The following is a 115,343-nucleotide window of genomic DNA, read 5'->3' on the forward strand; positions in this document are numbered from 1 at the left end:
TTATTTTCCACGAACTGGGCGACACCTTTGTTGCTAATGCCCTGAACATCGTAGTGCTGACTGCCGCCCTTTCTGTCTATAACAGCTGCGTATACTGCAACAGCCGTATGCTGTTCGGTCTGGCACAGCAGGGCAATGCGCCGAAAGCGCTGATGAACGTAGATAAACGCGGTGTACCGGTGAACACCATTCTGGTTTCCGCACTGGTGACGGCTCTGTGTGTGCTGATCAACTACCTGGCACCGGAATCCGCCTTTGGCCTGCTGATGGCGCTGGTGGTTTCCGCACTGGTGATCAACTGGGCAATGATTAGCCTGGCACACATGAAGTTCCGCAAAGCCAAACAGCAGCAGGGTGTTACCACCCGCTTCCCGGCGCTGCTCTATCCGCTGGGTAACTGGGTGTGCCTGATTTTCATGGCTGCAGTACTGGTGATTATGCTGATGACGCCGGGTATGGCGATCTCGGTGTACTTAATCCCTGTATGGATTGCCATTCTTGGCATCGGCTACCTGTGTAAACAAAAAACGGCCGGCGCGGTTAAAGCGCATTAATCCCCCCCTCCCCCCACCTGCGTCAGGTGGGGGTTGTTACCTGCCTCACACTTTCCCACTCACGACTGTTTAGTCCATATCAGCGGCGTTATCCTGCAACGCAAAAACACCGGTGCCGGACAATAATTCTCTCCATATCTCATTAATGGAGTGCAGTTGATGGAAACCAGTAAGCTCACGGTGAAAGAAAAGATCGGCTATGGAATGGGCGACGCCGGATGCAACATCATCTTTGGCGCCATCATGTTGTTTGTTAACTATTTTTACACAGACATTTTTGGTCTGGCACCTGCACTGGTCGGCGTATTACTGCTCTCAGTACGCGTTATCGACGCCGTTACCGACCCTATAATGGGTGCGATGGCCGACCGCACCCGTAGTAAATATGGTCGATTTCGTCCATGGCTTTTATGGATGGCTTTCCCGTACGCGTTATTCAGCGTACTGATGTTTACCACTCCAGAGTGGACCTATAACAGCAAAGTTATCTATGCGTTCGTTACTTACTTCCTGCTATCTATTACTTATACAGCGATCAACATTCCCTACTGCTCGCTCGGCAGCGTCATCACCAACGATCCGAAGGAACGCGTCGCCTGCCAGTCATATCGCTTTGTGTTGGTAGGCATTGCAACCCTGCTGCTGTCCCTCACCTTGCTGCCAATGGCCGACTGGTTCGGCGGGGAAGACAAAGCCAAAGGGTATCAGATGGCGATGGCGGTTCTGGCTTTCATCGGCATGTGTATGTTCCTGTTTTGCTTCGCTACGGTCCGTGAACGCGTGCGCCCTGCTGTCCAGACCAATGACGATTTAAAAGCCGATCTGAAAGACGTGTGGAAGAACGATCAGTGGGTAAAAATTCTGCTGTTAACACTGTGCAACGTCTGTCCGGGCTTTATTCGCATGGCTGCCACCATGTACTACGTGACATGGGTTATGCAGCAAAGCACGCAGTTCGCAACGCTGTTTATCAGTCTTGGTGTGGTCGGAATGATGATCGGCAGTATGTTGGCGAAGGTATTAACCGATCGCTGGTGCAAACTGAAAGTCTTCTTCTGGACCAATATTATCCTGGCGATTTTCTCTGCCGCGTTTTACTTCTTCGATCCGAAAGCCACCATGATGATTATGGTGCTCTACTTCCTGCTCAACATCCTGCACCAAATCCCTTCTCCGCTGCACTGGTCGCTGATGGCGGATGTCGATGACTATGGCGAGTGGAAAACCGGTAAACGCATAACCGGAATCAGCTTCTCCGGTAACCTGTTCTTCCTGAAACTGGGCCTGGCAATTGCCGGAGCGATGGTCGGCTTCCTGCTCTCCTGGTACGGCTACGACGCTGGGGCGAAAGCGCAAAGCGACTCTGCCATTAACGGTATTATGCTGCTGTTTACCATCATACCGGGCGTAGGCTACCTGATTACAGCAGGCGTGGTTCGTCTGCTGAAAGTTGACCGCGAGTTTATGCAGCAAATCCAGACAGATTTAGAAAAGCGCCGCGCCAACTACCGTGAACTGAATGAATACCACGATATAAAAACGACTGAAACCGTAAGGAAAGCCTAATGAATCAGTGGCCAAATCCCTTTATTGAACAGCGTGCCGATCCGTTTATCTTACGTGACGGTAGCCACTATTATTTCATTGCTTCAGTACCCGAATATGACCGACTGGAGATACGCCGGGCCGACTCGCTGGAGGGGTTGCGCACCGCCGCCCCGGTTGTCGTCTGGCGCAAACCAGAAAGCGGCCCCATGAGCCAACTCATCTGGGCACCCGAAATCCATCATCTGGCAGGCAAGTGGTACATCTATTTTGCTGCCACCCACACACAGTCGCTCGACAAGCTGGGGATGTTCCAGCATCGCATGTTTGCGCTCGAATGTGCCGACGCCGATCCGTTGACCGGGCAGTGGACGGAGAAAGGTCAGATTAAAACGCAGTTTGATACCTTTGCGCTTGATGCCACCACCTTTAACCATCAGGGAAAACAGTGGTACCTCTGGGCGCAGAAGTCGCCCGATATCGCCGGAAACTCCAATATCTATCTCGCTGAGCTGGAAAATCCATGGACGATTAAAGGCGAGCCGGTCATGCTAAGTCATCCTGAGTATGACTGGGAATGCCGGGGTTTTTGGGTCAATGAAGGTCCTGCCGTCATGGTTCATGGCGATAAGCTGTTTATCAGCTATTCCGCCAGCGCCACCGATGAGAACTACTGTATGGGATTATTGTGGATTGACCTCAACGCCGATCCGCTCAAACCGCAGAACTGGCACAAATCACCGCGTCCGGTCTTTACCACCAGTTATGAAAACCGCCAGTTTGGGCCAGGACACAACAGCTTTACACAAACGCCGGAAGGTGAAGATGTACTGGTGTATCACGCGAGAAACTACACCGAAATCGAGGGCGATCCGCTGTACGACCCAAACCGCCACACTCGTCTGAAGCTCGTGCGTTGGGACGAAAACGGCATGCCAGATTTTGGCGTGCCGCCTGCTGATACGAACTAAACCGTTGCACTGCCCGGTGGCGCTAACGCTTACCGGGCCTACACGTTTTTCATTGTAGGCCGGATAAGCATTAGCGCCATCCGGCACAACGCTATACTAATGCCCCATAAATGGTGAGCACCGCAATAACCACCACCACCACAAACGAGGTTTTCTTCGCCAGCGAAACAGCGGCTTTTGGCGTTTCGACTTTATCGGTGTGCGGTTCACGCGCCAGCGAGAACTGCGCCAGACGCGTAAGCACCTGATATTGCGACGTGTGCAGATCCGCAAGCGAGGCAAACCAGGCCGGCAGCGCCTTCTCACCATGTCCCAACAGCGCATAGACCACGCCCGCCAGACGCACCGGGATCCAATCCAGCACATGCAGGATCGCATCAATACCTGATTGCAGACGCTGGTGCGGTGTCTGATAGCGCGCCAGCCAGGACTGCCAGGCGCGTAAAAAGGCATAACCAACCAGCGTCACAGGTCCCCACGGACCACCGACAATCAGCCAAAATAACGGCGCCAGATAAAAACGGAAGTTGTTCCATAACAGCGCGTTCTGCAGTTCGCGCAAGAATTCACGCTCATCGCAGTCCGGCGGAACCCCATGGATAAGCGTCAGCTCGCTGGCCATCGCATCACGGGCGTGAGCATCATCGCGAGCAGCCGCGTTCAGGTAAGCGTGATAGTGAAGGCGCGCCTTGCCAGCACCGATGCACAGCAAGCCAATTAAGATCCACGCCACCAGCAACGGAACATTAAACAACAGCCCATGAAGTGCGCGCAGTAGCAGAAATGTCACTCCCATCGCAATCAGAGTCATGCCTACCGTACGCATCATCGAAAAATGCTTAATCCGGCGGAAAAAAGCTTCAATCCGGTGATCAAGCTGCCAGTGCTCACCCAGCTTAAACAGGCGTTCAACAATCAACACCAATAATGTTGTAAACAGCGTCATGTCATCTCCTTGTGCGACGAGGGGGTGACCAGGGCGCGGAACCTTGCCCAGTCAAAGGACGGCCCGTGATCGGTCTTACGCTCGGGCGCAATATTGCAATGTCCTGTCATGTTGTTAGCAATGGCCGGATAACGCGTAATCAGAGTATTCGTCACGGCAGCCAGTTGCTGATACTGCGCATCGGTATAGGCCAGCGTATCCGTCCCTTCCAACTCAATACCAATTGAAAAATCATTACAGCGTTCTCGCCCTTGATAGCTCGACACACCCGCATGCCAGGCGCGTTTATCAAAAGGCACATATTGCACGATTTCACCGTCACGGCGAATCAAACAATGGGCCGAAACACGCAGATGGGCGATCCCAGCAAAATAAGGATGGGCGTTGGGATCAATCGTGCCCGTAAACAGCGCGTCTATCCACGGGCCGCCAAACTCGCCGGGCGGCAGGCTGATATTATGCACCACCAGCAGAGAAGGGTTTTCGTCATCCGGGCGGCAATCGTAATGCGGAGAGGGAACGCGTCGCGCCTCTGCCAGCCAGCCCTCGTCTAACAACATGCAGAATCTCCTTATTGGTGGTGCTCATATCAGGTTCAGGGTAGCATGTTTCCACCTTATGATTCGTTAGCAATTTGGAGTTTTATCATGCCGCCTCGCCGCTATAACCCTGACTACCGACGTGACGCGCTGTTGGAACGCATAAATCTGGATATCCCTGCCGCTGTAGCTCAGGCGCTGCGTGAAGATTTAGGCGGAGAAGTTGATGCCAATAACGATATCACCGCACAGCTTTTACCCGAAGACATGCGCTCCCATGCCACCGTAATCACCCGCGAAGATGGCGTTTTTTGTGGAAAACGTTGGGTGGAAGAGGTCTTTATTCAGCTGGCTGGCGATGATGTCAACATCACCTGGCATGTCGAAGATGGCGACAGCATAAAGGCCAATCAGCCGCTGTTTGAACTGGACGGCCCTTCCCGCGTTTTACTGACCGGTGAACGTACTGCGCTGAATTTTGTGCAGACGCTTTCAGGTGTAGCGAGTGAAGTGCGTAAATACGTCGACCTGTTAGCGGGAACCAAGACCCAACTGCTGGATACGCGCAAAACCCTGCCGGGACTGCGTACCGCGCTAAAATACGCCGTATTGTGCGGCGGCGGCGCGAATCATCGTTTGGGGCTGTCCGACGCCTTCCTGATTAAAGAAAACCACATTATTGCTTCCGGCTCGGTACGTCAGGCCGTCGAAAAAGCCTTCTGGTTGCACCCGGATGTGCCGGTTGAAGTCGAAGTAGAAAGCCTAGATGAACTGGACGACGCGCTGAAAGCCGGGGCCGATATCATCATGCTCGATAACTTCGAAACTGACCAAATGCGCGAAGCGGTAAAACGCACCAACGGCCAGGCGCGTCTGGAAGTGTCGGGCAACGTCACCCATGAAACGCTGCGCGAATTTGCCGAAACCGGTGTGGACTTTATCTCCGTTGGCGCGCTGACCAAACATGTTCGCGCACTCGATCTCTCCATGCGATTTCGCTAATTGCTGATTGTATTGCCCGATGACGCTTCGCTTATCGGGCCTACTACACAGGTTTATTCCGTAAGCCGAATACGGCATTTACACCACCACCCGGCAGTTTCTTCGAGTCTCTTCGCAAATACATTGTCTGACTCTGTAATTTCGTAAAAATCCTCTGAACCCGCTTTCCCGTTTTGTTTTTTGTCTCTCGCCGTCCTCCCGTCGGTTTGCCAAAGTAGCGCCAGCAAACTCAAGGAGCGAACGATGAACAAGCAACGAGGCTTTACGCTTATCGAACTCATGGTGGTGATTGGCATTATTGCCATCCTTAGCGCCATCGGCATTCCGGCATATCAAAACTATCTGCGCAAAGCCGCGCTGACGGACATGCTGCAAACCTTTGTCCCCTATCGCACGGCGGTTGAGCTCTGTGCACTGGAGCATGGCGGAACAAATACCTGCGATGCCGGAACGAATGGTATTCCCTCTCCAACAACTACCCGTTACGTCTCAGCCATGAGCGTTGAAAAGGGAGTTGTCAGTCTTAGTGGGCAGGAAAGCCTGAACGGGCTAAGCATCACCATGACGCCAGGTTGGGACAATGCCAACGGCATTACCGGCTGGAACCGAAACTGCGTCATCCAGAACGACAGCGCATTGCAGCAGGCCTGTGAAGACGTTTTCCGCTTCGATACCCACTAAGGAACAGAGATGAATACCACCCAACTTACGGCACTATGCCAACGTTATCAGGCAATATTACTGGATGCAGACAATGAAGTGGTGCATATCGCCGTCGTAGACGCCCCATCACACGAGCTGCTGGATGCGCTGCATTTTGCCACCACCCGACGCATCGACATTGTCTGCTGGACACGTCAGCAAATGGAAGGCCACACGCATACACCGCAGAAAATGCTCCCGGCAGTGGTCACGAAAAGCAGCGCCAGCGCAGCAGACTTGCTGAATCAGACGTTTCATTCCGCTCTGACGCAACGGGCTTCTGATATTCATTTTGAACCCGAGGAAAATCACTATCGATTCAGATTGCGCGTAGATGGCGTGCTTCACGCGTTACCGGAAGTCACGACCGAGATGGGCATAGCCATCACCGCAAGGTTAAAAGTATTAGGCAGCCTGGATATCGCCGAGCATCGGCTTCCACAAGACGGACAATTTACCGTTGAGATTTCAGGAGAGCCGGTCTCGTTTCGCATCGCCACCCTGCCCTGTCGCTACGGCGAAAAAGTCGTGTTACGGCTACTTCATCAGGTCGATCAGTCACTGGAGATCGCGGCGCTGGGAATGCAAGACGCGCAGCTGGCCGCATTTTCGCAAGCCTTGCAGCAGCCTCAGGGGCTGATTCTGGTTACCGGGCCTACCGGAAGCGGCAAAACGATCACGCTGTACAGTGCGCTGCAAACCCGAAACACCCCGGATGTGAATCTTTGTAGCGTGGAGGATCCGGTAGAGATCCCGATCGCAGGCCTCAACCAGACGCAAATTCACCCACGCGCCGGTTTGACTTTTCAGGGCGTATTGCGCGCGCTGCTGCGCCAGGACCCCGACATTATCATGGTGGGTGAAATCCGCGATGGCGAAACGGCAGAAATAGCCCTTAAAGCCGCACAAACAGGTCATCTGGTTCTTTCTACGCTGCATACCAATTCCACCAGTGAAACGCTGGTGCGCCTGCAACAAATGGGTGTCGCACGCTGGATGATCGCCTCCGCGCTGACGCTCGTTATTGCACAGCGGTTGGTCAGAAAGTTGTGCCCCCATTGCCGACAACGTCAGAGTACGCCTATCACGCTCCCGAAAACTGTCTGGCCTACACCACTACCGAATTGGCAGGCCCCTGGCTGCAAACATTGTTATCACGGATTTTATGGCCGTACGGCATTGTTTGAAGTGCTCCCTGTTACTCCGGCATTACGTCAGAGTATTGCCAGTGGCACATCCGTAGACGAAGTGGAATCTGATGCTCAGCAATCAGGAATGAGAACGCTTTTCGAGAATGGCTGTCAGGCCGTCGAGCAAGGGTTAACGACATTTGAAGAGCTGATTCGTGTACTGGGCATGCCTCATGTCCACTAAACAGCTTTGGCGCTGGCAAGGCATTAACAACGAAGGTAGATCGCTGGAAGGAACGCTATGGGCCGATACCCGACCGTCATTGATGCTGGCTCTTGAGAAACAACAGATTACGCCGCTGCGCATTAAACGTATGCGTGTCAAAACCTCGCACTGGAGCCGTACAAGAAGTGCCGAAACCATACACCAGTTGGCGACATTGCTAAAAGCAGGGTTAACGCTCTCAACAGGGCTAGCTCTGCTTGCTGAACAGCATCCCAGCACTCAATGGCAGGCGCTACTGCGTACGCTGGCTTACGATATGGAACAGGGCATAACCCTCTCCGCCTCGTTATCACAATGGCAACACGTTTTTCCGCCCCTTTACCAGGCAATGATCCGTACCGGAGAACTTACGGGTAAGCTGGACGACTGCTGTTTTGAACTCGCCTACCAGCAAAAGAAACAACAGCAACTTGCTGATAAAGTTAAAAAATCCCTGCGCTATCCGATCATCATCATAACAATGGCGGTGATGGTCGTATTTGCGATGCTGCAGTTTGTACTCCCTGAGTTTGCCGCTATCTACCAGACGTTCAACACCCCGCTACCGGCGCTCACTCAGTGGATTATTACCATCGCACACTGTAGCAGCCAATGGGGATGGCTGGCGGTAGCGCTTGGCCTGGTAGCAGTTGCCACACATCATTTGATAAAGCAGAAACCGTACTGGCTCATTCTGCGCCAGAAATTGCTGCTCAGCCTCCCGGTCATAGGGCCGATAGTGAGAGGGCAAAAACTCACGCAGATATTCACTGTTCTGGCGTTAACGCAAAATGCGGGCATTCCCTTTTTGCAGGGTCTTGAGAGCGTTACCGAAACGCTGGCTAACCCTTTCTGGTCGCAACGTTTAGCACTGGTTCAGCAGGACATCAGCTCTGGAAAACCGATCTGGTTAGCGCTTAAAAATAGCGGTGAATTCAGCCCATTGTGTATACAGCTGGTCAGAACGGGTGAAGCTTCCGGCTCGCTGGATGCAATGCTGCGCAATCTTGCTCATCACCATGGCGAGAAAACCCAGGCTCAGGCTGAGAATTTGGCTGCATTACTTGAGCCTGCGTTGCTGGTCATTACGGGGCTTATCATCGGTACGCTGGTCGTCGCGATGTATTTACCGATTTTCCATCTGGGAGATGCGATGAGCGGGGTGGGATAGATTCAAATGCCGGATGGCGGCGTAACGCCATCAGGCATTTCACAGAACTAGCTGTTCTTACAGGCTATTGAAAACGCGGTTTTCTTGTTCCTGTACACGAATAAACGTTGTACGTTTGGTCAGCTCTTTCAGACGGGATGCGCCCACATAGGTACAAGCAGAACGCAAACCGCCGAGAATATCGCGAGCGGTATTATCAACCGGGCCGCGCAGTGGCAGCTTGACGGTTTTACCTTCTGCAGCGCGGTACTGTGCAACACCACCTACGTGACGCGTCATGGCAGATTCAGAGCTCATACCGTAGAACAGCATGAATTTCTCACCGTTCTCTTCAACAATTTTGCCGCCACTTTCTTCATGACCAGCCAGCATGCCGCCGAGCATCACGAAGTCTGCGCCGCCACCGAACGCTTTTGCCACGTCACCCGGCATGGTGCAGCCGCCGTCGCTGACAATCATTCCACCCAAACCGTGGGCTGCATCGGCGCATTCAATAACCGCAGAAAGCTGTGGATAGCCAACGCCGGTTTTTACACGCGTGGTACATACAGAACCTGGGCCAATGCCGACTTTGACAATATCAGCACCGGAGAGCACCAGCTCTTCACACATCTCACCGGTGACCACATTGCCCGCACAGATCGTTTTAGTCGGCCATGCTTCACGCGCTTTCGACACGAACTGAACAAAATGCTCTGAGTAGCCATTGGCCACATCAATGCAGATAAAGTTCAACGCGGGGTTGAGCGCCAGAATCTGTTTAGTTTTTTCGAAATCTGCATCAGACGTACCGGTTGAAACCATTACGTGTTTGAGCACATCGGCAGAGCTCTCTGCGATGAAGGCGGCCCAGTCTTCAACAGAATAGTGTTTGTGCACAGCGGTCAGGATGTCGAAGGATGCCAGTGCCGTTGCCATGGCAAACGTCCCGACAGTGTCCATGTTCGCGGCAATAATAGGTACGCCGGACCAGGTCTGACCTGAATGCTTAAAGGTAAATTGACGTTCCAGCTCAACATCGGAACGGCTTTTGAGAGTAGAACGCTTAGGGCGGATAAGAACGTCTTTGAAACCTAACTTCAGATCTTCTTCGATACGCATGTGCGGATTCCTGGGGTTAATGGCGAAAAATCGAAACTCACAACTCCAGTGACGCTATCATACGCACTAATCAATGCCGCGCAAGACTGCGAAATTCTCTTTTTTTACGCTACAATCCCATAAATTTACCTGGCGAATAGTAGGTTAATCCTGCAGCAGCCTCGCCTTCGCACGCATAACTTTTAACTGTTTGATAATCAAACTTAAACTCCAGGATCGGCATCTATGAGGTATACGGTAGCCTTAACCGGCGGCATTGGCAGTGGTAAAAGCACCGTTGCAAATGCGTTCGCTGACCTCGGAATAAACGTCATTGATGCAGATATTATTGCGCGCCAGGTGGTTGAACCCGGCACACCTGCTCTTAAGGCGATCGAAGAACATTTTGGTTCCGACGTTATAGCCGCAGACGGATCGTTGCAGCGACGCATTTTACGCGAACGCATTTTTTCCAATCCTGAGGAGAAAAGCTGGCTGAATGCTCTGCTTCATCCGCTTATTCAGCAGGAAACCCAGCGTCAGTTTCAGCAAGCAACCTCTCCTTATCTGCTATGGGTTGTCCCTTTGCTGGTGGAAAATTCGCTGTATAAAAAAGCCGACCGCGTACTCGTGGTGGATGTCACCCCCGAAACCCAGCTCAGACGCACCATGCAGCGTGATGACGTCACGCGTGAGCATGTTGAACAAATTCTTGCTGCCCAGGCAACGCGTGAAGCGCGGCTGGCCGTGGCAGACGATGTTATTGATAATAATGGCGCACCGGAAGCCATCGCCTCGGATGTCGCCCACCTGCACGCGCTCTATTTGCAATGCGCGTCGCAGTTTGTCTCACAGGAAAAACCGTAATGCACACCCAGGTCCTTTTTGAACACCCTCTCAATGAGAAGATGCGTACATGGCTGCGCATTGAGTTTTTAATCCAACAGCTCTCCGTTAATTTGCCCATTGCTGACCATGCCGGCGCTCTGCATTTTTTCCGCAATATCGGAGATTTACTGGATGTATTTGAACGCGGCGAAGTCCGTACCGAACTCCTCAAAGAACTGGAGCGACAGCAGCGTAAACTCCAGGCCTGGGTCGAAGTTCCCGGCGTCGATCAAAGCAGAATAGACTCTTTGCGTCAGCAGCTAAAAAGTGCAGGCAGCATTCTGATTTCTGCCCCGCGTATTGGACAGACACTGCGCGAAGATCGTCTGATTGGTCTCGTACGTCAGCGTTTAAGTATTCCTGGCGGGTGCTGCAGTTTCGATCTGCCGACCCTGCATATCTGGTTACACCTGGCACAGTCGCATCGTGACGCGCAGGTTGAAACCTGGCTTGCCAGCCTGAATCCGCTCAATCAGGCGCTGTCGCTGGTACTGGATTTAATTCGCAACTCAGCGCCGTTTCGTAAGCAAACCAGCCTGAATGGTTTTTATCAGGACAACGGCGAAGATGCAGATCTGCTACGCTTGCAGTTGCCGCTTGATTCGCTGCTTTATCCGCAAATTTCTGGTCATAAGAGCCGTTTTGCCATCCGCTTTATGCCGCTGGATAGCGAGAATGGTCAGGTGCCTGAGCGCCTCGATTTTGAACTGGCGTGCTGTTAAGGAGTCAACATGTCTGAACAAACCATCGTCAACTGCCCAACCTGCGGCAAGCCTGTAGTATGGGCTGAGGTCAGTCCGTTTCGCCCATTCTGCAGCAAGCGCTGCCAGTTAATCGATCTGGGAGAGTGGGCCGCAGAAGAGAAACGCATCCCAAGCTCTGGTGATCTGTCAGAAAGCGACGACTGGAGTGAAGAGCAGAAGTAATTCTGCTAAAACGGTGGGTCGGATTAGGCAACGCCGCATCCGGCATTTTATGTTGTTTTGCCTGATGGCGCTGCGCTTATCAGGCCTAAGAACTAAAACGTAGGGCGAGCAAGCGTAGCGCCCCCGCCACAATTTGCCGGATGCGGCGTTGCCTTATCCGGCCTACAGCACCATTAGCCAGCAATCAGCTTTTCAATGACCGGTGCATTAGCGGGCGGGAAATCCTGCGCATTCAGAGCATCTTGCGCAATCCACTGCGCCGGTTGCCCCTCTTTTCCCCACGGCTCGCCTTCCCAGCTTTCAACCAGCCAGAACCACAGAGTGATATGCCTGTCCGGAAACTGATACTCCAGCTTTTCGAACAATGAGCTTTGAGTCGGCGTGATCCCCACTTCTTCCTGTAGCTCGCGAATCAGCGCCTGCTCCGGCGTTTCGCCCGCTTCAATTTTCCCGCCGGGGAACTCCAGCTTATTGGCCATGTGGGCATCAGCCGCACGCTGGGTGATAAAAATTTCATGTTGCTGATTACGAATAATCCCGACGGCGATTTGCAGTATTTTCATCTTTATCGTCCATAAAAAAGGCGCAGAATTCTGCGCCTTTTCAGTAAGTTATTTTCTTAGCTCAGACGGCCGTGGCACTGTTTGTATTTTTTGCCTGAGCCGCAAGGACACGGATCGTTACGACCCACTTTACGATCGCCGGTTTGTGCTGCCAGCTCTTCTGCTGCGGCAGAATCGTCGCCTTTATGACTCAACTGCTGCATCTGCGCTAAGCGCTCAGCTTCTTCACGACGCTGCTGCTCCATGGCTTCGACTTCTTCAGGCATACGCACCTGAACTTTGCTCAGGGTGCTGATCACTTCATATTTCAGTGATTCCAGCATTGACGCAAACATAGAGAAGGATTCACGCTTGTATTCCTGCTTCGGATCTTTTTGCGCATAACCACGCAGGTGGATACCCTGGCGCAGATAGTCCATCGCAGCAAGGTGCTCTTTCCACAGAGAGTCGAGAGTTTGCAGCATCACGCCTTTTTCGAAGTGACGCATCATCTCCGCGCCCACTACTTCTTCTTTACGCTGATAAACTTCGATGGCGTTTGCCAGGATACGTTCACGCAGCGTTTCTTCGTGCAGCTCAGGCTCTTTATCCAGCCACTCAGAAATCGGCATCTCAAGATCGAAGTCGTTTTTCAGACGTTCCTGCAGACCCGGGATATCCCACATTTCTTCCAGAGACTGCGGCGGAATATAGGCATCAATAGTTGCTTTGAAGACATCTTCACGGATGCTGTTGATGGTTTCGCTAACGTCAGTTACGTCCAGCAGTTCGTTACGCTGGGTGTAGATAGCACGACGCTGATCGTTGGCAACGTCATCATATTCCAGCAGCTGCTTACGAATATCGAAGTTGCGGCTTTCCACTTTACGCTGCGCGTTAGCAATTGCTTTGGTCACCCATGGGTGTTCAATGGCTTCACCTGGCTTCATACCCAGTTTACGCATCATGCCTGACACGCGGTCAGAGGCAAAAATACGCATCAGCGCATCTTCCATCGACAGATAGAAACGGGAAGAGCCCGCATCACCCTGACGACCTGAACGACCACGCAGCTGGTTATCGATACGGCGAGATTCGTGACGCTCGGTACCGATAATATGCAAGCCACCGGCAGCTAATACCGCGTCATGGCGAACCTGCCACTCGGCTTTAATCTGCGCGATTTGTTCCGGAGTTGGGTTTTCCAGCTCGGCTACTTCCGCCTGCCAGCTACCGCCCAGCACGATATCGGTACCACGACCGGCCATGTTCGTCGCGATAGTCACGGCTGACGGATAACCCGCCTGGGCGACGATTGCAGCTTCGTTGGCGTGGAACTTGGCGTTCAGAACGTTGTGTTTGATACCCGCTTTGCTCAGTTCGTTAGATACCACTTCCGATTTTTCAATGGAGATAGTACCTACCAGCACCGGCTGGCCATTTGCGGTACGCTCTTTAATATCTTCAATGATCGCCTGAATTTTTTCCGCTTCGGTCATGTACACCAGATCCGGTAAATCCTTACGGATCATCGGACGGTTGGTCGGCACAACCACGGTATCCAGTTTGTAGATGGAGCTAAATTCAAACGCTTCAGTGTCGGCTGTACCGGTCATACCGGCCAGTTTTTCGTACAAACGGAAGTAGTTCTGGAAGGTAATAGATGCCAGCGTCTGGTTCTCGTTCTGGATCTCTACGCCTTCTTTAGCTTCAACAGCCTGGTGCAGACCATCGGACCAGCGACGCCCCTGCATGGTACGACCGGTGTGTTCATCGACGATGATAACTTCGCCGTCTTTCACGATGTAGTCTACGTCGCGGGTAAACAGCACGTGCGCACGCAGTGCGGCAGTCACGTGGTGCATCAGCATAATGTTGCCTGGAGAGTACAGTGACTCGCCCTCGTCCATAATGCCTTCGTTAACCAGCAGCTCTTCAATCAGTACCAGACCACGTTCGGTCAGGTTAACCTGGCGCGCTTTCTCATCAACAGAGAAGTGGCCTTCGCCCTGGAACGTGTCGGAATCTTCCTTCTCCTGACGGATCAGGTGCGGGATGATTTTGTTCACTTTTTTGTACATTTCCGAGCTGTCTTCAGCCGGGCCGGAAATGATCAGCGGCGTACGCGCTTCATCGATCAGGATGGAGTCGACTTCATCGACCAGCGCATAGTGCAGTTTACGTTGAACACGCTCTTCCGGACTAAACGCCATGTTGTCACGCAGGTAGTCAAAGCCGTATTCGTTGTTGGTACCGTAAGTAATATCGGCGTTGTAGGCTTCACGCTTGGCTGGCGCAGGCAGGCCAGACATGTTGATACCAACGGTCATGCCGAGGAATTCAAACAGCGGGCGGTTATTTTCGGCATCACGCTGAGCCAGATAGTCGTTCACGGTAACCACGTGTACGCCCTTCCCGCTTAATGCGTTCAGGTAGGCTGGCAGCGTCGCGGTAAGGGTTTTACCTTCACCAGTACGCATTTCCGCGATGCAGCGATCGTTAAGCACCATACCGCCCAGCAGCTGAACGTCGAAGTGACGCATACCGAACACACGCTTACTCGCTTCACGCACTACGGCGAACGCTTCCGGGATCAGGCTCTCAACGCTGGCACCTTTTTCCAGACGGGCGCGGAATTCAGCGGTCTTCGCTTTCAGTTCATCATCGGAGAGTTTTTCCATCTCCGGTTCCATCGCGTTGATGACATTGACCACTTTACGCATACGACGCAGCGTACGCTCGTTACGGCTACCGAATACTTTCGTTAATAATTTGATTAGCATAATAAAATCTCAAACGCCCCGCGGTGCGGAGTCAAAAATTATAAGTTGGAAGGTTCTTTTTTAGCTGAGGCGTTGAGGACCAGCGCGGATACCCTGCAGCTGGCTGATCCAGACCGGAACGCTAAACGCGGCCTGAGAGGTAAAGTGTGCGTATGTCACGCGACTTACTGTCGCGGGCGGAGTGCCTTCCTGCGTCAGCATCGCGCTGAGCGTATTCAGTAACGCAAGATGGTGCGCCTGGATTGGCAATGGCTCTTCGGCAACGGGCAACGCCTGAGGTGCCATGGCAAAAGAAAGATGGCGGATAACCGTACGAATGGCATGTTGATGCCAGTAATCGACGGTAAAATTTGGGCGGCGATTGGTCGCTTCCAGCAAAGCAAGCTGGCTAAAGTTAACTTTAGCGCCTTGATCGTGATTGCTGGCGGTCGCCTTCGCGGGGGTATTAGGTTCAGCAGCATTACCGAGCGCGGGCAGGCCAAAACTAGCCGCGACCATCCCCAACAGGAGATGCGGCCAGAAGTACCGTCTGCCTAACTGTCGCCAGCGCGTCAGTATTCCACTCACGTTATTGCCACCTGATATACCCTGCGTTTGGGGTTACAAATGCAAAACCATTTTTTGCGCACAAATCTTACCATTAATGCGTTCGCACCACAGCAGTAATGACAGCAAGTCGCGGGTAAATATGCTTAAGAAAGCAGCGATCGAACGGTATTTTAATCTACCTGTGGGGAAAAAGTCGCTTCAGATAAGGTGGTTTGCACTCGGAAGATAAAAAAACGACTGGCTCACCTGGCCGGAGAGAGTGCCAGATTGACCAGTCGAATTTATGCGACAGCGTATGTCGTTATGCCAGTACGGTCGATGGTGCTTTGAACGCCAACGGCAGTTCTGCATCGTCCTGGAAGGTCACATATTCCCAGGCTTCCTGTTTTGCCAGGACCGCCTGCAACAGTTTGTTATTCAATGCATGACCGGATTTATACGCGGTAAATGCACCAATAATGTTGTGACCACACATGAACAAGTCACCGATCGCGTCGAGCATTTTGTGACGAACGAATTCATCTTCAAAACGCAGGCCGTCTTCGTTCAATACGCGATAATCGTCAACAACGATGGCACAATCGAAGCTGCCGCCCAGGCACAGGCCGCGGGACTGCAGATATTCGATATCACGCATGAAGCCGAAAGTACGCGCACGGCTGATCTGACGCATGAACGCATCCGCAGAGAAGTTCATCGCGTAGCGCTGCGTGCTGGAGTCGATCGCCGGATGGTTAAAGTCGATGGTGAAATCCAACGTAAAACCATTATACGGCTTAAACTCAGCCCACTTATCGCCATCTTCGACACGAACGGTCTCTTTGATGCGAACAAATTTTTTGGCGCTGCTCAGTTCTTCAATACCTGCATCAAGCAGCAGATAAACGAACGGAGCGGCACTGCCATCCATGATCGGGATTTCCGGTGCGTTAACTTCAATAACGATGTTATCGATACCTAAACCCGCCAGAGCAGCATTAAGGTGCTCTACGGTTGAAATCCGTACATCATGCTCATTGACCAGACACGTACAGAGCATGGTATCACGCACAGATTTGGCATCGGCCGGGAAATCTACCGGAGGATTCAAGTCGGTGCGACGATAGATGACCCCGGTGTTGGCCGGCGCAGGGCGTAATGTCAGGGTGACTTTTTTGCCGGTATGCAAACCGACGCCAGTCGCCTGAACGATACGTTTAAGAGTCCTTTGTTTGATCATCGTATAATCTCGCCAAATTACCTATCCAACCGAAGTGTACTATACATTCGGTGGGCCAGTTTAGCACAAAGAGCCACAATTCCCAAATTCCAGCTAATTCTTAATCAGCTTGCTTACGCAGGAATGCTGGGATATCCAGATAATCCGGCTCTTTGGTGGTTTGCGGCGTATTGTCGTTAACCACTTTCGCTACCGGTTTCTGCTCTTGCGTCAACGGCGCCATGCCGTGCTGCTGGTAACGATCCATTACCGGCTGCTGTACCTGCTTGTTGGTCACCAGAGTGATTTCAGGACGTTTGTCCATACCAATTCCAGTTGCAACAACGGTGACGCGCAGTTCGTCGTTCATATCCGGGTCCAGAGAGGTACCGATAACCACGGTCGCATTATCCGATGCAAAGGCACGAATCGTGTTACCGACGGTTTCGAACTCATCCAGACGCAGGTCGAAGCCCGCAGTAATGTTGACCAGCACGCCGCGCGCACCAGACAGATCGATGTCTTCCAGCAGCGGAGAAGAGATAGCCATTTCAGCCGCTTCTTCTGCACGGTCTTCACCGCTTGCCACGCCTGAACCCATCATCGCGTAGCCCATTTCGGACATCACGGTGCGCACGTCTGCAAAGTCGACGTTCATCAGGCCCGGACGAGTAATCAGTTCAGCGATACCCTGGACTGCGCCTTTCAGCACATCGTTCGCTGCGCCAAACGCATCCAGCAGGGAGATACCGCGACCCAGCACTTTCAGCAGTTTGTCATTCGGAATAGTGATCAGAGAGTCCACATGTTTGGACAGCTCGGTGATACCCTGCTCCGCGAATGCCATACGCTTCTTACCTTCAAAGTTGAAAGGCTTAGTCACGACAGCAACGGTCAGAATACCTAAATCTTTTGCTACTTCAGCAACCACTGGCGCTGCACCGGTACCGGTACCGCCGCCCATGCCAGCTGCGATAAACACCATGTCTGCGCCGTCAAGCGCTGCACGCAGAGCTTCACGATCTTCGTCTGCCGCATTACGGCCTACTTCCGGGTTTGCACCCGCGCCCAGACCTTTGGTGATGCCGCTACCAATCTGAATGGTCTGTCCAACCGCCGTTTTACGCAACGCCTGAGCGTCGGTATTCACCGCGAAGAATTCAACACCTTCGATGCGCTCGCGCACCATGTGTTCAACGGCATTACCGCCGCCGCCGCCGACGCCGATGACTTTAATCACCGCGTCATTGGTAAGTTCCATAGGTTCAAACATAGTTTCTCTCTCCGTTGTGCCTGTCGCCTGAGACCGTTAATGTGCGTTGGTCTCTTTAAAAATTAAAACTCTTTTCGCAGCCAGCTATTGAGTCGTTTGATCCACGAGCCAACTGATGCCGTAACGCGTTTTTCTACTTCAGCCTCACCACTCAAATGGGATTCTTTCCCGTAGTGAAGCAGCCCCACTGCCGTTGAATAATAAGGCTCCTGGGCATAATCCGTCAGACCAGTGATATTCAGCGGTGCGCCAATACGTACTTGCGTATGGAACACGCGCTGTGCGCAGGCCGCAAGACCTTCAATTTGCGCAGCGCCACCGGTTAACACAATCCCCGCCGCCAGATGATGTTTCACACCCTGCTGGCGAAGCTGTTCTTGTAATTGCAAAATTTCTTCGTTGACCAGGTTGAGCAGCTCGGTATAACGCGGCTCAATGACCTCTGCCAGGGTCTGACGTTGCAGGCTACGCGGTGGACGACCACCTACGCTTGGCACTTCAACGCTTTCGTCTTTACCCACGATGGAGCCCAGCGCGCAACCATGACGCACTTTGATGGCTTCAGCATCGCTCGGCGGCGTACCAAAGGCATACGCGATATCGCTGGTCACTACATTCCCTGCATAAGGGATAACTTTAGTGTGGCGCAACGCCCCGCCAGTATAAACGGCGATGTCCATTGTACCACCACCAATATCCACCACGCAGACACCCAGCTCACGTTCATCTTCCGTCAACACGGAATAACTGGCTGCCAACCCGGCAAAAATCAGTTGGTCAACTTTCAGACCACAACGTTCAACGGCTTTGACAATGTTCTTCGCCATGTCGTTGTGGCAGGTAATAAGATGGACTTTTGCCTGCATACGCACGCCGGAAAGACCGACCGGATTTTTAATGCCTTCCTGGTAGTCGATGGCGTATTCCTGCGGAATAACGTGCAGAACACGATGTTCATCGCGAACGCGTACGGATTTTGCCGTATGTACCACGTTTTCCACATCTTCCTGCGTCACTTCCTCTTCGGAAATGGGCACCATACCAATTTCATTTTGACAGCTAATATGTTTACCGGAAAGTGCCAGATACACCGAGGAAATCTGGCAATCTGCCATCAGTTCAGCCTGGTCAATGGCGCGCTGTACGCACTTCACCACTGACTCAAGGTCATTCACCCCGCCTTTATCCATACCTCGCGATGGGCAACTGCCCACGCCAATGATATTGACCATACCGTCGGGCAGAACTTCCCCTACTAAAGCGGCTACCTTCGCGGTGCCAATCTCCAGTCCAACTACCAGTTTTCTGTCCGTCGCCTTGATCATTGTTGTTCTGCCTGTGCCTGATTCTGTTGCTGATTAGATTCCTCAGGAGGCAAGGGAACCCAGCCTACTGCCGCTCCTGAGTCATAACGCAAATCAACGTAGCTAATCCGTTTGCCATCGGTTTGCGCCTGCTGCTGTAAAACCGGGTAGAGTTCCACAAAGCGAGCCAAACGTTTTATCGTATCGCCCCTGCCCAGATTCAGCTTAATATCGTTATTCAGCGTCAACTGCCAGGAACGACGAGCGGTCATCGCCGCTTCCTTCAGGGTGAATCTATCCTTAGCCAGCACCTGCCCCATATCGCGGAACCCTTGCAACACTTCACTTGCGCTGCCTTCCGGTCCATACAACATGGGTAATACCTGCTTATTGGCCCGACCGGTTGGAACACTGAACGTATTTCCTTCAGCATCCACCATATGTTGGTCATTCCAACGCGCAATGGGCACATATTCAACCAGATGAATCTTCAATTCATCGGGCCATTGCTTTCTGACGCTCGCCTGTTTAATCCAGGGGAGGCGTTCAATTTGACTCTGAATGATGTTCACATCCTGAGTCATAAAGGTTCCCGGAGCGCCCAGCGCCAAAATGGACTGACGAATATCGTCATTGCGCGTGTAATGCCGTTCGCCGGTTAACACCAGTTTCGATAAAGGCAAACGTTGCGCATCTTCCATCCATCCCAACACTACCCAGCCGCTGACAAACACGGTGCACAGCACTGTCAGCAGGAACAATATTCCTGCAAGACGCGTTCCATTATTGCGGCGTGAGGAGTTTACTTCTTCTTCATCACCGTTTCGCGTGTTCAGCGCAGCCTGCGACATATCAGTCCGCCAACTCCAGAATTCTTACCACCAACTGCGAGAAGCTCAGGCCCGCCTGACGCGCCGCCATCGGCACCAGACTGTGGCTGGTCATACCCGGAGAGGTATTCGCTTCCAGCAGATAAAACTGGCCATCGCTGTCCAGCATGACGTCAATGCGACCCCAACCTTTACAGCCCAATGTGGTCCACGCTTTCAGGACTAATTCCTGTAAACGGGCCTCTTGTTCGACTTCCAGACCGGCAGGGCAGAAATATTGTGTCTCATCAGAGAGATACTTCGCCTCATAATCATAGAAGGTTCCCGCGGGTTGGATACGTATTGACGGTAAAATTTCTTCACCAAGTATCGCAACTGTAAATTCCGGGCCACTGAGCCATTTTTCGATCAGTACTTCTTCATCATGCTGAAAAGCCAATGCTAATGCACCATGCAAAGCATTTTCTTCTTCAACTTTTGACATCCCTACGCTTGAGCCTTCACGGCTTGGCTTCACAATCAGCGGCAAACCTAGCGCAGAAATCTCCGTAACCACCTCATCACTAAGGCCTTTTTCGAACTCAGCGCGGGTCAATGCGACCCAAGGCGCGACCGGTAAACCAGCCCCCTGCCACAACAGTTTGCTGCGCAGTTTGTCCATCGAAATCGCAGAAGCCATGACGCCACTACCGGTGTACGGCAGACCAATCAGCTCCAGCATGCCCTGCAACGTGCCATCTTCACCACCACGACCGTGCAGCGCAATAAACACCTTTTGAAAACCCATCGATTTCAAAAGCGTGACATCGACCTCTTTTGGGTCAATTGGATGAGCATCCACACCACCTTCGCGTAACCCTGCCAGTACGGCCGCGCCGGAATTCAGCGAAACGTCACGCTCTGCGGAGGTTCCCCCTAACAGGACCGCGATTTTATCAGCCATGTTGTTCTTCCTCCGGGTTTTGCGGCTTCAGTTTGATTTCAGCTAAGGAACGCGCGATTTTGCCGATATTTCCAGCGCCCTGCACCAAAATCAGATCGTTGCCGGTTAATACCGGCGCCAGCATGTCTGCCACCTGAGCCGGATCGGATACCAGAATCGGGTCGATCTTACCGCGACCACGGATCGTACGGCACAGCGAGCGACTGTCGGCTCCTGGAATCGCGGCTTCACCCGCGGCGTACACATCCAGCATCAACAGTGCATCGACCTGAGTCAGCACGTTGGCAAAGTCGTCATACAGATCGCGAGTACGCGTAAAGCGGTGCGGCTGGAACAGCATCACCAAATTTTTGTCCGGCCAGCCCGCGCGTGCAGCTTTAATCGTGGCATCCACTTCCGTAGGGTGATGACCATAATCATCCACCAGCATCGCCGTCCCGGCTTTACCGTTTACCGGCTCAAGCGGGAATTCGCCGAGGAAGTCAAAACGTCGTCCGGTGCCCTGGAAACTTTCCAGCGCGCGCAGAATTGCGTCGTCTTCAATGCCTTCTTCTGTTGCAACTGCTACCGCCGCCGCCGCGTTCAGCGCATTGTGACGGCCCGGTGCGTTCAACGTCACGCGTAAATCGGCCATCCCCTGACGCAGCAGCGTGAAGTGTCCTTGTGGACCAATCTGCTGGTAATCTTCGACGCGCACATCAGCATCATCGCTGAAACCATAGGTTGTGGTTTGACGACCAACTCGCGGCAACAACTCGCGGATCACCGGGTCGTCAACGCACATCACCGCACGACCATAAAACGGCAAGTTATGCAGGAAATTAATAAACGTCTGCTTTAAATTTTCGAAGTCGCCATGGTAGGTATCCATATGATCGGCTTCGATATTGGTAACAATCGCCACCATCGGCTGCAAATGCAGGAACGACGCATCGCTCTCATCCGCCTCAGCAATTAAATAACGGCTATGACCCAGACGCGCATGGACGCCTGCGGCCTTCACCAGACCGCCGTTGACAAACGTCGGATCCAGCCCCGCTTCCGCGTAGATACTGGAGACCATCGCTGTGGTCGTGGTTTTACCGTGCGTCCCGGCAATGGCGATACCGTGACGAAAACGCATTAACTCCGCCAGCATTTCAGCACGACGGATCACCGGAATGCGCGCTTCATGCGCCGCAACAATTTCCGGGTTATCCGCAGAAATGGCGCTGGATACCACCACTACGCTCGCATCGCGCACGTTTTCCGGGCGATGGTTGAAGAAAATCGTGGCGCCCAGATTCGTCAACTGCTGCGTCACCGGGTTCGGCGCTAAGTCAGAACCGCTGATCTGATAACCTTCGTTGGCCAAAACTTCGGCAATACCGCCCATACCAGCACCACCGATGCCGACAAAGTGAATGTGCCGAACGCGACGCATTTCGGGCACGATGGAACGCAGTTTTGCCAGTTGTTGTGTATTCATTCTTTAGCCATTAACTTCTTAGTTCATGCGATGCAAAAGGCATCACCACAATTACGCCCGGGCAGCCCGGCTCACTTCATTAGCAACTCGCTCTGTAGCATCCGGAATGGAAGCGGCGCGCGCACGTTCTGCCATGGTTAATAAGGTTTCTCGCGACCACCCGGAAAGGGTGTTAGCGACGGCATCCACAGTAAACTGCGGCTGCTCAAGAATTTTGGCGGCGCCCGCTTTCTCCAGCGGCAGCGCGTTCCAGTACTGCTGTCGGTCTTTATGCTGAAAAGGCACAAACAGCGCAGGTAAACCCGCAGCGGCAATTTCGCTTACCGTCAGCGCGCCGGAGCGACAAACTACAACATCCGCCCACGCGTAGGCAGCTGCCATATCATCAATAAACTCAGTGACCTTGTGCTGCGGTTGTCCCGCGTCGGCATACGCCTGTTCAACGGTTTGCTGCGCGCCTTTGCCACTCTGGTGCCAGATAGTCACCGCGTCACCAAGCTTTGCGGCAACCTGCGGCATCGTCTGGTTCAATACGCGTGCGCCCTGAGACCCCCCGACGACCAGCACACGAACCGGGCCTTCACGCCCCGCCAGACGCGCTGCGGGTAACGGCAGCGCCAGCACGTCCGTGCGTACCGGGTTCCCGACCACTTCCGCATTCGGGAAAGCGCCTGGGAAAGCCTGCATCACCTTCGTTGCAATCTTCGCAAGCCACTTGTTAGTTAATCCCGCAATGCCGTTCTGCTCATGCAGTACAACCGGAATGCCTAATGACCAGGCAGCCAGACCGCCAGGGCCGGACACGTAGCCGCCCATCCCCAGCACCACATCAGGCTTAAACTGCTTCATGATGGCGCGCGCCTGACGCCAGGCATTAAAAATACGCACGGGGGCGGCAAGCAGCGCGTTGACACCTTTGCCACGCAAACCGGAGATGCGAATAAAGTCAATTTCAATGCCATGCTTCGGCACTAAGTCCGCTTCCATACGATCGGCGGTGCCCAGCCAACGAACCTGCCAGCCCTGGGCCATTAAATGGTGTGCGACCGCCAGCCCCGGGAACACATGCCCGCCGGTACCGCCTGCCATCACCATTAACCGCTTCGGTTGACCACTCATCGTGCACCTCGTGTAAACGCCTGGGCTTTTTCCAGACGCGTTTCATAATCAATACGTAACAAAAACATGATGGCCGTCGACATAATCAACAAACTGGAACCACCATAACTGATCAGCGGTAACGTCAGACCTTTTGTTGGCAGCATGCCTGCTGCCGCGCCGACGTTTACCAGGGCCTGGAAGCTAAACCAAATCCCGATGGAGCAGGCTAAAAAGCCTGAAAAACGGTGGTCAATTTCCAGCGCTTTGCGGCCAATCGACATCGCGCGAAAAGCGACGAAGAATACCATTAAAAGTGCCAATACCACACCGATATAACCCAGCTCTTCCCCAATGATGGCGAAGATGAAGTCGGTGTGCGCTTCCGGTAAATACTCCAGTTTTTGCACTGAATTACCTAACCCCTGACCCCAAACCTCACCGCGACCAAAAGCCATCAGCGATTGCGTTAACTGATAGCCGCTGCCAAACGGATCTTCCCATGGGTTCCAGAAGGAGGTTACGCGGCGAATACGATACGGTTCGGCAAGGATCAGCAGCACCACCGCCGAAATCCCCATGCCGATAATGGCAATGAACTGCCACAGTTTCGCGCCAGCGAGAAACAGCATCGCCAGCGTCGTGACAAACAGCACCACCACCGTACCAAGGTCAGGCTGCGCCAGCAGTAAGACTGCCAGCACCAGAATCACACCCATCGGTTTTAAGAAGCCGCGCAGGTTATTACGCACTTCATCGACTTTACGTACCAGGTAGTTGGCGAGATAACAGAACAGCGACAGCTTGGTAAATTCCGCAGGCTGAATACGCAATGGCCCCAGCGCGATCCAGCGCGATGCCCCGTTAACTGAGCTCCCCACCACCAGCACGATCAACAACATGATGATCGAGGCGATCAGCATCGTCGTACTGTACTTTTGCCAGAACTCCATCGGCAGACGCAGCGTCACCATCGCCAGACAGAACGCGAGGAAGATATACAGCGCGTCACGCTTAGCAAACAGGAAAGGATCGCCTGCCAGGCGTTGCCCTACGGGCATCGATGCCGATGTCACCATCACAAAACCGATCGCTGCCAGACCAAAAGTCAGCCACAGCAGCATGCGGTCATACATGATCAGGCTGTCCGCGTCTTTATCACGCGAAGCCATCACCCAGCCTTTAAGTGCCGCGAAGATCCACGCCAGGACACCCAGTCCCGGTACGCGCGGCATTTTCAGACGAGGGAGAGAGAATCGCATCAACCCAACTCCTTCGCTAAACGGGTAAAGACGTCACCGCGTTGCTCAAAGTTCTTGAACTGGTCAAGGCTGGCGCAGGCTGGCGACAGCAGCACCATATCGCCCGACTTCACACGCGGTGCGAGCAGACGCATTGCCTGCTCCATGGTTTCAGTGTGTTCCGCAACCTCAGGACGCAGAGCAGCAAGCTGCGCGCCATCGCGACCAAAGCAGTACAGACGAATGTTGTCGCCAGTCAGGTAGCGTTGCAGCGGCATAAAGTCGGCGGATTTCCCATCGCCGCCCAGCAGCAGGTGCAGCGTACCGTCAACGTGCAGACCATTCAGCGCCGCTTCGGTGCTGCCGACGTTGGTAGCTTTTGAATCGTTGATCCAACGCACACCGTTATGATTCAGTACCAACTGGAAACGATGCGCCAGACCGGTAAAGGTAGTCAGCGCTTTCAGGCTGGATGCCCGCGGCAGACCCGCAGCATCCGCCAGCGCCAGCGCCGCCAGGGCGTTGGTATAGTTATGCTGGCCGGTAAGCGTCATCTCTTTCACGTTCAGGACTTTTTCACCCTTCACCCGCAGCCAGGTTTCACCCTGCTGACGATTGAGATGATAGTCACCCATGTTGATGCCAAAGCTCACGCAGCGCTCATCCGCCCCGCGAATCGGCATGGTCAGCGCATCATCGGCATTAACCACGCACACTTTCGCATTCTCATAGACGCGCAGTTTGGCCGCACGGTACTGCTGCAAGCCAAACGGATACCTGTCCATATGATCTTCGGTGACGTTCAAAATGGTGGCGGCTACGGCCTGTAAGCTGGAGGTTGTCTCCAGCTGGAAGCTCGACAGCTCCAGTACATACAGCTCACGTTCGTCATCCAGCAGCATCAGCGCGGGCAGGCCGATATTTCCGCCAACACCCACGTTCACACCAGCCGCTTTCGCCATTTCTCCCACCAACGTGGTGACGGTGCTTTTCCCGTTGGAACCGGTGATCGCGACGATCGGCGACTGCGCTTCACGACAGAACAGCTCGATGTCACCGACAATTTCGATCCCTGCATCAGCAGCGGCGCTCAGAGAAGGATGCGCCAGGGCAATACCAGGGCTGGCGACGATGAGATCGGCGGCCAGCAGCCAATCATCATTCAAGCTGCCAACATGACGCTCAACCGCTTCCGGCAATTTATCCAGGCCAGGTGGCGTTGCGCGGGTATCCATCACACGCGGCGTCACGCCACGCGCCAGAAAGAAATCCACGCAGGACAGCCCGGTCAATCCCAGACCGATAATGACGACTTTTTTACCCTGGTAATCAGCCATGATTAACGTACCTTCAGCGTTGCCAGGCCAATCAGGACCAGCATCAGCGAAATAATCCAGAAGCGCACAATTACGCGCGGTTCCGGCCAGCCTTTCAGTTCATAGTGATGGTGAATCGGCGCCATACGGAAGATGCGCTGTCCGCGCAGCTTAAAGGAGCCAACCTGCAGAATGACCGACAGCGTTTCCACAACAAATACGCCGCCCATAATTACCAGCAGGAATTCCTGACGCAGCAGCACGGCAATAATGCCCAGCGCGCCGCCCAGCGCCAGAGAACCGACGTCGCCCATAAAGACCTGCGCCGGATAGGTGTTAAACCACAGGAAGCCTAACCCCGCACCGACAATCGCCGTACAGACGATCACCAGTTCGCCGGCATGGCGTAAATAGGGAATGTGCAGGTAGTTGGCAAAGTTCATGTTACCTGTAGCCCATGCCACCAGCGCAAAACCTGCGGCCACGAACACGGTCGGCATAATCGCCAGACCATCCAGGCCATCGGTGAGGTTTACCGCGTTGCCAGTGCCCACAATCACGAAGTACGCCAGCAGCACGTAGAACAGCCCCAATTGCGGCATGACATCTTTAAAGAACGGCACCACCAGCTCGGTAGCCGGGGTATCTTTACCGGCGAGGTACAGCGCAAAGGCTACACCCAGCGCAATCACCGACATCCAGAAGTACTTCCAGCGGGCAATCAGCCCCTTGGTATCTTTGCGCACCACTTTGCGGTAGTCATCGACAAAACCGATAATGCCGTAGCCAATCAATACCACCAGCACGCACCATACGTACGGGTTCGACGGATATGCCCACAACAGAACGGAGATAACAATCGCGGTGAGGATCATGATCCCGCCCATGGTTGGCGTACCGCGTTTACTGAAGTGCGATTCCGGGCCGTCGTTACGTACGACCTGTCCAAAGGACATTTTTTGCAAGCGGGCAATCATGCGCGGGCCCATCCACAAAGAGATGAACAGCGCGGTCAGCAGGCTGACGATGGCGCGAAACGTCAGATAGGAAAAGACGTTAAAGCCGGAATAATATTTGACCAAATGTTCGGCCAGCCAAACTAACATGTCCCATTCTCCTGTAATGCGCGTACTACCTCTTCCATGGCGGCACTACGTGAACCCTTCACTAAAATCGTCATGACCTGATGTTCTGCAATCAATGCTTTAAGATGCGCGGCCAGCGCGCTTTTATCCGCAAAATGTTCGCCAACGCCGCTGGCGTCGCTAATTGCCTGACTCAATTTTCCTGTACTCAGTACGCGGTCGATACCTGCTGCTTTCGCAGCAACACCAACCTGTACATGGCATGCTTCACTTTCTGCGCCAAGCTCTGCCATATCGCCAACGACCAGTACGCGATAGCCCGGCATTTCAGACAGCACCTGCACCGCTGCGGTCATCGAACCGACGTTCGCGTTATAGGAGTCGTCCAGCAGCAGCTGATTTTCTGCGAGTTGAATCGGGAACAGACGTCCCGGTACCGCTTGCAGATCCTTCAAACCCGCTTTGATCGCCTCGTGCGTCGCGCCTACCGCCATAGAAAGCGCCGCCGCCGCAAGGGCGTTAGCGATATTGTGGCGACCCGGCAACGGCAGCAGGACATCAATGCTTCCGGTCGGCGTTTGCAGAGAAAATTCTGTGCCATGCGAGGTCACATGAACGTTGGTAGCAGAAAAGTCGCTGTTGGCCGCATTCGGGGAGAAGCGCCAGACTTTGCGTTCGCCGATGATGCTTTGCCAGTTCAACCAGTCGTTGTTGTCGGCATTCATAATGGCGATACCATTCTCAGACAGGCCGGTAAAAATCTCACCTTTTGCCTTCGCAACGCCCGCCAGAGATCCGAAACCTTCCAGGTGCGCGGCGGCCAGATTGTTCACCAGCGCCGCTTCCGGACGCGTCAGGCCGACGGTCCAGGCGATTTCGCCCTGATGGTTGGCGCCGAGCTCAATCACGGCATAGTCGTAATCGTTATTTAAGCGCAGCAGCGTCATCGGTACGCCGATGTCGTTATTCAGATTGCCCGCTGTATATAGGGTGTTACCACACTGGCTCAGAATGGCAGCCGTCATCTCTTTGACGGACGTTTTACCGGATGAGCCGGTCAGCGCGACAACGCGCGCCGGAACCTGAGCGCGAACCCACGCCGCCAGTTCACCAAACGCCAAACGCGTATCTTTAACAATCAGCTGCGGCAGGTTGGTGTCCAACGGGCGGCTGACCAGCAGCGCACCCGCCCCGCTCTCTTGCGCTTTGTCTGCAAAATCATGGGCATCAAAGCGTTCGCCTTTCAGCGCCACAAACAGGCAGCCCGGCGTCACTTTACGCGTATCGGTTGTTACGGCATCAAGGGTCAGATCGGCCCCTTTCAGTTCGCCACGGAGGATCTCCGCCAGTTGGCTGAGCGTTACGCTAATCATGCGATAACCCCCAGCAGACGCGCTGCGGTCACGCGGTCAGAATAGTCGAGACGCTGCGAGCCGACGATCTGGTAATCTTCGTGACCTTTCCCGGCCACCAGCACCACGTCGTTTTCTTTCGCCTGCATAATGGCGTTTGTCACGGCTTCTGCGCGCCCTTCCATCACCTTCGCCTGTCCGGCATCCAGCATACCCGCCAGAATGTCGTTAATAATGGCGCGCGGCTCTTCGGTACGCGGGTTGTCATCAGTCACCACGACAACATCTGCAAACTGCTCAGCGATTGCGCCCATCAACGGACGTTTGCCTTTATCGCGATCGCCGCCGCAGCCAAAGACGCACCACAGTTTGCCAGTACAGTGCAGACGTGCCGCCTGCAGTGCTTTTTCCAGCGCATCTGGCGTATGGGCGTAATCAACCACCACGGTGGTTTTACCCGGCGCGCTGAACACTTCCATACGCCCGCAAACCGGCTGCAATTGTGTCGCCGTTTTCAGTAAATCAGCTAACGGATAGCCCAGTGCCAACAGCGTTGCCAGCGCCAGCAAAAGATTGCTGACGTTAAACGCCCCCATCAGGCGGCTTTCAATTTCGCCGTCGCCCCATGAGGAGGTAAAACGAATCGTTGCCCCGCTGTCGTGATACTTCACGTCAACCGCTTTTAACCAACGACCATGACAGTTCGGGTTGATGTGGTCTTCCATCGAAACGGCAACCGCATCCGGGAGTTTCGCCAGCCAGCGACGGCCGACCTCATCATCCGCATTGACGATGGCCTGGCCGCAATGGTGCGTGGAATACAGCAGCCATTTCGCGGCTTCGTAATGTTCCATGTCGCCGTGGTAGTCGAGATGGTCACGGCTTAAGTTAGTAAATACTGATGCGGCAAACTTCAGCGCCGCCACGCGATGCTGAACCAGGCCGTGTGAAGAGACTTCCATCGCGCCAACCGTTGCGCCCTGCGCAGCCAGCCCCGCCAGCACATGCTGGACATCAACGGCTGAACCGGTGGTATTTTCCGTCGGGATCACTTTGCCCAGCAGGCCATTACCTACTGTTCCCATTACCGCGCTGGTTTCGCCAAGCAGTTGGCTCCACTGGGCCAGCAATTGGGTGGTGGTGGTTTTACCGTTAGTCCCGGTTACGCCGACCAGACGCATTTTCTCAGAAGGCTCGTGGTAAAAACGGCCCGCCAGTGCAGATAAACGTTCGTTAAGCTGACTGAGATAGATGACCGGAACGCCATGCATTTCACGGATTTCACCATCAGTAGCTTCATCTTTTGCTTCTGCAATAATGGCAGCCACACCTTGCGCTATCGCCTGCGGGATATACCGACGCCCGTCCGCCTGATGACCCAATACTGCGACAAAGAGATCGCCTGATGCAGCCACACGGCTGTCAAGCGTCATCTCCCGCAGTGCTCGCTCCGGTGCACCCGGCACCCATGGAGCAAGAAGGTCGCGCAAATTACGATCTGCCACCTGTTGCCTCGCCTTGATTATTCACAAATTCATTTTTATCGCCCGTTGTCAGCGCATCCGGCTCGATGTTCATGGTGCGCAGTACGCCGCCCATGATGGCACCAAAGACCGGCGCGGAAACGGCGCCACCGTAGTATTTACCCGCCTGCGGATCGTTGATAACAACAACCAGCGCGAAGCGCGGCTGACTCGCAGGCGCAACGCCTGCGGTATAAGCAATGTATTTGTTGATGTAGCGGCCATCCGGCCCTACTTTTTTCGCTGTACCGGTTTTAATAGCGATGCGATAGCCTTTAATCGCCGCCTTCACGCCGCCGCCGCCCGGCAGCGCCACGCTTTCCATCATATGCACGACGGTACGCACGGTATCTTCCGGGAAGATACGCTCACCCGGAACAGGAGGGTCTACTTTGGTAATCGACAGTGGACGATAAACGCCGTAGCTGCCGATCGTTGCATAGACTCGCGCTAACTGTAACGGCGTTACCATTAGCCCGTAGCCGAAAGAGAAGGTGGCCCTCTCTATGTCAGACCACCGTTGTTTTTGAGGATATAAGCCACTGCGTTCTCCGACCAACCCCAAATTGGTCGCTTTTCCCAGCCCAAAACGTGAGTAAGTATCTACTAACGCTGAGGACGGCATCGCTAACGCCAGCTTGGAAACACCGACGTTACTCGACTTCTGCAAAACCCCGGTGAGGGTTAATTCGCTATAACGCGCCACGTCTTTGATTTCGTGACCATTAATTCGGTAAGGGATAGTGTTAAGGACGGTATTTTCGCGTACCACGCCACGCTGCAGCGCGGTCATCACCACCATCGGTTTAACGGTAGAACCCGGTTCAAACACGTCGGTGATGGTACGGTTACGCATCGCGTCTTTTGGCGTACCGGTGAGATTGTTCGGGTTGTAGGACGGACTGTTGGCCATGGCCAGCACTTCACCGGTGTTTACATCCACCAGTACCGCACTGCCTGACTCCGCCTTGTTGAACGCCACGGCGTTATTCAGTTCACGGTAGACCAGTGCCTGTAAACGCTCATCAATGCTCAACGCGAGGTTATGCGCCGCCTGGCTGTCGGTAGAGGAGATATCTTCAATGACGCGGCCATAACGGTCTTTACGTACAATACGTTCGCCCGGTTGTCCGGTGAGCCACTTGTCGAAGCTCTTCTCTACGCCTTCAATCCCCTGGCTGTCGACGTTAGTAAAGCCGATGAGGTGAGCAGTCACTTCTCCGGAAGGATAGTAACGGCGGGATTCTTCGCGTAGGTGGATACCTGGCAGCTTCAGTTTCTTGATGTAGTCGGCCATGTCAGGGTTTACCTGACGCGCCAGATAGATGAAGCGCCCTTTCGGGTTGGCGTTAATGCGGGAAGCCAGTTGATCGAGCGGGAGATTCAGCGCGGTTGACAGCGCTCTCCAGCGTTCGCCAACGCTCACGCCGCCTGCATCATGTACTTCTTTCGGGTCGGCCCATATCGCTTTAACCGGAACGCTCACCGCCAGCGGGCGACCAGAGCGGTCGGTAATCATTCCGCGTGATGTAGACACTTCCTGGACGCGTAGAGAGCGCATATCACCCTGACGCACCAGCATGTCCGGCGCGATGATTTGCAGCCAGGCAACGCGCCCCAGCAGAAAACCCAGTGCCAGCAAAATACAGCCGCACAGTAACGCAAAACGCCAACTGATAAAGTTGGCTTGTTCTTCCTGGCGTTTTGGTTTGTGCGTTTTTGCCGCTGCTTTCATGCGTCGCGTTTATCCTTATTTTTGTACTACGATATTTTCTTGTGAGGGATCGACATGCTGCATTTGCAGCTTTTCCGTTGCGATCCGTTCAACACGGCTATGGTCGCCGAGCGCGTTCTCCTCAAGGATCAAGTTGCGCCATTCGATATCCAGCGCATCTCGCTCCAGAACCAGCTGCTCACGCTGCGCAGTCAGTAACCGCGTATGGTGTGCTGTTGTCACGACGGTAACCGCCGTCAAAATAATGCAAATGAACAGGCAGAGTGGCAGCTTCCCAAACCGCAAAAGATCGTCACCGATCACGCCAGGCAAGGCATGGCGCTCGTTGCTTCCTATCGATCCTTTAACTTTGCTGAGGGCTTCTGTCACTCTGCTGATCATGCGTTCGTCCTCTCTGCAATACGCAGAACTGAACTACGGGCACGAGGATTCTCAGCTACCTCTTCTTCACCCGGCATCATCTTGCCTAGTGCTCTTAACTCACGGCCGCCCAGCTTTTTGATCTGCGCTTCGGTCATCGGTATTCCAGCCGGTACCTGAGGACCACGGCTTTGTTCACGCATAAAGCGTTTCACAATGCGGTCTTCAAGCGAATGGAAACTGATGATCGAAAGGCGACCACCTGGAGCCAGCACGCTGAGCGAGCTTTTTAGCGCCTGCTCTATCTCCTCCAGTTCACTGTTCACCCAAATGCGCACCGCCTGGAAGGTACGGGTCGCGGGATGTTTGAATTTGTCCTTCACCGGCATTGCCGCTGCAATAACTTCCGCCAGCTCTTTGGTGCGGGTCATCGGTTCGATGCGGTTGCGCTCCACGATGGCGCGCGCAATGCGTTTGCCGAAGCGCTCTTCGCCAAAGGTTTTAATCACCCAGGCAATGTCTGCTTCATCGGCGGTTTGCAGCCATTCGGCCGCTGACTGACCGCGTGTTGGGTCCATACGCATATCTAACGGACCGTCACGCATAAACGAGAAACCGCGCTCTGCATCATCGAGCTGCGGTGAAGAAACGCCGAGATCGAGAAGAATCCCGTCGATCTTACCGGTCAGTCCACGCTCGGCGACATAGTCAGCCAGCGCAGAGAAAGGTCCATGTACGATGGAGAAACGGGGATCGGTAATCGTTTTTGCAACAGCAATAGCCTGCGGATCGCGATCGATTGCCAGTAAACGTCCCTCTTCGCCAAGCTGGGAGAGGATCAGACGTGAGTGACCACCGCGACCAAATGTCCCGTCAATGTAGATGCCGTCTGGACGAATATTCAGGCCGTTTACGGCTTCATCCAGCAACACCGTTGTATGTTTATAATTTTCCGTCATTTTATAGAGACAAATCCTGCAATCGTTCCGACAACGCGCCAGTAACAGACTGCTCAGCGTCGATATCTTCCTTGACCTGTTGATACCAGGTCGTTTCATCCCACAGCTCAAACTTATTGAACTGCCCAACCAGCATCACTTCTTTCGTTAGCCCTGCGTGTTGCCGCAGAATGGGTGCTATCAGTAATCGACCAGCGTTATCCATCTGACATTCGCTGGCATGACCCAACAATAAGCGCTGTACGCGGCGCTCAACTGGATTCATGCTCGACAGACGCGATAGCTTCTGCTCGATTATTTCCCATTCAGGCAGGGGGTACAGCAGCAGGCACGGGTGATGGATGTCAATGGTGCAAACCATTTGACCGGTAGCGCTCTCAAGCAGTTGATCCCGATAACGGGTAGGCACGGATAAGCGCCCTTTACTGTCGAGATTAACTAACGTTGCTCCCCGGAACATGCCAGTCTCACCCCCAATTACCACTTTATCCCACAAATTCCCACTTAAAGGAGTTTACGGAGCGGAGGAAAACCTTGTCAAGCAAGTCGCGGCGCTTAGCGGAGCAAAAAACCCATTGTTTACGGCTAATATCAGCGTTGAACAAATTCCGTACAGCAAACGAAGCAAATTAACGTCATGAATATTTGTAAGAAAAAAATCCAACAACTCATCATTGTTTAAAACAACTGAATATCATCCAAAGAAAATATAAAGTGTCAGTTTGCGACGCGAGCGGCATTTTAGGACAATATGCAGCGAGTTAACAGTACCAGTTAATCGGTCTGTACGCCGCGCAGAGCCGAGGAAAGCACAAGATGGCCGCAATACGGGAGCAAAGTGTTTGTTAATTCGGCAAATCCATACATGCATGTAACAAAATAATACAAGCGTAACGCGTCGTTACGTATCAATAACCCAAAAATGGATAGTTGCATTTTTAATTCGGGGTATTTCAAGAATGAATTTCAGATAATTCTAAAGAATATTCTTAAATATAATGCGGTTATTTCTGAGAATAGAAAAATTGAAGACGTCAGAGGCTTATCCCGCCGACGTCATCAATTGAGGAAACTTAGTTACGGCTGAGAATACCGCGACGGTAGAGATTACGCCGTATACGCGTTAAACCTGGTTTTGGTTTACGCGGTTCGTCCAGACTTGCCAGTACAATCTCCAGCACGCGTTCTGCGACATCGCGATGGCGCTGTGCCACTGCCAGTACCGGGCACTGCAGGAAGTCGAGCAGTTCGTGATCGCCAAAAGTCGCAATCGCTAAATCAGACGGCAGCTGCCCGTCACGACGCAGGGTCACATCCATCACGCCCTGCAACAGGGCAAACGACGTGGTAAACAACGCCTGAGGCATTGGGTGCGTTTCCAGCCATTTATCAAACAGCTGCGCAGCCGCTTCCCGCTCATAGCTGTTGGCGTACAGGAAATGGACTTCACGCGGATCGTCCTTCCACGCGGTACGAAAACCCTGCTCGCGCAGGAAACTGACGGATAATTCAGGAAGCGCGCCCAGATAGAGGACGGTTTCAGCAGGGAATTTGCGTAACTCCTCTGCCAGCATTTCGGCATCATCCTGATCCGCACCCACAACGCTGGTAAAATGTTCGCGGTCCAGTGCACGGTCCAGCGCCACAATCGGGAATGAACTGTTTGCCCAGCGTTGGTAGAACGGATGCTCAGGCGGCAATGAAGTCGACACAATAATGGCATCGACCTGGCGCTGTAAAAGATGCTCAATACAGCGCATTTCGTTATCCGGCTGATCTTCAGAGCAGGCAATCAACAGCTGATACCCTCGCTGACGCGCCTGGCGTTCCAGATAGTTTGCGATCCGGGTATAGCTTGTGTTCTCAAGATCCGGGATCACCAGCCCGATAGAACGTGTGCGTCCAGCACGCAGCCCGGCCGCCACGGCATTCGGGTGGTAATTATGCTCACGCACCACCGCCATGACTTTTTCAACCGTTTTGTCGCTTACGCGATATTGCTTTGCTTTGCCATTAATAACGTAGCTTGCAGTCGTTCGCGAAACGCCGGCCAACCGAGCGATTTCATCCAGTTTCACAATTGCCCCTTGCGTAAAATGTACAAACCATAACCTTTGTGATGGCATGGGTTAAGTTTCTTAACATCTAAGCGCAGAATAATGACTGCGGCAACCGCTTTTGTCTCTGGTTACTGCTGATTTCGCAAAAAAAAGTGCAACCAGAAGCATCAGCGAAAGCGGGTTCGTTACCAGCAGGTAGGATAAGGCGTTTACGCCGCTATCCGGCATGACCTCCACAATGAGGCCTGATAGCGCTTTGCTTACCAGGCCTACGGTTGACAATTAGCGCATAATTTTATCGCCACGGGAGAGTCCCACCACACCGGAACGAGCAACTTCCACAATTTTGGCGACTTCACGTAGGGTTGCCAGAAACGCATCCAGCTTATCGCTGGTGCCCGCCAGTTGTACGGTGTAGATAGACGGCGTCACGTCGATGATTTGCCCGCGGAAAATCTCCGTGTTGCGTTTCACCTCTTCCCGGCCATAACCGCTGGCCTGGATTTTCACCAGCATGATTTCTCGTTCAACGTGAGCGCCCTGCCCCAGCTCGCTAACGCGCAGAACATCCACCAGTTTGTGGAGCTGCTTTTCGATCTGCTCAAGGACTTTCTCATCCCCTACCGTCTGAATCGTCATCCGCGATAAGGTCGGGTCGTCGGTCGGCGCGACGGTCAGGCTTTCAATGTTGTATCCACGCTGGGCGAAGAGGCCAATCACCCGCGATAATGCACCCGACTCATTTTCCAGTAATACTGATAATATCCGGCGCATAATCAGGTCCTCTCCGTTTTGCTTAGCCACATTTCATCCATCCCGCCCCCACGAATCTGCATCGGGTAGACATGCTCACTGCCGTCGACGGTGACGTCGACAAACACCAGGCGATGGTTACGCACATGTTCCAGCGCTTCGCCCAGTTTGCTCTCCAGTTCATCTGGATGATTAATCTGGATACCGATATGCCCATAAGCCTCAGCAAGGCGCACAAAATCGGGCAGCGACTGCATGTAAGACTGGGAGTGACGCCCGGAGTAGATCATGTCCTGCCATTGTTTGACCATGCCGAGATAACGGTTGTTAAGGTTGAGCACCAGCACCGGCAGTTCATACTGCAGCGCCGTCGACAGCTCCTGGATGTTCATCTGAATGCTGCCATCCCCGGTGACGCACACTACCGTTTCATCCGGCAACGCCATTTTCACCCCTAACGCCGCAGGTAAACCGAATCCCATCGTGCCGAGGCCGCCTGAGTTAATCCAGCGACGCGGTTTATCGAACGGATAATAAAGTGCGGCAAACATCTGATGCTGGCCAACGTCAGAGGTCACATACGCTTCCCCTTTCGTCAGACGCCAGATGGTTTCAATCACCGCCTGCGGCTTAATGCTTTCGCTTTGCGTGTCGTATTTCAGACACTGACGGGCGCGCCAGTGCTCAATCTGTTGCCACCAGTCACGGTTATCATCCAGTGGCTGCTGTGATTTCTCTTGCTCCAGCAGTTCGAGCATTTGATCCAGCACCAGACGGGCATCACCCACAATCGGAATATCCGCAGTAACGGTTTTAGAAATAGAGGTCGGATCGATGTCGATATGCAGCACGGTCGCATTCGGACAGTATTTTGCCAGGTTATTCGTCGTTCGATCGTCAAAGCGAACGCCGACAGCAAAGATCACATCGGAATGATGCATGGTCATATTCGCTTCGTAGGTACCGTGCATCCCTAACATGCCCAGCGCCTGACGATGCGTGGCAGGAAACGCGCCCAACCCCATTAGCGAGGAGACAACCGGCAGATTCAGCGCTTCAGCAATCTGAGCTAACTGCTCATGGCAAGCAGCATTGACCGCGCCACCGCCCACATAGACAACCGGTTTCTTCGCCGCGACCAGCGTCTGTAGCGCCCGTTTGATCTGTCCTTTGTGCCCCGTCGTCGTCGGATTATACGAGCGCATACTCACCGAGTCCGGCCAGCTATAAGGCAGTTTCTTCGCCGGATTCAGAATATCCTTCGGCAAATCCACCACCACCGGCCCAGGACGACCGCTTGCTGCCAGCCAGAAGGCTTTTTTCAGCACCTGCGGGATATCTTCCGTTTGTTTGACCAGGAAGCTGTGTTTTACCACCGGGCGGGATATACCTACCATGTCGCACTCCTGGAAGGCATCGTAGCCAATCAGCGACGTTGCGACCTGTCCGGAGAGGATCACCAGCGGAATGGAATCCATGTAAGCCGTTGCGATTCCGGTAATCGCGTTGGTCGCCCCCGGTCCGGAGGTAACTAATACGACCCCCACTTCTCCCGTGGCACGCGCAAGGCCATCAGCCATATGTACCGCCGCTTGTTCATGGCGGACCAGCACATGATCAATACCGCCGACCGTATGCAGCGCATCATAAATATCGAGGACGGCCCCCCCGGGATAACCGAATACCTGCTTCACACCCTGATCGATGAGCGATCGGACGACCATCTCGGCTCCAGACAACATCTCCATGGCTTGCCTCACTCTTATAATGAATTACGGTTTAACAACACATTAACCGCTGACGATGACGCATGGCAATTGACTCCGAAGGGGTGTCACTGGAGTAAATAAGAATAAAAAGGAGGAAAGACGCGAATAAACGGAGAATTAAACCAGCATAAGCAATCAGTATGATAAATAATCGCTTAAAAATGGGAACTTACAGCAATTACTCTATTTTTTGACACTTTTGGACAGACGTAAAAAATAGAGTTCAGCATAAAATTTCAGTTATAAAGACAAAAGCAGAATAAACAGGATGTATTGTCCGGTTTACTCTGCCAAGTGCTACTGCTTACAAACGGAGACTAACAGCTCTTCCATCCATTGATGTCCTTTATCCCGGCCCGCGGCTTCATGCCAGGAAAGATAGCATGTGCGGCTGTTCAATTTTAACGGTAAAGGTAAGATCTGTAGTTCTAAAGAATCGGCAAATTCTTCTGCTAACCAACGCGGCGCAATAGAGACCAAATGCGTTTGCGACACAATATTAAGAACGCTAATTAATGCCATGCCCTGATAAGCTACGCAAGATTGTTTATCCGGTGTGTCATACCATGGTTGGCTGAATGATGCGAAGCGATCAAGTGATACCACCGCATGCTGTTCATTATAGACATCGCTTTCCAATAACGGACCACTAATGCGCGGATGCTTTTTACTTGCGACTAACACCATTTCGTCATTGAATAACGGAATACTGGTAAATTCAGGACGACGGAATTCTTCATAGCTAATAACGAATTCTGTTTCCTGATAACGTAATTGATGCTCTGTATTTTGATTGAGTGAAGATTTAAATACGACATGAATGTTTGGTGCAACTTGCTCAACCCGATTATAAATCAACGACGTCAGAATATTATCCAATGGGCTGCATACGCAAAGATTGAATACGCGCTCGCTGCTGGCTGGCTCAAAACCCGATCCAGGCAGTTCATTTTGCACTAATTGCAATGCCTGGCGAACAGAACCAAATAGCTGGAAGGCTCTTGCTGTCGGCTGGATACCGCGTCCATAACGAACAAAAAGCTCATCATTAAACATCACTTTCAGGCGCGCGACCGCATTACTGACAGCGGGTTGCGACATCCCCAAAGTATGCGCGGCACGGGTAATGTTTTGTTCTTGCATCACCGCATCAAAGACGGTTAATAAATTAAGATCAACCATGCGAAGCTGTGGCTTCCCCATATCTATAATATTTGTTTTATCTATTATTTTTACTTCTGGCATATTTAACTCCACTGTCACTCTAAACTCCCTTTTCCCAGACGGAGTGAAGAAATAATCTCCGTTAATATGATTTACCATACATATAAGATGAGAAAAAGAAAAAACATTAAAATTAGGAAAACATAAAGGCACAAACCTAAATGAACAAAAAACCAATGCGAGCGCAGTGTGGCAGGTGTCACTGCACGGTGATTCATATGTTTAAATTTCAAAAACAATATAACCATAAGCATGGCGAATATACAATCATACGTATCGTGAATACGTATTTAAGTTTTAATTAAATGTTTATATTATTAATACATTAAAAGTTAACATTAATTTATCAATTATGTGGTGTTACACTGTCCATAGCCATTCACGATTACTATAAAAACAGATAAATCATAAAGATATGAAATCCCAAGAGCGACCTTTTCTTCAGTTCGCCGTTACAATAAATGCAAATAATTATGCTCAAATATGTCAAACCATGAAAAGTATGTACAACCATCAACTGATTAATTTTATGTACTCCGAAAAATTCAGCACAATTCGCTTAAGTTTTGCAGAAACTTCTCCCCTTAAGTAAGGCATTTGCTGGGGTGAGGGTTGACATCAGTCTTCATATCCAGTACCACTAAAAGCATATCGCATTCGCTTGGAGCTTAATTGATGACTTACATTGCTCGTTTTAACGGTCTACTACTACTAAACGCATCTTCATTGCGCGGTAGACTGGTGGACGACATTCAGCATTAAGTCAGCTCCAGTTAAGACAAAAACCCGCGCCGTTGCGCGGGTTTTTTTATGCTCGAAGCAAGGCGCCCTAAGAAACCAAGGACCTAAACCATGAGCCAGCAAGTCATTATTTTCGATACCACCTTACGCGATGGTGAACAGGCGTTACAGGCAAGCCTGAGTGTGAAAGAAAAACTGCAGATTGCGCTGGCCCTTGAGCGTATGGGCGTTGACGTGATGGAAGTAGGTTTCCCCGTTTCTTCACCGGGCGACTTTGAGTCAGTTCAGACCATTGCTCGTCAGGTTAAAAACAGCCGCGTTTGCGCCTTAGCACGCTGCGTAGAAAAAGATATCGACGTCGCAGCAGAATCGCTGAAAGTCGCTGAAGCTTTCCGTATTCATACGTTTATCGCCACCTCGCCGATGCACATCGCGACGAAATTACGCAGTACGCTGGATGAGGTCATTGAGCGCGCGGTCTACATGGTTAAGCGTGCGCGTAATTATACCGATGACGTGGAGTTCTCCTGCGAAGATGCAGGCCGTACCCCTATCGCCGATCTGGCTCGCGTGGTTGAAGCTGCCATTAACGCGGGTGCTAAAACCATTAACATCCCCGATACCGTCGGTTACACCATGCCTTTCGAATTTGGGGCAATCATTTCTGGCCTGTATGAACGCGTACCAAATATCGATAAAGCCATCATCTCCGTACACACCCATGATGATTTAGGTTTGGGCGTCGGCAACGCGTTGGCAGCCGTTCACGCCGGAGCGCGTCAGGTGGAAGGCGCGATGAACGGTATCGGCGAACGCGCCGGTAACTGCTCACTGGAAGAAGTGATCATGGCGATCAAAGTGCGTAAAGATATCCTGAATGTACAGACCCGCATCAATCACCAGGAGATCTGGCGTACCAGCCAGTTAGTTAGCCAAATCTGCAACATGCCTATTCCGGCAAACAAAGCCATTGTCGGTAGCGGCGCCTTTGCCCACTCCTCCGGCATCCATCAGGACGGCGTACTGAAAAACCGTGAAAACTACGAAATCATGACGCCTGAATCCATTGGTCTGAACCAGGTACAGCTGAACCTGACCTCCCGTTCCGGACGCGCCGCGGTGAAACACCGTATGGATGAGATGGGATATAAAGAAAATGAATACAGCCTGGACAACCTGTATGACGCATTCCTGAAACTGGCGGATAAAAAAGGTCAGGTATTTGATTACGACCTGGAAGCGCTGGCCTTCATTAATAAACAGCAGGAAGAACCAGAGCATTTCCGTCTGGATTACTTCAGCGTGCAGTCCGGCTCAAACGACATCGCCACCGCCTCCGTCAAGCTGGCCTGCGGTGACGAAGTCAAAGCCGAAGCGGCGAACGGTAACGGTCCGGTCGATGCTATTTATCAGGCCATCAACCGTGTAACTGAGTACAACATCGAACTGGTGAAATACAGCCTGACCGCCAAAGGGCACGGTAAAGATGCGCTGGGTCAGGTGGATATCGTTGCCAACTATAACGGTCGTCGTTTCCACGGCGTCGGTCTGGCGACAGATATCGTCGAATCTTCTGCTAAAGCGATGGTGCATGTGCTGAACAACATCTGGCGCGCCGAAGAAGTCGAAAAAGAATTGCAACGCAAAGCTCAGAACAACGAGAACAACAAGGAAACCGTGTGATGTCGAAGAATTATCATATTGCTGTTTTGCCGGGTGACGGTATTGGCCCGGAAGTAATGGCGCAAGCCCTGAAGGTACTGGACGCAATCCGCAACCGCTTTAATATGCGCATTACCACCAGCCACTACGACGTGGGTGGTGCCGCTATCGATAACCACGGTCAGCCGCTGCCACCTGCAACGGTTGAAGGCTGTGAACAAGCTGACGCCATTCTGTTTGGCTCCGTTGGCGGCCCGAAATGGGAAAACCTGCCGCCAAACCAGCAGCCAGAGCGTGGCGCACTGCTGCCATTGCGTAAGCACTTCAAATTATTCAGCAACCTGCGCCCGGCTAAGCTCTACCAGGGGCTGGAAGCGTTTTGCCCTCTGCGCGCAGATATTGCCGCGAACGGTTTCGACATCCTGTGCGTACGCGAACTGACTGGCGGGATTTACTTCGGTCAACCAAAAGGCCGCGAAGGCAGCGGACAACATGAAAAAGCTTTTGATACCGAGGTTTATCACCGTTTCGAGATCGAACGTATTGCGCGTATCGCGTTTGAATCCGCTCGCAAACGTCGCCGTAAAGTTACGTCGATTGATAAAGCTAACGTACTGCAAACGTCTATTCTGTGGCGCGAAATTGTCAATGAAATTGCTAATGAATACCCGGACGTTGAGCTGGCGCATATGTACATCGACAACGCGACTATGCAATTAATTAAAGATCCATCCCAGTTCGACGTGTTGCTGTGCTCTAACCTGTTTGGTGACATTCTGTCTGATGAGTGCGCCATGATCACCGGTTCAATGGGCATGTTACCGTCCGCCAGCCTGAATGAGCAGGGCTTCGGTTTGTACGAGCCTGCTGGCGGCTCCGCTCCGGACATCGCAGGGAAAAACATTGCCAACCCTATCGCCCAGATCCTGTCGCTGGCGCTGCTGCTGCGCTACAGCCTGGATGCCAATGATGCGGCAACCGCAATTGAGAGCGCCATCAACCGCGCATTAGAAGAAGGCATTCGCACCGGTGACTTAGCCCGTGGCGCTGCCGCAGTCAGTACCGATGAAATGGGCGACATCATTGCCCGTTACGTCGCAGAAGGGGTGTAATCATGGCCAAAACGTTGTACGAAAAATTGTTTGATGCGCACGTCGTCTTTGAGGCGCAAAACGAAACCCCACTGTTGTACATCGACAGGCATCTGGTGCATGAAGTGACCTCTCCGCAGGCGTTTGATGGTCTGCGCGCGCATGGCCGTCAGGTGCGCCAGCCAGGTAAAACCTTTGCCACCATGGATCACAACGTCTCTACCCAGACCAAAGACATTAACGCGTCGGGTGAGATGGCGCGCATCCAGATGCAGGAGCTGATTAAGAACTGTAACGAATTTGGCGTCGAGCTGTACGACCTGAACCATCCGTATCAGGGTATCGTTCACGTGATGGGGCCAGAACAAGGCGTGACGTTGCCGGGTATGACCATCGTCTGCGGCGATTCCCACACCGCTACACACGGCGCGTTCGGCGCACTGGCATTTGGCATTGGCACCTCTGAAGTTGAACACGTTCTGGCGACGCAGACCCTGAAACAGGGGCGCGCCAAAACCATGAAGATTGAAGTCAACGGTAAAGCAGCCCCTGGCATTACCGCCAAAGATATCGTGCTGGCGATTATCGGTAAAACCGGTAGCGCAGGCGGTACCGGACACGTCGTTGAGTTTTGTGGCGAAGCCATCCGTGCATTGAGCATGGAAGGCCGGATGACCCTGTGCAACATGGCCATTGAAATGGGCGCCAAAGCGGGTCTGGTCGCACCGGATGAAACGACCTTTAACTATGTTCAGGGTCGTTTACACGCACCGAAGGGCGAGGATTTTGACCACGCGGTTACATACTGGAAAACCCTGAAAACCGACGACAACGCGACGTTTGATACCGTCGTTACCCTGCAGGCAGAAGAGATCGCTCCGCAGGTCACCTGGGGAACAAACCCAGGTCAGGTCATCTCGGTGAACGATAATATTCCCGACCCGGCGTCATTTACCGATCCCGTTGAGCGTGCATCAGCTGAAAAAGCGCTGGCGTATATGGGGCTGAAACCGGGTATTCCGTTAACGGAAGTGGCTATCGATAAAGTGTTCATCGGTTCCTGCACCAACTCGCGTATTGAAGATTTACGCGCCGCGGCAGAAATCGCCAAAGGGCGCAAAGTTGCGCCGGGCGTGCAGGCACTGGTGGTGCCGGGCTCTGGTCCGGTGAAAGCGCAGGCGGAAGCAGAAGGTCTGGATAAGATCTTTATCGAAGCCGGTTTTGAATGGCGTTTACCGGGCTGTTCCATGTGCCTGGCGATGAACAATGACCGCCTGAACCCAGGCGAACGCTGCGCATCCACCAGCAACCGTAATTTTGAAGGTCGTCAGGGCCGCGGTGGTCGCACGCATTTAGTCAGCCCGGCCATGGCCGCCGCTGCCGCCGTAACCGGTCATTTTGCCGACATTCGCAGCATCAAATAAGGAAACTACCATGGCAGAGAAATTTACCCAGCATACCGGCCTGGTTGTCCCACTGGATGCCGCCAACGTTGATACCGACGCAATTATCCCTAAACAGTTTTTGCAGAAGGTTACGCGCACCGGTTTTGGCGCCCATCTGTTTAACGACTGGCGTTTCCTGGACGAAAAGGGCCAACAGCCGAATCCTGAGTTCGTTTTAAACTTCCCGGAATATAAAGGGGCATCAATTCTGCTCGCACGGGAAAACTTTGGCTGCGGCTCTTCACGCGAACATGCGCCGTGGGCACTGACCGATTACGGCTTTAAAGTGGTGATCGCACCAAGCTTCGCCGACATCTTCTACGGCAACAGTTTCAATAACCAACTGTTGCCGGTGACCCTGAGCGACGAGCAGGTAGATGAAATGTTCGCGCTGGTGAAAGCCAATCCGGGCATTAAATTTGAAGTGGATCTGGAAGCGCAGGTGGTGAAAGCAGGCGATAAGTCCTATAGCTTTAAAATCGACGACTTCCGCCGCCACTGCATGCTGAACGGTCTGGACAGCATCGGGCTGACGCTGCAACATGAAGCGGCAATCACCGAGTACGAAGACAAGCAGCCAGCGTTTATGCAGTAATCTCTTCCGCTGGTCACCACACGGTGGCCAGCCCCTTCTCTTCGCCTACAGCGTATCGCCGTAATAGATTTGGTAGCCAAGATTGACGCTGCCCGGCGCATCTTTCCCGTTCAAACGCTTAATCAGAATATCCGCCGCCGTTTTGCCAATCTCAAAGCGTGGCGTAATCACGCTGGCGATTTTTTGCAGCCGCGCACGGCCAATTTCCAGCCCGTGGAAACCGGCAATCGCCATTTTTCCCGGCACATCGTACTGTTGTGCCTGACACTCCAGCAGCGCGCCAACCGCCAGGTCATCGTTGGTACAGAAAATAGCGTCAATATCCGGCTTTTCCGCCATCGCCTGCTGGAACATCTTACGTCCCAGCGCCACCGACGAAATAGTTTTTGGCGCCAGGTGGTACGCTTCCAGTCCCTGCGCCGCCAGCGCTTTCTCGGTGCCGCGAAAACGGCTAAGGTCTCGGGGGTCATCCATCGAGCCAAAGAAAGCAATGCTGCGTTTACCGCTGTCGATAAAAGCCTGCGTCATTTCAAACGCGGCTTTTTCGTTATCAAACCCAACCTGAATATCAAGATACTGGCCGCTAATATCCATCAGTTCCGCCACCGGTACGCCGCTGGCGCGCACGTACTGGATCATCCGCTCGGTATGCAGCTTTCCCGTGAGGATCAGGCCGTCGATATTGTAAGAGAGCAGGTTCAGCACCTCGCGTTCTTCACGCTCGGCATCATATTCGTAGTTGGCGATCAGCGTCTGGTACTGGCAGGCCGAGGTGACTGATTCAATCCCTGCAAGCACGTCGGCAAAGATCTGATTACGAAACGAGGGGATCAGCACACCAATGGTTTTGCTGCGTGCGTTGAGCAGAATTTCCGGGGCGCGGTTGGGGATGTAGTTGTTCTCTTCCATCACTTTCGAAATCAATTCGCGGCTGCGTTGCGACACCTGATTCGGGTCACGCAGATAACGGCTGACCGTCATCTTATTCAGCCCGGCCAGATTAGCGATATCCTGTAATGTCATCCGATTGTTTTTCATGAGGTTCTCTACGACCAACAGCCCATTATGCTCGCAGAGAACCTTATCACAGCCGGTTAGCGACTGCACTCCTCGCTCAACCTTAACGCGTAGCCATCTCAGCCGACGGCGACGTGGTTTCATTTTGCGCACGAACGCAGTACATCAGCACCACCGACGCCAGCAGAGCAATCGCCATGAAGGTGTAGGAGACGCCCGGCCCGCCGGTCACGCCGTTGAGGTAACCCACCAGCCACGCGCCGAGGAATGCCCCTAACGCGCCAAAACTGTTGATCATCCCCATCGACACGCCGGAGACGTTGCGCGGCAGCAGTTCGGGGATCAGCGCAAAGAACGGCCCGTAAGGCGCATACATACAGGCGGCGGCCACAACCAGCAGCGCGTAGGAGAGCCAGAAGGACTGGTTGCCCAACAGCCACGAGGCAAAGAACGCGATGGCGGCAATCAACAGCAGCGGCCAGATAAACAGCTTACGGTTCTGGAACTTATCGGACAGCCAGGAGACGGTCAGCATCAGGCAGATCGCCGCCAGATACGGCACCGCTGCCAGCCAGCCCACCGCCACAATGTCCATCTGCGCCGCATTTTTGAGGATTGACGGCATCCACATCATGAAGCCATACACCCCGATGCTCCACAGCGCATGCACCGCGCAAAGCATAATGACGCTGCGTGAACGCATCGCTTCACCGTAGTTACGCATCGGTTTGATGTCGCGCTGCTCGCGATCCATCGCCTGCTGTAATGCCTGTTTCTCCTGCTCGCTCAACCAGCCCGCATCCGCCGGTTTGTCGCGTACCAGAATCACCCAGCAGAACGCCCAGATCACCGCCGGGATACCTTCGATAATAAACATTTCGCGCCAGCCCCAGGCTTCAATCAGGTAGCCGGAGACAATCGACATCCACAGCACTGTGACCGGGTTGCCGAGAATTAAAAAGGTGTTGGCGCGCGAGCGTTCAGTTTTGGTAAACCAGTTGCTGATATAAATCAGCATCGCGGGCATCACCGCCGCTTCGACGATGCCGAGAATAAAGCGGATCGCCATCAGCGTTGGGATATTGCTGACAAAGCCGGTCGCCGCGGCACAAAGCCCCCAAAGGATCAGGCTGTAAAAAATCATTTTGCGCACGCTATGCTTTACGGCGTACATCGCGCCCGGCACCTGGAAAAAGAAATAGCCCAGGAAGAATAACGCGCCAATTAACGATGCTGTTCCCTGAGTAATCCCTAAGTCATGTTCAATACCGGCGGCAGCGGCAAAGCCGTAATTGGCGCGGTCGAGATAAGCTAAGCTGTAGGTAATAAAAATAATCGGCATTAAATACCACCAGCGACGCGCTGGCAGTTTTGCGAGCATATTCATACTCACTCCTTGGATTATTGTTTTATCGCTCAGGCCGCGCGTTGCGGCCCATTATTGATCAGACCGCGGCCAGCATGCCGCCGTCCACAAACAGAAGATGCCCATTCACAAAGTCAGAAGCGGGCGCGGCAAGATAAACCGCCGCGCCGATCAGCTCCTCCGGGTTCCCCCAGCGAGCGGCGGGCGTGCGCTGGAACAGCCAGGCGGAGAATGCTTCATCGTTGACCAGCGCGGTGGTCATGTCGGTGGCGAAATAGCCGGGAGCAATGCCATTGACCTGAATATTGTATTCCGCCAGTTCCACGCACATGCCACGGGTTAACATTTTGACCGCGCCTTTTGACGCCGCGTATGGAGTAATGGTTTTACGACCTAATTCGCTTTGCATTGAGCAGATATTAATAATCTTCCCGCGGCGGCGTTGCACCATGTAGCGGGAAACCTGCTGCGACACCAGAAAGACCGATTTCTGGTTTACATCAATCACTTTGTCCCATTCAGCCTCCGGGAATTCTGTGAAGGGAAAACGACGCTGAATTCCGGCATTGTTAATTAAAATATCAATGGCCCCAACTTCCTTTTCGATTTGCGCGATGGCGCGCGCAACCTCTTCCCCGTTGGTGACATCAAATCCATAGCCAACGGCGCGATAGCCTTCGGCAACCAGTTTGTCCGCCGCCGCCTGAGCGCGCTGCTGGGTAATATCGTTAATCACAATCTCAGCACCGTGCGCCGCCAGACCGTTGGCCAGCAGGTTACCAATGCCCTGAGCGGAACCGGTAATCAGCGCGCGTTTACCGGTCAGGTCGAATAGGTTCTTCATAAAAAACTCCTTTTTTAATAACTGTTACGCGTAACTGTATACGCGTAACAGTAGAAAAAAGAAGATCCAGGAAGAGGAAAATGATCGTTATGTGATCAACATTGCATTTACGTGCAAGATGAAAAAAAGAGGGATTAGCCTGATAAGCGTAACGCGATCAGGCCGTAAGGACAGGTTGCCGGATGGCGGCGTAAACGCCTTATCCGGCCTACAAAAACGACAAAAGCGAATACGAAATGTCGTCCGGTCGAGCACTGCAACGCCGGGACTGCACCGGACTAAACATCCTTCACCCGCCCGGTCATCCATAGCGTCACCACCGAAATCACCGCAATTACCCAATAGACGGCATAGTGACCGTAGCTTTGCGCAACAGCCCCCTGAATCACCCCTGCCAGAATGACTCCCGTTGAAATACTGTTGGTAAATAATGTGGTCGCTGACCCCGCACGTCCGGGCATCAGATCCTGAAACCACAGCATGCCTATCCCGGCGATAATACCGATAAATACCGCGTTAAACAGTTGCAGCACCAGCAACGCCGTACGGCTGTGAAAGAAGATCAAACCAAGATAAAACAGCACGCCTGCTGCTACGGCGGCGATCATCATTCGCCGTTTGCCAAAGCGTTTCACGTAATAGCCCGCCAGAATCATCGCCGGAATTTCCAGCCCAGCCGCCGTCCCCATTAGAATCCCGGCCAGCTTGTCCGGCAAGCCTAGTTCGAGGCTTATCCACAGCGGCATATCGATGATGTACATGGTGTTGCAGGTCCACATCAGCGTGGAGGCAATAAACAACATACGCACATTTTTGTCCTGCCAACCACCGGTCTGTTCCAGCGGCACGTCTACAGGCTGCTCCACCCGAGCAACTGACGGCAGTATCAGCGCAATCAGCACCAGGCTAATGGCAAAAATCCCTGCGGCAATGGAAAACATCGCCGTAAAGCCGTAATTCAGCGCCAGCATAAAAGCCAGCGGTGGGCCAATTACCCAGGCCAGTGAAAGCTGCGCACGCATCACCGAGCTAAACATCACCACTTCACGCGCGGAGTTATCAGCATATTCCCGCGCCAGCGCAAACAGCTGCGGCATGGCGGTGTTCGCCAACGAGGCCAGCAGCACACCACAGGTGATCAGCGTAAGATAGTGACGATTAAAGGCAAACAGCAACGCATTGCCAATTGCCATCAGGCAGCAGAACATGATCAACTTACGTCGATCGCCCTGGCTGTCGGATCGTTTCGCGAGGCCAAGGCTGACGACGATCCCGACAATCGCATTGACGGTGTAAAACAGCCCGACCCAAAATGGCTGCGCCCCGACTTCACGGCTCAGGAACAGACTCAGCGTGGGTGCCTGCAATGCCCCCGCCACGCCCATCATAAAAGCGACCAGCATAAATGCTGCGTAAACGCCGTTGAGGCGCCGTCCCATGGTCATAATCCAGAGCATATCTTTCCTTTTAAGCGCAGCTGAAACGAAAAAAGCCAGCAGATGATACCTGCTGGCGCGGCGATTAACACCAATACTCAGTCACACATGATGTCTGCAATTTCCAATTCAGGAGTCAGATGTCATCTCCCACTGCATCAGCTCTTCGAGCATCTTTAAGCGCTGCGGGGCACTCAGGCAAGCCAACCAGGACGATTTTTCTGTCGCGGTAAAGTACTTCAACCAGAACTGACGCATAGATGACCCCTTCGTTGTCTCATCGCTTCATCGGAATCTATTATTGGCTTAATATAGGGACTATAAAATTGCTGAGTTTTCCGCAGGAGTTCCCCTTTTATGTCTTCTGGTCGTTTGCAACAACAGTTCATCCGTCTGTGGCAATGCTGTGACGGCAAGACGCAAGAAACGACGCTCAACGAGCTGGCGGATCTGCTGAGCTGCTCGCGCCGCCATATGCGTACGCTGCTTAATACCATGCAGGATCGTGGCTGGTTAACGTGGGAAGCTGAAGTTGGACGAGGCAAACGCTCGCGACTGACATTCCTCTATACTGGGCTAGCGCTCCAGCAGCAGCGCGCGGAAGACCTACTGGAACAGGATCGCATCGATCAACTAGTGCAGCTTGTCGGTGACAAAACGGCCGTCCGGCAAATGCTGGTCTCCCACTTGGGCCGCAGCTTTCGCCAGGGTCGGCATATCATGCGCGTTCTCTATTATCGCCCGATGCACAACCTGCTCCCCGGTACAGCATTACGCCGCTCCGAAACCCATATCGCCCGCCAAATTTTCAGTGCCTTAATTCGGGTAAATGAGGAAAATGGGGAACTGGAAGCGGACATTGCCCATCACTGGCAGCAAATTTCACCTTTGCATTGGCGATTCTTCCTGCGCCCGGGGATCCATTTTCATCATGGCCGCGAGCTGGAAATGGAAGATGTTATCGCCTCGCTGAGGCGCATTAACGCCCTACCACTGTACTCACACATCACGCAGATCGTCTCTCCCACGGCCTGGACGCTGGATATCCATCTGGCCCAGCCAGATCGCTGGCTTCCCTGGCTATTGGGGCAGGTCCCGGCCATGATCCTGCCGCGAGAATGGGAAACGCTAAACAACTTTTCCAGCCACCCGATTGGTACCGGTCCGTATGCGGTAATGCGCAATACCAATAACCAACTGAAAATTCATGCATTTGATGATTACTTTGGCTACCGGGCGCTGATTGACGAAGTTAACGTTTGGGTATTACCCGACATCGGAGAAGAGCCTGGCGGCGGGTTGACGCTAAAAGGTCCAACAGAGGATGAAAAGGCGATCGAAAGCCGCCTCGAAGAAGGTTGCTACTACCTGTTGTTTGATGCGCGTAGCCACCGTGGCGCGAACCAGGAGGTTCGCGAGTGGGCAAGCCGCGTTCTCTCGCCAACGAATTTAATCTGCCACGCCGATGAACAGTACCAGCGGTTGTGGTTTCCCGCCTACGGTTTGCTTCCCCGCTGGCATCACGCCAAACCTGGCCATGGTGAAAAACCCGCCGGGCTGGAAACGCTGACGATCACCTACTATCGCGATCATATCGAACACCGGATTATCGCGCAGATCATGAAAACGTTGCTGGCGCAGCATCAGGTACAGTTGAATATTCAGGAGATCGACTACGATCAATGGCATGCAGGTGAAATCGTCAGCGATATCTGGCTCAACAGCGCCAACTTTACCCTCCCGCTGGACTTCTCACTGTTCGCACATTTGTGCGAAGTCCCTTTGCTGCAAAACTGTATCTCGCGGGACTGGGAAAACGATGCGGCTCGCTGGCGAACGGGCGAAATGAGCCTGGCAGCATGGTGCCAACAGCTGCTTGCCACAAAGGCCATTGTGCCATTAATCCACCACTGGCTGATCATTCAGGGGCAGCGCAGTATGCGCGGGCTGCGCATGAATACCCTCGGCTGGTTTGATTTTAAATCGGCGTGGTTTGCGCCGCCGGATCCATAAGAGCCAGCTCTTAATTGCTGCCCGGCAACAAAATCACTACACTAACGCCGTTCTCAACGGGGTGCTAAATAAAAAACATACACAAGATCATTCATGATGCATCAAGGCGGCAAGCGAGTGAGTCCCCAGGAGCATAGATAACTATGTGACTGGGGTGAGCGAGCGCTGCCAACACAGAGGCAGCGTGAATGATGAAGTGTATGGGCTGAGAGATACCCGTCGAACCTGATCCGGATAATGCCGGCGAAGGGATTTGAGGCTTATCTCAAGTCCTTTGCCACCCAACTCTTGAGGTGCAAAGTGTTTAAAAAATGTCTTCCGCTTTTACTGCTGTGCGCAGCGCCTGCTTTCGCTAAACCTGTACTGACCGTCTATACCTACGACTCGTTCGCAGCTGACTGGGGCCCGGGCCCGACAATCAAAAAAGCCTTTGAAGCTGACTGCAACTGCGAGCTAAAACTGGTCGCGCTGGAAGATGGCGTTTCGCTGCTTAACCGCTTGCGCATGGAAGGAAAAAACAGCAAAGCCGACGTCGTACTGGGTCTGGATAACAACCTTCTGGAAGCCGCTACACAAACCAAACTGTTTGCCAAAAGTGGTGTTGCAAACGACGCCGTTAACGTACCCGGCGGCTGGAAAAACGATACCTTCGTTCCGTTTGATTACGGCTATTTCGCCTTCGTTTATGATAAAAACAAGCTGAAGAATCCGCCCAAAAGCCTGAAAGAACTGGTAGAGAGCGACCAAAAATGGCGCGTCATTTATCAGGATCCGCGCACCAGCACGCCGGGATTGGGTCTGCTGCTATGGATGCAGAAAGTCTATGGCGATAAAGCGCCAGAGGCGTGGCAGAAACTGGCAGCCAAAACCGTCACCGTCACCAAGGGCTGGAGCGAAGCCTACGGCCTGTTCCTGAAAGGTGAAAGCGATCTGGTGCTCAGCTACACCACCTCTCCGGCCTATCACATCATCGCCGATAAAAAAGACAACTACGCCGCAGCCGACTTTAGCGAAGGCCATTATTTGCAGGTGGAAGTCGCCGCCCGTACCGCGGCCAGCAAGCAGCCGGAACTGGCCGAGAAATTCCTGAAGTTTATGGTATCCCCGGCATTCCAGAATGCGATTCCGACCGGCAACTGGATGTATCCCGTGACGCAAGTCGCCCTACCGCCAGGATTCGAGCAACTGAATAAACCGGCCACCGCGCTGGAATTTACGCCGCAGCAGGTTGCGGCTCAACGTCAGGCATGGATTAGCGAATGGCAACGCGCCGTCAGCCGTTAATTCCCGGCTGGCTGTTTCCTGGGCTTACCGCCGCCACGCTGATGGTGGCCGTTGCCCTGGCCGCATTTTTGGCACTGTGGTTTAACGCCCCGCAGGGAGAATGGCTCTCGCTGTGGCAAGATGACTACCTGTGGCACGTGGTGCGCTTTTCTTTCTGGCAGGCATTTTTATCCGCTGTGCTGTCGGTTGTCCCGGCGATTTTCCTTGCCAGAGCGCTCTATCGTCGCCGTTTTCCTGGACGTATGGCGCTGCTGCGTCTGTGCGCGATGACGTTAATCCTGCCAGTGCTGGTCGCGGTATTCGGTATTCTTAGCGTCTACGGTCGCCAGGGTTGGCTGGCCTCGCTCTGGCATACATTCGGGCTGGAGTGGACGTTTTCGCCATACGGTTTGCAGGGCATTCTGCTGGCGCATGTCTTTTTCAATCTGCCGATGGCCAGCCGCCTGCTGTTACAGTCGCTGGAGAATATTCCCGGCGAACAGCGGCAGTTAGCCGCTCAGTTGGGTATGCGTGGCTGGCATTTCTTCCGTTTTGTTGAATGGCCGTGGCTGCGTCGTCAGATCCTGCCCGTCGCGGCACTTATCTTTATGTTGTGCTTCGCCAGCTTCGCCACCGTTCTGTCGCTTGGCGGCGGGCCACAGGCCACCACCATCGAGCTGGCTATCTATCAGGCGCTGAATTTTGATTACGATCCTGCCCGCGCAGCCATGCTGGCGTTGATCCAGATGGTTTGTTGTTTGGCGCTGGTGCTCCTCAGCCAACGTCTGAGCCGCGCGATTGCTCCCGGTGCTACCCTGGTACAAGGCTGGCGCGATCCCGACGATCGCCTGCACAGCCGACTGGCTGACGCAATCCTGATTATTCTTGCCCTGTTGCTGTTACTGCCGCCGTTGCTGGCGGTGATTGTCGATGGCTTAAACCGCCATGTTCTGGATGTACTGATGCAGCCAGTGCTGTGGCAGGCGCTGGGAACCTCGCTGCGCATCGCATTAGCAGCAGGAGCGTTATGCGTCGTACTCACCATGATGCTGTTATGGAGCAGTCGTGAACTTCGTGCCCGACAGCAACTGCTGGCAGGTCAGATGCTGGAGTTGAGCGGCATGATGATCCTCGCCATGCCGGGCATCGTGCTGGCAACCGGCTTCTTTCTGCTGCTCAATAACACCATTGGTCTTCCTGAATCTGCCGACGGCATTGTCATTTTTACCAATGCATTGATGGCGATCCCTTACGCACTGAAGGTACTGGAAAACCCAATGCGTGACGTCACTGCGCGCTACAGTATGTTGTGCCAGTCGTTGGGCGTTGAGGGATGGTCGCGCCTGAAAGTGGTTGAACTGCGCGCCCTGAAGCGCCCGCTGGCGCAGGCGATGGCGTTTGCCTGCGTCCTGTCGATTGGCGATTTTGGCGTAGTGGCGTTATTTGGTAATGAGGATTTCCGTACCCTGCCGTTTTATTTATATCAGCAGATTGGCTCTTATCGCAGTCAGGATGGCGCGGTTACGGCGTTATTACTGCTGATCCTGTGCTTTACGCTGTTTACCGTTATTGAGAAATTGCCGGGTCGAAATGTTAAAACTGATTGATATCACATGGCTTTATCACCATTTGCCTATGCGCTTTACGCTGTCGGTCACGCGCGGTGAGCAAATAGCTGTACTCGGGCCCAGCGGCGCCGGGAAAAGTACGCTGCTGAATCTGATTGCCGGCTTTCTCACGCCTGCCAGCGGTACCATGATGATTGACGGTGAAGATCACACCACCACGCCGCCCTCACGCCGTCCCGTTTCCATGTTGTTTCAGGAAAATAACCTGTTCAGCCATCTGAGCGTACAGCAAAACATCGGCCTGGGCCTGAATCCGGGATTGAAGCTGAACACATCGCAGCGGGAGAAAATGCACCACATCGCTCAACAAATGGGACTCGACTCTCTGCTGGAACGCCTCCCCGGTGAGCTTTCCGGCGGGCAGCGGCAGCGCGTGGCGCTGGCGCGTTGTCTGGTGCGAGAACAACCTATTTTACTGCTTGATGAACCGTTCTCAGCGCTCGATCCCGCGCTGCGCCAGGAGATGCTAACGCTGGTCGCCGAAGTCTGTCGCGAGAAGCAGCTGACGTTGCTGATGGTTTCTCACAGCGTAGAAGATGCCGCGCGAATTGCGTCCCGCTCGATTGTGGTCGCCGATGGGCGCATCGCGTGGCAGGGCAAAACGGACGATCTGTTAAGCGGCAACGCCAGCGCCTCGGCGCTATTGGGCATTAAAGCATAATGCGTTGCCGGATGACGGCGTGAACGCCTTATCCGGCCTGTAGGTCGCACATTTTGTAGGCCGGATAAGGCGAAGCCGCCATCCGGCAAAGGTATCGTCAGTAACCTACAACCTTACGCAGAATGTCGATATACACCGGCATCAGCGGATGGCGCAGTAACGCCACCAGCGCGACCACGCCGATCCCGAGCGTTAACGGCGCCAGATACAGCAAACGGCTGCGGGGGAAATACGCCGTTAAGCGATCAACAGCCGCTTTGCCACTACGCCATAGCCGCCAGCAAAACCAGCCGCCCACCCAGAGCAACACCGCCGTCGCCAGCAGCAACCATTTAAAATCCCCGCTCTGCATATCAGAAGGGATATCAATTGCCGCTCCCGCCAGGATCCCCGGCAGGAAGTAGAACGGTGGCCACAGCACGCAGCCAATAATATTCGGGACGATAAATTTAGCGACAGGCAGATCCAGCATGCCTGCTACCATCGGCACCAGCGGGCGCGTCGGTCCGACAAAACGCCCCACCAGAATAGTAAACATGCTGTGTTGATGCAGGGCGTGCTCGGTTTTATCCAGCAGCGCCTTGTTCTTTTTCATGAATGACCAACGGTGCAGCGGCTTTTTAAAGCGCCAGCCCAACCAGAAGGAGATCCAGTCCCCCAACAGGCAGCCGACAATGCCCGCAAGCCAGGCATGCCAGAAGTTCAGTTCGCCGCTGCCAATCAGCGCGCCCAACCCCGCCATCATCACGGTCCCGGGCAGAATCAGACCAACCAGCGCCAGCGACTCCAAAAAAGCCACCAGAAGTACGGCGATCAGAGAGTACAGGGCGGACTGGAGAATAAAGTGTTCCAGCAATGCTTGCATAATGTGTCCGTCAAATTTACGAAGCAGGGATTTTGATAACCCCTCTCAACTTCGTCAAGCCATCAATTGTCTGAATAGATTGCGAGTTATGACAACTTTCAGGATACATCATTCACTTTTTCTTTACATCAAGGTCTGTTTACCGCAAATGACACGCAATTTGCCGAGTTTCGGCGCATCCTGGATCAATCGCTGGCCGAAAAGAAAGGGTGATTTAATGCGCGATAAGTATTCATGGTGAAAGACTTAGAGCCAGGCCCATTAGTTCATTTCACCGTGTCAAAATACTCCAGCTCAAGAGAGTCCCATTTTTGGGATATACAATAGCGTTGATAGTTATCAGCATAGTTATGCGGGTCATGATAAAACCATATACAATTATATTTTATTGAAGGATTTAGTTTCTGCAAAAAACCGATTAAGTACGTTTTTTTAGCAGCGATATCATTAATATTACTCCACTTTACAATAACTCTCATTTGCTGATTATCCAGATTATATTCATAATTATACTCAACATCTTCTGATATTAATGGTACATTTTTCAGAACATCAGGCGTATATAGCCAGTAAGAAAAAATATCACTACGTTCGTAATGATGTTCCCCAGACGTTAGAGCAAACCAAATTAAAAAACACAGAAATGGTATAGTAAGTAGTATTACAAATAATAAAATCCATTTTTTCATATTCACCAATGCCTCTGTGGTGAATGTGGATTAAGCAGAAAAAAAAGTGGACGGTCAAATGGCGAATCAGCATAGTTCATAGTATCAGATACTGAGACAGAGCCATAAACCTCATGATTTATCCTATTTTTATTTTTAATCGGATTACTATGAAACTGATTACACATTAAACCGGAGAAAGATTCATTTAATGGTTTTATATAATTCATCCAGTCTGGCAGATTTTTCTTAATCGGTTCTCCATATTTGAAAGGTGGATGAGTTGAAAAAAGAAAAGGCAAAAAGTCTCTATTCTTAAAAGTACCAATTGGATCATGAGCATCCCATATTTGTGCGGCTGTTTCATAGGATACAGGCTTCGCCAGATAAAATGGATCTGGCCCGGTTCCAAAAACACGATAAAAACCCACTAAATCAGAAACTAAATCCTCGACACTAAAACCACTATCGGTATACCAATTGAAGAGAATAGAGTCTTGCCAGGCTTCGAATCTTTTTGCAGTCCCATACATAATAGTCAGAGCAATTCGGGCCTTAACCGCAGGTGAAAGGCATGAACGCACCATGACCTGTGTATGTACACCAGAATGAAAAGTCAAACCTAAACCAAATAACTTCTTCCTTATCCCCATTTCCTGATAGTAATCTACTGGAAAGTACCAATCATTGAGTTTCTTGTAATATTTTGCTCGTTGCTCTTGTTCAAGTTTTCTCTTCAGGATTCTGGCATCATTTCCCTGTGCATGACCTAAATCGATCCACCCCAGCTCTTCAGTGTAAACTAACCCATATTTTTTTGTTGTCGCAAACATTCCATCAGTAATATCAAAACGCTTACTCATTTAAAACCTCCTTGACAGGAAGTTTATAGCAAGAATATTTTCATCAAACAAATGCTGATTTTTTATTATTTATAGATATATATTCATCATAAAATCACCGCGCATCTCAGATGCCAAATTTTAATGCGCTGAAAGAAGTTTAATACTCGCAGCGCACAAGCTAAATTTATTCACATCCAGCGCGAAACTCACTCGGACTGGCACCGGTACATTTTTTGAAAACACGAGAGAAATAGAGCTGGTCGTCAAAACCAACATTGCGACCTACGGTGGCGATAGGCATACGTGTGGTACTCAGCAGTAGCTTCGCCTGGCTGATGCGCTGGTCCTCGCGCCAGCTTAATACGCTGATCCCCAACTGCTGACGGAACAGATGCGACAAACGGGAAGGCGACAGGCAGACGTGCTGCGCGACGCTGGCGATATCAAAATTGCTGTCCGCCAGGTGATCGCTGATGTACTGGCAGGCATCGCGGACGCGGTTGTCCATGGGCGGGTGTAGCGATTCATTGATGGCTTCCATACGTCGGAGCAACAACTGCTCCAGTAAATTAATCGCCAGCAGTTCGGAATAACGACCTTCTCCCTGCCCGGCGTTAATTATCTGCCCAAACAGTTCGTTAAAATGCGGCTGATGCGCTTCATCCGGGCGGAAAAAGCCGGTCTGGCCAAAAATGGCCGGCCAGGTCAGCCACTCCTGCCAGTAGGCGCGCGGACGAAAGTAAACCCACTGGTGATACCACTCGCTGGCATCAGGGTGGCGCCCGTAGTGATGAATTTCTCCAGGTGGAAACAACAGAATATCGCCAGGCCGGCAGACAAACTGCTTGCCCTGATTATTGATAACCCCTTCGCCACGGATGGTGAGATTGAGGATATAACCCTTCATACCCAGCGGCCTGTCGATAAAAAAATCCAGGTATCCGTTCGCCTCAATGGGGGTTAATCCGGCCACCAAATGCGCGTTAAACGAATAACCTGGCAACAGGGGATCGTTTTGCGTTTCAGCCATAATTTCAATACTCCCTATGTCCTGCCAAGAAACAATTTGTCCATATTACGCCAGACATCATCGCTGTCGCCCCTGCGGGCCGCTGTATTTGCGGCAATGGACCACCAACCCCGCTTGTGAAAAGCTCTTTGTAAAAAACATGTACTACGCCAACGTCAAAATCGGCTAACAAAAGTGTCTATAACTACGGCAGAAATGTCCACATTGATTATTTGCACAGCGTCACACTTTGTGATGTCACAGCATTTTAGTCCATAAGATTAGCGGATCCTGCCTGACGGTTTTTATCGCTACTCACTACTGTTTATCCATACCCGTATTTTTGGATGGAGTAAGACGATGGCGATTGCAATTGGCCTCGATTTTGGTAGTGATTCAGTACGCGCTTTGGCGGTGGAATGTGCCACCGGCGAAGAGATCGCCACCAGCGTTGAGTGGTACCCACGTTGGCAGGAAGGGCAGTATTGCGATGGCCCAAACAACCAGTTTCGCCATCATCCGCGCGACTACATTGAGTCCATGGAAGCGGCGCTGAAAACCGTCCTGGCCGAGCTGAGCGCGGAACAACGCGCGGAAGTGGTCGGGATTGGCGTTGACAGTACCGGCTCAACCCCGGCACCCATCGATGCAGACGGTAATGTACTGGCGCTGCGTCCGGAGTTCGCGGAAAACCCGAATGCGATGTTTGTCCTGTGGAAAGATCACACCTCAGTAGAAGAAGCCGAAGAAATCACCCGCCTGTGCCATACACCGGGCAAGATCGATTACTCCCGCTATATCGGTGGCATTTATTCCAGCGAATGGTTCTGGGCCAAAATCCTGCATGTAACTCGTCAGGACCACGCAGTTGCCGAAGCTGCGGTTTCGTGGATTGAGCTATGCGACTGGGTTCCAGCCCTGCTCTCCAACACCGTACGCCCGCAGGATATTCGTCGCGGTCGCTGCAGCGCCGGGCATAAATCCCTGTGGCATGAAAGCTGGGGGGGTCTGCCGCCAGCCAGTTTCTTTGACGAACTCGACCCCATCCTCAACCGCCATCTGCAATACCCAATGTTTACCGATACCTTCACCGCGGATCTGCCGGTTGGCACCCTGTGCGCCGAGTGGGCACAGCGTCTGGGGCTACCGGAGAGTGTGGTGATTGCAGGCGGTGCTTTTGACTGCCATATGGGCGCGGTCGGCGCAGGTGCACAGCCTAACACGCTGGTGAAAGTCATCGGCACGTCAACCTGCGACATTCTGATTGCCGACAAGCAAAGCGTTGGCGAGCGTGCGGTGAAAGGCATTTGCGGCCAGGTTGATGGCAGCGTGGTACCTAATTTTATTGGCCTTGAAGCTGGTCAGTCTGCATTCGGTGACATCTATGCCTGGTTTAGCCGTGTATTGAGCTGGCCGCTGGAACAGCTTGCGGCGCAGCACCCGGAACTGAAAACACAGATTAAAGCCAGCCAAAAACAGCTGCTGCCTGCGCTCACCGAAGCCTGGGCGAAAAATCCGTCGCTGGATCACCTGCCGGTCGTGCTCGACTGGTTCAATGGTCGTCGTACGCCGAATGCCAACCAGCGTTTGAAAGGCGTCATTACCGACCTGAATCTGGCAACCGATGCGCCAGCGCTGTTCGGTGGTCTGATTGCCGCCACGGCCTTTGGCGCACGCGCCATCATGGAATGCTTCACCGAACAAGGCATTGCGGTTAACAACGTGATGGCGCTTGGCGGTATCGCGCGCAAGAACCCGGTCATCATGCAGGCCTGCTGTGACGTGCTGAACCGTCCGCTACAGATTGTCGCTTCAGACCAGTGCTGCGCACTCGGTGCAGCTATCTTCGCCGCCGTTGCCGCGAAAGTACACGCCGATATCCCTGCCGCTCAGCAGCAGATGGCAAGCGCCGTGGAAAACACGCTGCAACCTCGCCCAGAGCAGGCTCAACGTTTTGAACAGCTTTACCGCCGCTATCAGCAGTGGGCAGTAAGCGCTGAACAGCAATACCTTCCGACTGCCGCTCCGGCGCAACAAGCCCCGGTAGACCTGGCAACCCTGACACATTAAGGACACGACAATGACGATTTTTGATAACTATGAAGTGTGGTTTGTGATTGGTAGCCAGCATCTGTATGGCCCTGAAACCCTGCGTCAGGTAACCCAACATGCCGAGCACGTCGTTAACGCACTGAATACTGAAGCCAAACTGCCCTGCAAGCTGGTATTAAAACCGCTGGGCACTTCCCCTGATGAGATTACCGCTATCTGTCGTGACGCGAACTACGACGATCGCTGTGCAGGGATGGTGGTCTGGCTGCATACCTTCTCCCCGGCCAAAATGTGGATTAACGGCCTGACTATCCTCAACAAGCCGCTGATGCAGTTCCACACCCAGTACAACGCCGCCCTGCCGTGGGACAGCATTGATATGGACTTTATGAACCTGAACCAGACTGCGCACGGCGGTCGTGAGTTCGGCTTCATCGGCGCGCGTATGCGTCAGCAGCATGCCGTGGTCACCGGTCACTGGCAGGATAAACAAGCGCACGAACGCATTGGCTCCTGGATGCGCCAGGCCGTGTCCAAACAAGATACCCGCCACCTGAAAGTCTGCCGTTTTGGCGACAACATGCGTGAAGTTGCGGTCACCGATGGCGATAAAGTCGCTGCGCAGATCAAGTTCGGCTTCTCGGTAAACACCTGGGCCGTGGGCGATCTGGTGCAGGTAGTGAACGCAATTAGCGACGGTGAAATCAACGCGCTAATCGATGAGTACGAAAGCACCTACACCATGACGGCGGCGACGCAAGTCCACGGCGAAAAACGTCAGAACGTCCTGGAAGCGGCCCGTATTGAACTGGGGATGAAGCGCTTCCTGGAACAGGGAGGATTCCACGCCTTCACCACCACATTTGAAGATTTACACGGACTGAAACAGCTCCCTGGTCTGGCCGTACAGCGTCTGATGCAGCAAGGCTACGGCTTTGCGGGCGAAGGCGACTGGAAAACCGCCGCTCTGCTTCGCATCATGAAGGTGATGTCAACCGGTCTGCAGGGCGGCACCTCATTTATGGAGGATTACACCTACCACTTCGAGAAAGGCAACGATCTGGTGCTCGGCTCGCACATGCTGGAAGTGTGCCCGTCCATCGCGGTGGAAGAGAAACCGATCCTCGACGTACAGCACCTCGGCATTGGTGGTAAAGACGATCCTGCCCGTCTGATCTTCAACACCAAAACCGGCCCGGCAGTGGTTGCCAGCCTGATCGATCTCGGCGATCGCTATCGCCTGCTGGTTAACTGCATCGACACGGTACAAACGCCGCACTCCCTGCCAAAACTGCCTGTCGCTAACGCGCTGTGGAAAGCTCAACCGGATCTGCCAACCGCTTCTGAAGCCTGGATCCTTGCCGGTGGCGCGCACCACACCGTGTTCAGCCACGCGCTGGATCTGAACGATATGCGCCAGTTCGCTGAAATGCATGATATCGAGATCGCAGTGATCAATAACGATACCCGCCTGCCGGCCTTTAAGGACGCGCTGCGCTGGAACGAAGTCTATTACGGCTTCAAACGTTAACAACTGCCGGATGACGGCGTAAACACCTTATTCGGCCTACAAGAATGTGCGATTTGTAGGCCGGATAAGCGTAGCGCCATCCGGCAAGATTCATCGGAGAGCATCATGTTAGAAGATCTCAAACGTCAGGTACTGGAAGCCAATCTGGCGTTGCCTAAGCACAATCTGGTCACCCTGACCTGGGGAAACGTTAGCGCCGTCGATCGCGAGCGCGGCGTGTTTGTGATTAAACCTTCGGGAGTCGATTACAGCGTAATGACCGCCGACGATATGGTGGTAGTCAGTATCGCCACGGGTGAAGTTGTAGAAGGTACGAAGAAACCTTCCTCAGATACCCCAACACACCGTTTGCTGTATCAGGCATTCCCGACCATTGGCGGCATTGTTCACACCCATTCGCGCCATGCAACCATCTGGGCACAGGCGGGTCAGTCGATTCCGGCAACGGGGACCACCCATGCGGACTATTTCTACGGTTCGATTCCCTGCACACGCAAAATGACCGACGAAGAAATCAACGGCGAATATGAATGGGAAACCGGTAACGTAATCGTTGAAACCTTTGAAAAACAAGGTATTGATGCCGCACAGATGCCTGGCGTGCTGGTGCACTCTCACGGTCCATTTGCCTGGGGAAAAAATGCCGAAGATGCGGTGCATAACGCCATCGTGCTGGAAGAAGTCGCCTATATGGGGATTTTCTGCCGCCAGCTCGCGCCGCAATTACCGGATATGCAGCAAACCCTGCTAGATAAACACTACCTGCGCAAACACGGTGCAAAAGCGTATTACGGGCAGTAAAAGAAATAAGCGCGCAGATAATCTACGCGCTCCTTTATAGTTATTCGCTATAATATTCGGCGAATGAACCTTGGTATACACAATCATTTGAACAGATATAATCAATTACATTATCATAGTGTCCATGAGCCTTATTTCCTTCCAGACAATGGAAAAAGATATAATCTGTAATCGTCGCCTGCCACTTCTGCCCGTTCAGCAGATAATTAATCACTGTATCTTTGTGTCCCTTACTTTTGTCATTACCCTGCCAGTGAAAAAAAGCGCTACCATTTTCAATAATTTCAGCATTCCACAACTTACCGTCCCATGTTTTATATAAAATATATTTGCTCACAGTTTTAATCGCTGGATTAGAAATCATTGTGTTAACAAACATATAGTTCTGATATTTAATGCCAAGCTGATGTTTGGAAAGAACGTTCATAAAAACTCCATTTTTTCAAAATTAATATTAAAAGGACAAAAAAATGCACAAGCCATCGACAAAATAAAATTATATTCACAGAGAATTTCCCGACGAAATTGAATTGAAACTGCTTAGTTAGAACAATAACAACCCCATTTAAATATATTATATTTAAGATAATGACCCAAACATTTCGAATGAAAGTTTTACACTAACAGCTAATAAAAACAAATAAAAATATAATTTTTTTACTAATCCGAGAAATATGTAGCAAAATCAAATGAGCACTATTCCTAAAAAACAGAAAAAGTATGAAAACGAACTTGTAATTAACAATTAAAACATAAACAACGTAATTAATGGAAACTAATGTACAAATACCAGCTATAACATATCTATCTGTAGCCTATCAAAGCTATTTGATTCATATATTGCATATGAAGATAACATTGTCAGGTAGGAATAATTATTTTACTCAGGAAAGCGTATTTCGGGCAGTAACCTCTTCTGAGCATGACAACTGTATAAAATCACAGCTAATCTATCAGAACCAGGCTATAATAATGCCTGGTTTTTTGACGGATACGCAGCGTGGCGCAAGCAGGTTTTATTTTAACCCGGCACTGGCGGGACACCCCGCAGGGAACTGAGGTCTCATTCTGGCTGGCTACAGACGATGGGCCGCTGCTGGTCACGCTCGCGCCTCAGGAGTCGGTCGCGTTTATTCCCACCAGTCAGGTTCCTCGCGTAATGTCATTATTACGCACTGAAAACGGCTATCGCCTGAAATCGCTGCAATTGCAAGACTTCCACCGCCATCCTGTTTCCGGCCTGTATTGCCGCTCACATCGCCAGCTCATGCGGTTGGAAAAACTGCTGCGCGAAAACGCAGTCACCGTCTATGAGGGCGATGTACGCCCACCTGAGCGGTATCTGATGGAGCGCTTTATCACCTCTCCTGTTTGGGTCGAAGGCGACAGACATAATGACATGCTGCTGAATGCCCGCCTGAAGCCGAACCCTGACTATCGACCACCGCTAAAATGGGTATCGCTGGATATTGAAACCACGCGCCACGGCGAACTCTATTGCATCGGCCTTGAAGGCTGTGGGCAGCGTATTGTCTACATGCTCGGCCCGCCAAACGGCGACGCCTCTACGCTTGATTTTGAACTTGAGTACGTAGCAAGCCGCCCGCAGTTGCTGGAAAAACTCAATGACTGGATTGCCCGTCACGATCCTGATGTGATAATCGGCTGGAACGTCGTGCAATTCGATTTACGCGTCCTGCAAAAGCACGCCGAACGTTACCGCATTCCCCTGCGTTTTGGCCGTGATAGCAGCGAGCTTGAGTGGCGCGAGCATGGCTTCAAGAACGGCGTATTCTTCGCTCAGGCTAAGGGGCGCCTGATTATCGACGGTATTGAGGCGCTAAAATCCGCGTTCTGGAATTTCTCGTCATTTTCACTGGAAACGGTATCGCAGGATCTGCTTGGCGAAGGGAAGTCGATTGATAATCCGTGGGACCGAATGGACGAAATCGACCGTCGATTTGCCCAGGATAAGCCCGCGCTTGCCACCTACAATCTCAAAGACTGTGAGTTGGTCACGCGCATTTTTCACAAAACCGAGATCATGCCTTTTCTGCTGGAGCGCTCGACGGTCAACGGTCTGCCGGTCGACCGGCACGGTGGTTCAGTTGCCGCCTTCGGACATCTCTACCTGCCACGAATGCACCGGGCGGGTTATGTGGCGCCGAATCTGGGTGAAGTCCCCGCGCACGCCAGTCCCGGCGGCTACGTGATGGACTCGCGCCCAGGCTTATACGACTCCGTACTGGTGCTGGATTACAAAAGCCTGTATCCCTCAATAATTCGTACTTTTTTAATCGATCCGGTGGGGCTTATCGAAGGGATGGCGCAGCCGGATCCGGAACACAGCACCGAAGGTTTCCTTGACGCCTGGTTTTCACGCGAAAAGCACTGCCTGCCTGAAATCGTTACTCAGATCTGGTACGGGCGCGAAGAAGCAAAACGCCGCGGCAATAAGCCACTCTCGCAGGCGTTGAAAATCATCATGAACGCATTTTACGGCGTGCTGGGCACCACCGCCTGTCGCTTTTTCGACCCGAGATTGGCCTCGTCCATTACCATGCGCGGCCATGCGATCATGCGCCAGACCAAAGCGTTAATTGAGGCTCAGGGTTACGATGTCATCTATGGCGATACCGATTCCACCTTTGTCTGGCTGAAAAAGGCGCACTCAGAAGACGATGCAGCCCGAATTGGTCGGGAACTGGTGAGCTATGTCAACACCTGGTGGGCGCAATCGCTGAAGCAACAAAATCTGACCAGCGCGCTGGAGCTGGAATTTGAAACCCATTTTTGTCGCTTTCTGATGCCGACCATTCGCGGTGCAGATACCGGCAGTAAAAAACGCTATGCAGGGATGATTCAGGACGGTGCTGAGCAACGTATGGTGTTTAAGGGACTGGAAACGGTACGAACCGACTGGACGCCGCTGGCCCAACAATTTCAGCAGGAGCTATACCTGCGAATTTTTCGTAACGAACCTTATCAGGAGTTTGTTCGCGAGACTATTGCCCGTCTTATGGCCGGCGAAATGGATGAACAACTGGTGTACCGCAAGCGCCTGCGCCGCCCGTTAAGCGAATACCAGCGAAATGTTCCACCACACGTTCGTGCCGCGCGACTCGCCGATGAGCAGAATGTAAAGCTGGGGCGTCCACCGCAGTATCAGAATCGCGGAACCATAAAATATGTCTGGACGGTCAATGGCCCAGAACCTGTTGATTATCAGCTATCTGCGCTCGATTACGAGCATTATCTGACCCGCCAGATCCAACCCGTTGCTGAGGGAATTCTTCCCTTTATTGACGATAATTTTGCTACACTACTCACAGGACAACTGGGGTTATTTTGACGCGTGACGAAACCGCCGCCATCCAGTACCATAGCGCCCTTTCCATTCCTGGACCCATTTAACACCACTACCACTGATTTATTAGCCTGGTAGCGGGGTCGTATGCTCTCAATAACGGGGATTAGCCCGGAAAATGACGAGTATTGCCTGCAATTAAAGATATAGAGCCGAACATATATGCCTTTTACACTTGGTCAACGCTGGATCAGCGATACAGAAAGCGAATTGGGACTTGGTACTGTTGTCGCCATGGATGCGCGAACCGTCACTTTACTTTTCTCATCGACGGGCGAAAACCGTCTGTATGCGCGCAGTGATTCCCCCGTGACCCGCGTGATGTTCAATCCTGGCGATACGATAACAAGCCATGAAGGCTGGCAACTGCATGTCGATGAAGTAAAAGAAGAAAACGGCCTGTTTGCCTATATCGGAACCCGCCTGGATACCGAAGAAACCGGTGTCATGCTGCGTGAAGTGCTGCTCGACAGCAAACTGGTATTCAGCAAACCACAAGATCGCCTGTTTGCTGGCCAGATTGACCGCATGGATCGCTTTGCTCTGCGCTATCGCGCACGTAAATTTCAGAGCGAACAATACCGTATGCCGTGGAGTGGGTTGCGTGGTCAACGTACCAGCCTGATTCCTCACCAGCTGAACATTGCCCATGATGTTGGCCGTCGTCATGCCCCTCGCGTTTTACTGGCAGATGAAGTGGGTTTAGGTAAAACCATTGAAGCCGGGATGATCCTGCATCAACAACTGCTGTCCGGCGCCGCAGAGCGCGTGCTGATCATCGTCCCGGAGACATTACAGCATCAGTGGCTGGTCGAAATGCTGCGCCGTTTCAACCTGCGTTTTGCGCTGTTTGATGATGAGCGTTATGCAGAAGCGCAGCACGACGCCTACAACCCGTTTGAAACCGAACAACTGGTCATCTGCTCGCTGGACTTTGCCCGTCGTAATAAACAACGTCTGGAGCACCTGTGTGACGCCGAGTGGGATCTGCTGATTGTCGATGAAGCCCATCACCTTGTGTGGAGCGAAGACGCGCCCAGCCGCGAATATATGGCCATTGAACAGCTGGCAGAACGTGTGCCGGGCATCCTGCTGCTAACCGCTACACCGGAGCAGCTGGGCATGGAAAGTCACTTTGCACGCCTGCGCCTGCTGGACCCGAGCCGTTTCCACGATTTCGCCCAGTTTGTTGAAGAGCAAAAAAATTATCGTCCGGTCGCCGACGCCGTCGCCATGCTGCTGGCAGGTAACAAGCTGAGTAACAATGAGCTGAACATGTTAGGCGACATGATTGGCGAGCAGGACATTGAGCCGCTATTGCAGGCGGCAAACAGCGACAGCGAAGACGCCCAGAGCGCGCGTCAGGAGCTGGTTTCGATGCTGATGGACCGCCATGGCACCAGCCGTGTGCTGTTCCGTAACACCCGTAACGGTGTGAAAGGCTTCCCGAAACGCGAGCTGCATACCATCAAGCTGCCGCTGCCGACCCAATACCAGACGGCGATTAAAGTCTCCGGCATTATGGGCGCGCGTAAAAGTGCAGAAGACCGGGCGCGCGACATGCTCTACCCGGAACAGATTTACCAGGAATTCGAAGGCGACACCGGCACCTGGTGGAACTTTGACCCGCGCGTGGAATGGCTGATGGGCTACCTGACCAGCCACCGCTCACAAAAAGTGCTGGTCATCTGCGCGAAAGCCACTACCGCGCTTCAGCTGGAGCAGGTACTGCGCGAGCGCGAAGGCATCCGCGCCGCCGTATTCCATGAAGGGATGTCGATCATTGAACGTGACCGCGCCGCAGCATGGTTTAGCGAAGAAGATAGCGGCGCCCAAGTAATGCTGTGCTCTGAAATCGGCTCCGAAGGGCGTAACTTCCAGTTCGCCAGCAATCTGGTGATGTTTGACCTGCCGTTCAACCCGGATCTGCTGGAACAGCGTATTGGCCGTCTGGACCGTATTGGTCAGGCGCATGATATTCAGATTCACGTTCCGTACCTGGAAAAAACCGCGCAATCCGTGCTGGTGCGCTGGTACCACGAAGGTCTGGACGCGTTCGAACACACCTGCCCGACCGGCCGTACTATCTATGACACGGTCTATAACAATCTGATCGGCTACCTGGCTGAACCAGAAAATACCGAGGGCTTTGACGATCTGATCAAAACCTGCCGCGAACAGCATGACGCGCTGAAAGCACAGCTGGAGCAAGGTCGCGATCGCCTGCTGGAGATCCACTCTAACGGCGGCGAAAAAGCACTGGCGCTGGCTGAGAGTATTGAAGAACAGGACGACGATACCAGCCTGATCGCCTTCGCCATGAACCTGTTTGATATCGTCGGAATTAATCAGGATGACCGTGGCGACAATTTAATCGTGCTGACGCCGTCCGATCATATGCTGGTGCCGGATTTCCCTGGGCTGCCGGAAGATGGCTGCACCATTACGTTCGAGCGCGATGTCGCCCTGTCGCGTGAAGATGCACAATTTATTACCTGGGAGCATCCGCTGATCCGCAATGGTCTGGATCTGATCCTCTCCGGCGACACCGGAAGCAGCACTATTTCGTTGTTGAAAAACAAAGCATTACCTGTTGGTACACTGCTGGTTGAGCTGGTCTATGTTGTTGAAGCGCAAGCGCCGAAACAACTGCAGCTAAACCGCTTCCTGCCACCAACGCCGGTACGCATGCTGCTGGATAAAAACGGCAATAACCTTGCTGCACAGGTTGAGTTCGAAACCTTTAACCGTCAGCTCAGCGCCGTTAACCGCCACACCGGCAGCAAACTGGTCAACGCCGTGCAGCAGGATGTTCATGCCATTCTGCAACTCGGTGAAGCGCAGGTGGAAAAATCAGCCCGCGCACTGATCGACGCAGCGCGTAAAGAAGCTGACGAGAAGCTGACGGCAGAACTTTCCCGTCTCGAAGCGCTGCGTGCCGTTAACCCGAACATCCGTGATGACGAACTTAGCGCAATTGAAAGCAACCGTCAGCAGGTGATGGAAAGCCTGGATCAGGCGGGCTGGCGTCTCGATGCCCTGCGCCTGATCGTCGTGACGCATCAGTAACGGAGCCATACATGGGGATGGAAAACTACAATCCGCCGCAGGAACCCTGGCTGGTCATCCTGTATCAGGATGACCACATTATGGTGGTCAACAAGCCGAGCGGCTTGTTGTCTGTGCCAGGTCGTCTGGATGAGCACAAAGACAGCGTGATGACGCGTATTCAGCGCGATTATCCGCAGGCTGAATCCGTGCATCGTCTGGATATGGCAACCAGCGGCGTGATTGTAGTCGCGCTAACCAAAGCGGCAGAGCGCGAGCTAAAACGCCAGTTTCGCGAGCGCGAACCGAAAAAACAGTATGTCGCACGCGTCTGGGGGCATCCTGCTCCGGCCGAGGGTCTGGTTGATTTACCGCTGATTTGCGACTGGCCGAACAGGCCAAAGCAAAAAGTGTGTTATGAGACCGGGAAATCGGCGCAGACCGAGTATGAAGTTGTGGAGTTCGCGGCGGATAACACCGCCCGGGTCGTGCTCAAACCCATTACCGGACGCTCCCACCAGCTGCGTGTGCATATGCTGGCTTTAGGGCATCCTATCCTGGGCGACCGCTTCTATGCTCCGCCGGAAGCTCTCGCGTTAGCGCCGCGCCTGTTGCTGCATGCAGAGATGTTAACCATCACGCATCCCGAATACGGCAACAGTATGACGTTTAAAGTCCCGGCGGATTTTTAAATTCTGAGCCAATTTATGCCGGGGGCGCTTCGCTTGCCCGGCCTACATTCATTAACGTAGGCCGGATAAGGCGCTAGCCGCATCCGGCAATTCAATCACTTGAATCCTTTTTGATCCTTAATCAGCTCGTAAGCTTTTTGGATTTCCTGCGCTTTTTGCTTCGCCATTTCCATCATCTCTGGCGGCAGACCTTTCGCGACCAGTTTGTCCGGATGGTGCTCGCTCATCAGCTTACGGTAAGCCCGCTTGATGGTGGTCGCATCGTCGGTCGTTTTCACACCCAGCACATTACAGGCGTCTTCCAGCGTCGGGCCGCGTTGCGCCTGCTGCCAGCCACCGCCGCCAGACTGCTGCTGATATCCGCCGCCAAACTGTGCGCCGCCCTGCATCATGCGCAGGAACTGATCAAATTGGGTGCGTGAGATCCCCAACTCTTCAGCAATCACATACAGCACTTCACGTTCGTTAGGATGCAACGACCCATCGGCAAATGCCGCCTGGATCTGAATCTCCAGAAACATGCGGATCAGATCGAATCGACCAAAACAGACGCTGCGAAACTGACGCATCTTTTCACGTAATGGGTAATTATCCGATTTTCCTACCCGGAAGGCATGTTGTGCAGCCGTTCGCGAGTCACCGTGCAAATTCATCCGATCCATCAACTGGCTGGCGATATGTATATCGGCTTCCGTGACGCGACCTTTGGATTTGGTCAGATGTCCCATCACCTCAAAAGTGGTGGCAAAAAACAGCGCCTGGCGTTCACGTTGGTTGGCAAACCACGCCATTTTGCGCATACGGGCTTTGTCGAACATGTGGCCAACTAACAGCCCCAGAACCACACCCCAGAAGCCGCCGCCCATCATTAAGGCCACGGCTACACCAATTATCTTTCCCCAATACTGCATAGACTCCCCAAATCTTTCCGCTCTCAGCCAGGCTATGTCCCACAATATAAGGTGCTTTTACCGATTTACGGCTGCGGTCAATTGTGGGACATCGCCTATAATTTGCATTATCATACCTGTCATTCAATGCCGTGCCTAACACCACAAACGCTATACCCGTTGGATTTCGAGTTGCAGCAAGGCGGCAACGTAGTGAGTCCCCTGGAGCTTACCCATGTAAGTGACGGGGGTGAACGAGGAAGACAACGAAGATGCAGCTTGAAAGGTGGCGGGTATAAAATGGGCAGGATTAATACTAGCGAAGTGAAGATGAGATAAGTTAGGCTGTGACCGTTTGTCACGCGCGACGCTACTGATGATGGAACAATAAATACAACGTATGAAAAAACGTATTCCCACTCTTCTGGCCACCATGATTGCCAGCGCCCTCTATAGCCATCAGGGCCTGGCAGCCGATCTCGCCTCACAGTGTATGCTGGGCGTGCCGAGCTATGACCGTCCTCTGGTACAGGGCGAGACTAATGAGTTACCCGTCACCATCAATGCCGACAACGCAAAAGGGAATTATCCCGATGACGCGGTGTTTACCGGCAACGTGGATATCGCACAGGGTAACAGCCGCCTGCAGGCCGACGAAGTACAGCTTCATCAGAAACAGGCTGAAGGCCAGCCGGAGCCAGTACGTACCGTCGATGCGTTGGGCAATGTCCATTATGACGACAATCAGGTTATTCTGAAGGGACCGAAGGGCTGGTCCAATCTGAATACCAAAGATACCAACATCTGGGAAGGTGATTACCAGATGGTGGGCCGTCAGGGGCGCGGGAAAGCCGACCTGATGAAACAGCGTGGGGAAAACCGTTATACCATTCTGGAAAACGGTAGCTTTACCTCCTGTCTGCCAGGTTCCGATACCTGGAGCGTCGTCGGTAGCGAAGTTATCCACGACCGTGAAGAACAGGTCGCGGAGATCTGGAACGCCCGTTTTAAACTGGGTCCGGTTCCGGTCTTTTATAGTCCTTATTTACAGTTACCCGTCGGCGATAAACGCCGTTCCGGTTTCCTGATCCCGAACGCAAAATATTCCACCAATAACTATTTTGAGTTCTACCTTCCGTATTACTGGAACATTGCGCCCAATATGGACGCCACTATCACGCCACATTATATGCACCGTCGTGGCGGGATCATGTGGGAGAACGAATTCCGCTACCTCACCCAGGCGGGTGCGGGCTTGATGGAGTTCGACTATCTGAATTCCGATAAAGTGTACGAGGACGAACATCCGAAGGATGACAATTCACGCCGCTGGCTGTTCTACTGGCAGCACGCCGGTGTACTGGACCAGGTGTGGCGTTTCAACGTCGACTACACCAAGGTCAGCGACACCAGCTACTTTAACGATTTCGATAATAAATACGGTTCCAGTACCGACGGCTACGCCACGCAGAAATTCAGCGTCGGCTACGCGGTACAAAACTTTGACGCTACGGTATCGACCAAGCAGTTCCAGGTCTTCGACGCACAAAACAGTAATAGCTACTCTGCTCAGCCGCAGTTAGACGTCAACTACTACCAAAACGACGTTGGTCCGTTTGATACCCGTATTTATGGCCAGGCGGTCCATTTCGTCAATACCAATGACAACATGCCGGAAGCAACGCGTGTTCACCTGGAACCGACGATCAATCTGCCGTTGTCGAATAACTGGGGCAGTATCAATACCGAAGCGAAGCTGCTGGCGACACACTATCAGCAGACCAATCTGGATTGGTACAACAACAACCCGAGTAACGTTAACAAGCTCGACGAGTCAGCCAACCGCGTCATGCCGCAGTTTAAAGTTGACGGCAAAATGGTATTCGAGCGCGACATGCAAATGCTGGCACCGGGCTATACCCAGACGCTGGAGCCACGCGCGCAGTACCTGTACGTACCGTATCGCGACCAGAGTCATATCTATAACTATGACTCATCCTTGCTGCAATCTGACTACAGCGGCCTGTTCCGTGACCGTACTTATGGCGGTCTGGACCGTATTGCTTCTGCCAACCAGGTGACGACCGGGGTCACATCTCGCGTTTATGATGACGCTGCCGTTGAACGTTTTAATATTTCTGTGGGTCAAATCTACTATTTCACCGAGTCTCGCACCGGCGATGACAACATTAAATGGGAGAATGACGACAAAACGGGTTCACTGGTATGGGCGGGCGACACCTACTGGCGTATCTCCGATCGCTGGGGTTTACGCAGTGGGATCCAGTACGACACGCGTCTGGATAGTATCGCCAACAGCAGCAGCAGTATCGAATACCGTCGCGATGAAAACCGGATGCTGCAGTTGAATTACCGTTACGCCAGCCCGGAATATATCCAGGCGACTCTACCGTCTTACTACTCTACGGCAGATCAGTATAAAAACGGGATTTCGCAGGTGGGCGCGGTGGCAAGCTTCCCAATTGCTGAGCGTTGGTCGATTGTTGGCGCTTACTACTTCGATACCAACGTGAACAAAGAAGCAGATTCAATGCTGGGCTTACAGTACAACTCCTGCTGTTACGCCATTCGCTTCGGCTACGAGCGTAAGCTGAACGGTTGGGATGACAAACAGCAACACGCGATTTATGACAACACGATCGGCTTTAATATCGAACTGCGCGGTCTGAGCTCCAACTACGGTCTCGGCACCAACCAAATGCTGCGTTCGAACATTTTGCCGTATCAAAGCTCTTTATGATCTGATTGATTTACAACGTAATCCGCATTGCGGTTAATTGAAATGGAAAAAGTATGAAGAACTGGAAAACGCTGCTTCTCGGTATCGCCATGATCGCGAATACCAGTTTCGCTGCCCCACAGGTAGTCGATAAAGTTGCAGCCGTCGTCAATAACGGCGTCGTTCTGGAAAGCGACGTCGATGGCTTAATGCAGTCAGTAAAACTGAATGCAGGTCAGGCAGGTCAGCAATTACCGGATGACGCTACGCTGCGTCATCAGATCCTGGAACGTTTGATCATGGATCAAATCCTCCTGCAAATGGGTCAGAAGATGGGGGTGAAAATCTCTGACGAGCAGTTGGATCAGGCTATTGCCAACATCGCCAAGCAGAACAACATGACGCTGGATCAGATGCGCAGCCGCCTGGCACAGGATGGCTTAAGCTATTCAACCTATCGTAGCCAGATCCGCAAAGAGATGACCATCTCCGAAGTGCGTAACAACGAAGTTCGCCGTCGCATCACCATCCTGCCTCAGGAAGTAGATGCCCTGGCGCAGCAGGTAGGCAACCAAAACGATGCCAGCACCGAGCTGAACCTGAGCCACATTCTGATCCCATTACCAGAAAACCCAACGTCCGACCAGGTTAACGCGGCTGAAAGCCAGGCGCGCTCGGTTGTTGATGAAGCGCGTAACGGTAGTGATTTCGGCAAACTGGCTATTACTTATTCCGCTGACCAGCAGGCGCTGAAAGGCGGTCAGATGGGTTGGGGACGTATTCAGGAGCTGCCGGGTATCTTTGCCCAAGCGTTAAGCACTGCGAAAAAAGGCGATATCATTGGCCCAATTCGTTCCGGTGTCGGCTTCCACATCCTGAAAGTCAACGATATGCGTGGCCAAAGCCAGAGCATCTCCGTGACTGAAGTTCATGCTCGCCACATTCTGCTTAAGCCGTCGCCGATCATGACCGATCAGCAGGCGCGTCTGAAGCTGGAACAAATCGCGGCAGATATTAAGAGCGGTAAAACTACCTTCGCGGCAGCCGCTAAAGAGTTTTCTCAGGATCCAGGCTCTGCCAACCAGGGCGGCGATCTGGGCTGGGCTGCTGCGGATATTTTCGACCCTGCTTTCCGCGATGCGCTGACCAAACTTAACAAAGGCCAGATGAGCGCCCCGGTGCACTCCTCTTTCGGTTGGCATCTGATCGAACTGCTGGATACGCGTAACGTTGATAAAACTGACGCAGCGCAGAAAGACAGAGCTTACCGTATGCTGATGAACCGTAAATTCTCGGAAGAAGCAGCAACCTGGATGCAGGAACAGCGCGCCAGCGCTTACGTTAAAGTTCTGAGCAACTAATGACTCGTGCTCAACGCGTTGTTATCACTCCCGGCGAACCCGCCGGGATTGGCCCGGACCTGGTGGTTCAGCTCGCCCAGCGCGATTGGCCTGTAGAACTTGTTGTCTGTGCGGATGCAGCACTCCTCAATGACCGGGCAGCGATGCTCGGTTTACCGCTTTCACTCCTCCCCTACTCTCCAGATACCCCAGCCAAACCGCAATCAGCAGGCACATTGACGCTGTTACCGATTGCGCTGCGGGCACCTGTTGTCGCGGGTCAGTTGGCGGTAGAAAACGGGCAATATGTGGTGGATACGCTGGCTCGCGCCTGCGATGGCTGTCTGCAAGGTGAGTTTGCGGCGCTGATCACCGGCCCGGTTCACAAGGGCGTTATCAATGACGCTGGCGTCCCGTTTACCGGACATACCGAGTTTTTTGAAGAGCGCTCACAGGCAAAGAAAGTTGTTATGATGCTGGCGACCGAAGAGCTGCGCGTTGCCCTGGCAACCACGCATTTGCCGCTCAGAGCCGTTGCCGACGCCATTACGCCCGCCCTGCTTCAGGAAGTGATCGGCATTTTGCATCATGATTTACGCACCAAGTTCGGCATTGCCGATCCGCATATTCTGGTATGCGGTCTTAACCCGCATGCTGGTGAAGGCGGTCATATGGGAACGGAAGAGATAGATACCATCATTCCGGTACTCGATGAACTGCGTGCGCAGGGAATGAAATTAAACGGTCCGCTGCCCGCAGATACGCTGTTTCAGCCCAAATATCTCGACCACGCGGATGCCGTGCTGGCAATGTACCACGATCAGGGTCTCCCCGTGCTAAAATACCAGGGATTTGGTCGCGGTGTGAATATCACGCTGGGCCTGCCCTTTATTCGCACATCCGTCGATCACGGCACCGCACTTGAACTCGCGGGCCGTGGACAAGCAGATGTCGGCAGTTTTATTACGGCGCTTAATCTCGCCATCAAAATGATTGTTAATACCAATGAATAATCGAGTCCATCAGGGCCATTTAGCCCGTAAACGTTTCGGGCAGAACTTCCTCAACGATCAGTTTGTGATCGAAAGTATTGTCTCTGCTATCAACCCGCAGAAAGGTCAGGCTATGGTCGAAATCGGCCCAGGCCTGGCGGCATTGACCGAACCAGTAGGCGAACGTCTGGACAAGCTCACGGTCATTGAACTCGACCGCGATCTGGCAGCACGCCTACAGACACACCCGTTTTTAGGGCCTAAGCTGACGATTTATCAGCAAGATGCCATGACCATGAACTTCGGCGAACTGGCACAAACGATGGGACAGCCGCTGCGCGTATTCGGCAACCTGCCGTACAACATCTCCACGCCGCTCATGTTCCATCTTTTTTCCTATACTGATGCCATTGCCGACATGCATTTCATGTTGCAAAAAGAGGTGGTGAATCGTCTGGTTGCAGGGCCAAACAGTAAAGCGTATGGTCGATTAAGCGTCATGGCGCAGTATTACTGCAATGTGATCCCGGTACTTGAAGTACCGCCTTCCGCATTTACGCCAGCGCCTAAAGTTGATTCAGCCGTTGTGCGTCTGGTCCCTCATACGACGATGCCGTACCCGGTTAAAGATGTTCGTGTGCTGAGCCGTATTACCACTGAAGCGTTTAATCAGCGCCGTAAAACGGTACGTAACAGTCTCGGCAACCTGTTTAGCGTTGAAGTACTGACAGAGCTGGGCATTGATCCGGCGATGCGAGCGGAAAATATCTCTGTCGCGCAATACTGCCGGATGGCTAACTATCTGTCAGAAAACGCGCCATCGAAGGAGAGTTAAACATGATCAATTCGCCCCGAGTGTGCATTCAGGTACAAAGCGTCTACATTGAGGCGCAATCCTCACCTGATGATGAACGTTACGTTTTTGCTTACACCGTAACTATCCGCAATTTGGGGCGAGCGCCTGTGCAGCTGTTGGGGCGTTATTGGTTGATCACTAATGGTCATGGCCGCGAAACCGAAGTTCAGGGTGAAGGCGTGGTTGGCGTCCAGCCCCACATCGAACCCGGCGAAGAGTACCAGTACACCAGCGGTGCGGTGATTGAAACGCCGCTGGGCACCATGCAGGGTCATTACGAAATGATCGATGAACAAGGCATCGCCTTTACCATCGATATTCCCGTATTCCGACTCGCCGTTCCAACACTCATTCATTAAAACAATAATTATGGCGACATACCTTATTGGCGACGTTCACGGTTGTTACGATGAACTGGTAGCCTTGCTGCATCAGGTAGACTTTAATTCCGAAAAAGACACCCTATGGCTCACCGGCGATCTGGTCGCTCGTGGACCGGGCTCGCTGGACGTTTTGCGCTACGTGAAATCACTGGGCGACAGCGTGCGGTTAGTATTGGGTAATCACGATTTACACCTGCTGGCCGTATTTGCTGGTATCAGTCGTAATAAACCTAAAGACAGGGTCACATCGCTGCTCGAAGCACCGGATGCCGACGAATTACTTAACTGGCTCCGCCGTCAACCGCTGTTGCAGGTAGACGAAGAGAAGAAGCTGGTGATGGCGCATGCCGGTATCACCCCACAGTGGGACCTGCAGACGGCAAAAGACTGTGCTCGCGATGTTGAAGCCGTGTTGTCGAGCGACTCGTATCCCTTCTTCCTTGATGCGATGTACGGCGACATGCCGAATAACTGGACCCCGGAACTCACCGGGCTGGCGCGCCTGCGTTTTATTACCAACGCCTTTACCCGCATGCGTTACTGCTTCCCTAACGGTCAGTTGGATATGTACAGCAAAGAGTCACCAGAAGACGCACCTGCTCCGCTGAAGCCGTGGTTTGCCATTCCTGGACCTGTCAGTGAAGCATACAACATTGCATTCGGGCACTGGGCATCGCTGGAGGGTAAAGGCACGCCAGAAGGCATTTACGCGCTGGATACGGGGTGTTGCTGGGGAGGCGATCTCACCTGTCTGCGCTGGGAAGACAAACAGTACTTCGTGCAGCCGTCAAATCGCCATCTGAATCTGGATCCTGGCGAAGCGGTCAACGCCTGATAGTCGTTTGCCGGATGCGGTGCTCGCACCTTATCCGGCCTACATTAGCTGGATGATAAGGCGTTTCGCCGCTATCCGGCACTTACAGTATTAACGACGTTCCAGAATCTCGAAGCAGTAGCTGTGAGAGTTTTGCGCGTCGGCATCGTGGAATTCACTGAACACCGATTCCCAGTCATCCGGTTCGTAGTCCGGGAAATGCGTATCCCCTTCCACTTCCGCATCAATGTGCGTCAGATACAGTTTATGCGCTTTTGGCAGGAACTGCTCATACACACGCCCACCGCCAATCACCATAATTTCAGGCTCATCGCCGCAAGCCGCAATTGCTTCATCCACAGACTTCACCCACTGCACGCGATCGTCGGTGCCAGGCTTACTGCTGATGACGATATTTTTACGCCCAGGTAACGGTCGCCCGATGGATTCCCAGGTGTGGCGTCCCATGACAACCGGCTTGTTTAAGGTATTACGTTTAAACCAGGCGAGATCGGCAGGGAGGTTCCACGGCATGGCGTTCTCCATACCGATGACGCGATCTACCGCTAACGCCGCAATCAGACTGATCATTGAATATTTCCCGGATACAAAAAAATTGTCGCCACTATACGGAAAGCGCAATCTTTCGTCGACTGGCGGAAAGAGGATGAACAGGAAAATTTTCCGTTCTGCTGGCGAACCGACCTATTTAAGGTGGTACGCCAGCATTACAGTAGTTCAAAAACAGCCAATTAGCAGTAAAGTTTGCAGAACATCACATTTTTTACCCTATGCTGACGGTTTCACTTCCGGCTCATCGGCGACGTCGCCCGTATGCTTACCTTCATCCGTGCCTTGCCAGCCATGGCGCTGAATTAACGATAAGTGCTGACGATCTTCCGCAATAATTTCACTCAGCATTGCGCTGGTGCGTTTATAAACGGCTGCGCGGGAAGTCGCGTCATTTTCCCCTTTCACCATCTCCTCTACCATCATGGTATTGAATCGGCGGAATACGTCAGCCCGCTCACGTGCCTCATAGCGCCCTAGCCCGAGACCTTCCAGCGCCAGACGTCCGGTCTTCAGTGCACCTTCAAAGGTTTCACGTTCCGGCATATCCACGCCCGCCTGGCGCAGGCGGATGTAATGATCCACGTCGCGCGCGCGGGCAATAATTTGCAGATGCGGGAAATGCTCTTTCACCATTTCGGTTAATTGCAGACTGGTTTGCGGATCGTCAATGGCATTAATAATGACTTCAGCTTTCGCCGCCCCGGCAGACTCCAGCAGATCCATCCGGGTCGCGTCGCCATAGAAAACCTTCATCCCGAATTTACGCAGCGTTTCGATATGGTCCGGGTCATGATCAAGAACCACCATTTTGACCCCGCTCGACAACAGCAAACGACCGGTTATCTGGCCAAATCGCCCAAACCCGGCGATGATCACCCGCGGTTGCTCCTCATCGATTTCATCGGCTTCGCGCTCTTCTTCAGTCGCCGATTTTTCCAGACGCGTCAAAATCACCAGCAAAATCGGTGTAGCCGCCATCGACAACGCCACCGCCAGCGTCAGCGATTTCGCCCAGTCAGGATCGAGCACATTTGCCATTTGCGCCGCGCCAAACACCACAAAGGCAAACTCACTGCCCTGCCCTAATAATACGGCAAACCAGCGACGCTGCTTGTTCGGCACCTGCAACGGTTTCGCTATCAACCACAGCATGACGGTTTTGATAACCAGGAAACCGACCAGTAGAATGATAATGCGCAAGGGATTATCAATCAGCGTACCAAAGTCGATAGACATCCCTACACCGATGAAGAACAGCCCCAGCAGCAGTCCTTTAAATGGCTCAATGTCGCTTTCCAACGCGTGGCGATACTCAGAGCTTGCCAGCAGCACCCCGGCCAGGAATGCCCCCATCGCCATCGACAATCCAACCTCTTCCAACAGCAGACCGAAGCCAAACACGAGGAACAGCGCAACGGCACTGAACACTTCCCGCAGGCCCGAACGGGCGACAAAACGCAAGGCAGGACGTGTGACATAACGACCTAACAGCACCACCAGCACCAGTGCGCCCGCTACCTTAAGGGCAGACAATGCAAACGCCCCAAGCGTTGTTGATGCGCCACTCGCTGCCAGTAACGGAATCATCGCCACCAGTGGAATGGCCGCGATATCCTGGAACAGCAGCACGGCAAACGCGCTGCGGCCCATTTGCGACACCATCAGGTTGCGTTCATTCATCGCCTGCATAGCGATAGCCGTAGAGGAAAGCGCCAGCGTCATGCCGATCAGCTCCGCTACCTGCCAGCGCAGGCCGAGGAACATACAGAACACACCAATCAGGCCTCCGCAGACCACCATTTGCAATGCGCCGCCGCCGAACACCGAGGCTCGCAGTTTCCACAAACGTTGCGGATCCAGTTCCAGACCAATGACAAACAGCATCAGCACCACACCGATCTCCGCAAAATGCAGGATGGATTCAGCGTCCGTCACCAGCCTCAGGCCCCATGGGCCGATAATGCACCCGGCGATGAGATACCCCAGTACCGACCCGAGTCCCAGCCGTACGGCGATGGGGACAATCAGTGCCGCCGATCCGAGATAAATCAGCGCCTGTATCAGCGTATGGCTATCCATGGTGTGCCTCCTGCCATTCCATCAGACGCTGTTTGTAGTGACGCGCCTGCGCTTGCAGGGTTTCATCATCACAGATAAACGTACAGTGCATCGCAAACGGCGGTAGCCATTTGAGGCCACAATAAAGTGCCGTCGCCTGTAAGGGTTGAGAAAGCACATCAAATCCTGGATGGGAGCCAATATCGAAGTGGTTTTCACCGCCGCCGGTCGTCACCGCCCACAGCAGATGTTTACCGTGCAGCGCAGTACCGCCATGACCATACGCCCAGCCGTGCGAAAGGACTTTATCCATCCACAGCTTGAGTAATGGAGGTATGCTGTACCACTGCATCGGATGCTGCCAGATGATCAAATCAGCGCGTGCCAGCGCATCCTGTTCAGCGGCAATATCGATATTGAAGTCGGGGTAGAGCTGGTAGAGCGAGCGGATCTCCACGCCCTCCAGCGTCCTTGCCTGTTCAAGCATCCGCTTATTCGCATGCGAGTGCTGCGGATAGGGATGCGCATAAATGATGAGGATCATGATTAGCCTGTTTCACTGCATTATTGTAATAACAGTGAGTTTAGTCACTTAATCCACAGGCTAACAGTCAATATTATTGAGTGGCTGAATGGAGAAAACTGAACTAGTTATCCAGTTCACTCATATCTTTAACCTGATCGCGGTTAATCTGTTCCGTCTTACCCGTCTGGGCATTTTTATACGACACCAGGCCAGTATCATCATCGACTTGCGGTTTGCCGTCAGTGACGATTGTTTTGCCATCGGTGGTTTTAACCGCCTGGTTTGAGGAACAACCGGCCACGGTAAACAGTGCTGCTGCGGTAAAAATTGAGGTGATCAGGATATGTTTTTGCATGGTGTTCTCCCTGCTTTTCAGTTGTTTTTAGTGATATACCCAGTTAACTGTAGGCTAACTGACTGAGTTGCAGGGAAAATACAGAACACTCCTAATAACTCGCCCTGGTCACGGGCTTACTGCGAATCGTCATTTGACTGGTTTGCGCCAGCGTCAGACCTCGCGTTTCCGGGGCGAAAGCGATGGACACAAGCAGGCCAATCAGCGAAATTCCTGCGCCCATCAGCATGACATTGCTGATCCCGTATTTGGTAATGAACACCGGCAGCGCCCATGTTGAAACAATGGTGCCGATGCGGCTTAAGGACATAATCACCCCGACAGCAGATGCGCGAATGTCGGTAGGGAACAGTTCATTTGGGTACAGCCACTGAAGATTTCCCGGTCCCCCCGAGAAAAAGGCGTACACGGCAAACGCCAGCACCACCAGCCACGCTCCCATATCAGGAATTAACCCCAGCACGGCCAGCGCCAGCGTCATCATAATAAAGCTGCCAATTAACAATGGCCGACGGCCCGCGCTATTGAGCCAGAACATGGGTGGAATGCACCCCAGCATAAAGCACAGGCTTATCACCACATTGCCCAACGCCGCGCTTTTCCCGGCACCAAGCCCCAACAGTCCAACAATCTGCGGACCAAAGGTATAAATGGCGAACATCGGGATCACCTGACAGGTCCAGATAGCGGCGACAAACAGGACAAACGGGAAATGACGGCGGTTAAACAGCTGCAGGAAGCGCGTCTCCTGCGGCGCCTCTTCGTCGAACACCACCGGTTCGCCGAACAGTTTGATCATCATCGCTTCACACTCTTTCACCCGACCTTTACGCAGCAGCCAGCGCGGCGATTCAGGAAGATCGAAGCGCCCAATCAGGATCAAAATACAAGGGATCACCGCGCTGCCCAGCATCCAGCGCCATCCTCCTTCAACATCATACAGCCAGTAACCGACCAGATCGGCACAGGTGGCGCCGACATACCACATCGCGGCGATAAAACCGATGGAGAAAGCGCGCTGGCGGGTATTGGAGAACTCAGTAATCATCGAGGTAGCAATCGGATAATCGGCACCAATCACAATGCCGATCAGCACACGCATTACCAACAGCTCAATGGGTGAGGAAACAAACATGGTTGCCGCCGATATCACGCCAATGGCGATAATATCGATGATGAACATTTTGCGCCGCCCGACCTTATCGGAAATGTAGCCAAACAGCGACGTCCCCACAAACAGACCGGCGAGCGTGCCGGCACCCAGCAGACCAATCCACTGTGCGTCCAGTTTCAATGCTGGCGTGAGCTGTTCCAGCGCCACGCCAATCATCACCAGCACATAACCATCCAGAAATGGCCCACCGCTTCCCCACAGCATTATCCGGCGGTGAATAGAGGTAAATTTGATGTCATCAAAGTTCCTGGGCTGCTGCATAGCGACTTCCTGTTTCAATACGGGCAAAGCGTCATCTGTAGGCCGGATAAGGCGTTTACGCCGCCATCCGGCATTGGCGCCACATGATTGCCGGATGGCGACGCTACCGCGTCTTATCCGACCTACGGGTGCACAACCTCATACTTATTAGCCGTAGCGAAACTCCACGCCAAATGTCCCGCGCGGGTATTCCCATTTTTCCAACGCTGTATCAAGTCCGAGAATGCGGCACGTTCCGCACTCCAGGCATCCGGCGTAATCAAAACGGACGCTGCCGTCGTCCTGCTTTTTATACAGTCCGGCTGGACAAGCCTTAATCAGTACTTCCAGCGCCTGTTTATCAGGATCGGTTTTGAGAATGATGTGCGGGCTGTCTTCATCCACATTGAACTTATTGACGCCCAGTTTGACGTCCACATTGACGGGAGATGTCATAATACGGTCACTCCTTTCAGGCCATCTTTCACCAGGTTGATGAAGCCCACTTTCTTCGCATGACGCAGGATTTTTTTGCGCATTGGCACCGGAGCAGAGCCATCCACGGTGAACAGGTCGCGCGCGATGCTGACCGCCATTTCGGGATAGGCGGTAAACATGCGTGGGTTATCAAGGAAAGCGGGAAGCTTCTGATACATGCGCATATCGCGCATTGGACCATCATCGAGATGCTGACGGTATTCGCCCAGCGACTGTTTGCTGAAGTCGTCGCGCTTCATTGCGGAAAGCACCGTTTTCGCGGCCGCTTCGCCTGCGGATATGGCGAGATCCATACCGCGGATGGTAAAGCCGAGGTTCATACACATTCCGGCAGCATCACCGGCAATCAGCACACCTTCACCCACCAGTTCAGGCTGCATATTCATACCGGCCTCCGGTACGACGTGCGCGGCATATTCCACCAGCTTGCCACCGGCGATCAGTGGGGCAACCGCCGGATGCTGTTTGAAATCTTCCAGCATTTGTGGGACCGATTTTTTAGCATCTTTCAGATGATGAAGACCGCAGACCAGCCCCAGAGAAAGGGTCGTTTCATTAGTATAGAGGAAGCCCCCGCCCATCAACCCATCAGTTGGAGAACCGGCAAACAGGCAAGCTGCACCTTCGTTCCCCTGCAACTGGAAACGATCTTCAATCACCGATTTTGGCAATTCGATCAGCTCTTTTACGCCAACGGCAACATGCGATGCCTCAACGCGCTTTGCCATGCCCAGTTTTTCTGCCAACAAAGAATTCACCCCGTCAGCGAGGATCACCACTTTGGCTTCCAGAATATCGCCGTCGGCTTCCACACCCACGACTTTGCCTTCGCGCTGCACAACGTTATCCACCCGAATACCGGTGATAAGCTGGGCTCCCGCCTCCTCGGCCTGCTCCATCAGCCAGGCGTCAAATTTGCTGCGTAAGACGGAATAAGAAACCTGCGACGATGCAGCCTCTTCACCATTGCAATAGTCGATGGTCATCGCCCCTTTGTCGGTCATAAAGGCGAGTTTTTCGTGGGTGATTATGCGTTCAATGGGGGCCTGCTCAGCAAAGCCGGGAATGATGCGTTCCAGGCTATGGGCATACATGCGCCCACCGGTGACATTCTTCGCGCCAGCAGAATTGCCGCGCTCGATGACCAGCACCTGTGCACCTTCCCGAGCCAGCACCAGCGCCGCAACCGAACCGGCCAGACCTGCACCCACGATGATGGCATCAAAGATATCTTCGGACATACGTACTCCTGTCAGTGGCAGGATACTTTCGCACCCTGCCCGAATGGTTTAACGCGCCAGAGCAGCCGTCAGCGCAGGCAGGATCTTCAGCGCATCGCCAACGATGCCAAAATCTGCGTACTGGAAGATCGGCGCATTTTTATCTTTGTTGATGGCGAAAATCGTCTGCGCGCCGTTGGCGCCGACCATATGTTGGATCTGCCCGGAGATCCCCACGGCCAGGTACAGTTCTGGTTTGAGCATCAGGTTGGAAATGCCGACGTAGCGTTCGTGCTCCATCCACTTCTCGTTTTCCGCCACTGGACGGGAACAGGCCAGCTCAGCGCCAATCGCCTGGCACAGCGCTTCGGCCAGCGAGATATTTTCTTTGCTACCAATACCGCGTCCCACGCTGACCACCAGACGGGCTTTGTCGAGATCGACGCTGTTGCTCTGACGCGCCTGCGTTGCCGTACGGGTCACGGCGATAGTCGGAGCCTGCCACTGAACGGTGTGCACCTCGCCGCTGCGGGCGGTATCCGGTTGCTGCGCGTCAAACGTTCCGCTGCTGAGAGTGATCACGGCAAACGGTGAAGCGATTGTTTCTGCTCCCATCGCCAGGCCGCCGTAGACCATATGTTTGACCGCCGCTTTTCCGTCCTGCACCGCGACTGCGCTGGCGTCGTTTGAGACTGCAGCCGACAAGCGAAAGCCCAGCTTTGCCGCTAACAGCTTGCCCCGACGCGTATTCGGCAGCAGCACCGCGCCGCCCTCGCTGTGCTGACGAATGGTTTCGGCCATCGCATCGGCGTAGTCTTCAACCATACGGTCTTCTGGTTTGCCGCTGAGCAGCCAGACATGATCCGCACCTAAATGGCATGCCGCCGCGCTGTCTTCATCGCTGAGCACAAACGTGTTAACGTTTTCACCTAAAGCCTGCGCACCATTCATCAGTTCCGGCAGACGAGAAGGGGTATCGCTGAATACCCAGACACTGGAAAATTTGTTCATAACATCCCCTGATAATTAAATGATTTTGCGAAGATTCTCGACAAACGCGGCAATCTGTTCTTCACCGTCACCTTCAATCACAACGCGCTGACGCTCGCGCTGCTTCGGTGCGGCAACCTGTTGTTCGGAATACGCTTGCGCGCCGTTCAGCCCAATGTCCGCAGACGACCAGACCTGGACCGGTTTTTTCGCCGCGCCAAGAATGGCTTTCATGGAAGGGATTTGAGGGGTGTTGATGTCGGTAGAGACCGCGATCACCGCCGGAAGCGGGATACTCAGGGTTTCAACTTCATCTTCCAGTTCACGCTCTACCGTCAGCGTGCTGTCGGTAAGAGAGAGGATTTTACTCACGCTGTTAATCGCCGGCACGTTCAGCATTTCGCCCACCAGCAGACCAACCTGCTGAGCATAAAGATCGGAAGAACCGTCGCCGCAAATAAGCAGATCAAAACCTGATTTTTGTGCGGCGGCAGCCAGCGCAGTGGCGGTTTGTTGCGGCAGCGCCTGTTCAAAGTGATCGTCAATGACAACAATCAGTTCATCAGGGCCACGGGAGAGCACATCTTTGCGCCCTTTTGCATTGGTCAGCGCTTTGCCGCCGACGCTCATGGCCACAACCTGAGCCTCTCCCACCTGCTGTTTTAACTGGCAAGCCGCTTCGATCGCATTCAGATCATATTGGCTGATTTTGCCATCTGCTTTGCTGAAATCGAGTGTTCCATCAGCATTATTAATCGCAATATCCTGCTCATCAGGTACGCATTTGTAGCAAGTAATTATCTTCATTGCATCTCCAGAAATCATGAAGGAAACGTATTTATATCGGCGGTGTTAAATACAGATATCACGCTCTTTAATTCGGAAATAAAACATTAATCACCAATATTGAAAATGTCACACATTGATATTCGTAACTTTCAATAGTGTTATGCACCTCACCAATATTGAAAGAAACATGTCAAATACGAAAATTTTCAATATTGTTTGCTGGTTCAACAATATTGAACGTCAGTCACTTAAAAAAGTTAAAAAAGCAACATCAACATTATGATTAATAAGAGAATTATTTGTATTTTCAGACAAAATAACCAGCATAAGAAAGTGTGACACAGATAACAGAATAGCCGGAAATGAATACCCATTATGAGTTACTCACTGAGGCGCCCAGAGGTTAAAAGGTTATCAACAAATCATTAATAATAAATAAACAAACGATCACATACGGGCACGCTAAATAAATTTCGTTTTCACACTGGAATTCACTTATGAAAAATGAAAAGAGAAAGTCGGGAATTGAACCGAAGGTTTTTTTTCCGCCATTAATAATTGTTGGGATACTTTGTTGGTTAACAGTAAGAGATCTTGATGCCGCTAACGTCGTTATTAATGCGGTATTCAGTTATGTCACCAACGTCTGGGGTTGGGCATTCGAATGGTATATGGTCGTCATGCTCTTCGGCTGGTTCTGGTTGGTCTTTGGCCCGTATTCGAAAAAGAAATTAGGCGACGAAAAACCTGAGTTTAGTACCGCCAGCTGGATTTTTATGATGTTCGCTTCCTGTACATCCGCCGCGGTGCTGTTCTGGGGTTCCATCGAGATCTACTACTATATCTCTACCCCGCCGTTTGCTCTCGTCCCCAACTCCGTTGGCGCAAAAGAGATAGCTCTGGCGTACAGCTTGTTCCACTGGGGACCGCTGCCGTGGGCGACCTACAGCTTCCTTTCAGTCGCGTTCGCCTACTTCTTCTTTGTACGCAAAATGGACGTTATCCGCCCCAGTTCCACGCTGGTACCGTTAGTTGGCGAGAAGCATGCTAAGGGCTTGTTCGGCACCATCGTCGATAACTTCTATCTGGTGGCGCTGATCTTCGCGATGGGCACCAGCCTCGGTCTCGCTACCCCGCTGGTAACCGAGTGTATGCAATGGCTGTTCGGTATTCCGCATACGCTGCAACTCGACGCCATCATCATTACCTGCTGGATCATATTGAACGCCATTTGCGTGGCCTGCGGCCTGCAAAAAGGGGTCAAGATCGCCAGCGACGTACGTAGTTATCTGAGCTTCCTGATGCTCGGCTGGGTGTTTATCGTCAGTGGCGCCAGCTTCATCATGAACTACTTCACCGACTCGGTCGGCATGCTGCTGATGCATCTGCCGCGCATGCTGTTCTATACCGATGCCATCGGCAAAGGCGGCTTCCCGCAGGGCTGGACTGTTTTCTACTGGGCGTGGTGGGTTATTTACGCTATCCAGATGAGTATCTTCCTGGCACGTATTTCTCGGGGTCGTACCGTACGTGAACTGTGTTTCGGGATGGTACTGGGCCTGACCGCTTCCACCTGGATCCTGTGGACCGTCCTTGGCAGCAACACGCTGCTGCTGATGGATAAAAACATTCTCAACATCCCACAACTGATTGAACAACACGGCGTGGCGCGCGCCATTATCGAAACCTGGGCTGCTTTACCGCTCAGCACCGCCACCATGTGGGGATTCTTTATCCTCTGCTTTATTGCCACCGTCACGCTGATTAACGCCTGCTCCTACACCCTGGCGATGTCCACCTGTCGCGAAGTTCGTGATGGTGAAGAACCGCCGCTGTTGGTGCGTATCGGTTGGTCCGTTCTGGTCGGCATCATCGGCATCGTTCTGCTGGCGCTGGGTGGGCTGAAGCCTATTCAGACCGCAATTATCGCCGGGGGATGTCCGCTGTTCTTCGTCAACATCATGGTGACGCTGTCCTTTATTAAAGACGCCAAAGTGCACTGGAAAGACAAGTAATTCTTATTAACCCAATTGATCAAGAGGCTGAAAGATGGATTTCAACTTAAATGACGAGCAGGAACTGTTTGTCGCCGGTATTCGTGAACTGATGGCCAGTGAGAACTGGGAAGCTTATTTTGCCGAGTGCGATCGCGACAGCGTCTACCCTGAGCGTTTTGTAAAAGCGCTGGCGGATATGGGCATCGATAGCCTGTTGATCCCAGAAGAACACGGCGGCCTGGAAGCCGGTTTTGTCACCGTTGCCGCCGTCTGGATGGAACTCGGACGTCTTGGCGCACCGACTTACGTGTTGTACCAATTACCGGGAGGTTTTAACACTTTCCTGCGTGAAGGGACTCAGGAGCAAATTGATAAAATCATGGCGTTCCAGGGCACCGGTAAGCAGATGTGGAACTCTGCTATCACCGAACCGGGAGCGGGATCGGATGTTGGCAGTCTGAAAACCACTTATACACGCAAAAATGGTAAGGTTTATCTTAATGGCAGTAAGTGCTTTATCACCAGTAGCGCCTATACCCCGTACATCGTAGTGATGGCGAGAGATGGTGCATCACCGGATAAACCTGTTTATACCGAGTGGTTTGTTGACATGAGCAAAGCGGGTATCAAGGTCAACAAACTGGAGAAACTCGGTCTGCGCATGGATAGCTGCTGTGAAATCACCTTTGATGACGTTGAACTGGACGAGAAAGACATGTTCGGTCGGGAAGGTAATGGCTTCAACCGTGTGAAAGAAGAGTTTGACCATGAACGCTTCCTCGTCGCGCTGACCAACTACGGTACGGCAATGTGCGCTTTTGAAGACGCCGCGCGTTACGCCAACCAACGCGTGCAGTTTGGCGAAACGATCGGCCGTTTCCAGCTGATCCAGGAGAAGTTCGCGCACATGGCGATCAAACTGAACTCCATGAAAAACATGCTGTTGGAAGCCGCATGGAAAGCGGATAACGGCACCATTACCTCCGGCGACGCAGCAATGTGCAAATACTTCTGCGCCAACGCCGCGTTTGAAGTGGTAGACACCGCCATGCAGGTACTGGGAGGTGTTGGTATCGCGGGCAACCACCGCATCACGCGTTTCTGGCGTGACCTGCGCGTTGACCGTGTTTCTGGTGGTTCTGACGAAATGCAGATCCTGACGTTGGGTCGTGCGGTACTCAAGCAATACCGCTAGAACGACGCAACCTGTAGGCCTGATAAGACGCCTTAGCGTTGCCATCAGGCAATCAATGCCGGATGGCGGCGCGAGCGCCTTATCCGGCCTACATGGACACCCATAAATGCCAGGAGAAAAATGATGAATCATTTACCAATGCCAGCCTTCGGCCCGCTTTCCGGGGTACGCGTTGTTTTTTCAGGGATCGAAATCGCCGGTCCGTTCGCCGGACAGATGTTCGCTGAATGGGGTGCCGAGGTTATCTGGATTGAAAACGTCGCATGGGCCGATACCATCCGCGTACAGCCTAACTATCCGCAGCTCTCACGCCGTAACCTGCACGCTCTGTCGCTGAATATTTTCAAAGATGAAGGCCGGGAAGCGTTTCTGAAGCTGATGGAAACCACCGATATTTTCATTGAAGCCAGTAAAGGTCCGGCCTTTGCCCGCCGCGGTATTACCGATGAAGTGCTGTGGGAACATAACCCGAAACTGGTTATCGCCCACCTTTCCGGCTTCGGCCAGTTTGGTACCGAGGAGTACACCAATCTTCCGGCGTATAACACCATCGCGCAAGCGTTCAGCGGCTATCTGATCCAAAACGGCGACGTGGATCAGCCAATGCCCGCCTTCCCGTACACCGCCGATTACTTCTCCGGGATGACCGCAACGACAGCAGCGCTGGCGGCCCTGCACAAAGTGCGCGAAACGGGTAAAGGTGAAAGCATCGATATCGCTATGTACGAAGTGATGCTGCGCATGGGTCAGTATTTCATGATGGATTACTTCAACGGCGGCGAAATTTGCCCACGCATGACCAAAGGCAAAGACCCGTATTACGCTGGCTGCGGCCTGTATAAATGCGCCGATGGCTATATCGTTATGGAGCTGGTCGGCATCACGCAAATCAACGAATGCTTCAAGGATATTGGCCTCGCCCACATTCTTGGCACACCGGAAGTCCCGGAAGGCACCCAGCTTATCCATCGTGTGGAATGCCCTTACGGCCCGCTTGTGGAAGAGAAACTGGACGCCTGGCTGGCAACGCACACCATCGCCGAAGTCCAGGCGCGCTTTGCTGAGCTGAACATCGCCTGCGCGAAGGTGTTGACTATTCCTGAACTGGAAGGCAACCCGCAGTACGTTGCCCGTGAATCTATTACTCAGTGGCAAACAATGGATGGCCGCACCTGCAAAGGGCCAAACATCATGCCGAAATTTAAAAACAATCCGGGGAAAATCTGGCGTGGCATGCCGTCACATGGCATGGATACTGCCGCCATTCTGAAAAATATTGGTTATAGCGAAGCAGACATAAATGAGCTGGTCGGCAAAGGCCTGGCCAGAGTTGAGGAATAAACGCGACGCGCTGACCCCTCGATGGTTAGCGCTCACGCCTGATTTCAGTGGATAAAGCAATATGGATATCGTTGGCGGACAAAACTTACGTCAGATGTGGGACGACCTGGCCGGGGTGTACGGAGATAAAACGGCGTTAATTTTCGAATCCTGCGAAGGAGTTGTTCGGCAGTTTAGCTATGCCTCGCTCAATGAAGAGATTAACCGCACGGCAAACCTGTTCCATTCCTTAGGGATCCGCAAGGGCGATAAGGTCGCATTGCATCTGGATAACTGTCCGGAATTCATTTTTTGCTGGTTTGGGCTGGCAAAAATTGGTGCCATTATGGTACCGATTAATGCCCGCTTGCTGGGTGAAGAAAGTGCCTGGATCCTGCAAAACAGCCAGGTAAGTCTGCTGGTCACCAGCGCCCAGTTTTATCCTATGTACCGCCAGATACGGCTGGAAAATAGCACCCCGCTTAATCATATCTGTCTGATTGGCGAACAGCTTCCGGCTGACGACGGCGTGAGTCACTTTACCCAACTGCAATCCCGCCAGTCCGCCACGCTGTGCTATACGCCCGCGTTATCCACTGACGATACGGCAGAAATTCTGTTTACCTCAGGCACCACCTCACGGCCTAAAGGGGTGGTAATTACCCACTACAACCTGCGTTTTGCAGGCTACTACTCTGCCTGGCAAATCGCCCTGCGCGATGATGACGTCTACATGACGGTGATGCCCGCGTTTCATATCGACTGTCAGTGTACCGCCGCAATGCCCGCATTCTCCGCTGGCAGCACCTTTGTGCTGCTAGAGAAGTACAGTGCCAGGGCGTTCTGGAATCAGGTGCATAGATATAAGGCGACCGTTACCGAATGCATTCCGATGATGATCAGAACGCTAATGGTGCAGCCCGCTGCACCAACCGACAGACAGCATCACCTGCGCGAAGTGATGTTCTACCTCAATTTATCCGAGCAGGAAAAAGACGATTTTACCGAACGCTTTGGCGTCAGGCTGCTGACCTCCTACGGTATGACTGAAACCATCGTCGGTATTATCGGCGACCGTCCCGGTGACAAACGACGCTGGCCCTCCATTGGTCGCGTGGGATTTAGCTATGAAGCCGAAATCCGCGACGATCACAACCGTCCCCTGCCCGCCGGAGAAATTGGCGAAATCTGTATTAAAGGCGTGCCGGGCAAAACAATCTTCAAAGAGTACTACGCGCAGCCGGAGGCTACCGCCAAAGCGCTGGAACCTGAGGGCTGGTTACATACCGGTGATTCGGGCTATCAGGATGAGGATGGCTATTTTTATTTCGTCGACAGGCGCTGCAACATGATTAAACGCGGCGGGGAAAATGTCTCCTGCGTCGAGCTGGAAAATATTATTTCTGCGCATCCCAAAATTCAGGACATTGTGGTTGTCGGTATTAAAGATTCGATCCGTGATGAAGCCATTAAAGCGTTTATCGTCCTTAATGAAGGTGAAACATTAAGCGAAGCCGAGTTCTTCAGCTTCTGCGAAAACAATATGGCGAAATTCAAGGTTCCCTCTTTTATGGAGATAAGAACCGACCTGCCGCGCAATTGTTCAGGAAAAATAATCAAAAAAAATCTGAAATAACCCTTCCGACAGGAACTCCTCCTGCCGGGAAATCTATTTATCTGGAGATGAACTATGAGTGATTCATTACATCTGACCCGTAACGGCCCGATCCTGGAAATTACCCTCGATCGGCCTAAAGCCAATGCCATTGACGCCAAAACCAGCTTTGCCATGGGTGAAGCGTTTCTTAATTTTCGTGACGACCCGGAATTACGCGTAGCGATTATCACCGGCGGCGGTGAGAAATTCTTTTCTGCGGGCTGGGACTTAAAAGCAGCAGCTGAAGGTGAAGCGCCAGATGCCGATTTTGGCCCAGGCGGCTTCGCCGGTTTAACCGAAATTTTCGATCTCGATAAGCCGGTCATCGCTGCGGTAAACGGCTATGCGTTTGGCGGTGGTTTTGAGCTGGCGCTGGCAGCGGATTTTATTGTCTGCGCGGAAAACGCCAGCTTCGCACTGCCGGAAGCCAAGCTCGGGATCGTGCCTGACAGCGGCGGCGTACTGCGTCTGCCTAAGCTGCTGCCACCGGCAATCGTCAACGAAATGGTGATGACCGGCAGACGAATGAGCGCCGAAGAAGCGCTGCGTTGGGGTATCGTCAACCGCGTTGTCAGCCAGGGCGAACTGATGGATAGCGCGCGTGAACTGGCGCAGCAGTTGGTCAATAGCGCCCCGCTGGCTATCGCCGCACTGAAAGAGATCTATCGCACCACCAGCGAAATGCCGGTGGAAGAAGGCTACCGCTACATCCGCAGCGGCGTGCTGAAGCACTATCCATCTGTACTGCATTCGGAAGATGCGCTTGAAGGTCCGCAGGCGTTTGCCGAAAAACGCGACCCGGTGTGGAAAGGACGTTAATAAGCCGATGCCGGATAGCGATTCGCTTATCCGGCAATAAAACCGAGATAAAACGATGAGCTACTACGCCTTTGAGGGCCTGATTCCGGTGGTACATCCGGATGCCTTTGTCCATCCCAGCGCCGTGCTGATTGGCGATGTCATAGTGGGTGCCGGAGTTTATATTGGCCCGCACGCGTCATTGCGCGGTGACTATGGTCGCTTGATCCTGGAGGCAGGTTCTAATTTGCAGGATGGCTGCATCATGCACGGCTACTGCGACACCGACACCATCGTGCATGAGAACGGACACATCGGCCATGGCGCAATCCTGCACGGTTGCGTGGTGGGCAGAGATGCGCTGATCGGCATGAACAGCGTCATTATGGACGGCGCAGCGATTGGCGAAGAGAGCATTGTCGCCGCCATGAGCTTTGTCAAAGCCGGATTTCAGGGAGAGGCAAGGCAGATGCTGGTTGGCTCACCCGCTCGCGTATTGCGTGAAGTCACGGACCAGGAACTGCACTGGAAACGGCTAAACACCAAAGAGTATCAGGATCTTGCAACTCGCTGCCACACAGGTCTACACGAAACACTGCCCTTAACGCGGGTCGAAGAAAACCGGCCACGCCTGAAAGGCACAACGGACGTAAAACCCAAATCAGCACAGTAATTGATGCCGGATGCGCTCACGCTTATCCGGCCTACGCGTCAATCACCGTTTATGCCGCCATCAGGCAAACTGATTATTAGCGACGCATACTCTTGGAGAGCATCATCTGCCATTTCTGCTCACGGTTGAGCTCTGTTGGAGGAACGGCAGACAGGCGTGGCGTTTTCGCCATGCTCACCTTTTTCTCCTGCAAATTGTGATTCAGTCGGCTATAGAGATGAGAGTCAATACTCACGACTTTCACCAGACGCTGGCACTGACAACCCCGACCGGCAATCTGATTAGGGATCATCTTAACTTCACAAACAATTTCTCCCACTTCCGACAGAATATAAGAGAGCGTATTAATTGCTTTGCAGTGCTCGATATCAAAATGGCGGGAAATTTCCTTTGCGGTGATCCAACGATCCTCGGCCATCATCCAGTCAGCAATTAACAAATAAAGCGGTCTTTCAACATATTTTTCACACATAAGCACACCATTTTCACAAATTAAAAATCTGGCTACGGCCTGTCCAAATTAATAAAAACTAAGCCATATTAAAATTGTGGATATAAAGGATAGTATGCGACTTGAATGTTGATTAGTGTGAGCAATATCGTGCTTATTACATTGAAAATGTGGTTACGGAAACGGACTTGTCCAGGAATGACCTTACGCAAGACAAAAAAAGGGTTTCTTTACAGAAACCCTTTCAAAATTATATTACAGATCCGGTTAGAGCAATATTCACCGGACCTTTTGTTTATTACTTTTTGATCTGCGCGTGCATTTCCTGCACCGAGGTTACCTTCTCGGTGGCATCGGCATTCAACGCCATCGCTGTGGCGAAACCGCCGTTCAGCGTAGTGTCATAATGCACTTTGTACTGCAGCGCGCTGCGGCGAATAAGCTTGGAGTCTTCAATCGCCTGACGACCTTCGGTGGTGTTGATGATATAGGTGTACTCACCATTCTTGATACGGTCCTGAATGTGCGGACGACCTTCATGCACCTTGTTCACCAGACGTGGATTGATACCCGCTTCACCCAGAACAATCGCGGTCCCGTGCGTCGCATCCAGCTCGAAGCCAAACTTCAGCAGTTTCGCTGCCAGGTCAACCACGCGCTCTTTATCGCCTTCGCGAACGGAGAGCAGTGCACGACCCTGTTTTTTCATGGTGGAGCTACTGCCCAGCTGTGCCTTGGCGAACGCTTCAGCGAAGGTACGGCCCACGCCCATCACTTCCCCGGTAGAGCGCATTTCTGGCCCTAACAGCGGGTCAACGCCCGGGAACTTGTTGAACGGCAGCACCACTTCTTTTACCGAGTAGTACGGCGGGATAACTTCTTTGGTTACGCCCTGCTGTGCCAGCGTTTTCCCGGCCATCACGCGCGCCGCGACTTTCGCCAGCGGTACACCAGTTGCCTTGGAGACGAACGGAACGGTACGTGCCGCACGCGGGTTCACTTCAATCAGGTAAACTTCGTTATTCTTCACTGCAAACTGGACGTTCATCAGACCGCGAACCTGCAGTTCGAAGGCCAGTTTCTGCACCTGTTGGCGCATCACATCCTGAATTTCCTGACTCAGGGTGTACGCTGGCAGAGAACATGCGGAGTCACCGGAGTGCACGCCCGCCTGTTCGATGTGCTCCATGATGCCACCAATCAGCACCATTTCACCGTCGCAGATAGCGTCCACGTCCACTTCAACCGCGTCATCAAGGAAACGGTCCAGCAGTACCGGCGCATCGTTAGAAACGCTGACTGCGGTCTGGAAGTAGCGACGCAGGTCGGCTTCGTCGTAGACGATTTCCATCGCGCGACCACCGAGAACATACGACGGACGCACTACCAGCGGGTAGCCAATCTCTTTCGCCTTCTCAACAGCCTGTTCGATAGCCGTTACGGTAGCATTCGCCGGCTGTTTCAGCTTCAGACGGTCAACCGCCTGCTGGAAACGCTCGCGGTCTTCCGCGCGGTCGATGGCATCCGGGCTGGTACCGATAACCGGTACACCTGCCGCTTCCAGCGCACGCGCCAGCTTCAGCGGGGTCTGTCCGCCGTACTGTACGATGACGCCTTTCGGCTTCTCGATACGAACGATTTCCAGTACGTCTTCCAGCGTGACCGGTTCGAAGTACAGGCGGTCAGAGGTGTCGTAATCAGTTGAAACGGTTTCCGGGTTACAGTTGACCATGATGGTCTCGTAACCGTCTTCGCGCAGCGCCAGCGAGGCGTGTACGCAGCAGTAGTCAAACTCAATACCCTGACCGATACGGTTTGGACCACCGCCCAACACCATGATTTTATCGCGGTCAACGGACGGGTTCGCTTCGCACTCATCTTCATAGGTGGAGTACATGTAAGCGGTGTCGGTGGCAAATTCTGCCGCACAGGTATCCACGCGTTTGTAGACCGGGTGCAGATTGTACTGGTCGCGCAGTTTGCGGATTTCCGCTTCGCGAACGCCGGCCAGTTTCGCCAGACGCGCATCGGCGAAGCCTTTGCGCTTCAGTACGCGCAGGAAGTCAGCGTCGAGGCCGTTGATGCCAAGGTCGGTGACTTTTTCTTCCAGACGTACCAGCTCTTCAATCTGCACCAGGAACCAGCGGTCGATGTTGGTCAGATTGAACACGCCATCGACGGACAGGCCAGCACGGAAGGCATCGGCGATGTACCAGATACGCTCAGCGCCCGCGTCTTTCAGCTCGCGGCGGATTTTGGTCAATGCTTCCGGATCGTCGAGGCTTACTTTCGGGTCGAAGCCGGTCGCGCCCACTTCCAGACCGCGCAGCGCTTTCTGCAGCGATTCCTGCTGGGTGCGGCCAATCGCCATCACTTCACCGACAGATTTCATCTGCGTGGTCAGACGGTCGTTAGCACCAACGAATTTCTCGAAGTTGAAGCGTGGAATTTTCGTCACAACGTAGTCGATGGACGGTTCAAACGAGGCCGGTGTACGGCCACCGGTGATGTCGTTCATCAGTTCGTCGAGGGTGTAACCTACGGCCAGCTTGGCAGCGACTTTCGCAATCGGGAAGCCGGTAGCTTTGGACGCCAGCGCCGAGGAGCGGGACACGCGAGGGTTCATTTCGATGACAATCAGGCGACCGTTTTTCGGGTTTACCGCAAACTGGACGTTAGAACCGCCGGTTTCTACGCCGATTTCACGCAGTACCGCCATCGAGGCGTTACGCATGATTTGATATTCTTTGTCGGTCAGCGTCTGGGCAGGTGCTACGGTGATGGAGTCACCGGTATGGATGCCCATCGCGTCGAAGTTTTCGATGGAGCAAACGATGATGCAGTTGTCGTTTTTATCACGCACCACTTCCATCTCGTACTCTTTCCAGCCAATCAGTGATTCATCAATCAGCAGCTCGTTGGTTGGGGAAAGATCCAGACCGCGTTCGCAGATTTCTTCGAACTCTTCGCGGTTATAGGCGATACCGCCACCGGTGCCGCCCATGGTGAAGCTAGGGCGGATAATGCACGGGAAGCCAACGTCAGCGGCAACCGCCAGCGCTTCTTCCATGGTGTGAGCGATGCCTGAACGTGCGGTGTCGAGACCAATCTTCTTCATCGCGATATCGAAGCGACGACGGTCTTCCGCTTTATCAATGGCATCCGCCGTTGCGCCAATCATGGTCACGCCGAACTCAGCCAGTACGCCCTGGCGTTCCAGTTCCAGCGCACAGTTCAGCGCTGTCTGACCGCCCATGGTTGGCAGCACCGCATCCGGGCGTTCTTTCTCAATAATTTTGCGCACCACTTCCCAGTGAATCGGCTCGATGTAAGTGGCATCGGCCATTTCCGGGTCGGTCATGATGGTTGCCGGGTTGGAGTTCACCAGAATAACGCGGTAACCCTCTTCACGAAGGGCTTTACACGCCTGCGCGCCGGAATAGTCAAACTCACACGCTTGACCGATAACAATCGGACCCGCGCCCAGAATCAGGATACTTTTTATGTCTGTACGTTTTGGCATGGCTCTTTTACTCCTGATTATTTCGCGGACTGACGGTATTGCTCAATTAACTCGATAAAGTGGTCGAACAACGGTGCAGCGTCGTGCGGACCCGGACTCGCTTCAGGGTGCCCCTGGAAGCTAAACGCCGGTTTATCGGTACGATGAATCCCCTGCAAGGTGCCGTCGAACAGTGACTTGTGGGTCACGCGCAGGTTGGCAGGCATGGAGGCTTCATCTACAGCAAAACCGTGGTTCTGTGCGGTGATCATCACGGTATTGTTATCAATATCTTTTACCGGATGGTTACCGCCGTGGTGGCCAAACTTCATCTTAATGGTCTTCGCACCGCTCGCCAGCGCCAGCAACTGATGGCCGAGGCAGATGCCAAATACCGGAATATCGGTTTCGAGGAATTTCTGAATCGCGGTAATTGCGTAGTCGCACGGTGCCGGGTCGCCAGGGCCGTTGGACAGGAAAATACCGTCCGGATTCATCTTCAGAACGTCTTCTGCTGAGGTTTTCGCCGGTACAACCGTCAGGCGGCAGCCGCGGTCCGCTAACATACGCAGAATGTTACGTTTGGCGCCGAAATCGTAAGCCACAACGTGGAACGGCATTTCATCGGCAGATTTCGCTTCCGGCAGGTCACCGGCTAGCGTCCAGCTCCCCTGCGTCCAACTATAAGGCTCCGCGGTGGTCACTTCTTTCGCCAGATCCATACCGTTCAGGCCTGGGAAAGCTTTTGCTTTTTCCAGTGCCAGCGCCGCATCCGGGTTATCGCCCGCGATGATGCAGCCGTTCTGTGCGCCCTTTTCACGCAGCAAACGCGTCAGCTTACGGGTATCGATATCAGCAATCGCCACAATGTTATGGCGCTTGAGGTAAGAAGAGAGGTCTTCAGTATCGCGGAAGTTGCTGGCAATCAGCGGCAGGTCGCGGATGACCAGGCCTTGCGCATGTACCTGAGAAGATTCTGCATCGGCTTCATTGGTGCCGACATTACCGATATGAGGATAAGTAAGAGTGACGATTTGGCGGGAATAGGAAGGATCAGTGAGGATTTCTTGATAACCGGTCATTGAAGTATTGAAAACGACTTCCCCAACCGCCGAACCTGTTGCCCCTATGGCCCGACCGTGAAACTGGGTTCCGTCTTCCAGAACCAATAGCGCTGACTTAATCAAAACACCCTCCAGAGAATATTCACTCACTTTATTTGCATATTAATTCATTAACACCTCATGAATCAATGCAAATTTGCTTACCTATGGATTTCTGGCAAACGGCGGCATTCTAGAGATAGCTCACACAAAAGTCTACCCAAAAGGGCTTTTTTTATTATTATTTTGCGCCACTGGGATAAAACACACGATTTAACAGGCAAAAAGATCAGCTAACTCAGGGTGGAAAACGCTTGCGGCAGACAAAGAGTGTAAAAACAGAATGCGGGAGAGAAAAAAGTGGACCATTTGGTCAAAATTTACATTGAGGTAACAGAATTACCCAACAAAACATAGACAAATAACCAATTAAAAGAAAAAACACATTCAGAAGCCAAAAATAAAAGGGCAATAAAATATTGCCCTATGTAATCAAATAATTATGATTACAATAACCACATCACGAAGGGTAATGAAAGCTATAAACTGCGTAAATCAAGCACATCTTTCATGTCAAAAAGACCATTTGACTTTGATTTTAGCCAAATTGCCGAACGCACTGCGCCATTGGCAAAAGTCATGCGGCTGGACGCTTTATGCGTGATCTCAATACGCTCGCCAATATCAGCAAACATCGCGGTATGCTCACCGACGATATCCCCCGCCCGTACCGTGGCAAAACCGATCGTGCCCGGTACGCGCTCGCCGGTGTAACCTTCACGCGAATAGACGGCACACTCTTTTAAATCCTTATCCAGCGCCCCGGCAATCGCCTCGCCCATCGCCAGCGCAGTGCCTGACGGCGCATCAACTTTATGGCGGTGGTGAGCTTCAATAATCTCAATATCGGTGTAATCGCCCATCACTTTCGCCGCCTTCTCCAGCAGCTTAAGCATGACGTTAACGCCAACGCTAAAGTTCGCGGCGAAAACGATCGCAATCTCCTGCGCGGCATCACGAATAGCCTGTTTACCGGCATCGTCAAAGCCGGTGGTGCCAATCACCATCCCTTTACCGTGCTGGCGGCAAAACGCCAGATGCGCCAGCGTGCCTTCCGGGCGGGTAAAATCGATGAAAACATCGAAATCATCTTTCACCGCGTCAAGGCTGCTTTGCACGGTAACGCCCGTTTTTCCGGCCCCCGCTAATTCTCCGGCATCGCTTCCCAGTAAGGACGAGCCTTCGCGCTCTAACGCGGCACCCAATTGAACACCTTCCATCGCCATGGCGGCCTGGATTAACTGCCGTCCCATGCGGCCACCGGCGCCGGCAATGGCGACACGGATTTGTGCTTCATGCATAGCTATTCTCTTTTATAAAAATTGCGTAAACCGTTTTCAGAGTAACCAGCGCGCCCGGAGGCCGCTAGCTGAAAACACCCATAATTAGAATTTAATGATAAACAGAGGGGAATATCAGTAAAAGACATGATTCATCCCGCAGGATGAATCATTGCTGGAGCACAGGAAAGAAGTCAAACTTACTCAGTATGGCGCAAAATGATGGGAAAACGACGGAAATACGAGCAGAAATCAGCCAGTCTGCGTAGATATTTTCGCGAGTGTGGTTTTATGGCACGAGCGTGTAGTTGACGATCATTTGCCCTTTTTTCATCTTCACCTGAGTAATCGTCACCGGTCCAATCTCAGAGAGATGGGCAACATGCGTCCCTCCGCAGGGATAAGCGAGGAGATGACCAAATCCAACCTGCCGCAACCCGTCGGTGAATGTCACTTGTCTGGCGAGATTGTCTGCCTGCCAGGCGTTGATTTTCTCCTGCAACGATAGCGTATCCGGTAACGTGCCGTTTTCACCGGCGGCGAAAGTAATGCGCCCCTCATTGGGCCAATGATGTGCTTTCACCGGGAGCCAGCCAAACGCTGTACCCGCCAGGCCGATAAGATGTCCTGCCGAGTGCAGGCGGGCGTGCAGTTGACGCAACGCGACATCCACACGCAGGTTCACGATGCCGGGGAGGAGCGGTTTTGCCACGATGTGCACCACATCGTCACCGCGCGCGAGGACTGTTTCAACCCGCTCACCATCAATCCAGCCCGCATCCGCAGGCTGCCCGCCTCCCTGCGGGTGAAAAAGGGTTCTATCCAGTACCACCGCGTACCGTCCATCCAGCTCAGCCGAGCAACTCAGTAAGTTAGCTTGGCCTTCAGTGTTATCGCTGGTGTAATAAAGACGTTCAGTCATGATTGCTCTCCTCTTGATGGGAAGAGTATATTCACTTTACTGACGGCGATAATCCTGCGCTGGTTCAATGCATCTTTGTCTGGTACGCACAAATGAATCCTAACCTTCTTCCCGACCTTGCCACCTTTGTGTTGATTATCGACCAGGGGAGCTTCTCCGCTGCCGCCAAAGCCTCGGGTGCTACGCCTTCCGCTATTAGCCGCAGCGCTTCACGCCTCGAGAAGGCGTTGGGCAGTAAGCTGCTGCACCGTACGACGCGCAAGCTGGCGCTCAGCGAAACGGGCAAAATTGTGTATGCACACGCGCAGGAAATGCTGCATGCGGCGCAAATGGCCGTCGACTCAGGCAGCAGTCGACAAACCATCGCGCAAGGGCAACTGACCCTCAGCGTGCCGAAAGCGGTGGGGCGATTTGTCATTCATCCACTGATGGCCGAATTCTTTACGCGCTACCCGCAAGTGGACGTCTGCCTTCAGCTGGAAGACCGGTATATGGATTTAATCGACGACGGCGTCGACCTTGCACTGCGCATCAGTCAGTCGCCCTCCCCGGGCCTGTACGGGAAACCGCTGATGCCGGTCAGCCATGTGATATGCGCAACCCCCGAATACTTACGCAAGCACGGTACGCCCGAGCACCCGCAGGCACTGCGAGAGCATAGCTGTATCAGTCTTGGCGAGACACCTGCGGATTCACGCTGGAAGTTTCGACGCGGTGAGCGCATGGAGACCATTCAGACTCATGGCCGCTACGCCGCCAACCACACCGGTGTACGTCTGGACGCGGTAAAAAAGGATCTGGGAATCGGCAGCCTGCCACTGTTCACCGCCAGCGAGGCACTCGCCAATGGCGAGATTGTCCAGGTACTGCCAGAATGGGAATTTATCAGCGACTACAGCGGGGAACTGTGGCTGCTATGGACGCGCAATCAACATATGCCCGCCAGAATGCGGGCGATGATTGATTATCTCAGCGAGAAGGTGCCGTTGCACAACACCTGATTACAGCGCGCGGGCAAATACCTCTGCCACCCACTGCTGGAACCCCTCAACGTTCAGACCCAGCGCAACCTGCGCATTTGCCGGATGCCCCAAGCGTCCTTCAATGTCCACTACAGTCGTACCCGAGGTATATTCGCCCTGGGTTTCAACCGCCACGAAGCACGGCTGCAGGGTAAACAGTTCCGGGCGCACCAGCCAGGCAATAGCGCACAGGTCGTGCATTCGCAGCCCCGTATTCATACTGCCGCTACGGTAATGGCTAAACAGCGCATGCAGCATTTTCCCCGTCTGGTTAAGTTGGGGGAGCGTCGCCAGATAGTCCGGGGCGAGCATGGCCTGATTGGTCACATCCAGCCCACACATCACAATCTCCAGCCCACTCTGGAAGACTTTCGCTGCGGCCTCGGGATCGATAGCAATATTAAACTCGGCGTTGGGTGTGAAGTTCCCGCGCCCGGCAGAGCCGCCCATAATCACCAGACGCTGAATGTTGAATACGCATTCAGGATAATGGGTCAGCAGCAGCGCAATGTTGGTCAGCGGGCCAATCGCCACCAGCGTCACAGGCTGCGGGGCATGCATCAGCGCATCGCGAATCGCCTGGAAGGCGGGTTTTGCCATCGCCTGGCGGTCGTGTTCGACAAATTCATACCCTTCCATACCGGACTCGCCGTGCACGGAAGCGGCATCACGCAGCGGCCGCACCAGCGGCATTGATGCTCCCTGCGCTAGCGGAACATCCGCATTCCAGAAGTGCAGCAGTTGCAACGCATTACGGGTGGTTTTTTCCACCGACACATTGCCTGCTACCGTGGTCATCAGTTGCAGATCCAGCTCAGGGGCAAACAGCGCGGCGGCAATGGCGGCGGCATCATCAATGCCGGGATCGGTATCAAGAATGATCGGTAAGCGCATGGTTTCTCCATAAAAAAATGCCAGACGTTAAGTCTGGCATCTTCTCATAATCGTAACCGGAAAGACTTACTCTACTTCACGAACATCCACACGCAGCTCTTTCGGCACTTCGAAAACGATGTTCTCTTCGCGGCCTTCCAGTGGGATCGCTTCCCCACCACCAAGCTCTTGCAGGCGAGCAATCACGTTTTGCACCAGGATATCCGGCGCCGAGGCTCCGGCCGTCACGCCCACACACTTCGCTTCTTTCACCCACGCTTCCTGAATGTCGGTCGCATCGTCAATCAAATACGCCGCTTTCCCCATTCGCTGGGCCAGTTCAGCCAGACGGTTGGAGTTAGAGGAGTTCTTAGAGCCGACCACCAGCACAACGTCAGCCTGTTCCGCCAGCGCGCGAACCGCTTCCTGACGGTTGGTGGTGGCATAACAGATATCGTCTTTGCGCGGCCCGACAATTTTCGGGAAGCGTTGACGCAGCGCATCAATAACGTCAGAAGTGTCGTCAACGGAAAGCGTTGTCTGCGTCATGAAGGATAATTTTCCTTCATTTTTCACATTCAGTTTCAGCACATCATCTGGTGATTCAACCAGATACATTCCCCCTTGCGGGTTGCTGTACTGGCCCATTGTGCCTTCGACTTCCGGGTGCCCGGCGTGACCAATCAGAATGGATTCTTCGCCACGACGACTGGCGCGGGCAACTTCCATATGCACCTTCGTTACCAGCGGGCAGGTCGCATCAAAAACCGTGAGGTCACGGCCTTTGGCTTCGTTACGCACCGCCTGAGATACGCCATGAGCGGAGAAAATCAGGATCGCGCCATCCGGCACTTCGCTGATTTGCTCGATAAAAATAGCGCCGCGCTCGCGCAGGCTATCCACCACATAGCGGTTATGCACCACCTCGTGACGGACATAAATCGGTGCGCCATAAATAGCCAGCGCGTTTTCCACAATGCTGATAGCGCGGTCTACGCCAGCGCAAAAACCGCGCGGGTTGGCCAACAGGATCTGCATTTTACGCCTCCAGTGCCGGTTCGACTTCCAGCACTTCAATATCAAAATGAACGGTATGCCCGGCCAGCGGATGGTTGAAATCAACCGTGATCGAATCACCGTTGATTTCGCGGATCACGCCAGGCATCTCACTGCCGTCCATTGCGGTAAAGAGCATGATAGCGCCAATTTCTGGCTCGCCCGCGTCCATAAATTCCCGACGCGAGAAATACTGAATTAAGTCCGGACTTGACACGCCAAAGGCGGCATCCGGTTCCAGAGCAAAAGTGGTTTTATCACCTTCTTTTAGCCCCAGCAGGTGTTGTTCCAGTCCTTCAGACAGAGAACCGTCGCCCAGGCGAAACAGCGCAGGCTTGCCGTTATTGCGGGTTGACTCTGCGGTTGAGCCATCGTCGAGCTTAAGGGTGAAGTGCACCAGCACCGCACTGTTACTCTGTACTGATTTAGACATGCAGGTTGCTCTTTAAAATTGCTGCCGCCTGTTTGCCCGGTGGCGGTACGCTTACCGGGCCAACAAGGATCGCAGTATATTGTAGGCCGGAAGAGCATAGCGCCATCCGGCATTTTTTTATGCGGCTTTTTTCTCTTTCGACGGCAGGAAGCCTTCGAGCACAATCAACGCCGCGCCGATACAGATAGCAGTATCGGCCAGATTGAAGGTCGCGAAATGCCAGTCGCCGACGTAAAAGTCAATCATATCAACCACGAAGCCGTGCCACAGGCGGTCGAACAAGTTGCCCAGTGCACCGCCAATGATTAACGCATACGCGATGTTGTTCAGCTTCTGCGTCGCCTTCGAGCGATACATCATCACCATCAGGATGACGCAAATACCGATGGCGATGCCGGCAAAGAACCAACGTTGCCAGCCGCCGCTGTCGGCTAAGAAGCTAAACGCCGCACCATAGTTACGCGCGTAGTGCAGATTAAGCGACGGAAACAGCGACACCGTATCCCCCAGAGCAAAGTTCTGGAGGATCAGGTATTTGCTGCCTAAATCGATAATCAGCACGACTACCACCAGCCACAGCCAGCGTAGTCCTGTTGAACAAAGAGGCTTACTCATCAGGCAAACTTACGTTGTTCGCCATCACCGGCGATGTTGCTGACACAGCGTCCGCAGATATCTGCATGTTCCGCCACCTGGCCGACGTCGGTAGTGTAATGCCAGCAGCGCGGGCATTTTTCACCTTCGGCTTTGCTCAGTACGATTTTCAGACCTTTGAGCAGTTCGCTCTGCTGAGCATCAGCAGGAGCCGCTGCATAATCCGCAACCGTCGCACCAGAGGTCAGCAGTACAAAACGCAACTCTTCGCCCAGCGCGGTCAGTTTCGCCGCCAGCTCAGGTTCAGCGTACAGGGTGACTGAAGCCTCCAGAGAACCACCGACTTTCTTATCCGCACGCGCCTGTTCGATGACTTTGTTCACTTCGCCACGCACTTTCAGCAGCTCGTCCCAGAAGGCATCGTTCATCGCCTCGGTTTCGCCTAGGCCAAACAGACCTTCGTACCATTCACCGGTAAAGACATACTTCTCACGATCGCCCGGCAGGTAGCCCCAGATTTCATCGGCGGTGAAGGACATGATCGGCGCCATCCAACGAACCAGCGCTTCAGCGATATGGAACAGCGCAGTCTGGCAGCTACGACGCGCCACGCTGTCCGCTTTCGCGGTGTACTGACGGTCTTTGATGATGTCGAGGTAGAACGAACCCATTTCGACGGAGCAGAAGCGCATCAGGCGCTGTACCACTTCGTGGAAGTCATAGGCTTCATAGGCTTTCAGGATTTCGTCCTGCGCCGCTTGCGCACAACCTACCGCCCACCTGTCCAGCACCACCATCTCTTCCGGTTTCACCATGTCTTTAACCGGATCGAACCCGTTCAGGTTCGCCAGCAGGAAGCGCGCGGTGTTACGGATACGACGATAGCTGTCTGCAGCACGTTTCAGAATTTCGTCAGAAACGGCCATTTCACCGGTATAGTCGGTTGAAGCCACCCACAGACGCAGAATATCCGCGCCCAGTTTGTTCATCACATCCTGCGGAGAAACGGTGTTACCGATAGACTTGGACATCTTACGGCCCTGACCATCAACGGTGAAACCGTGAGTCAGTACCTGGCGATAAGGTGCTTTGCCTTTCATGGCGGTGGAGATCATCAGAGATGACATGAACCAGCCACGGTGCTGGTCAGAGCCTTCCAGATACATATCGGCCGCATGGCCTGCAAACTCAGGACGCACGTCCACGACGGAGGAGTGGGTTGAACCGGAGTCGAACCACACGTCCAGCGTATCCGGGACTTTGACATACTGGTCAGCTTCGTCGCCGAGGATATCTTTCGGATCGAGATCCCACCACGCCTGGATGCCGTCAACTTCAACGCGTTTGGCGACTTCTTCCATCAGTTCGACAGCGCGCGGATGCAGCTCTTCGGTGTCTTTGTGAACAAACAGAGACATCGGCACACCCCACGTACGCTGACGGGAGATACACCAGTCAGGACGGTTAGCAACCATCGATTCAATACGCGCCTGGCCCCAGTCCGGGATCCACTGCACGCCTTTGATCTCTTTCAGCGACTGTGCGCGCAGGCCTTTCTGATCCATGCTGACGAACCACTGTGGGGTTGCGCGGAAGATGATCGGTGACTTGTGACGCCAGCAGCATGGGTAGCTGTGCTGCATCTTCTCAACGTGCAGCAGCGCACCTTTTTCGCTCAGCAGCGCAACGATTTTGTCGTTGGCTTTAAAGACGTTCACGCCGTCCAGATCCGGATAAGTACCCGCCAGGTATGCGCCGTCCGGGCCAACCGGGTTAGCGATTTCCAGACCGTATTTCTGGCTGATGACGTAGTCATCCGGACCGTGACCGCCAGCGGTATGAACCGCACCGGTACCCGCATCCAGCGTAACGTGATCGCCAAGGATAGCTGGCACATCAAAGCCCATAAACGGATGGGTAAAGCGCAGCAGTTCCAGCTCAGCGCCTTTAACGGTGCCGAGAATGGTGTATTCAGCCGCGCCAATACGCTGCATGACGCTTTCAACCAGATCTTTCGCCAGAATCACAGCCTGGCCGTCAATCTGCACCAGCGCATAGTCAAAATCCGGTGCCAGAGAGATTGCGCGGTTCGCCGGTAACGTCCACGGGGTAGTGGTCCAGATAACCAGAGAGATCGGGCCGTTGACGTCAGAAACGCCAAATTTCGCTTTCACCGCGTCCTGATCGGCGGCGTGGAACGCCACGTCGATGGACGGGGAGGTTTTGTCATAATACTCAACTTCCGCTTCCGCCAGCGCGGAACGGCAGTCAACGCACCAGTGCACCGGCTTCGCACCTTTGTGCAGGTGACCGTTACCGATGATTTTACCCAGCGCACGAATGATGTTGGCTTCGGTTTTGAAGTCCATGGTCAGGTACGGATGCGACCAGTCGCCCAGTACGCCAAGACGGATAAAGTCTTTACGCTGACCGTCAACCTGGGTCGCTGCGTATTCGCGGCACTTGGCACGGAACTCAGCGGCGGTAAACTTCTCGCCCGGTTTGCCGTATTCCTGCTCTACTTTCAGCTCGATCGGCAGACCGTGGCAGTCCCAGCCCGGAACGTAAGGCGAGTCATAACCCGTGAGTCCTTTGGACTTCACGATAATGTCTTTCAGAATCTTGTTAACCGAGTGACCAATATGAATGCTGCCATTCGCATAAGGAGGGCCATCATGCAGAATGAAGGTTTTTTTGCCTTTTTTGGCCGCACGAATGATGCCGTACAGGTCATCATCAGTCCAACGCGCCAGCATTCCCGGTTCGCGCTTGGCGAGATCGCCGCGCATCGGGAACCCTGTTTCCGGCAAATTCAGGGTTGATTTATAGTCACTCATCAGATTCTCGGTTCCGTATTTAAAACTCGTATAGGCATTAAGCCGGTTTTGTTAGCCCCAAAAATTCACGGGCAGTCAACTCATCACGCGCAATCTGCGCTTTTAGCTCATCCAGCGAGGCAAATCGCTGTTCACTGCGTATTTTTTTACGCAGTACTACATCTATATGGCGACCATACAGGTCCATTACAACGTCCAATAGATGCACTTCCAACTGTTGGCGTACGCCTGCTACCGTCGGGCGGGTGCCGATGTTGGCGACGCCGGGCAACGGTTTGTCACCCAGTCCCATCACTTCAACCGCATAAACCCCTTTCACCGGAGAAACCTGGCGACGCAGCGGTAAGTTTGCCGTCGGAAAACCGATGGTGCGCCCTAATTCATCACCGTGAACGACACGTCCTGAGATAGTAAAAGGATGCCCAAGCAGGCTTTCGGCCAGTTGCAGGTTATCTTCTGCCAGCGCCTGACGTACCGCGGTGCTGCTAATGCGCACACCGCCTTCGCAGAAGGTTTGGGTGCTGGTGATATCAAAACCATACTCAGCGCCCGCTTCCTGTAATAACAAGAAATCGCCCGCACGGCTAGCGCCAAAGCGGAAATCATCACCAACGGCAAGAAATTGTACACCAAGGCGCTTAACCAGCAGATCGCTGATGAAGGTCTGCGCCGTTAATGCCGCAAAGCGCCTGTCAAAACGCACGCACAGCACGTAGTCCACGCCGCATTCCGCCAGATAACGCAGTTTTTCGCGCAGGCGAGTGAGGCGCGCAGGTGACTTGTCGGTCGCAAACAGCTCTAGCGGCTGCGGCTCGAAAATCATCACCATCACCGGTAAATTGCGTTTGCGCCCTTCTTCCCGTAAACCCTGCAGCAACGCACGGTGGCCACGGTGCACGCCGTCGAAATTACCAATAGTCAGCACACACCCATGCGGGGCCTGACTGAGATTATGTATGCCTCGTATCAGCTTCATGTCTGGCTCAAAACAGTGAAAATCGTGAAAGTATACCCTGTACCGCGGTCAACGTTAACCGGCGATTGTTTCTACGAAACAGAAAGAGGATTGTTTTCATTGTTATGAAACAAATTGCAGACCTTCATGGGCACGCCAATACAATTTTTCTCGTGGAAAAGCTGTATTCACGCCACGCAAGCTGGTAGAATCCTGCGCCATCACTACGCAACGAGTGCTGCAATTTAAACGGCGCTTATTTGCACAAATCCATTGACAAAAGAAGGCTAAAAGGGCATATTCCTCGGCCTTTGAATTGTCCATATAGAACACATTTGGGAGTTGGACCTTGGCTAATATCAAATCAGCTAAGAAGCGCGCCGTTCAGTCTGAAAAGGCCCGCAAGCACAACGCTAGCCGTCGCTCTATGATGCGTACTTTCATCAAGAAAGTATACGCAGCTATCGAAGCTGGCGACAAAGCTACTGCACTGAAAGCATTTAACGAAATGCAACCAATCGTGGACCGTCAGGCTGCTAAAGGTCTGATCCACAAAAACAAAGCTGCACGTCATAAAGCAAACCTGACTGCACAGATCAACAAACTGGCTTAATCGCCTGCTTGTTGTCGCTTTGTGAAAAAACCCGCGCAAGCGGGTTTTTTTATGCCTGCTATCTGACGTTTTTCTCTTTAGCCACTGATGTTGTTCTCGCTCGTTCACGCTCTTCCTGACCAGCCTGTTTTTTCAGCTATCCCTTCCTCAGTCGCGTCGCGTAATACGTGAAAGTTATTTTCTTTCACTGTTTTCCTTTTTTTATTTCATTATTAAAAAAACTGTGACCACCTTAGCAAATAGAAACATCGTTCATTCAAAAACGAATAAACGCAATCCTGATGTAAGATTTGATAATTGATTGCTGCGGTAGGGTTAACTACTTTTCATGTACACCTTACTCACTCATTTTAATCTGAGGTTAAATTCAGTAACGACATAAAAAATAATATTTAAAACTTGCTTGGAAAGTAGAAGCTGTTTTTCTGGGCGTATCGTTCCAGTATCGGAGTTATTATTATGAGTTCTGTTATTGAGGATACCCAGTCATGCGGGTCAACATCATTATCTTTACTACAGCGTATTAGCTACGGCTCTTTGGATGTGGCGGGTAATCTGCTGTATTGTTTCGGTTCAACTTACATTTTATATTTCTACACAGACGTTGCAGGTATTAGCCTCGCCGTAGCAGGCGTCATCCTGCTGCTGGCGCGTATTGTCGATGGCATAGACGCCCCCATATGGGGGATCATCATCGATAAAACGCGTTCGCGTTACGGTAAATGCCGCCCCTGGTTTTTATGGTTGCCATTACCTTTTGCCGTATTCAGCGCCCTGTCATTTTGGTCTCCTGATATCAGTATGACCGGAAAAGCTATCTATGCAGCAATATCTTATATGATTGCCAGCATTCTATTTACCGGACTTAATACACCACTCAGTGCAATATTACCTCTGATGACCTTATCTCCTAAGGAAAGACTGGTTTTAAATTCCTGGCGAATGACCGGTGGGCAGATTGGGGTTTTATTAATGAATGCGACTGCACTGCCGTTAGTTGCTTTTTTAGGTAACGGAAATGATCATGCAGGTTTTATTTATACGGCAATTATATTTGCCGTAATATCCTGTTCGCTAACGCTTTTCGCCTTTAAAAATATCCGTGAAATGGATACGGATAAAATACAGCAAGAACCTAAATTGCCGATGAAAAAGAGTTTTGCGGCAATGAAAGGCAACTGGCCATGGATCCTGATGGTGCTGGCAAACCTGATCTTCTGGATTGCCCTACAACAACGCTCCACAACGATTGTCTACTATCTGACCTACAACCTCGACCGCAAAGATCTGGTTCCACTGATTAACAGCCTGGCGACAATTCAGATCCTGTTTATCATCGCTATCCCCTTCTTTAGCAAATACCTGGCTAAAACATGGATATGGGTAGGCGGTCTGCTGGTCGCCGCGCTTGGCGGCGTCATGATGTGGCTGGCAGCAGATAACATTCCTTTTCTCATCGCCGCCTGGATACTCGGCAATATCGGCAGCGGTATCGCCTGCTCAATGCCGTTTGCCATGCTGGGCTTCGCCGTCGATTTCGGTGCCTGGAAGACGGGTATTAAAGCTACCGGCATTCTTATCGCCTTCGGCAGCACCTTCTGCATCAAGATGGGTAGTGGCCTCGGTACCGCTTTCGCTGCCTGGATCATGAACTGTTTTGGCTATGTCCCCAACCATGCCCAGAGTGCTGCGGGTCTGGAGGGAATTACCTGGGCCTTTATCTGGGCACCCGCCCTACTCTTCGCGCTCGCAGCGATCCCACTACTTTTCTTTCGTAAATACGAAGCGATGGAAGAGAAGATTCGCCACGATCTGGAAACCATCAACTAAAAACGATCTTTACCTTCACCCTCGAAATATGGGAGGCACCACCATGCCATTTATGCAACATGACCCGCGTCGCCTGGTCTGGCAGCAAAACGATCGCTATTTATGGATTGAACCCTGGGGCGAGAACAGCCTGCGCGTACGCAGTGGCCGTCATCTGCCGGTAATGAGAAATGAAGACTGGGCATTGACTGAGCCAGTCGCAGAAAGCCACTGCCACATTGATTATGAGCACCACCAGGCGACGCTGACCAACGGCAAAATTATCGCTATCGTCAATAAAAAAGGACAAGTTACCTTTTACCGCCATCCACACAAACCTCTGTTGCAGGAGTTCTGGCGCCTGCGGGGCGAAATTGGCGAGGATGAATCTTCTCACGGCCAGTACGTCAGCGCACTCAACCTTGAAGGGCGCGAATTCCGACCTATTCAGGGTGGGAAATATTCACTTAAAGCCCGCTTCGAAGCCAGCGAAGGGGAAAAAATTTATGGTATGGGGCAGTATCAACAGGCTAACCTGGATCTCAAAGGATGCGTTCTTGAGCTGGCGCAACGTAACTCCCAGGCCTCAGTACCGTTTATGCTCTCCAGTCTGGGCTACGGATTTTTATGGAACAACCCGGCAGTCGGGCGCGTAACCTTTGCCCACAACGTTACCGAATGGGAAGCACAGGTCAGCGAACAGCTGGACTACTGGATCACGGCTGGCGATACCCCAGCAGAAATTAGCCGGGCATATGCGCTGGCTACCGGCACACCGCCGATGATGCCGGACTACGCCATGGGCTTCTGGCAGTGCAAACTCCGCTATCGTACGCAGGCAGAGCTGCTGGAGGTTGCCCGCGAATATAAGCGCCGCAATCTGCCTATCTCGGTGATCGTTATCGACTTCTTTCACTGGCCGAATCAGGGTGACTGGATGTTCGATGCGCGCGACTGGCCCGACCCTGATGCCATGATTGCCGAGCTGAAATCGCTGGGAATTGAGCTGATGGTCTCCGTCTGGCCGACGGTGGATAACCGCACCGAAAGCTATCGGGAGATGCGCGAAAACGGCTGGCTGGTACAAACGGAACGTGGCTTGCCGATCAATATGGATTTCCTCGGCAACACCACTTTCTTTGATGCTACCCATCCGGGTGCGCGGGACTACGTCTGGGGCAAAGCCAAACGCAACTATTATGATAAAGGCGTGAAGCTATTCTGGTTAGACGAAGCCGAACCTGAGTTCAGCGTTTATGACTATGACAACTATCGCTACCATGCCGGGCCGGTACTGGAAGTGGGCAATATCTACCCGCGAATGTACGCCAAAACCTTTTTTGATGGTATGAAAGCCGATGGTGAAGACAAGGTTATCAACCTGCTACGCTGCGCCTGGGCCGGCAGTCAAAAGTATGGCGCACTGGTCTGGTCAGGTGATATTCACTCCTCGTTTAGATCGCTACGCAACCAGTTTGCCGCCGGACTCAATATGGGAATCGCGGGGATACCGTGGTGGACGACGGATATCGGTGGTTTTCATGGCGGTAATATTCACGACCCACATTTCCATGAACTGCTGATCCGCTGGTTCCAGTGGGGCGTATTTAGCCCGGTGATGCGTCTGCACGGCAACCGCGATCCGCAGATTTTACCGGAACAACCGTACCGGGATGGTATCGCCCAGTGTCCTACCGGTGCACCGAACGAAGTCTGGAGCTACGGTGAGGACGTGTGTGACGTACTGACGGATTGCCTGGCGTTGCGAGAGAAACTGAAGCCCTATATTAAAGCGCTGATGGAGGAAACCCATAAGCACAATACACCAGTGATGCGCCCCCTGTTTTTTGATTTCCCCGAACAGGAAACAAGTTGGGCAATCACCGACCAGTACTGTTTTGGTCCTGACCTGCTGATTGCCCCCGTAATGCATGAAGGTATGCGCGAACGTGATGTCTGGCTACCGGAAGGGGAAACATGGACGGATCTTACGACCGGCGAGAGTTATTCGGGAGGGCAAACGTTGCACTATGCCGCGCCATTGAACAGAATTCCGGTATTTATCCGCGAAGGTGGGCAGTATCGTAGCTTATTGAGGCTATAGCATGAAACCGGCTGCGGGTGAGTACCGCAGCCGGAAGTATTACGGTAAGTATGTCTACTGTGGCTTGAACAATGCCGAGTAGTCCGCATTGCAAATACGCTGCACCGCCGGATGCTGGATCATTCTTTCCGCAAATATGGCGTGATACTCTTCCATCACATTTTCTACGCGTCCAATTTCAACAATAGAATCATCAGCATAGAAATTGTGCGAATACAGAGTAGGTGCAACAAAAATAGCATTATGCGTTGCCCCAAACGCTTTCATCAGCGCAGCGTCATCAAACTCACCGAGGATTTCGACATTCAATCCTTGTGAGTTGATCCAGTTCAGCAGCTTACGTCCGAGCATCGAACGACGTCCAGGGATCAGCAACCGACGCTCCTCAAGGCAGGCCGGGAATGGTTTTTCAGGCAGCGGTTTGGTGCACCAAAAACTCACGCTGCACTCGCCTATCCGCACTGAGAACAACCCTTCCTGCTGCGTAGAATCGATCGGGCAGTCGGAGATAATCATATCCAGCTTATGTTGGCTAAGTTGATCCAACAGCATCTCGTGCGTTGACTCAAAACAACGCAGATGGATTTGTTCATCTTCAACCACAGCGGCATCCAGTACGCTGCTGACCAACTGCTTCGATAGCGCATCCGCCACGCCAACATCGAACAGCAAATTAGACTCTTTGCGGTAGTTCACGATATCCAGCATTTCCTGGCTTAAGGTGAACATCTTATCCGCGTAACGAAAAACCAATTCGCCTAACTCACTGGGCTCCAGCCCACGCCCCTTCCGCTTAAACAATTTTCCCTGTAAGCGTTCCTCAAGCGCTTTAATCTGCCCGGTAATGGTCTGCGGTGTCAGATAAAGCGCTTCTGCTGCACCAACCACTGACCCTTCTTTATAGACATGCCAAAAGTAGTACAGATGGTTGTAATTTATATGAGACATACTCTCTCCCTGAAAATTGTCACGAAAGGGTTATCCCGTCAGGCTGATGCGTTCAACCGGGCACGTAACCAGCAGTAACCTATCACTGCCGACAACAAGGAGCCGATCAGGATCCCCAGTTTTGCCCAGTTAATCAGCTCAGGATCGACGTTGCCAAACGCCAGGCTGGCAATAAAAATCGACATCGTAAAGCCAATACCGCAAAGAATACCGACCGCCATAATCTGCTGGAAATTCGTTCCTTCCGGCAATTGCGCCACCTTGAGGCGTAACGCCAGCCAGCAAAACAGACTGATACCCAACGGCTTACCGATCAACAAACCCGCAATGATCCCCAGCGGTAATATCGAGGTCAGTCCATCAATAGTGACGCCCTGCAGTGAAACGCCTGCGTTGGCGAAGGCAAACAGTGGCAGGATCAGGTATGCCACCCATGGATGCAGAACATGCTCCAGTCGCTTCGCCGGTGAACGCCCATGTTTTTCCTTCAATGGAATGAAGAAGCCCACGATCACGCCCGCCAGAGTTGCATGCACGCCAGACTTCAGTACGGCAGTCCACAGCACTACGCCGACCAGAATATAAATACCGGTGCGTCTCACTCCGCACAGATTCAATCCTGCCAGAACAAGGATCGCGCACGCGGCAACGCCCAGCGACAGCAGCGAGAGGTCGCTGGTATAGAACAGTGCGATGATTACGATAGCGCCGAGGTCATCAATAATCGCCAGCGCCATCAGGAAGATTTTCAACGCCAGTGGTACACGACTGCCCAACAACGCCAGCACACCTAACGCAAAAGCGATATCCGTTGCCGCCGGGATCGCCCACCCTTCACGGGTGATGGGATCGGCATAGTTGAATGCCAGGTACAGCAGCGCCGGGACAATCATGCCCCCGATAGCAGCAATGATCGGGAACGCCGCCTGACGCAGACTGGCCAGCGAACCTTGCATTAACTCGCGCTTTACTTCCAGAC

Annotated in this window: 100 protein-coding genes and 1 pseudogene (2 of these 101 only partly in view); 41 read left to right on the forward strand and 60 right to left on the reverse strand. The window is 52.9% G+C overall.

What is annotated here, in order from left to right:
- The 3 genes from aroP to OGX90_RS15075 form a co-directional block, all read left to right on the forward strand.
- On the forward strand, nucleotides 1-554 hold the final stretch of the coding sequence (gene aroP, locus OGX90_RS15065; RefSeq protein WP_008786209.1) for an aromatic amino acid transporter AroP. Its footprint begins 820 nt before the window's first position; the window shows 554 of its 1,374 coding nt (coding positions 821-1,374); its start codon lies off the left edge, out of view; its stop codon occupies nucleotides 552-554.
- A gap of 159 nt (nucleotides 555-713) precedes the next feature.
- Nucleotides 714-2,120 carry a glycoside-pentoside-hexuronide (GPH):cation symporter gene (locus tag OGX90_RS15070; RefSeq protein WP_003829494.1) on the forward strand — a complete coding sequence of 469 codons (1,407 nt, stop codon included), beginning with the start codon at nucleotides 714-716 and terminating at the stop codon, nucleotides 2,118-2,120.
- Nucleotides 2,120-3,070: a glycoside hydrolase family 43 protein gene (locus tag OGX90_RS15075; RefSeq protein ID WP_008786208.1), complete on the forward strand. Its 951-nt coding sequence runs from the start codon at nucleotides 2,120-2,122 to the stop codon at nucleotides 3,068-3,070. The genes OGX90_RS15070 and OGX90_RS15075 overlap by 1 nt, the downstream gene beginning before the upstream one ends.
- 91 nt (nucleotides 3,071-3,161) lie before the next feature.
- On the opposite strand, the gene ampE is transcribed toward OGX90_RS15075, so the two are convergent.
- Complete coding sequence (gene ampE, locus OGX90_RS15080; RefSeq protein WP_003829498.1) at nucleotides 3,162-4,016, reverse strand: beta-lactamase regulator AmpE; 855 nt, start codon at nucleotides 4,014-4,016, stop codon at nucleotides 3,162-3,164.
- Nucleotides 4,013-4,576: a 1,6-anhydro-N-acetylmuramyl-L-alanine amidase AmpD gene (ampD, locus tag OGX90_RS15085; RefSeq protein WP_286624194.1), complete on the reverse strand. Its 564-nt coding sequence runs from the start codon at nucleotides 4,574-4,576 to the stop codon at nucleotides 4,013-4,015. The genes ampE and ampD overlap by 4 nt, the downstream gene beginning before the upstream one ends.
- Nucleotides 4,577-4,663: 87 nt before the next feature.
- On the opposite strand from ampD, the gene nadC reads away from it, so the two are divergent.
- The 4 genes from nadC to hofC all read left to right on the forward strand — a co-directional run bounded on the left by nadC (nucleotide 4,664) and on the right by hofC (nucleotide 8,825).
- Complete coding sequence (gene nadC / locus OGX90_RS15090; RefSeq protein WP_003837454.1) at nucleotides 4,664-5,557, forward strand: carboxylating nicotinate-nucleotide diphosphorylase; 894 nt, start codon at nucleotides 4,664-4,666, stop codon at nucleotides 5,555-5,557.
- A 243-nt stretch (nucleotides 5,558-5,800) separates the two neighbouring features.
- Nucleotides 5,801-6,238 (forward strand): prepilin peptidase-dependent pilin, encoded by a 438-nt coding sequence (ppdD, locus tag OGX90_RS15095; protein WP_032942370.1) that lies wholly within the window; start codon nucleotides 5,801-5,803, stop codon nucleotides 6,236-6,238.
- Between the two features lie 9 nt (nucleotides 6,239-6,247).
- On the forward strand, nucleotides 6,248-7,633 hold the full coding sequence (gspE, locus tag OGX90_RS15100; RefSeq protein ID WP_286624196.1) for a type II secretion system protein GspE: 1,386 nt from the start codon (nucleotides 6,248-6,250) through the stop codon (nucleotides 7,631-7,633).
- Entirely contained in the window at nucleotides 7,623-8,825 is a 1,203-nt protein-coding gene (hofC, locus tag OGX90_RS15105) for a protein transport protein HofC (protein WP_286624198.1), read from the forward strand. The genes gspE and hofC overlap by 11 nt, the downstream gene beginning before the upstream one ends.
- Nucleotides 8,826-8,882: 57 nt before the next feature.
- Here hofC and OGX90_RS15110 read toward each other — a convergent pair whose 3' ends face one another.
- The gene (locus OGX90_RS15110) at nucleotides 8,883-9,926 is read right to left on the reverse strand and encodes a GMP reductase (protein ID WP_003829510.1); all 1,044 of its coding nucleotides are present in this window, start codon (nucleotides 9,924-9,926) and stop codon (nucleotides 8,883-8,885) included.
- Nucleotides 9,927-10,151: 225 nt separating this feature from the next.
- Here OGX90_RS15110 and coaE point away from each other — a divergent pair, with 225 nt between their 5' ends.
- The 3 genes from coaE to yacG are packed head-to-tail and all read left to right on the forward strand — an operon-like array spanning nucleotide 10,152 to nucleotide 11,719.
- Nucleotides 10,152-10,772 (forward strand): dephospho-CoA kinase, encoded by a 621-nt coding sequence (coaE, locus tag OGX90_RS15115; protein ID WP_048236137.1) that lies wholly within the window; start codon nucleotides 10,152-10,154, stop codon nucleotides 10,770-10,772.
- The gene (gene zapD / locus OGX90_RS15120) at nucleotides 10,772-11,515 is read left to right on the forward strand and encodes a cell division protein ZapD (protein ID WP_003829513.1); all 744 of its coding nucleotides are present in this window, start codon (nucleotides 10,772-10,774) and stop codon (nucleotides 11,513-11,515) included. Before coaE ends, zapD begins: the two co-directional genes overlap by 1 nt.
- Before the next feature lie 9 nt (nucleotides 11,516-11,524).
- Nucleotides 11,525-11,719, forward strand: a complete 195-nt coding sequence (yacG, locus tag OGX90_RS15125; RefSeq protein WP_003018740.1) for a DNA gyrase inhibitor YacG — start codon at nucleotides 11,525-11,527, stop codon at nucleotides 11,717-11,719.
- A 173-nt stretch (nucleotides 11,720-11,892) separates the two neighbouring features.
- Here yacG and mutT read toward each other — a convergent pair whose 3' ends face one another.
- The 23 genes from mutT to leuO form a co-directional block, all read right to left on the reverse strand.
- Nucleotides 11,893-12,282 carry an 8-oxo-dGTP diphosphatase MutT gene (gene mutT / locus OGX90_RS15130; protein ID WP_008786200.1) on the reverse strand — a complete coding sequence of 130 codons (390 nt, stop codon included), beginning with the start codon at nucleotides 12,280-12,282 and terminating at the stop codon, nucleotides 11,893-11,895.
- A gap of 56 nt (nucleotides 12,283-12,338) precedes the next feature.
- Nucleotides 12,339-15,044 (reverse strand): preprotein translocase subunit SecA, encoded by a 2,706-nt coding sequence (secA, locus tag OGX90_RS15135; RefSeq protein ID WP_003829517.1) that lies wholly within the window; start codon nucleotides 15,042-15,044, stop codon nucleotides 12,339-12,341.
- A gap of 60 nt (nucleotides 15,045-15,104) precedes the next feature.
- Nucleotides 15,105-15,611, reverse strand: a complete 507-nt coding sequence (gene secM, locus OGX90_RS15140; RefSeq protein ID WP_003829520.1) for a secA translation cis-regulator SecM — start codon at nucleotides 15,609-15,611, stop codon at nucleotides 15,105-15,107.
- A 283-nt stretch (nucleotides 15,612-15,894) separates the two neighbouring features.
- Nucleotides 15,895-16,812 carry a UDP-3-O-acyl-N-acetylglucosamine deacetylase gene (gene lpxC / locus OGX90_RS15145; protein WP_006686706.1) on the reverse strand — a complete coding sequence of 306 codons (918 nt, stop codon included), beginning with the start codon at nucleotides 16,810-16,812 and terminating at the stop codon, nucleotides 15,895-15,897.
- A gap of 100 nt (nucleotides 16,813-16,912) precedes the next feature.
- Nucleotides 16,913-18,064, reverse strand: a complete 1,152-nt coding sequence (ftsZ, locus tag OGX90_RS15150; protein ID WP_003018753.1) for a cell division protein FtsZ — start codon at nucleotides 18,062-18,064, stop codon at nucleotides 16,913-16,915.
- Nucleotides 18,065-18,126: 62 nt separating this feature from the next.
- Complete coding sequence (gene ftsA, locus OGX90_RS15155) at nucleotides 18,127-19,389, reverse strand: cell division protein FtsA (RefSeq protein WP_003018755.1); 1,263 nt, start codon at nucleotides 19,387-19,389, stop codon at nucleotides 18,127-18,129.
- Nucleotides 19,386-20,219 (reverse strand): cell division protein FtsQ, encoded by an 834-nt coding sequence (gene ftsQ, locus OGX90_RS15160; RefSeq protein WP_003018758.1) that lies wholly within the window; start codon nucleotides 20,217-20,219, stop codon nucleotides 19,386-19,388. The genes ftsA and ftsQ overlap by 4 nt, the downstream gene beginning before the upstream one ends.
- A 1-nt stretch (nucleotide 20,220) precedes the next feature.
- Nucleotides 20,221-21,141, reverse strand: a complete 921-nt coding sequence (locus tag OGX90_RS15165; protein ID WP_008786198.1) for a D-alanine--D-alanine ligase — start codon at nucleotides 21,139-21,141, stop codon at nucleotides 20,221-20,223.
- Nucleotides 21,134-22,609 carry a UDP-N-acetylmuramate--L-alanine ligase gene (gene murC, locus OGX90_RS15170; RefSeq protein WP_003018763.1) on the reverse strand — a complete coding sequence of 492 codons (1,476 nt, stop codon included), beginning with the start codon at nucleotides 22,607-22,609 and terminating at the stop codon, nucleotides 21,134-21,136. The genes OGX90_RS15165 and murC overlap by 8 nt, the downstream gene beginning before the upstream one ends.
- A 51-nt stretch (nucleotides 22,610-22,660) precedes the next feature.
- Nucleotides 22,661-23,728, reverse strand: coding sequence for an undecaprenyldiphospho-muramoylpentapeptide beta-N-acetylglucosaminyltransferase (murG, locus tag OGX90_RS15175; protein ID WP_153753733.1), 1,068 nt, complete (start codon nucleotides 23,726-23,728; stop codon nucleotides 22,661-22,663).
- A complete protein-coding gene (gene ftsW, locus OGX90_RS15180) occupies nucleotides 23,725-24,969 on the reverse strand; it encodes a cell division protein FtsW (protein WP_003829529.1) in 1,245 nt (414 codons plus the stop codon). The genes murG and ftsW overlap by 4 nt, the downstream gene beginning before the upstream one ends.
- Nucleotides 24,969-26,285: a UDP-N-acetylmuramoyl-L-alanine--D-glutamate ligase gene (murD, locus tag OGX90_RS15185; RefSeq protein ID WP_286624200.1), complete on the reverse strand. Its 1,317-nt coding sequence runs from the start codon at nucleotides 26,283-26,285 to the stop codon at nucleotides 24,969-24,971. The genes ftsW and murD overlap by 1 nt, the downstream gene beginning before the upstream one ends.
- Nucleotides 26,286-26,287: 2 nt before the next feature.
- Nucleotides 26,288-27,370 (reverse strand): phospho-N-acetylmuramoyl-pentapeptide-transferase, encoded by a 1,083-nt coding sequence (mraY, locus tag OGX90_RS15190; RefSeq protein ID WP_003018774.1) that lies wholly within the window; start codon nucleotides 27,368-27,370, stop codon nucleotides 26,288-26,290.
- Nucleotides 27,364-28,722, reverse strand: coding sequence for a UDP-N-acetylmuramoyl-tripeptide--D-alanyl-D-alanine ligase (murF, locus tag OGX90_RS15195; RefSeq protein ID WP_032942363.1), 1,359 nt, complete (start codon nucleotides 28,720-28,722; stop codon nucleotides 27,364-27,366). The genes mraY and murF overlap by 7 nt, the downstream gene beginning before the upstream one ends.
- Nucleotides 28,719-30,206 carry a UDP-N-acetylmuramoyl-L-alanyl-D-glutamate--2,6-diaminopimelate ligase gene (gene murE / locus OGX90_RS15200; RefSeq protein WP_008786196.1) on the reverse strand — a complete coding sequence of 496 codons (1,488 nt, stop codon included), beginning with the start codon at nucleotides 30,204-30,206 and terminating at the stop codon, nucleotides 28,719-28,721. Before murE ends, murF begins: the two co-directional genes overlap by 4 nt.
- Nucleotides 30,193-31,959: a peptidoglycan glycosyltransferase FtsI gene (ftsI, locus tag OGX90_RS15205; protein ID WP_003829538.1), complete on the reverse strand. Its 1,767-nt coding sequence runs from the start codon at nucleotides 31,957-31,959 to the stop codon at nucleotides 30,193-30,195. The genes murE and ftsI overlap by 14 nt, the downstream gene beginning before the upstream one ends.
- 15 nt (nucleotides 31,960-31,974) lie before the next feature.
- Nucleotides 31,975-32,340: a cell division protein FtsL gene (gene ftsL, locus OGX90_RS15210; protein WP_000625651.1), complete on the reverse strand. Its 366-nt coding sequence runs from the start codon at nucleotides 32,338-32,340 to the stop codon at nucleotides 31,975-31,977.
- Nucleotides 32,337-33,278: a 16S rRNA (cytosine(1402)-N(4))-methyltransferase RsmH gene (rsmH, locus tag OGX90_RS15215; protein WP_003018789.1), complete on the reverse strand. Its 942-nt coding sequence runs from the start codon at nucleotides 33,276-33,278 to the stop codon at nucleotides 32,337-32,339. The genes ftsL and rsmH overlap by 4 nt, the downstream gene beginning before the upstream one ends.
- 1 nt (nucleotide 33,279) lies before the next feature.
- Entirely contained in the window at nucleotides 33,280-33,738 is a 459-nt protein-coding gene (gene mraZ / locus OGX90_RS15220) for a division/cell wall cluster transcriptional repressor MraZ (RefSeq protein WP_003018792.1), read from the reverse strand.
- 613 nt (nucleotides 33,739-34,351) lie between these two features.
- A complete protein-coding gene (gene cra, locus OGX90_RS15225) occupies nucleotides 34,352-35,356 on the reverse strand; it encodes a catabolite repressor/activator (protein ID WP_003018794.1) in 1,005 nt (334 codons plus the stop codon).
- 264 nt (nucleotides 35,357-35,620) lie between these two features.
- Complete coding sequence (gene ilvN, locus OGX90_RS15230) at nucleotides 35,621-36,112, reverse strand: acetolactate synthase small subunit (RefSeq protein ID WP_003829566.1); 492 nt, start codon at nucleotides 36,110-36,112, stop codon at nucleotides 35,621-35,623.
- 2 nt (nucleotides 36,113-36,114) lie between these two features.
- Nucleotides 36,115-37,839: an acetolactate synthase 3 large subunit gene (gene ilvI / locus OGX90_RS15235; RefSeq protein ID WP_020996230.1), complete on the reverse strand. Its 1,725-nt coding sequence runs from the start codon at nucleotides 37,837-37,839 to the stop codon at nucleotides 36,115-36,117.
- Nucleotides 37,840-38,157: 318 nt separating this feature from the next.
- A complete protein-coding gene (gene leuO, locus OGX90_RS15240; protein ID WP_020996231.1) occupies nucleotides 38,158-39,105 on the reverse strand; it encodes a transcriptional regulator LeuO in 948 nt (315 codons plus the stop codon).
- 654 nt (nucleotides 39,106-39,759) lie between these two features.
- On the opposite strand from leuO, the gene leuL reads away from it, so the two are divergent.
- The 5 genes from leuL (at nucleotide 39,760) to leuD (ending at nucleotide 44,618) form a co-directional block, all read left to right on the forward strand.
- Entirely contained in the window at nucleotides 39,760-39,846 is an 87-nt protein-coding gene (leuL, locus tag OGX90_RS15245) for a leu operon leader peptide (protein ID WP_048998978.1), read from the forward strand.
- 90 nt (nucleotides 39,847-39,936) lie between these two features.
- Nucleotides 39,937-41,508, forward strand: coding sequence for a 2-isopropylmalate synthase (leuA, locus tag OGX90_RS15250; protein ID WP_008786191.1), 1,572 nt, complete (start codon nucleotides 39,937-39,939; stop codon nucleotides 41,506-41,508).
- Nucleotides 41,508-42,599: a 3-isopropylmalate dehydrogenase gene (gene leuB / locus OGX90_RS15255; protein WP_003829570.1), complete on the forward strand. Its 1,092-nt coding sequence runs from the start codon at nucleotides 41,508-41,510 to the stop codon at nucleotides 42,597-42,599. The genes leuA and leuB overlap by 1 nt, the downstream gene beginning before the upstream one ends.
- Before the next feature lie 2 nt (nucleotides 42,600-42,601).
- A complete protein-coding gene (leuC, locus tag OGX90_RS15260; protein WP_186413736.1) occupies nucleotides 42,602-44,002 on the forward strand; it encodes a 3-isopropylmalate dehydratase large subunit in 1,401 nt (466 codons plus the stop codon).
- A gap of 10 nt (nucleotides 44,003-44,012) precedes the next feature.
- The gene (gene leuD / locus OGX90_RS15265; protein ID WP_267456755.1) at nucleotides 44,013-44,618 is read left to right on the forward strand and encodes a 3-isopropylmalate dehydratase small subunit; all 606 of its coding nucleotides are present in this window, start codon (nucleotides 44,013-44,015) and stop codon (nucleotides 44,616-44,618) included.
- A gap of 45 nt (nucleotides 44,619-44,663) precedes the next feature.
- Here leuD and idnR read toward each other — a convergent pair whose 3' ends face one another.
- The 5 genes from idnR to sgrT all read right to left on the reverse strand — a co-directional run bounded on the left by idnR (nucleotide 44,664) and on the right by sgrT (nucleotide 49,539).
- Entirely contained in the window at nucleotides 44,664-45,656 is a 993-nt protein-coding gene (gene idnR, locus OGX90_RS15270) for a DNA-binding transcriptional regulator IdnR (RefSeq protein ID WP_032944294.1), read from the reverse strand.
- An 82-nt stretch (nucleotides 45,657-45,738) separates the two neighbouring features.
- Nucleotides 45,739-47,022: an MFS transporter gene (locus tag OGX90_RS15275; protein WP_003829574.1), complete on the reverse strand. Its 1,284-nt coding sequence runs from the start codon at nucleotides 47,020-47,022 to the stop codon at nucleotides 45,739-45,741.
- Nucleotides 47,023-47,080: 58 nt separating this feature from the next.
- Nucleotides 47,081-47,845 (reverse strand): gluconate 5-dehydrogenase, encoded by a 765-nt coding sequence (gene idnO / locus OGX90_RS15280; RefSeq protein ID WP_008786186.1) that lies wholly within the window; start codon nucleotides 47,843-47,845, stop codon nucleotides 47,081-47,083.
- Nucleotides 47,846-48,123: 278 nt separating this feature from the next.
- The gene (locus OGX90_RS15285; protein WP_003829576.1) at nucleotides 48,124-49,302 is read right to left on the reverse strand and encodes a sugar efflux transporter; all 1,179 of its coding nucleotides are present in this window, start codon (nucleotides 49,300-49,302) and stop codon (nucleotides 48,124-48,126) included.
- Nucleotides 49,303-49,410: 108 nt separating this feature from the next.
- Entirely contained in the window at nucleotides 49,411-49,539 is a 129-nt protein-coding gene (sgrT, locus tag OGX90_RS15290) for a glucose uptake inhibitor SgrT (RefSeq protein ID WP_020996233.1), read from the reverse strand.
- A 99-nt stretch (nucleotides 49,540-49,638) separates the two neighbouring features.
- On the opposite strand from sgrT, the gene sgrR reads away from it, so the two are divergent.
- The 4 genes from sgrR (at nucleotide 49,639) to thiQ (ending at nucleotide 54,846) form a co-directional block, all read left to right on the forward strand.
- Complete coding sequence (gene sgrR, locus OGX90_RS15295; protein WP_057067388.1) at nucleotides 49,639-51,294, forward strand: HTH-type transcriptional regulator SgrR; 1,656 nt, start codon at nucleotides 49,639-49,641, stop codon at nucleotides 51,292-51,294.
- A gap of 300 nt (nucleotides 51,295-51,594) precedes the next feature.
- Complete coding sequence (gene thiB / locus OGX90_RS15300) at nucleotides 51,595-52,578, forward strand: thiamine ABC transporter substrate binding subunit (protein ID WP_008786184.1); 984 nt, start codon at nucleotides 51,595-51,597, stop codon at nucleotides 52,576-52,578.
- Nucleotides 52,554-54,164 (forward strand): thiamine/thiamine pyrophosphate ABC transporter permease ThiP, encoded by a 1,611-nt coding sequence (gene thiP / locus OGX90_RS15305; RefSeq protein ID WP_174770706.1) that lies wholly within the window; start codon nucleotides 52,554-52,556, stop codon nucleotides 54,162-54,164. Before thiB ends, thiP begins: the two co-directional genes overlap by 25 nt.
- Nucleotides 54,148-54,846 (forward strand): thiamine ABC transporter ATP-binding protein ThiQ, encoded by a 699-nt coding sequence (thiQ, locus tag OGX90_RS15310; RefSeq protein ID WP_032942352.1) that lies wholly within the window; start codon nucleotides 54,148-54,150, stop codon nucleotides 54,844-54,846. The genes thiP and thiQ overlap by 17 nt, the downstream gene beginning before the upstream one ends.
- A 97-nt stretch (nucleotides 54,847-54,943) precedes the next feature.
- Here thiQ and OGX90_RS15315 read toward each other — a convergent pair whose 3' ends face one another.
- The 4 genes from OGX90_RS15315 to araC all read right to left on the reverse strand — a co-directional run bounded on the left by OGX90_RS15315 (nucleotide 54,944) and on the right by araC (nucleotide 58,254).
- A complete protein-coding gene (locus OGX90_RS15315; RefSeq protein ID WP_003829584.1) occupies nucleotides 54,944-55,711 on the reverse strand; it encodes a DedA family protein in 768 nt (255 codons plus the stop codon).
- A gap of 266 nt (nucleotides 55,712-55,977) precedes the next feature.
- A complete protein-coding gene (locus OGX90_RS15320) occupies nucleotides 55,978-56,400 on the reverse strand; it encodes a hypothetical protein (protein WP_174770707.1) in 423 nt (140 codons plus the stop codon).
- 2 nt (nucleotides 56,401-56,402) lie between these two features.
- Complete coding sequence (locus OGX90_RS15325) at nucleotides 56,403-57,242, reverse strand: hypothetical protein (RefSeq protein ID WP_286624206.1); 840 nt, start codon at nucleotides 57,240-57,242, stop codon at nucleotides 56,403-56,405.
- A 166-nt stretch (nucleotides 57,243-57,408) separates the two neighbouring features.
- Entirely contained in the window at nucleotides 57,409-58,254 is an 846-nt protein-coding gene (araC, locus tag OGX90_RS15330) for an arabinose operon transcriptional regulator AraC (RefSeq protein WP_003829586.1), read from the reverse strand.
- 339 nt (nucleotides 58,255-58,593) lie between these two features.
- On the opposite strand from araC, the gene araB reads away from it, so the two are divergent.
- The 3 genes from araB to araD all read left to right on the forward strand — a co-directional run bounded on the left by araB (nucleotide 58,594) and on the right by araD (nucleotide 62,617).
- The gene (gene araB, locus OGX90_RS15335; RefSeq protein ID WP_103285774.1) at nucleotides 58,594-60,303 is read left to right on the forward strand and encodes a ribulokinase; all 1,710 of its coding nucleotides are present in this window, start codon (nucleotides 58,594-58,596) and stop codon (nucleotides 60,301-60,303) included.
- A 10-nt stretch (nucleotides 60,304-60,313) separates the two neighbouring features.
- Nucleotides 60,314-61,816, forward strand: coding sequence for an L-arabinose isomerase (araA, locus tag OGX90_RS15340; RefSeq protein WP_234692546.1), 1,503 nt, complete (start codon nucleotides 60,314-60,316; stop codon nucleotides 61,814-61,816).
- 105 nt (nucleotides 61,817-61,921) lie between these two features.
- The gene (gene araD, locus OGX90_RS15345) at nucleotides 61,922-62,617 is read left to right on the forward strand and encodes an L-ribulose-5-phosphate 4-epimerase (RefSeq protein WP_048214955.1); all 696 of its coding nucleotides are present in this window, start codon (nucleotides 61,922-61,924) and stop codon (nucleotides 62,615-62,617) included.
- 40 nt (nucleotides 62,618-62,657) lie between these two features.
- Here araD and OGX90_RS15350 read toward each other — a convergent pair whose 3' ends face one another.
- Nucleotides 62,658-63,044: a DUF4751 family protein gene (locus tag OGX90_RS15350; RefSeq protein ID WP_048214956.1), complete on the reverse strand. Its 387-nt coding sequence runs from the start codon at nucleotides 63,042-63,044 to the stop codon at nucleotides 62,658-62,660.
- A gap of 573 nt (nucleotides 63,045-63,617) precedes the next feature.
- On the opposite strand from OGX90_RS15350, the gene polB reads away from it, so the two are divergent.
- From polB to rluA, 3 genes are all read left to right on the forward strand, one after another.
- Nucleotides 63,618-65,969, forward strand: coding sequence for a DNA polymerase II (gene polB / locus OGX90_RS15355; protein ID WP_286624209.1), 2,352 nt, complete (start codon nucleotides 63,618-63,620; stop codon nucleotides 65,967-65,969).
- 177 nt (nucleotides 65,970-66,146) lie between these two features.
- A complete protein-coding gene (gene rapA, locus OGX90_RS15360; protein ID WP_286624211.1) occupies nucleotides 66,147-69,053 on the forward strand; it encodes an RNA polymerase-associated protein RapA in 2,907 nt (968 codons plus the stop codon).
- 11 nt (nucleotides 69,054-69,064) lie between these two features.
- Nucleotides 69,065-69,724, forward strand: coding sequence for a bifunctional tRNA pseudouridine(32) synthase/23S rRNA pseudouridine(746) synthase RluA (gene rluA, locus OGX90_RS15365; protein WP_008786174.1), 660 nt, complete (start codon nucleotides 69,065-69,067; stop codon nucleotides 69,722-69,724).
- Nucleotides 69,725-69,819: 95 nt separating this feature from the next.
- Here rluA and djlA read toward each other — a convergent pair whose 3' ends face one another.
- The gene (gene djlA / locus OGX90_RS15370) at nucleotides 69,820-70,635 is read right to left on the reverse strand and encodes a co-chaperone DjlA (RefSeq protein WP_008786173.1); all 816 of its coding nucleotides are present in this window, start codon (nucleotides 70,633-70,635) and stop codon (nucleotides 69,820-69,822) included.
- Nucleotides 70,636-71,014: 379 nt separating this feature from the next.
- Here djlA and lptD point away from each other — a divergent pair, with 379 nt between their 5' ends.
- Genes lptD through apaH form a run of 6 tightly spaced genes read left to right on the forward strand, consistent with a single transcriptional unit; the run spans nucleotide 71,015 to nucleotide 77,760 of the window.
- The gene (gene lptD / locus OGX90_RS15375) at nucleotides 71,015-73,375 is read left to right on the forward strand and encodes an LPS assembly protein LptD (RefSeq protein ID WP_137377563.1); all 2,361 of its coding nucleotides are present in this window, start codon (nucleotides 71,015-71,017) and stop codon (nucleotides 73,373-73,375) included.
- 53 nt (nucleotides 73,376-73,428) lie between these two features.
- On the forward strand, nucleotides 73,429-74,715 hold the full coding sequence (gene surA, locus OGX90_RS15380) for a peptidylprolyl isomerase SurA (RefSeq protein ID WP_032942346.1): 1,287 nt from the start codon (nucleotides 73,429-73,431) through the stop codon (nucleotides 74,713-74,715).
- Nucleotides 74,715-75,707, forward strand: a complete 993-nt coding sequence (gene pdxA / locus OGX90_RS15385) for a 4-hydroxythreonine-4-phosphate dehydrogenase PdxA (protein WP_008786171.1) — start codon at nucleotides 74,715-74,717, stop codon at nucleotides 75,705-75,707. Before surA ends, pdxA begins: the two co-directional genes overlap by 1 nt.
- The gene (gene rsmA / locus OGX90_RS15390; RefSeq protein ID WP_003829609.1) at nucleotides 75,700-76,521 is read left to right on the forward strand and encodes a 16S rRNA (adenine(1518)-N(6)/adenine(1519)-N(6))-dimethyltransferase RsmA; all 822 of its coding nucleotides are present in this window, start codon (nucleotides 75,700-75,702) and stop codon (nucleotides 76,519-76,521) included. The genes pdxA and rsmA overlap by 8 nt, the downstream gene beginning before the upstream one ends.
- A 2-nt stretch (nucleotides 76,522-76,523) precedes the next feature.
- Nucleotides 76,524-76,901, forward strand: a complete 378-nt coding sequence (gene apaG / locus OGX90_RS15395) for a Co2+/Mg2+ efflux facilitator ApaG/CorD (protein ID WP_003018867.1) — start codon at nucleotides 76,524-76,526, stop codon at nucleotides 76,899-76,901.
- A 10-nt stretch (nucleotides 76,902-76,911) separates the two neighbouring features.
- Nucleotides 76,912-77,760 (forward strand): bis(5'-nucleosyl)-tetraphosphatase (symmetrical) ApaH, encoded by an 849-nt coding sequence (apaH, locus tag OGX90_RS15400; protein WP_234692549.1) that lies wholly within the window; start codon nucleotides 76,912-76,914, stop codon nucleotides 77,758-77,760.
- Between the two features lie 90 nt (nucleotides 77,761-77,850).
- Here the strand turns inward: apaH and folA are convergent, their stop codons facing one another.
- The 9 genes from folA to OGX90_RS15445 form a co-directional block, all read right to left on the reverse strand.
- On the reverse strand, nucleotides 77,851-78,330 hold the full coding sequence (folA, locus tag OGX90_RS15405) for a type 3 dihydrofolate reductase (RefSeq protein ID WP_234692550.1): 480 nt from the start codon (nucleotides 78,328-78,330) through the stop codon (nucleotides 77,851-77,853).
- 198 nt (nucleotides 78,331-78,528) lie between these two features.
- Nucleotides 78,529-80,391, reverse strand: a complete 1,863-nt coding sequence (gene kefC, locus OGX90_RS15410; RefSeq protein ID WP_003829616.1) for a glutathione-regulated potassium-efflux system protein KefC — start codon at nucleotides 80,389-80,391, stop codon at nucleotides 78,529-78,531.
- On the reverse strand, nucleotides 80,384-80,914 hold the full coding sequence (kefF, locus tag OGX90_RS15415; RefSeq protein WP_057068715.1) for a glutathione-regulated potassium-efflux system oxidoreductase KefF: 531 nt from the start codon (nucleotides 80,912-80,914) through the stop codon (nucleotides 80,384-80,386). Before kefF ends, kefC begins: the two co-directional genes overlap by 8 nt.
- A gap of 103 nt (nucleotides 80,915-81,017) precedes the next feature.
- Nucleotides 81,018-81,251, reverse strand: a complete 234-nt coding sequence (locus OGX90_RS15420) for a YgdI/YgdR family lipoprotein (RefSeq protein WP_003018880.1) — start codon at nucleotides 81,249-81,251, stop codon at nucleotides 81,018-81,020.
- A gap of 91 nt (nucleotides 81,252-81,342) precedes the next feature.
- Entirely contained in the window at nucleotides 81,343-82,686 is a 1,344-nt protein-coding gene (locus OGX90_RS15425; protein ID WP_020996234.1) for an MFS transporter, read from the reverse strand.
- 147 nt (nucleotides 82,687-82,833) lie between these two features.
- A complete protein-coding gene (gene fixX, locus OGX90_RS15430; RefSeq protein WP_000203736.1) occupies nucleotides 82,834-83,121 on the reverse strand; it encodes a ferredoxin-like protein FixX in 288 nt (95 codons plus the stop codon).
- Nucleotides 83,118-84,404 (reverse strand): FAD-dependent oxidoreductase, encoded by a 1,287-nt coding sequence (locus OGX90_RS15435; protein WP_286624214.1) that lies wholly within the window; start codon nucleotides 84,402-84,404, stop codon nucleotides 83,118-83,120. The genes fixX and OGX90_RS15435 overlap by 4 nt, the downstream gene beginning before the upstream one ends.
- Nucleotides 84,405-84,452: 48 nt before the next feature.
- Entirely contained in the window at nucleotides 84,453-85,394 is a 942-nt protein-coding gene (locus OGX90_RS15440; protein ID WP_008786167.1) for an electron transfer flavoprotein subunit alpha/FixB family protein, read from the reverse strand.
- Nucleotides 85,395-85,409: 15 nt separating this feature from the next.
- A complete protein-coding gene (locus OGX90_RS15445) occupies nucleotides 85,410-86,180 on the reverse strand; it encodes an electron transfer flavoprotein FixA (protein ID WP_234692553.1) in 771 nt (256 codons plus the stop codon).
- Nucleotides 86,181-86,659: 479 nt separating this feature from the next.
- Here OGX90_RS15445 and caiT point away from each other — a divergent pair, with 479 nt between their 5' ends.
- The 6 genes from caiT (at nucleotide 86,660) to caiE (ending at nucleotide 93,802) form a co-directional block, all read left to right on the forward strand.
- Complete coding sequence (gene caiT, locus OGX90_RS15450; RefSeq protein WP_234692554.1) at nucleotides 86,660-88,177, forward strand: L-carnitine/gamma-butyrobetaine antiporter; 1,518 nt, start codon at nucleotides 86,660-86,662, stop codon at nucleotides 88,175-88,177.
- A gap of 34 nt (nucleotides 88,178-88,211) precedes the next feature.
- On the forward strand, nucleotides 88,212-89,354 hold the full coding sequence (caiA, locus tag OGX90_RS15455; protein ID WP_003018898.1) for a crotonobetainyl-CoA dehydrogenase: 1,143 nt from the start codon (nucleotides 88,212-88,214) through the stop codon (nucleotides 89,352-89,354).
- Nucleotides 89,355-89,477: 123 nt separating this feature from the next.
- On the forward strand, nucleotides 89,478-90,695 hold the full coding sequence (caiB, locus tag OGX90_RS15460; RefSeq protein WP_003018901.1) for an L-carnitine CoA-transferase: 1,218 nt from the start codon (nucleotides 89,478-89,480) through the stop codon (nucleotides 90,693-90,695).
- A gap of 61 nt (nucleotides 90,696-90,756) precedes the next feature.
- On the forward strand, nucleotides 90,757-92,310 hold the full coding sequence (gene caiC / locus OGX90_RS15465) for a crotonobetaine/carnitine-CoA ligase (protein WP_100271523.1): 1,554 nt from the start codon (nucleotides 90,757-90,759) through the stop codon (nucleotides 92,308-92,310).
- A 54-nt stretch (nucleotides 92,311-92,364) separates the two neighbouring features.
- Nucleotides 92,365-93,150, forward strand: a complete 786-nt coding sequence (gene caiD / locus OGX90_RS15470) for a crotonobetainyl-CoA hydratase (RefSeq protein WP_032942338.1) — start codon at nucleotides 92,365-92,367, stop codon at nucleotides 93,148-93,150.
- Between the two features lie 55 nt (nucleotides 93,151-93,205).
- Complete coding sequence (gene caiE, locus OGX90_RS15475; RefSeq protein ID WP_008786161.1) at nucleotides 93,206-93,802, forward strand: carnitine operon protein CaiE; 597 nt, start codon at nucleotides 93,206-93,208, stop codon at nucleotides 93,800-93,802.
- Nucleotides 93,803-93,878: 76 nt separating this feature from the next.
- Here the strand turns inward: caiE and caiF are convergent, their stop codons facing one another.
- The 5 genes from caiF to OGX90_RS15500 all read right to left on the reverse strand — a co-directional run bounded on the left by caiF (nucleotide 93,879) and on the right by OGX90_RS15500 (nucleotide 101,120).
- Nucleotides 93,879-94,274, reverse strand: coding sequence for a carnitine metabolism transcriptional regulator CaiF (caiF, locus tag OGX90_RS15480; protein ID WP_003829705.1), 396 nt, complete (start codon nucleotides 94,272-94,274; stop codon nucleotides 93,879-93,881).
- Between the two features lie 277 nt (nucleotides 94,275-94,551).
- A complete protein-coding gene (gene carB, locus OGX90_RS15485; RefSeq protein ID WP_003829707.1) occupies nucleotides 94,552-97,776 on the reverse strand; it encodes a carbamoyl-phosphate synthase large subunit in 3,225 nt (1,074 codons plus the stop codon).
- A gap of 17 nt (nucleotides 97,777-97,793) precedes the next feature.
- A complete protein-coding gene (gene carA / locus OGX90_RS15490) occupies nucleotides 97,794-98,942 on the reverse strand; it encodes a glutamine-hydrolyzing carbamoyl-phosphate synthase small subunit (protein ID WP_003829709.1) in 1,149 nt (382 codons plus the stop codon).
- A 455-nt stretch (nucleotides 98,943-99,397) separates the two neighbouring features.
- Complete coding sequence (gene dapB / locus OGX90_RS15495; protein ID WP_008786159.1) at nucleotides 99,398-100,219, reverse strand: 4-hydroxy-tetrahydrodipicolinate reductase; 822 nt, start codon at nucleotides 100,217-100,219, stop codon at nucleotides 99,398-99,400.
- 268 nt (nucleotides 100,220-100,487) lie between these two features.
- On the reverse strand, nucleotides 100,488-101,120 hold the full coding sequence (locus OGX90_RS15500; protein ID WP_057066987.1) for an alanyl-tRNA editing protein: 633 nt from the start codon (nucleotides 101,118-101,120) through the stop codon (nucleotides 100,488-100,490).
- Between the two features lie 92 nt (nucleotides 101,121-101,212).
- Between OGX90_RS15500 and OGX90_RS15505 the strand changes: the two genes are divergently transcribed.
- Nucleotides 101,213-102,121 (forward strand): LysR family transcriptional regulator, encoded by a 909-nt coding sequence (locus OGX90_RS15505; protein WP_286624218.1) that lies wholly within the window; start codon nucleotides 101,213-101,215, stop codon nucleotides 102,119-102,121.
- Here the strand turns inward: OGX90_RS15505 and rihC are convergent, their stop codons facing one another.
- From rihC to OGX90_RS15540, 7 genes and pseudogenes are all read right to left on the reverse strand, one after another.
- Nucleotides 102,122-103,036, reverse strand: coding sequence for a ribonucleoside hydrolase RihC (gene rihC / locus OGX90_RS15510; RefSeq protein ID WP_003829716.1), 915 nt, complete (start codon nucleotides 103,034-103,036; stop codon nucleotides 102,122-102,124).
- A 66-nt stretch (nucleotides 103,037-103,102) separates the two neighbouring features.
- Nucleotides 103,103-104,053, reverse strand: a complete 951-nt coding sequence (gene ispH, locus OGX90_RS15515; RefSeq protein WP_003018925.1) for a 4-hydroxy-3-methylbut-2-enyl diphosphate reductase — start codon at nucleotides 104,051-104,053, stop codon at nucleotides 103,103-103,105.
- 1 nt (nucleotide 104,054) lies between these two features.
- Nucleotides 104,055-104,504 (reverse strand): FKBP-type peptidyl-prolyl cis-trans isomerase, encoded by a 450-nt coding sequence (gene fkpB / locus OGX90_RS15520; protein WP_003018929.1) that lies wholly within the window; start codon nucleotides 104,502-104,504, stop codon nucleotides 104,055-104,057.
- A 117-nt stretch (nucleotides 104,505-104,621) separates the two neighbouring features.
- On the reverse strand, nucleotides 104,622-105,119 hold the full coding sequence (gene lspA, locus OGX90_RS15525; protein WP_003018932.1) for a signal peptidase II: 498 nt from the start codon (nucleotides 105,117-105,119) through the stop codon (nucleotides 104,622-104,624).
- Entirely contained in the window at nucleotides 105,119-107,935 is a 2,817-nt protein-coding gene (gene ileS / locus OGX90_RS15530; RefSeq protein ID WP_286573827.1) for an isoleucine--tRNA ligase, read from the reverse strand. The genes lspA and ileS overlap by 1 nt, the downstream gene beginning before the upstream one ends.
- A gap of 37 nt (nucleotides 107,936-107,972) precedes the next feature.
- Nucleotides 107,973-108,911, reverse strand: coding sequence for a bifunctional riboflavin kinase/FAD synthetase (gene ribF, locus OGX90_RS15535; RefSeq protein ID WP_286573828.1), 939 nt, complete (start codon nucleotides 108,909-108,911; stop codon nucleotides 107,973-107,975).
- Between the two features lie 7 nt (nucleotides 108,912-108,918).
- Nucleotides 108,919-109,134 (reverse strand): annotated as a pseudogene (locus tag OGX90_RS15540) (DUF2575 domain-containing protein).
- A 105-nt stretch (nucleotides 109,135-109,239) separates the two neighbouring features.
- Here OGX90_RS15540 and rpsT point away from each other — a divergent pair.
- From rpsT to OGX90_RS15555, 3 genes are all read left to right on the forward strand, one after another.
- Complete coding sequence (gene rpsT / locus OGX90_RS15545) at nucleotides 109,240-109,503, forward strand: 30S ribosomal protein S20 (protein ID WP_003018940.1); 264 nt, start codon at nucleotides 109,240-109,242, stop codon at nucleotides 109,501-109,503.
- Between the two features lie 459 nt (nucleotides 109,504-109,962).
- Nucleotides 109,963-111,333: an MFS transporter gene (locus OGX90_RS15550; protein WP_008786155.1), complete on the forward strand. Its 1,371-nt coding sequence runs from the start codon at nucleotides 109,963-109,965 to the stop codon at nucleotides 111,331-111,333.
- Nucleotides 111,334-111,376: 43 nt separating this feature from the next.
- Nucleotides 111,377-113,416: a glycoside hydrolase family 31 protein gene (locus OGX90_RS15555; protein ID WP_234692557.1), complete on the forward strand. Its 2,040-nt coding sequence runs from the start codon at nucleotides 111,377-111,379 to the stop codon at nucleotides 113,414-113,416.
- Nucleotides 113,417-113,470: 54 nt separating this feature from the next.
- On the opposite strand, the gene nhaR is transcribed toward OGX90_RS15555, so the two are convergent.
- Nucleotides 113,471-114,364, reverse strand: coding sequence for a transcriptional activator NhaR (nhaR, locus tag OGX90_RS15560; protein WP_032942332.1), 894 nt, complete (start codon nucleotides 114,362-114,364; stop codon nucleotides 113,471-113,473).
- Nucleotides 114,365-114,402: 38 nt separating this feature from the next.
- A protein-coding gene (gene nhaA, locus OGX90_RS15565) for a Na+/H+ antiporter NhaA (protein WP_008786152.1) crosses the window boundary here: on the reverse strand, nucleotides 114,403-115,343 show its 3' portion. It continues 226 nt past the right edge of the window; the window shows 941 of its 1,167 coding nt (coding positions 227-1,167); its start codon lies off the right edge, out of view — the gene reads right to left on this strand; it ends in the stop codon at nucleotides 114,403-114,405.

The organism is Citrobacter sp. Cpo012 (assembly GCF_030333015.1).
GTDB classification, from domain to species: domain Bacteria; phylum Pseudomonadota; class Gammaproteobacteria; order Enterobacterales; family Enterobacteriaceae; genus Citrobacter; species Citrobacter portucalensis.

Excerpts from the sequence above, each read along its gene's own strand:
- OGX90_RS15070 (WP_003829494.1), top strand. The coding sequence starts at position 714 with ATGGAAACCAGTAAGCTCACGGTGAAAGAAAAGATCGGCTATGGAATG.
- OGX90_RS15075 (WP_008786208.1), top strand. The coding sequence starts at position 2,120 with ATGAATCAGTGGCCAAATCCCTTTATTGAACAGCGTGCCGATCCGTTT.
- ampE (WP_003829498.1), bottom strand. The coding sequence starts at position 4,016 with ATGACGCTGTTTACAACATTATTGGTGTTGATTGTTGAACGCCTGTTT.
- ampD (WP_286624194.1), bottom strand. The coding sequence starts at position 4,576 with ATGTTGTTAGACGAGGGCTGGCTGGCAGAGGCGCGACGCGTTCCCTCT.
- nadC (WP_003837454.1), top strand. The coding sequence starts at position 4,664 with ATGCCGCCTCGCCGCTATAACCCTGACTACCGACGTGACGCGCTGTTG.
- ppdD (WP_032942370.1), top strand. The coding sequence starts at position 5,801 with ATGAACAAGCAACGAGGCTTTACGCTTATCGAACTCATGGTGGTGATT.
- gspE (WP_286624196.1), top strand. The coding sequence starts at position 6,248 with ATGAATACCACCCAACTTACGGCACTATGCCAACGTTATCAGGCAATA.
- hofC (WP_286624198.1), top strand. The coding sequence starts at position 7,623 with ATGTCCACTAAACAGCTTTGGCGCTGGCAAGGCATTAACAACGAAGGT.
- OGX90_RS15110 (WP_003829510.1), bottom strand. The coding sequence starts at position 9,926 with ATGCGTATCGAAGAAGATCTGAAGTTAGGTTTCAAAGACGTTCTTATC.
- coaE (WP_048236137.1), top strand. The coding sequence starts at position 10,152 with ATGAGGTATACGGTAGCCTTAACCGGCGGCATTGGCAGTGGTAAAAGC.
- zapD (WP_003829513.1), top strand. The coding sequence starts at position 10,772 with ATGCACACCCAGGTCCTTTTTGAACACCCTCTCAATGAGAAGATGCGT.
- yacG (WP_003018740.1), top strand. The coding sequence starts at position 11,525 with ATGTCTGAACAAACCATCGTCAACTGCCCAACCTGCGGCAAGCCTGTA.
- mutT (WP_008786200.1), bottom strand. The coding sequence starts at position 12,282 with ATGAAAATACTGCAAATCGCCGTCGGGATTATTCGTAATCAGCAACAT.
- secA (WP_003829517.1), bottom strand. The coding sequence starts at position 15,044 with ATGCTAATCAAATTATTAACGAAAGTATTCGGTAGCCGTAACGAGCGT.
- lpxC (WP_006686706.1), bottom strand. The coding sequence starts at position 16,812 with ATGATCAAACAAAGGACTCTTAAACGTATCGTTCAGGCGACTGGCGTC.
- ftsZ (WP_003018753.1), bottom strand. The coding sequence starts at position 18,064 with ATGTTTGAACCTATGGAACTTACCAATGACGCGGTGATTAAAGTCATC.
- ftsA (WP_003018755.1), bottom strand. The coding sequence starts at position 19,389 with ATGATCAAGGCGACGGACAGAAAACTGGTAGTTGGACTGGAGATTGGC.
- ftsQ (WP_003018758.1), bottom strand. The coding sequence starts at position 20,219 with ATGTCGCAGGCTGCGCTGAACACGCGAAACGGTGATGAAGAAGAAGTA.
- OGX90_RS15165 (WP_008786198.1), bottom strand. The coding sequence starts at position 21,141 with ATGGCTGATAAAATCGCGGTCCTGTTAGGGGGAACCTCCGCAGAGCGT.
- murC (WP_003018763.1), bottom strand. The coding sequence starts at position 22,609 with ATGAATACACAACAACTGGCAAAACTGCGTTCCATCGTGCCCGAAATG.
- murG (WP_153753733.1), bottom strand. The coding sequence starts at position 23,728 with ATGAGTGGTCAACCGAAGCGGTTAATGGTGATGGCAGGCGGTACCGGC.
- ftsW (WP_003829529.1), bottom strand. The coding sequence starts at position 24,969 with ATGCGATTCTCTCTCCCTCGTCTGAAAATGCCGCGCGTACCGGGACTG.
- murD (WP_286624200.1), bottom strand. The coding sequence starts at position 26,285 with ATGGCTGATTACCAGGGTAAAAAAGTCGTCATTATCGGTCTGGGATTG.
- mraY (WP_003018774.1), bottom strand. The coding sequence starts at position 27,370 with ATGTTAGTTTGGCTGGCCGAACATTTGGTCAAATATTATTCCGGCTTT.
- murF (WP_032942363.1), bottom strand. The coding sequence starts at position 28,722 with ATGATTAGCGTAACGCTCAGCCAACTGGCGGAGATCCTCCGTGGCGAA.
- ftsI (WP_003829538.1), bottom strand. The coding sequence starts at position 31,959 with ATGAAAGCAGCGGCAAAAACGCACAAACCAAAACGCCAGGAAGAACAA.
- ftsL (WP_000625651.1), bottom strand. The coding sequence starts at position 32,340 with ATGATCAGCAGAGTGACAGAAGCCCTCAGCAAAGTTAAAGGATCGATA.
- rsmH (WP_003018789.1), bottom strand. The coding sequence starts at position 33,278 with ATGACGGAAAATTATAAACATACAACGGTGTTGCTGGATGAAGCCGTA.
- mraZ (WP_003018792.1), bottom strand. The coding sequence starts at position 33,738 with ATGTTCCGGGGAGCAACGTTAGTTAATCTCGACAGTAAAGGGCGCTTA.
- ilvN (WP_003829566.1), bottom strand. The coding sequence starts at position 36,112 with ATGCGCCGGATATTATCAGTATTACTGGAAAATGAGTCGGGTGCATTA.
- ilvI (WP_020996230.1), bottom strand. The coding sequence starts at position 37,839 with ATGGAGATGTTGTCTGGAGCCGAGATGGTCGTCCGATCGCTCATCGAT.
- leuO (WP_020996231.1), bottom strand. The coding sequence starts at position 39,105 with ATGCCAGAAGTAAAAATAATAGATAAAACAAATATTATAGATATGGGG.
- leuL (WP_048998978.1), top strand. The coding sequence starts at position 39,760 with ATGACTTACATTGCTCGTTTTAACGGTCTACTACTACTAAACGCATCT.
- leuA (WP_008786191.1), top strand. The coding sequence starts at position 39,937 with ATGAGCCAGCAAGTCATTATTTTCGATACCACCTTACGCGATGGTGAA.
- leuB (WP_003829570.1), top strand. The coding sequence starts at position 41,508 with ATGTCGAAGAATTATCATATTGCTGTTTTGCCGGGTGACGGTATTGGC.
- leuC (WP_186413736.1), top strand. The coding sequence starts at position 42,602 with ATGGCCAAAACGTTGTACGAAAAATTGTTTGATGCGCACGTCGTCTTT.
- leuD (WP_267456755.1), top strand. The coding sequence starts at position 44,013 with ATGGCAGAGAAATTTACCCAGCATACCGGCCTGGTTGTCCCACTGGAT.
- idnR (WP_032944294.1), bottom strand. The coding sequence starts at position 45,656 with ATGAAAAACAATCGGATGACATTACAGGATATCGCTAATCTGGCCGGG.
- OGX90_RS15275 (WP_003829574.1), bottom strand. The coding sequence starts at position 47,022 with ATGAATATGCTCGCAAAACTGCCAGCGCGTCGCTGGTGGTATTTAATG.
- idnO (WP_008786186.1), bottom strand. The coding sequence starts at position 47,845 with ATGAAGAACCTATTCGACCTGACCGGTAAACGCGCGCTGATTACCGGT.
- OGX90_RS15285 (WP_003829576.1), bottom strand. The coding sequence starts at position 49,302 with ATGCTCTGGATTATGACCATGGGACGGCGCCTCAACGGCGTTTACGCA.
- sgrT (WP_020996233.1), bottom strand. The coding sequence starts at position 49,539 with ATGCGTCAGTTCTGGTTGAAGTACTTTACCGCGACAGAAAAATCGTCC.
- sgrR (WP_057067388.1), top strand. The coding sequence starts at position 49,639 with ATGTCTTCTGGTCGTTTGCAACAACAGTTCATCCGTCTGTGGCAATGC.
- thiP (WP_174770706.1), top strand. The coding sequence starts at position 52,554 with ATGGCAACGCGCCGTCAGCCGTTAATTCCCGGCTGGCTGTTTCCTGGG.
- thiQ (WP_032942352.1), top strand. The coding sequence starts at position 54,148 with ATGTTAAAACTGATTGATATCACATGGCTTTATCACCATTTGCCTATG.
- OGX90_RS15315 (WP_003829584.1), bottom strand. The coding sequence starts at position 55,711 with ATGCAAGCATTGCTGGAACACTTTATTCTCCAGTCCGCCCTGTACTCT.
- OGX90_RS15320 (WP_174770707.1), bottom strand. The coding sequence starts at position 56,400 with ATGAAAAAATGGATTTTATTATTTGTAATACTACTTACTATACCATTT.
- OGX90_RS15325 (WP_286624206.1), bottom strand. The coding sequence starts at position 57,242 with ATGAGTAAGCGTTTTGATATTACTGATGGAATGTTTGCGACAACAAAA.
- araC (WP_003829586.1), bottom strand. The coding sequence starts at position 58,254 with ATGGCTGAAACGCAAAACGATCCCCTGTTGCCAGGTTATTCGTTTAAC.
- araB (WP_103285774.1), top strand. The coding sequence starts at position 58,594 with ATGGCGATTGCAATTGGCCTCGATTTTGGTAGTGATTCAGTACGCGCT.
- araA (WP_234692546.1), top strand. The coding sequence starts at position 60,314 with ATGACGATTTTTGATAACTATGAAGTGTGGTTTGTGATTGGTAGCCAG.
- araD (WP_048214955.1), top strand. The coding sequence starts at position 61,922 with ATGTTAGAAGATCTCAAACGTCAGGTACTGGAAGCCAATCTGGCGTTG.
- OGX90_RS15350 (WP_048214956.1), bottom strand. The coding sequence starts at position 63,044 with ATGAACGTTCTTTCCAAACATCAGCTTGGCATTAAATATCAGAACTAT.
- rapA (WP_286624211.1), top strand. The coding sequence starts at position 66,147 with ATGCCTTTTACACTTGGTCAACGCTGGATCAGCGATACAGAAAGCGAA.
- rluA (WP_008786174.1), top strand. The coding sequence starts at position 69,065 with ATGGGGATGGAAAACTACAATCCGCCGCAGGAACCCTGGCTGGTCATC.
- djlA (WP_008786173.1), bottom strand. The coding sequence starts at position 70,635 with ATGCAGTATTGGGGAAAGATAATTGGTGTAGCCGTGGCCTTAATGATG.
- lptD (WP_137377563.1), top strand. The coding sequence starts at position 71,015 with ATGAAAAAACGTATTCCCACTCTTCTGGCCACCATGATTGCCAGCGCC.
- surA (WP_032942346.1), top strand. The coding sequence starts at position 73,429 with ATGAAGAACTGGAAAACGCTGCTTCTCGGTATCGCCATGATCGCGAAT.
- pdxA (WP_008786171.1), top strand. The coding sequence starts at position 74,715 with ATGACTCGTGCTCAACGCGTTGTTATCACTCCCGGCGAACCCGCCGGG.
- rsmA (WP_003829609.1), top strand. The coding sequence starts at position 75,700 with ATGAATAATCGAGTCCATCAGGGCCATTTAGCCCGTAAACGTTTCGGG.
- apaG (WP_003018867.1), top strand. The coding sequence starts at position 76,524 with ATGATCAATTCGCCCCGAGTGTGCATTCAGGTACAAAGCGTCTACATT.
- apaH (WP_234692549.1), top strand. The coding sequence starts at position 76,912 with ATGGCGACATACCTTATTGGCGACGTTCACGGTTGTTACGATGAACTG.
- folA (WP_234692550.1), bottom strand. The coding sequence starts at position 78,330 with ATGATCAGTCTGATTGCGGCGTTAGCGGTAGATCGCGTCATCGGTATG.
- kefC (WP_003829616.1), bottom strand. The coding sequence starts at position 80,391 with ATGGATAGCCATACGCTGATACAGGCGCTGATTTATCTCGGATCGGCG.
- kefF (WP_057068715.1), bottom strand. The coding sequence starts at position 80,914 with ATGATCCTCATCATTTATGCGCATCCCTATCCGCAGCACTCGCATGCG.
- OGX90_RS15420 (WP_003018880.1), bottom strand. The coding sequence starts at position 81,251 with ATGCAAAAACATATCCTGATCACCTCAATTTTTACCGCAGCAGCACTG.
- OGX90_RS15425 (WP_020996234.1), bottom strand. The coding sequence starts at position 82,686 with ATGCAGCAGCCCAGGAACTTTGATGACATCAAATTTACCTCTATTCAC.
- fixX (WP_000203736.1), bottom strand. The coding sequence starts at position 83,121 with ATGACATCTCCCGTCAATGTGGACGTCAAACTGGGCGTCAATAAGTTC.
- OGX90_RS15435 (WP_286624214.1), bottom strand. The coding sequence starts at position 84,404 with ATGTCCGAAGATATCTTTGATGCCATCATCGTGGGTGCAGGTCTGGCC.
- OGX90_RS15440 (WP_008786167.1), bottom strand. The coding sequence starts at position 85,394 with ATGAACAAATTTTCCAGTGTCTGGGTATTCAGCGATACCCCTTCTCGT.
- OGX90_RS15445 (WP_234692553.1), bottom strand. The coding sequence starts at position 86,180 with ATGAAGATAATTACTTGCTACAAATGCGTACCTGATGAGCAGGATATT.
- caiT (WP_234692554.1), top strand. The coding sequence starts at position 86,660 with ATGAAAAATGAAAAGAGAAAGTCGGGAATTGAACCGAAGGTTTTTTTT.
- caiA (WP_003018898.1), top strand. The coding sequence starts at position 88,212 with ATGGATTTCAACTTAAATGACGAGCAGGAACTGTTTGTCGCCGGTATT.
- caiB (WP_003018901.1), top strand. The coding sequence starts at position 89,478 with ATGAATCATTTACCAATGCCAGCCTTCGGCCCGCTTTCCGGGGTACGC.
- caiC (WP_100271523.1), top strand. The coding sequence starts at position 90,757 with ATGGATATCGTTGGCGGACAAAACTTACGTCAGATGTGGGACGACCTG.
- caiD (WP_032942338.1), top strand. The coding sequence starts at position 92,365 with ATGAGTGATTCATTACATCTGACCCGTAACGGCCCGATCCTGGAAATT.
- caiE (WP_008786161.1), top strand. The coding sequence starts at position 93,206 with ATGAGCTACTACGCCTTTGAGGGCCTGATTCCGGTGGTACATCCGGAT.
- caiF (WP_003829705.1), bottom strand. The coding sequence starts at position 94,274 with ATGTGTGAAAAATATGTTGAAAGACCGCTTTATTTGTTAATTGCTGAC.
- carB (WP_003829707.1), bottom strand. The coding sequence starts at position 97,776 with ATGCCAAAACGTACAGACATAAAAAGTATCCTGATTCTGGGCGCGGGT.
- dapB (WP_008786159.1), bottom strand. The coding sequence starts at position 100,219 with ATGCATGAAGCACAAATCCGTGTCGCCATTGCCGGCGCCGGTGGCCGC.
- OGX90_RS15500 (WP_057066987.1), bottom strand. The coding sequence starts at position 101,120 with ATGACTGAACGTCTTTATTACACCAGCGATAACACTGAAGGCCAAGCT.
- OGX90_RS15505 (WP_286624218.1), top strand. The coding sequence starts at position 101,213 with ATGAATCCTAACCTTCTTCCCGACCTTGCCACCTTTGTGTTGATTATC.
- rihC (WP_003829716.1), bottom strand. The coding sequence starts at position 103,036 with ATGCGCTTACCGATCATTCTTGATACCGATCCCGGCATTGATGATGCC.
- ispH (WP_003018925.1), bottom strand. The coding sequence starts at position 104,053 with ATGCAGATCCTGTTGGCCAACCCGCGCGGTTTTTGCGCTGGCGTAGAC.
- fkpB (WP_003018929.1), bottom strand. The coding sequence starts at position 104,504 with ATGTCTAAATCAGTACAGAGTAACAGTGCGGTGCTGGTGCACTTCACC.
- lspA (WP_003018932.1), bottom strand. The coding sequence starts at position 105,119 with ATGAGTAAGCCTCTTTGTTCAACAGGACTACGCTGGCTGTGGCTGGTG.
- ileS (WP_286573827.1), bottom strand. The coding sequence starts at position 107,935 with ATGAGTGACTATAAATCAACCCTGAATTTGCCGGAAACAGGGTTCCCG.
- ribF (WP_286573828.1), bottom strand. The coding sequence starts at position 108,911 with ATGAAGCTGATACGAGGCATACATAATCTCAGTCAGGCCCCGCATGGG.
- OGX90_RS15550 (WP_008786155.1), top strand. The coding sequence starts at position 109,963 with ATGAGTTCTGTTATTGAGGATACCCAGTCATGCGGGTCAACATCATTA.
- OGX90_RS15555 (WP_234692557.1), top strand. The coding sequence starts at position 111,377 with ATGCCATTTATGCAACATGACCCGCGTCGCCTGGTCTGGCAGCAAAAC.
- nhaR (WP_032942332.1), bottom strand. The coding sequence starts at position 114,364 with ATGTCTCATATAAATTACAACCATCTGTACTACTTTTGGCATGTCTAT.